Origin of the sequence: Smaragdicoccus niigatensis DSM 44881 = NBRC 103563 (genome assembly GCF_000380645.1) — a bacterium.
GTDB lineage: Bacteria > Actinomycetota > Actinomycetes > Mycobacteriales > Mycobacteriaceae > Smaragdicoccus > Smaragdicoccus niigatensis.
Genome location: NZ_AQXZ01000018.1, coordinates 908,017 through 1,017,712, shown reverse-complemented (window position 1 = coordinate 1,017,712; position 109,696 = coordinate 908,017). Strand labels below are relative to the sequence as shown.

The 109,696-nt window shown below is 64.7% G+C and carries 107 protein-coding genes and 1 pseudogene (1 of these 108 cut by a window edge); 55 read left to right on the top strand and 53 right to left on the bottom strand.

Annotated features, from left to right (window positions below; translation table 11 throughout):
- Positions 1-271: 271 nt before the first annotated feature.
- The gene (locus F600_RS0121155) at positions 272-1,504 is read left to right on the top strand and encodes an IS110 family RNA-guided transposase (RefSeq protein ID WP_018158706.1); all 1,233 of its coding nucleotides are present in this window, start codon (positions 272-274) and stop codon (positions 1,502-1,504) included.
- Positions 1,505-1,525: 21 nt separating this feature from the next.
- Here the strand turns inward: F600_RS0121155 and F600_RS0121150 are convergent, their stop codons facing one another.
- Positions 1,526-2,140, bottom strand: a complete 615-nt coding sequence (locus F600_RS0121150) for a hypothetical protein (protein WP_018162657.1) — start codon at positions 2,138-2,140, stop codon at positions 1,526-1,528.
- A 124-nt stretch (positions 2,141-2,264) separates the two neighbouring features.
- Between F600_RS0121150 and asd the strand changes: the two genes are divergently transcribed.
- A complete protein-coding gene (gene asd / locus F600_RS0121145; RefSeq protein WP_018162656.1) occupies positions 2,265-3,161 on the top strand; it encodes an archaetidylserine decarboxylase in 897 nt (298 codons plus the stop codon).
- A gap of 57 nt (positions 3,162-3,218) precedes the next feature.
- Positions 3,219-4,052 (top strand): PASTA domain-containing protein, encoded by an 834-nt coding sequence (locus F600_RS32465; protein WP_018162655.1) that lies wholly within the window; start codon positions 3,219-3,221, stop codon positions 4,050-4,052.
- A gap of 29 nt (positions 4,053-4,081) precedes the next feature.
- Here the strand turns inward: F600_RS32465 and F600_RS0121135 are convergent, their stop codons facing one another.
- Together F600_RS0121135 and F600_RS0121130 are read right to left on the bottom strand one after the other, a co-directional pair.
- Positions 4,082-5,062, bottom strand: a complete 981-nt coding sequence (locus F600_RS0121135; RefSeq protein WP_018162654.1) for a metallophosphoesterase — start codon at positions 5,060-5,062, stop codon at positions 4,082-4,084.
- Positions 5,059-6,138, bottom strand: coding sequence for an ADP-ribosylglycohydrolase family protein (locus F600_RS0121130; protein ID WP_018162653.1), 1,080 nt, complete (start codon positions 6,136-6,138; stop codon positions 5,059-5,061). The genes F600_RS0121135 and F600_RS0121130 overlap by 4 nt, the downstream gene beginning before the upstream one ends.
- Positions 6,139-6,219: 81 nt before the next feature.
- Here F600_RS0121130 and F600_RS0121125 point away from each other — a divergent pair, with 81 nt between their 5' ends.
- Positions 6,220-6,900, top strand: a complete 681-nt coding sequence (locus F600_RS0121125) for an NUDIX hydrolase (protein WP_018162652.1) — start codon at positions 6,220-6,222, stop codon at positions 6,898-6,900.
- Here the strand turns inward: F600_RS0121125 and F600_RS0121120 are convergent, their stop codons facing one another.
- Positions 6,901-7,257 (bottom strand): cupin domain-containing protein, encoded by a 357-nt coding sequence (locus F600_RS0121120; protein WP_018162651.1) that lies wholly within the window; start codon positions 7,255-7,257, stop codon positions 6,901-6,903.
- A 226-nt stretch (positions 7,258-7,483) separates the two neighbouring features.
- Between F600_RS0121120 and mihF the strand changes: the two genes are divergently transcribed.
- The 6 genes from mihF (at position 7,484) to F600_RS0121090 (ending at position 13,183) form a co-directional block, all read left to right on the top strand.
- Positions 7,484-7,807, top strand: a complete 324-nt coding sequence (gene mihF, locus F600_RS0121115) for an integration host factor, actinobacterial type (protein WP_026306794.1) — start codon at positions 7,484-7,486, stop codon at positions 7,805-7,807.
- Entirely contained in the window at positions 7,788-8,423 is a 636-nt protein-coding gene (gene gmk, locus F600_RS0121110) for a guanylate kinase (RefSeq protein WP_051090860.1), read from the top strand. Before mihF ends, gmk begins: the two co-directional genes overlap by 20 nt.
- On the top strand, positions 8,420-8,686 hold the full coding sequence (gene rpoZ / locus F600_RS0121105; protein WP_018162648.1) for a DNA-directed RNA polymerase subunit omega: 267 nt from the start codon (positions 8,420-8,422) through the stop codon (positions 8,684-8,686). Before gmk ends, rpoZ begins: the two co-directional genes overlap by 4 nt.
- A gap of 36 nt (positions 8,687-8,722) precedes the next feature.
- On the top strand, positions 8,723-9,958 hold the full coding sequence (gene coaBC / locus F600_RS0121100) for a bifunctional phosphopantothenoylcysteine decarboxylase/phosphopantothenate--cysteine ligase CoaBC (protein WP_018162647.1): 1,236 nt from the start codon (positions 8,723-8,725) through the stop codon (positions 9,956-9,958).
- A gap of 76 nt (positions 9,959-10,034) precedes the next feature.
- Positions 10,035-11,237, top strand: coding sequence for a methionine adenosyltransferase (gene metK, locus F600_RS0121095; RefSeq protein ID WP_018162646.1), 1,203 nt, complete (start codon positions 10,035-10,037; stop codon positions 11,235-11,237).
- Positions 11,234-13,183 carry a primosomal protein N' gene (locus F600_RS0121090; protein ID WP_174523580.1) on the top strand — a complete coding sequence of 650 codons (1,950 nt, stop codon included), beginning with the start codon at positions 11,234-11,236 and terminating at the stop codon, positions 13,181-13,183. The genes metK and F600_RS0121090 overlap by 4 nt, the downstream gene beginning before the upstream one ends.
- Here the strand turns inward: F600_RS0121090 and F600_RS0121085 are convergent.
- The 5 genes from F600_RS0121085 to msrB all read right to left on the bottom strand — a co-directional run bounded on the left by F600_RS0121085 (position 13,180) and on the right by msrB (position 19,732).
- Positions 13,180-14,793 (bottom strand): ABC transporter ATP-binding protein, encoded by a 1,614-nt coding sequence (locus tag F600_RS0121085; protein ID WP_018162644.1) that lies wholly within the window; start codon positions 14,791-14,793, stop codon positions 13,180-13,182. The genes F600_RS0121090 and F600_RS0121085 overlap by 4 nt on opposite strands.
- Positions 14,790-15,701 (bottom strand): ABC transporter permease, encoded by a 912-nt coding sequence (locus F600_RS29260; protein ID WP_081628938.1) that lies wholly within the window; start codon positions 15,699-15,701, stop codon positions 14,790-14,792. Before F600_RS29260 ends, F600_RS0121085 begins: the two co-directional genes overlap by 4 nt.
- Positions 15,698-17,251: an ABC transporter permease gene (locus F600_RS0121075; RefSeq protein ID WP_018162642.1), complete on the bottom strand. Its 1,554-nt coding sequence runs from the start codon at positions 17,249-17,251 to the stop codon at positions 15,698-15,700. The genes F600_RS29260 and F600_RS0121075 overlap by 4 nt, the downstream gene beginning before the upstream one ends.
- A 22-nt stretch (positions 17,252-17,273) precedes the next feature.
- The gene (locus tag F600_RS0121070) at positions 17,274-19,094 is read right to left on the bottom strand and encodes an ABC transporter family substrate-binding protein (RefSeq protein WP_026306791.1); all 1,821 of its coding nucleotides are present in this window, start codon (positions 19,092-19,094) and stop codon (positions 17,274-17,276) included.
- Positions 19,095-19,198: 104 nt separating this feature from the next.
- A complete protein-coding gene (gene msrB, locus F600_RS0121065; protein WP_051090859.1) occupies positions 19,199-19,732 on the bottom strand; it encodes a peptide-methionine (R)-S-oxide reductase MsrB in 534 nt (177 codons plus the stop codon).
- A gap of 153 nt (positions 19,733-19,885) precedes the next feature.
- On the opposite strand from msrB, the gene msrA reads away from it, so the two are divergent.
- Positions 19,886-20,596 carry a peptide-methionine (S)-S-oxide reductase MsrA gene (msrA, locus tag F600_RS0121060; RefSeq protein WP_018162639.1) on the top strand — a complete coding sequence of 237 codons (711 nt, stop codon included), beginning with the start codon at positions 19,886-19,888 and terminating at the stop codon, positions 20,594-20,596.
- On the opposite strand, the gene F600_RS0121055 is transcribed toward msrA, so the two are convergent.
- On the bottom strand, positions 20,593-22,323 hold the full coding sequence (locus F600_RS0121055; protein ID WP_018162638.1) for a cytochrome c biogenesis protein CcdA: 1,731 nt from the start codon (positions 22,321-22,323) through the stop codon (positions 20,593-20,595). The two genes, msrA and F600_RS0121055, sit on opposite strands and share 4 nt — an antisense overlap.
- 131 nt (positions 22,324-22,454) lie before the next feature.
- Complete coding sequence (gene modA / locus F600_RS0121050) at positions 22,455-23,237, bottom strand: molybdate ABC transporter substrate-binding protein (protein WP_018162637.1); 783 nt, start codon at positions 23,235-23,237, stop codon at positions 22,455-22,457.
- A gap of 163 nt (positions 23,238-23,400) precedes the next feature.
- Here modA and F600_RS0121045 point away from each other — a divergent pair, with 163 nt between their 5' ends.
- Positions 23,401-24,027 (top strand): PadR family transcriptional regulator, encoded by a 627-nt coding sequence (locus F600_RS0121045; RefSeq protein WP_018162636.1) that lies wholly within the window; start codon positions 23,401-23,403, stop codon positions 24,025-24,027.
- 236 nt (positions 24,028-24,263) lie between these two features.
- A complete protein-coding gene (locus F600_RS0121040) occupies positions 24,264-25,121 on the top strand; it encodes an esterase/lipase family protein (RefSeq protein ID WP_245541582.1) in 858 nt (285 codons plus the stop codon).
- Here F600_RS0121040 and F600_RS0121035 read toward each other — a convergent pair whose 3' ends face one another.
- Complete coding sequence (locus F600_RS0121035; RefSeq protein WP_018162634.1) at positions 25,122-25,646, bottom strand: hypothetical protein; 525 nt, start codon at positions 25,644-25,646, stop codon at positions 25,122-25,124. It lies immediately after the preceding gene.
- 120 nt (positions 25,647-25,766) lie between these two features.
- Here F600_RS0121035 and fmt point away from each other — a divergent pair, with 120 nt between their 5' ends.
- The 8 genes from fmt (at position 25,767) to F600_RS0120995 (ending at position 32,751) form a co-directional block, all read left to right on the top strand.
- Positions 25,767-26,687 carry a methionyl-tRNA formyltransferase gene (gene fmt / locus F600_RS0121030; RefSeq protein WP_018162633.1) on the top strand — a complete coding sequence of 307 codons (921 nt, stop codon included), beginning with the start codon at positions 25,767-25,769 and terminating at the stop codon, positions 26,685-26,687.
- Positions 26,684-28,036 carry an RsmB/NOP family class I SAM-dependent RNA methyltransferase gene (locus F600_RS0121025; RefSeq protein ID WP_018162632.1) on the top strand — a complete coding sequence of 451 codons (1,353 nt, stop codon included), beginning with the start codon at positions 26,684-26,686 and terminating at the stop codon, positions 28,034-28,036. Before fmt ends, F600_RS0121025 begins: the two co-directional genes overlap by 4 nt.
- Before the next feature lie 125 nt (positions 28,037-28,161).
- Positions 28,162-28,833: a ribulose-phosphate 3-epimerase gene (gene rpe, locus F600_RS0121020; RefSeq protein ID WP_026306788.1), complete on the top strand. Its 672-nt coding sequence runs from the start codon at positions 28,162-28,164 to the stop codon at positions 28,831-28,833.
- Positions 28,834-29,841, top strand: a complete 1,008-nt coding sequence (gene ribD / locus F600_RS0121015; protein ID WP_018162630.1) for a bifunctional diaminohydroxyphosphoribosylaminopyrimidine deaminase/5-amino-6-(5-phosphoribosylamino)uracil reductase RibD — start codon at positions 28,834-28,836, stop codon at positions 29,839-29,841.
- Entirely contained in the window at positions 29,841-30,464 is a 624-nt protein-coding gene (locus F600_RS0121010; protein WP_018162629.1) for a riboflavin synthase, read from the top strand. Before ribD ends, F600_RS0121010 begins: the two co-directional genes overlap by 1 nt.
- Positions 30,465-30,569: 105 nt before the next feature.
- Positions 30,570-31,817 (top strand): bifunctional 3,4-dihydroxy-2-butanone-4-phosphate synthase/GTP cyclohydrolase II, encoded by a 1,248-nt coding sequence (locus F600_RS0121005; RefSeq protein WP_018162628.1) that lies wholly within the window; start codon positions 30,570-30,572, stop codon positions 31,815-31,817.
- A complete protein-coding gene (gene ribH, locus F600_RS0121000; RefSeq protein WP_018162627.1) occupies positions 31,814-32,290 on the top strand; it encodes a 6,7-dimethyl-8-ribityllumazine synthase in 477 nt (158 codons plus the stop codon). The genes F600_RS0121005 and ribH overlap by 4 nt, the downstream gene beginning before the upstream one ends.
- A complete protein-coding gene (locus tag F600_RS0120995; protein ID WP_018162626.1) occupies positions 32,287-32,751 on the top strand; it encodes a PH domain-containing protein in 465 nt (154 codons plus the stop codon). The genes ribH and F600_RS0120995 overlap by 4 nt, the downstream gene beginning before the upstream one ends.
- Positions 32,752-32,753: 2 nt before the next feature.
- Here the strand turns inward: F600_RS0120995 and F600_RS0120990 are convergent, their stop codons facing one another.
- The gene (locus F600_RS0120990; RefSeq protein WP_018162625.1) at positions 32,754-34,133 is read right to left on the bottom strand and encodes an acyl-CoA dehydrogenase family protein; all 1,380 of its coding nucleotides are present in this window, start codon (positions 34,131-34,133) and stop codon (positions 32,754-32,756) included.
- Between the two features lie 90 nt (positions 34,134-34,223).
- On the opposite strand from F600_RS0120990, the gene F600_RS0120985 reads away from it, so the two are divergent.
- The 9 genes from F600_RS0120985 to secG all read left to right on the top strand — a co-directional run bounded on the left by F600_RS0120985 (position 34,224) and on the right by secG (position 44,062).
- Positions 34,224-35,510, top strand: coding sequence for a bifunctional o-acetylhomoserine/o-acetylserine sulfhydrylase (locus F600_RS0120985; RefSeq protein ID WP_018162624.1), 1,287 nt, complete (start codon positions 34,224-34,226; stop codon positions 35,508-35,510).
- A gap of 130 nt (positions 35,511-35,640) precedes the next feature.
- A complete protein-coding gene (gene uvrC, locus F600_RS0120980) occupies positions 35,641-37,587 on the top strand; it encodes an excinuclease ABC subunit UvrC (RefSeq protein ID WP_018162623.1) in 1,947 nt (648 codons plus the stop codon).
- Between the two features lie 51 nt (positions 37,588-37,638).
- A complete protein-coding gene (gene rapZ / locus F600_RS0120975) occupies positions 37,639-38,571 on the top strand; it encodes an RNase adapter RapZ (protein WP_018162622.1) in 933 nt (310 codons plus the stop codon).
- On the top strand, positions 38,568-39,623 hold the full coding sequence (locus F600_RS0120970; protein ID WP_018162621.1) for a gluconeogenesis factor YvcK family protein: 1,056 nt from the start codon (positions 38,568-38,570) through the stop codon (positions 39,621-39,623). Before rapZ ends, F600_RS0120970 begins: the two co-directional genes overlap by 4 nt.
- Positions 39,614-40,597, top strand: coding sequence for a DNA-binding protein WhiA (gene whiA, locus F600_RS0120965; RefSeq protein ID WP_018162620.1), 984 nt, complete (start codon positions 39,614-39,616; stop codon positions 40,595-40,597). The genes F600_RS0120970 and whiA overlap by 10 nt, the downstream gene beginning before the upstream one ends.
- 96 nt (positions 40,598-40,693) lie before the next feature.
- Entirely contained in the window at positions 40,694-41,713 is a 1,020-nt protein-coding gene (gene gap, locus F600_RS0120960; RefSeq protein ID WP_018162619.1) for a type I glyceraldehyde-3-phosphate dehydrogenase, read from the top strand.
- Positions 41,714-41,751: 38 nt separating this feature from the next.
- Positions 41,752-42,960, top strand: a complete 1,209-nt coding sequence (locus F600_RS0120955) for a phosphoglycerate kinase (protein ID WP_018162618.1) — start codon at positions 41,752-41,754, stop codon at positions 42,958-42,960.
- Positions 42,961-43,007: 47 nt separating this feature from the next.
- Positions 43,008-43,796, top strand: coding sequence for a triose-phosphate isomerase (gene tpiA, locus F600_RS0120950; RefSeq protein WP_018162617.1), 789 nt, complete (start codon positions 43,008-43,010; stop codon positions 43,794-43,796).
- Positions 43,797-43,828: 32 nt separating this feature from the next.
- Positions 43,829-44,062: a preprotein translocase subunit SecG gene (secG, locus tag F600_RS0120945; protein ID WP_018162616.1), complete on the top strand. Its 234-nt coding sequence runs from the start codon at positions 43,829-43,831 to the stop codon at positions 44,060-44,062.
- Between the two features lie 67 nt (positions 44,063-44,129).
- Here the strand turns inward: secG and F600_RS32035 are convergent, their stop codons facing one another.
- From F600_RS32035 to F600_RS0120925, 4 genes are all read right to left on the bottom strand, one after another.
- Positions 44,130-44,282: a hypothetical protein gene (locus tag F600_RS32035; protein ID WP_018162615.1), complete on the bottom strand. Its 153-nt coding sequence runs from the start codon at positions 44,280-44,282 to the stop codon at positions 44,130-44,132.
- Positions 44,283-44,286: 4 nt separating this feature from the next.
- Positions 44,287-45,060 (bottom strand): class E sortase, encoded by a 774-nt coding sequence (locus F600_RS29255; protein WP_255222424.1) that lies wholly within the window; start codon positions 45,058-45,060, stop codon positions 44,287-44,289.
- Between the two features lie 9 nt (positions 45,061-45,069).
- Positions 45,070-45,744, bottom strand: a complete 675-nt coding sequence (locus tag F600_RS0120930) for an LPXTG cell wall anchor domain-containing protein (RefSeq protein WP_162141458.1) — start codon at positions 45,742-45,744, stop codon at positions 45,070-45,072.
- 183 nt (positions 45,745-45,927) lie between these two features.
- A complete protein-coding gene (locus tag F600_RS0120925) occupies positions 45,928-46,275 on the bottom strand; it encodes a hypothetical protein (RefSeq protein ID WP_018162612.1) in 348 nt (115 codons plus the stop codon).
- Here F600_RS0120925 and F600_RS31725 point away from each other — a divergent pair.
- Positions 46,274-46,843, top strand: coding sequence for a hypothetical protein (locus F600_RS31725; protein WP_018162611.1), 570 nt, complete (start codon positions 46,274-46,276; stop codon positions 46,841-46,843). The genes F600_RS0120925 and F600_RS31725 overlap by 2 nt on opposite strands.
- 51 nt (positions 46,844-46,894) lie before the next feature.
- Here F600_RS31725 and F600_RS29245 read toward each other — a convergent pair whose 3' ends face one another.
- From F600_RS29245 to F600_RS0120880, 8 genes are all read right to left on the bottom strand, one after another.
- A complete protein-coding gene (locus tag F600_RS29245) occupies positions 46,895-47,914 on the bottom strand; it encodes a COG1470 family protein (protein ID WP_018162610.1) in 1,020 nt (339 codons plus the stop codon).
- 57 nt (positions 47,915-47,971) lie between these two features.
- The gene (locus F600_RS0120910; RefSeq protein WP_156024706.1) at positions 47,972-48,532 is read right to left on the bottom strand and encodes a hypothetical protein; all 561 of its coding nucleotides are present in this window, start codon (positions 48,530-48,532) and stop codon (positions 47,972-47,974) included.
- 395 nt (positions 48,533-48,927) lie between these two features.
- Positions 48,928-49,668 (bottom strand): 6-phosphogluconolactonase, encoded by a 741-nt coding sequence (gene pgl / locus F600_RS0120905; RefSeq protein WP_018162608.1) that lies wholly within the window; start codon positions 49,666-49,668, stop codon positions 48,928-48,930.
- Entirely contained in the window at positions 49,661-50,566 is a 906-nt protein-coding gene (gene opcA / locus F600_RS0120900) for a glucose-6-phosphate dehydrogenase assembly protein OpcA (protein ID WP_026306786.1), read from the bottom strand. The genes pgl and opcA overlap by 8 nt, the downstream gene beginning before the upstream one ends.
- Entirely contained in the window at positions 50,563-52,107 is a 1,545-nt protein-coding gene (zwf, locus tag F600_RS0120895) for a glucose-6-phosphate dehydrogenase (protein ID WP_018162606.1), read from the bottom strand. Before zwf ends, opcA begins: the two co-directional genes overlap by 4 nt.
- 21 nt (positions 52,108-52,128) lie before the next feature.
- Positions 52,129-53,253 carry a transaldolase gene (tal, locus tag F600_RS0120890; protein ID WP_018162605.1) on the bottom strand — a complete coding sequence of 375 codons (1,125 nt, stop codon included), beginning with the start codon at positions 53,251-53,253 and terminating at the stop codon, positions 52,129-52,131.
- A gap of 6 nt (positions 53,254-53,259) precedes the next feature.
- Positions 53,260-55,365, bottom strand: coding sequence for a transketolase (gene tkt / locus F600_RS0120885; RefSeq protein WP_370670710.1), 2,106 nt, complete (start codon positions 55,363-55,365; stop codon positions 53,260-53,262).
- Between the two features lie 168 nt (positions 55,366-55,533).
- Positions 55,534-55,920, bottom strand: a complete 387-nt coding sequence (locus tag F600_RS0120880; RefSeq protein ID WP_156024705.1) for a hypothetical protein — start codon at positions 55,918-55,920, stop codon at positions 55,534-55,536.
- Between F600_RS0120880 and F600_RS0120875 the strand changes: the two genes are divergently transcribed.
- Both F600_RS0120875 and F600_RS0120870 read left to right on the top strand, forming a co-directional pair.
- Positions 55,910-56,479, top strand: coding sequence for a hypothetical protein (locus F600_RS0120875; RefSeq protein WP_156024704.1), 570 nt, complete (start codon positions 55,910-55,912; stop codon positions 56,477-56,479). The genes F600_RS0120880 and F600_RS0120875 overlap by 11 nt on opposite strands.
- Before the next feature lie 218 nt (positions 56,480-56,697).
- Positions 56,698-57,672: a heme o synthase gene (locus F600_RS0120870; protein WP_018162601.1), complete on the top strand. Its 975-nt coding sequence runs from the start codon at positions 56,698-56,700 to the stop codon at positions 57,670-57,672.
- Here the strand turns inward: F600_RS0120870 and F600_RS0120865 are convergent.
- Positions 57,669-58,469, bottom strand: a complete 801-nt coding sequence (locus F600_RS0120865) for a MerR family transcriptional regulator (RefSeq protein WP_018162600.1) — start codon at positions 58,467-58,469, stop codon at positions 57,669-57,671. The two genes, F600_RS0120870 and F600_RS0120865, sit on opposite strands and share 4 nt — an antisense overlap.
- Positions 58,466-59,752 (bottom strand): cryptochrome/photolyase family protein, encoded by a 1,287-nt coding sequence (locus F600_RS0120860; protein WP_026306784.1) that lies wholly within the window; start codon positions 59,750-59,752, stop codon positions 58,466-58,468. The genes F600_RS0120865 and F600_RS0120860 overlap by 4 nt, the downstream gene beginning before the upstream one ends.
- Before the next feature lie 47 nt (positions 59,753-59,799).
- Here F600_RS0120860 and F600_RS0120855 point away from each other — a divergent pair, with 47 nt between their 5' ends.
- Together F600_RS0120855 and F600_RS0120850 are read left to right on the top strand one after the other, a co-directional pair.
- Complete coding sequence (locus F600_RS0120855) at positions 59,800-61,110, top strand: TIGR01777 family oxidoreductase (RefSeq protein WP_018162597.1); 1,311 nt, start codon at positions 59,800-59,802, stop codon at positions 61,108-61,110.
- Complete coding sequence (locus tag F600_RS0120850; protein ID WP_018162596.1) at positions 61,107-61,724, top strand: SanA/YdcF family protein; 618 nt, start codon at positions 61,107-61,109, stop codon at positions 61,722-61,724. Before F600_RS0120855 ends, F600_RS0120850 begins: the two co-directional genes overlap by 4 nt.
- A 4-nt stretch (positions 61,725-61,728) precedes the next feature.
- On the opposite strand, the gene F600_RS0120845 is transcribed toward F600_RS0120850, so the two are convergent.
- The 4 genes from F600_RS0120845 to F600_RS30745 all read right to left on the bottom strand — a co-directional run bounded on the left by F600_RS0120845 (position 61,729) and on the right by F600_RS30745 (position 67,556).
- Positions 61,729-63,312, bottom strand: coding sequence for a helix-turn-helix transcriptional regulator (locus F600_RS0120845; protein WP_018162595.1), 1,584 nt, complete (start codon positions 63,310-63,312; stop codon positions 61,729-61,731).
- A 17-nt stretch (positions 63,313-63,329) separates the two neighbouring features.
- Positions 63,330-64,421 carry a flavin-containing monooxygenase gene (locus F600_RS0120840; protein WP_018162594.1) on the bottom strand — a complete coding sequence of 364 codons (1,092 nt, stop codon included), beginning with the start codon at positions 64,419-64,421 and terminating at the stop codon, positions 63,330-63,332.
- Between the two features lie 90 nt (positions 64,422-64,511).
- Entirely contained in the window at positions 64,512-65,018 is a 507-nt protein-coding gene (locus F600_RS0120835) for a hypothetical protein (protein WP_156024703.1), read from the bottom strand.
- Positions 65,019-65,069: 51 nt separating this feature from the next.
- The gene (locus F600_RS30745) at positions 65,070-67,556 is read right to left on the bottom strand and encodes an Hsp70 family protein (RefSeq protein WP_156024702.1); all 2,487 of its coding nucleotides are present in this window, start codon (positions 67,554-67,556) and stop codon (positions 65,070-65,072) included.
- A 297-nt stretch (positions 67,557-67,853) separates the two neighbouring features.
- Here F600_RS30745 and F600_RS0120825 point away from each other — a divergent pair, with 297 nt between their 5' ends.
- The 3 genes from F600_RS0120825 (at position 67,854) to F600_RS0120815 (ending at position 68,988) form a co-directional block, all read left to right on the top strand.
- Positions 67,854-68,156: a hypothetical protein gene (locus F600_RS0120825; protein ID WP_018162591.1), complete on the top strand. Its 303-nt coding sequence runs from the start codon at positions 67,854-67,856 to the stop codon at positions 68,154-68,156.
- Positions 68,157-68,236: 80 nt separating this feature from the next.
- Entirely contained in the window at positions 68,237-68,677 is a 441-nt protein-coding gene (locus F600_RS29235; protein WP_018162590.1) for a nucleotide exchange factor GrpE, read from the top strand.
- Complete coding sequence (locus F600_RS0120815) at positions 68,674-68,988, top strand: hypothetical protein (RefSeq protein WP_018162589.1); 315 nt, start codon at positions 68,674-68,676, stop codon at positions 68,986-68,988. Before F600_RS29235 ends, F600_RS0120815 begins: the two co-directional genes overlap by 4 nt.
- Here F600_RS0120815 and F600_RS0120810 read toward each other — a convergent pair.
- Entirely contained in the window at positions 68,946-70,757 is a 1,812-nt protein-coding gene (locus tag F600_RS0120810; protein WP_018162588.1) for a dynamin family protein, read from the bottom strand. The genes F600_RS0120815 and F600_RS0120810 overlap by 43 nt on opposite strands.
- Positions 70,754-72,178, bottom strand: a complete 1,425-nt coding sequence (locus tag F600_RS0120805; RefSeq protein ID WP_018162587.1) for a GTPase — start codon at positions 72,176-72,178, stop codon at positions 70,754-70,756. The genes F600_RS0120810 and F600_RS0120805 overlap by 4 nt, the downstream gene beginning before the upstream one ends.
- A gap of 160 nt (positions 72,179-72,338) precedes the next feature.
- Here F600_RS0120805 and F600_RS0120800 point away from each other — a divergent pair, with 160 nt between their 5' ends.
- Complete coding sequence (locus tag F600_RS0120800; RefSeq protein WP_018162586.1) at positions 72,339-72,872, top strand: RNA polymerase sigma factor; 534 nt, start codon at positions 72,339-72,341, stop codon at positions 72,870-72,872.
- 4 nt (positions 72,873-72,876) lie between these two features.
- Complete coding sequence (locus tag F600_RS0120795) at positions 72,877-73,185, top strand: hypothetical protein (RefSeq protein ID WP_018162585.1); 309 nt, start codon at positions 72,877-72,879, stop codon at positions 73,183-73,185.
- Here the strand turns inward: F600_RS0120795 and F600_RS30740 are convergent.
- The gene (locus tag F600_RS30740) at positions 73,182-73,742 is read right to left on the bottom strand and encodes a hypothetical protein (RefSeq protein WP_018162584.1); all 561 of its coding nucleotides are present in this window, start codon (positions 73,740-73,742) and stop codon (positions 73,182-73,184) included. The genes F600_RS0120795 and F600_RS30740 overlap by 4 nt on opposite strands.
- A 253-nt stretch (positions 73,743-73,995) precedes the next feature.
- Here F600_RS30740 and tkt (F600_RS0120785) point away from each other — a divergent pair, with 253 nt between their 5' ends.
- The gene (tkt, locus tag F600_RS0120785; RefSeq protein ID WP_018162583.1) at positions 73,996-76,056 is read left to right on the top strand and encodes a transketolase; all 2,061 of its coding nucleotides are present in this window, start codon (positions 73,996-73,998) and stop codon (positions 76,054-76,056) included.
- A gap of 79 nt (positions 76,057-76,135) precedes the next feature.
- Here the strand turns inward: tkt (F600_RS0120785) and F600_RS0120780 are convergent, their stop codons facing one another.
- Entirely contained in the window at positions 76,136-76,948 is an 813-nt protein-coding gene (locus tag F600_RS0120780) for an endonuclease domain-containing protein (RefSeq protein WP_026306782.1), read from the bottom strand.
- Between the two features lie 176 nt (positions 76,949-77,124).
- Here F600_RS0120780 and F600_RS0120770 point away from each other — a divergent pair, with 176 nt between their 5' ends.
- Positions 77,125-77,607 carry a D-alanyl-D-alanine carboxypeptidase family protein gene (locus F600_RS0120770; RefSeq protein WP_018162580.1) on the top strand — a complete coding sequence of 161 codons (483 nt, stop codon included), beginning with the start codon at positions 77,125-77,127 and terminating at the stop codon, positions 77,605-77,607.
- Here the strand turns inward: F600_RS0120770 and F600_RS0120765 are convergent.
- The 9 genes from F600_RS0120765 to F600_RS0120725 all read right to left on the bottom strand — a co-directional run bounded on the left by F600_RS0120765 (position 77,604) and on the right by F600_RS0120725 (position 87,520).
- Positions 77,604-79,196 carry a beta strand repeat-containing protein gene (locus tag F600_RS0120765; protein ID WP_018162579.1) on the bottom strand — a complete coding sequence of 531 codons (1,593 nt, stop codon included), beginning with the start codon at positions 79,194-79,196 and terminating at the stop codon, positions 77,604-77,606. The genes F600_RS0120770 and F600_RS0120765 overlap by 4 nt on opposite strands.
- Positions 79,197-79,316: 120 nt before the next feature.
- Positions 79,317-80,312 carry a hypothetical protein gene (locus tag F600_RS0120760; RefSeq protein ID WP_018162578.1) on the bottom strand — a complete coding sequence of 332 codons (996 nt, stop codon included), beginning with the start codon at positions 80,310-80,312 and terminating at the stop codon, positions 79,317-79,319.
- Between the two features lie 80 nt (positions 80,313-80,392).
- Positions 80,393-81,355: a quinone oxidoreductase family protein gene (locus F600_RS0120755; protein WP_018162577.1), complete on the bottom strand. Its 963-nt coding sequence runs from the start codon at positions 81,353-81,355 to the stop codon at positions 80,393-80,395.
- Positions 81,356-81,365: 10 nt separating this feature from the next.
- Positions 81,366-82,337 carry a COX15/CtaA family protein gene (locus F600_RS0120750; protein WP_018162576.1) on the bottom strand — a complete coding sequence of 324 codons (972 nt, stop codon included), beginning with the start codon at positions 82,335-82,337 and terminating at the stop codon, positions 81,366-81,368.
- A gap of 4 nt (positions 82,338-82,341) precedes the next feature.
- Entirely contained in the window at positions 82,342-83,118 is a 777-nt protein-coding gene (locus F600_RS0120745) for an ABC transporter permease (RefSeq protein WP_018162575.1), read from the bottom strand.
- Positions 83,115-84,047 carry an ABC transporter ATP-binding protein gene (locus F600_RS0120740; protein ID WP_018162574.1) on the bottom strand — a complete coding sequence of 311 codons (933 nt, stop codon included), beginning with the start codon at positions 84,045-84,047 and terminating at the stop codon, positions 83,115-83,117. The genes F600_RS0120745 and F600_RS0120740 overlap by 4 nt, the downstream gene beginning before the upstream one ends.
- Positions 84,048-85,703: a polyprenol phosphomannose-dependent alpha 1,6 mannosyltransferase MptB gene (mptB, locus tag F600_RS0120735; protein ID WP_169518418.1), complete on the bottom strand. Its 1,656-nt coding sequence runs from the start codon at positions 85,701-85,703 to the stop codon at positions 84,048-84,050.
- Between the two features lie 63 nt (positions 85,704-85,766).
- Positions 85,767-86,387, bottom strand: coding sequence for a response regulator (locus tag F600_RS0120730; protein ID WP_018162572.1), 621 nt, complete (start codon positions 86,385-86,387; stop codon positions 85,767-85,769).
- The gene (locus F600_RS0120725) at positions 86,384-87,520 is read right to left on the bottom strand and encodes a sensor histidine kinase (protein WP_051090858.1); all 1,137 of its coding nucleotides are present in this window, start codon (positions 87,518-87,520) and stop codon (positions 86,384-86,386) included. Before F600_RS0120725 ends, F600_RS0120730 begins: the two co-directional genes overlap by 4 nt.
- 112 nt (positions 87,521-87,632) lie before the next feature.
- On the opposite strand from F600_RS0120725, the gene F600_RS0120720 reads away from it, so the two are divergent.
- The 10 genes from F600_RS0120720 (at position 87,633) to F600_RS0120675 (ending at position 96,608) form a co-directional block, all read left to right on the top strand.
- Positions 87,633-88,592: an SMP-30/gluconolactonase/LRE family protein gene (locus tag F600_RS0120720; protein WP_040632189.1), complete on the top strand. Its 960-nt coding sequence runs from the start codon at positions 87,633-87,635 to the stop codon at positions 88,590-88,592.
- Positions 88,593-88,640: 48 nt separating this feature from the next.
- Positions 88,641-89,717: an ankyrin repeat domain-containing protein gene (locus F600_RS31320; RefSeq protein ID WP_026306779.1), complete on the top strand. Its 1,077-nt coding sequence runs from the start codon at positions 88,641-88,643 to the stop codon at positions 89,715-89,717.
- A 33-nt stretch (positions 89,718-89,750) separates the two neighbouring features.
- Positions 89,751-90,323 carry a L,D-transpeptidase gene (locus tag F600_RS0120710; RefSeq protein ID WP_245541580.1) on the top strand — a complete coding sequence of 191 codons (573 nt, stop codon included), beginning with the start codon at positions 89,751-89,753 and terminating at the stop codon, positions 90,321-90,323.
- Positions 90,324-90,402: 79 nt separating this feature from the next.
- Positions 90,403-91,143 carry a helix-turn-helix transcriptional regulator gene (locus F600_RS0120705; RefSeq protein WP_018162567.1) on the top strand — a complete coding sequence of 247 codons (741 nt, stop codon included), beginning with the start codon at positions 90,403-90,405 and terminating at the stop codon, positions 91,141-91,143.
- Positions 91,140-92,576, top strand: a complete 1,437-nt coding sequence (sufB, locus tag F600_RS0120700; RefSeq protein ID WP_018162566.1) for a Fe-S cluster assembly protein SufB — start codon at positions 91,140-91,142, stop codon at positions 92,574-92,576. The genes F600_RS0120705 and sufB overlap by 4 nt, the downstream gene beginning before the upstream one ends.
- Positions 92,577-93,782 (top strand): Fe-S cluster assembly protein SufD, encoded by a 1,206-nt coding sequence (gene sufD, locus F600_RS0120695; protein ID WP_018162565.1) that lies wholly within the window; start codon positions 92,577-92,579, stop codon positions 93,780-93,782. It abuts the gene before it with no gap.
- A 10-nt stretch (positions 93,783-93,792) separates the two neighbouring features.
- Positions 93,793-94,560 carry a Fe-S cluster assembly ATPase SufC gene (gene sufC / locus F600_RS0120690; protein ID WP_018162564.1) on the top strand — a complete coding sequence of 256 codons (768 nt, stop codon included), beginning with the start codon at positions 93,793-93,795 and terminating at the stop codon, positions 94,558-94,560.
- Between the two features lies 1 nt (position 94,561).
- On the top strand, positions 94,562-95,809 hold the full coding sequence (locus F600_RS0120685; protein WP_018162563.1) for a cysteine desulfurase: 1,248 nt from the start codon (positions 94,562-94,564) through the stop codon (positions 95,807-95,809).
- Positions 95,806-96,264, top strand: a complete 459-nt coding sequence (sufU, locus tag F600_RS0120680; RefSeq protein WP_026306778.1) for a Fe-S cluster assembly sulfur transfer protein SufU — start codon at positions 95,806-95,808, stop codon at positions 96,262-96,264. The genes F600_RS0120685 and sufU overlap by 4 nt, the downstream gene beginning before the upstream one ends.
- Complete coding sequence (locus tag F600_RS0120675; RefSeq protein ID WP_018162561.1) at positions 96,261-96,608, top strand: metal-sulfur cluster assembly factor; 348 nt, start codon at positions 96,261-96,263, stop codon at positions 96,606-96,608. Before sufU ends, F600_RS0120675 begins: the two co-directional genes overlap by 4 nt.
- On the opposite strand, the gene F600_RS0120670 is transcribed toward F600_RS0120675, so the two are convergent.
- From F600_RS0120670 to F600_RS0120660, 3 genes and pseudogenes are all read right to left on the bottom strand, one after another.
- Complete coding sequence (locus F600_RS0120670) at positions 96,605-98,410, bottom strand: serine/threonine-protein kinase PknD (protein WP_026306777.1); 1,806 nt, start codon at positions 98,408-98,410, stop codon at positions 96,605-96,607. The genes F600_RS0120675 and F600_RS0120670 overlap by 4 nt on opposite strands.
- 74 nt (positions 98,411-98,484) lie before the next feature.
- Complete coding sequence (locus F600_RS0120665; RefSeq protein WP_018162559.1) at positions 98,485-99,861, bottom strand: HNH endonuclease signature motif containing protein; 1,377 nt, start codon at positions 99,859-99,861, stop codon at positions 98,485-98,487.
- 49 nt (positions 99,862-99,910) lie between these two features.
- Positions 99,911-100,690, bottom strand: a pseudogene (locus F600_RS0120660) (COG4705 family protein); the annotation flags it as partial.
- A gap of 221 nt (positions 100,691-100,911) precedes the next feature.
- Here F600_RS0120660 and F600_RS29225 point away from each other — a divergent pair.
- Positions 100,912-102,651, top strand: a complete 1,740-nt coding sequence (locus tag F600_RS29225; RefSeq protein ID WP_162141457.1) for a putative bifunctional diguanylate cyclase/phosphodiesterase — start codon at positions 100,912-100,914, stop codon at positions 102,649-102,651.
- On the opposite strand, the gene F600_RS0120650 is transcribed toward F600_RS29225, so the two are convergent.
- Positions 102,596-103,261: a potassium channel family protein gene (locus tag F600_RS0120650; RefSeq protein WP_245541579.1), complete on the bottom strand. Its 666-nt coding sequence runs from the start codon at positions 103,259-103,261 to the stop codon at positions 102,596-102,598. The genes F600_RS29225 and F600_RS0120650 overlap by 56 nt on opposite strands.
- Positions 103,254-104,657: a TrkH family potassium uptake protein gene (locus F600_RS0120645; RefSeq protein WP_018162555.1), complete on the bottom strand. Its 1,404-nt coding sequence runs from the start codon at positions 104,655-104,657 to the stop codon at positions 103,254-103,256. Before F600_RS0120645 ends, F600_RS0120650 begins: the two co-directional genes overlap by 8 nt.
- Positions 104,658-104,728: 71 nt before the next feature.
- Here F600_RS0120645 and F600_RS0120640 point away from each other — a divergent pair, with 71 nt between their 5' ends.
- Complete coding sequence (locus F600_RS0120640; RefSeq protein WP_018162554.1) at positions 104,729-105,340, top strand: hypothetical protein; 612 nt, start codon at positions 104,729-104,731, stop codon at positions 105,338-105,340.
- A 1-nt stretch (position 105,341) separates the two neighbouring features.
- Here F600_RS0120640 and F600_RS0120635 read toward each other — a convergent pair whose 3' ends face one another.
- On the bottom strand, positions 105,342-106,604 hold the full coding sequence (locus tag F600_RS0120635) for a glycoside hydrolase family 183 protein (protein WP_018162553.1): 1,263 nt from the start codon (positions 106,602-106,604) through the stop codon (positions 105,342-105,344).
- A gap of 64 nt (positions 106,605-106,668) precedes the next feature.
- Complete coding sequence (gene yczR / locus F600_RS0120630) at positions 106,669-108,120, bottom strand: MocR-like transcription factor YczR (protein WP_018162552.1); 1,452 nt, start codon at positions 108,118-108,120, stop codon at positions 106,669-106,671.
- A gap of 63 nt (positions 108,121-108,183) precedes the next feature.
- On the opposite strand from yczR, the gene F600_RS31720 reads away from it, so the two are divergent.
- Positions 108,184-108,324, top strand: a complete 141-nt coding sequence (locus F600_RS31720; RefSeq protein ID WP_018162551.1) for a hypothetical protein — start codon at positions 108,184-108,186, stop codon at positions 108,322-108,324.
- Positions 108,325-108,368: 44 nt separating this feature from the next.
- Here F600_RS31720 and F600_RS0120620 read toward each other — a convergent pair whose 3' ends face one another.
- Both F600_RS0120620 and F600_RS0120615 read right to left on the bottom strand, forming a co-directional pair.
- A complete protein-coding gene (locus F600_RS0120620) occupies positions 108,369-109,154 on the bottom strand; it encodes a DUF1295 domain-containing protein (RefSeq protein WP_018162550.1) in 786 nt (261 codons plus the stop codon).
- On the bottom strand, positions 109,151-109,696 hold the 3' portion of the coding sequence (locus tag F600_RS0120615; protein ID WP_018162549.1) for an SAM-dependent methyltransferase. 723 nt of this gene lie beyond the right edge of the window; 546 of the gene's 1,269 nt are visible here — the last part of the coding sequence; its start codon lies beyond the right edge, outside the window; its stop codon occupies positions 109,151-109,153. Before F600_RS0120615 ends, F600_RS0120620 begins: the two co-directional genes overlap by 4 nt.

Sequence of the window (109,696 nt, the reverse complement as noted above, 5' to 3'; positions counted from 1 at the left end):
TCCTAATGGGAACAGATCAGCTGCGTGTCTAACGGTCCGATCCAGAACTGACTGACGCAGGCTGGTCACCGAACCGCTGGCTGGTGAGCACCCGTTCCTCCTGGAACGATATTCGATTTCTAGCGCTAGATCGTGCCCCAGCCAGCCGGTGAGGTTCCTGTAGCGCTACTGGGATGTCGTGCCATCACGAGCACTGATCCATTAGGTCGCCGCCAGGGTCCTCCAGGTTCACCACCCCCAACAAGGAGCAGACCATCAAGGGAGGTAGCCGATGATCTTCGTCGGCGACGACTGGGCCGAAGACCACCACGACATCCACATCATGAACGCCACCGGAACCCGCCTCGCGGCACGGCGACTGCCCGAAGGCCTGCCCGGCATCCGAACCCTGCACGAACTGATCGCCACCCACGCCACCGACCCGACACAGGTCGTGATCGGCATCGAAACCGACCGCGGCCTGTGGGTCAACGCGATGGTCGCCGCCGGGTATCAGGTGTACGCGATCAACCCCCTCGCCGCCGCCCGATACCGCGACCGGCACACCGTCTCCGGCGCTAAATCCGACGCCGGCGACGCAAAACTACTCGCTGACCTGGTCCGCACCGACCGACACAACCACCGCCCGATCGCCGGCGACAGCGCCGAAGCCGAAGCGATTAAGGTCCTCGCCCGCGCCCACCAGAACCTCATCTGGGCCCGAACCCGGCACGCCAACGCGCTGCGCTCAGCACTGCGCGAGTACTACCCCGCCGCCCTCGAGGCGTTCGACGACCTTACCGACCGGGACGCGCTAGCGATCCTGAGCCGTGCCCCAGCCCCTGATCTCGGTGCCCGGCTGTCAATCTCAGCGATCTCAGCGACCCTCAAACGCGCGGGGCGCCAACGTAATACCGATCAGCGCGCGCACGAGATACAGGCCGTACTGCGCACCGAACAGCTCACCACCGCCACCGCTGTCGTGGGCGCCTTCGCCGCCACTACCCGGTCCGCGACCGCGATCATCGGTGAACTCAACCGCCAGATCAGCGAACTCGAAACCACGCTGGCCACCCATTTTGAGAAACACCCGGACGCCGCGATCGTTCGTTCCCTGCCAGGACTTGGTACTGTCCTCGGCGCCCGGGTGCTCGGTGAATTCGGGGACGACCCCGAGCGGTACACCACCGCCAAGTCTCGCAAGAACTACGCCGGAACGTCACCACTGACGATCGCGTCGGGGCGAAAACGTGCGGTCCTTGCTCGTCATATCCGCAACAAACGGCTCTACGACGCGATCGACCTGTGGGCCTTCTGCGCCCTCACGAGAAGCACCGGCGTACGCACCTACTACGACCAGCGTCGCGCCGCCGGCGACCTGCACCATCAAGCCCTGCGCGCGGTCGGCAACCGGCTCGTCGGGATTCTGCACGGCTGCCTACGCCACAAAGCCCTTTATGACGAAGACACCGCCTGGAACCACCGACAAACAGGGCAAAACGAAAGACTTGCTCCAGTCGCTTGACAAGCTACGGACCTGGGATGTCTAGCTAGCGGGAGCTGTCGGCATCGCAGTTTCCAGCCCCGCGAGCGAATGCGGGATGACAAACCCATGAGGCAGCGGGGCCAACTCGTGGTCTTCGAACTCGTCTCCTCCGTCGTCGTTCCAGCACCACACCTTCAACGTGAACGGACTGCCCGGGCGAACGCGCATGAAATCATGCGCAGCCTGCGCGAGGCGGCGGGCGATCTCCGGAACTCCGACGGAGGGCCACAACATCTCCTGGACGGGGTTGTCTCGCCAGATGGGTTGGCTCGCGAACTCGGGGTGGTCCTTCGGCACGAACTTCGGGTTCATCCAGTCGTGCTCACACGCGCGCTGCCAGGCCGCCTCGGTGGTCGGCTCCTTGAACTCAATGAGCATCGACGGCGTGTAGTGAATGCCCTGGAAGTAGCGACCACGCGGGAAGTTGACGAGAAACGAACTGCCTTCGGGCCACACCGTCACGAATTCCGTGAGCATGGTGTGCATTGCCTGCTCCAGAGCGAGGTCCTCGCTGGCGCGCACGTCGACTGTGAGCGACCGCCAAAGCGGTGGGTGGCAGCCTGCCATCGTGGCGGTGAGCTCGTGGATTTCGATCGTCTTGTGGAGATCGGTCATGGATACCTCCTTGTGGTGCCTGAGCAGTGTAAATGCAGGGTCTGACAAGTTCGGTGCGCGTCCGGACCGTCTCTTATTTGGCTTCATTAACGGCCCGGACAGCTGGCCTGGCACACTGACCTTCATGCAGGCGACAAAGGTGCAGCTGAGTAAGAAGACCGACGCCCGCATTGGCGACCGGCTGTTTGCAGCGCTCCAACTCGCGCTGCCCACCCACCTGATGTCTCTGGTGGTGCACTGGTTCTTGCGATTGGAAATTCGCTGGCTCAAGAACCTCGTCATCGGCTGGATCATGCGTGCGTACGACATCCGGCTCGACGAATTCGTCGTCAGCGATCCGAAGCAGTTCCGGAGCTTCAACGACTTCTTCACGCGCGCGCTCAAACCGGGACAGCGGCCGATGCCCGAGGATGCGCACGCCACCGCTTGCCCGGTCGACGGCTTCATGTACCAGCACGGCAATATCGAGAGCGGCCGCATCTTCCAGGCGAAGGGTCAGTCCTTCGACCTGGTGGAACTCCTGGGTGGCGATGCGACGCGCGCAGAGGCCTTCCAGGGCGGACAATTCGCGACGATTTATCTCGCGCCCAAGAACTACCACCGCATCCACATGCCGCTCGACGGGCGCTTGCAGGAGATGGTCTACGTTCCGGGCCGGCTGTTCAGTGTGAATCCGGCGACGTCGCGCGCAATGCCCAATCTGTTCGCTCGCAATGAACGCGTGGCTGCCTTGTTCGAGACGGCAGTCGGGCCGATGGCCATGGTTCTCGTCGGGGCACTCTTCGTCGGCAGCATCGAAACGGTATGGGCCGGCGAGGTCACCCCGCCGAACCGATCAAAGGTCGAATCGACTCGTTACCCCGAGGGTGCGACGACCTTGCAGCGGGGTGAGGAGATGGGCCGTTTCAACATGGGATCGACCGTGATCCTGCTGTTCGGCCCGAATGCCGTGGACTGGGCCTCGTCGTTCGAAACCCATCAGCCGTTGCGCATGGGGGAGACGCTCGCGCTGCCGCGCTAAGCGCGGCTCCGACCTTGTCAGTGCCCACTCGTATCCTCCGGCGAGAAGGAGGCACGGATGGCTCAAAGCAAGCAAGGCGGCGGCACCGCGATCGCAGTGATCGGTGTGCTCGTCGTGATTGGGCTCGTAGTGAAGGTGGTGACCTTCATTGTCGAGCAATGGCGGGTCACGCTTCCGCTCGCAGTTCTCGCCGCGGGCCTGTGGTTCCTCGTCAAATGGCTCGTGAAGCGAAACAAATGGTTGATCGCGGAGCGAGAGCTCGAGGCACAGCGACAGGCTGCGCTTTCCGCACGCGCTGAGGCCCAGCACCAGGCGGCGATGAGTGGTTCTGACGCCGGAATCTATGGGGAGTTCCCGCCTGTCGACCTCAACAGCGAGGAACTGCGGCCGACGGCAGGTCGGGCGCTCGCCTATGTCTCGTCAGTCCCAAAGCCGCCTACCTGGGAGGGGAGCGTTGCAGCCGCCGCAGTACTGATCGGGGTCATCGGGCTCGCGGTGTCGGGCGGATTCCAGACGCACGAAGAGTCGGTGCCAGCATCAGCACTCTCAACGACGTCGAGTGCCGCATCCACCTACACGACCATGCAGTCCGTCGTCCCGACGAATGTCCAGGCGGCTGCGCCGACAACATCGCCTCCCACGGCCTCCCCGCGGACGTTAGTGCCGATGCCAGACGTCGCCTGTATGAATCTCCAAGCCGCGCAGGACCTGATCCAGGAGGCTGGCGTCTTCTACTCGCGAAGCCAAGACGCGACGGGGCAGGGGCGAATGCAGATCTATGACCGAAACTGGGTCGTCGTCAGGCAAGATCCTGAACCCGGTGCGCTGATTGGCGAGGGGGATGCGCTGTTATACGTCGTCAAGTATGGGGAGCCCGGCGACTGCTCATAAGCGCGGGTGAACGAGCAGACCGCGCACCCTCACACCTGCACGTAGTTCGCCGCCGAAATTGTCTTCTCGCCTGACCACCGGTACGCCGTCAGCCGCCCACCTCGCACCGCACTGAAGTCAACGCAGGCGGTGTAGGTGGTGTAGTCATGCCCAGGCTCGGGCGAGCCCTGACGCCAGTAGTGGCCGTAGAAGACGGGCACCTCGTCGGTATACGCGCCCGAGGCCGGCAACTCGATCTCCGGGAGCTCGGGGTACGGCTGGCCATCCTCGGTGTGGAAGTTTCCGCCCATTTCGGCAAGGCCGCGCAGCGTCGCCGGACCGTCATGCCACCAACGCAGGCGCGCTCGGCTGCGCACATGCCCGTCCTTGTCGACGTACGACGCCTGCCGGTGCCTGGCCAAGCTGATTTCGGGGCCTTTGAGGACGGTTTCCACCGTGGTGAACAGGGGATCGTCGGACCTTGACGCGCGAACGATCTGCTCGGCAGACGTGAACCGGCTGCCACCCAACTCCTGCTCGAGGTAGGAGATTGAGTCCGGGTCCCAGCACGCGTGCACGACTCTCAAGTCGCCGAGGTCGAGCCACAGCGGGATCGTCATGAACCAATCGACGTAGTACTCACGCTCGTCAGGAGTCAGCTGAGTAAGGAAGGCATGATGCTGGCGCCCGTTGGCAGCGGTGTGCCGACGCAGGTACTCACCGGGGTTGTCCGGGTCCGGGGTTGCGTAGGCGATCGCATTGAATTCGTGGTTGCCCATCGCGATGAGAGCAGTCCCCGCGTCGACCATGCCTTTCACGATCTCGAGCGCGCGCGCATGCTCGGAACCGCGGTCGATCAGATCGCCCACGAAGATCGCTTTGCGCGTCGGATGCGCGTACGCGCCGTCCTCCACGTAGCCGAGTTTGGTCAGCAGGTCTTCCAAGGCTGATGCGCAGCCATGGACGTCGCCGATGATGTCGTAGCCGTTGAGGTCTATGTCGTTCTCCTTCGATTTGTAGAAGCCTCTCACCAGCCCGGGTAGCGGTCGAAGTCGAGCGCCTCCGGGCCGTGCAGAAATGACGCAATGAAGTCGTCGACGAGCTCGAGAATCGTGCCTCGTCCCTCGACCCGGGCAGCCAACTCCGTTGGCAGAGCCTCGACGCCGTGCAGTGCACCGAGGATGTTGCCGCAGATCGAGCCGGTCGAGTCGCTGTCGCCGGAATGCGACACCGCAAAGCTGAGCCCGTCGAGAACCTGGTCGTGCGAAGGGAAGCACAGCGCTGCGTACACCGCGATCGCAAGCGCCTCTTCGGCGTAGAAGCCACCCCCGAGAGATTCGAGGCGCTCGACGGATGGGCCGGCCCCTGCCAATGCGCGAGCGTCGAGGAGCGCTCGAATCGTCTGCTCAGCGTCCGGCCGTCCCTGCAACTTCGACAATGCGAAGTCGACCGCGGGTTCGAGGCGGCCGCCGGCCACGATGTGCTGAATGATCGCGGCAAGCGCAGCGGCGGCAAGTTGTCCGGTCGGGTGGCCATGCGTGTAGCTCGCGCAGGTTGCGGCTGACTCGAACGGCCAGTCTTCGTTGACGTTCTCTTCGATGACCCGCGGTGGCACGAGGCCGAACGGCGCACTCCGCATGACCCCGCCGCAACCCCGCTTGTTGTTCTCGGCCGGCATTCCGAAACCCTTGCCTTTGCTGGCCTGGAGGGCGCTCAGGCATGCGCCGCCGGGGGAGCGCTGCACATACAGCCACTGCTGAGCCGCAAGCCAGCCGTCCCGTTCGCCGCTCGGCTCGCGCAGCTCCTGCGTGTCGAGCCAGCGCTGGTAGGCGTGGTGGATGACGCCCAGGGTGAAGCCGATGCCTCGTTCGGTGCGGACGTGGGCGCGAATCATCCCCTCGAGCGTGAACATCGTCATCTGCGTGTCGTCGGTGATCTCGCCGATCGCCGACGCGAACGTCCGAACGCCGCGCGGATGGTCTCGGTGGATTCGCTCAGAGCTGGCGAACTCCACCGGATTCCCGAGCGCGTCGCCGATGGCCCCGCCCAGGATGGAACCGCGAACGCGGGAGCTGTAGATAGCGAGGTCAGTGTGTGTCTGCGTCAAGGCAGCCTCCCAAATGTCACTTAGCGCAAAACTGCGCTTACAAATCCAACCATAGCGCATACTTGCGCTTACTATCAAGTGGTGACCTCCTACGTGGACCGACAGGGCAAGCGACTCGACGAATATCCACGACCTTCAGTTGCCGTCGACATCGCCGTGTTGACCGTCGATGCGGGATGTCTAAGTGTGGTCGTCGTTTCGTCACGTCACGGAGATGGCTTGCCAGGCACCTTCATTCATCAGGGCGAGACGCTGGCGGTGGCGGCGGGCCGCGCTCTGGCTGAGAAGGCCGGAATCTCCGGGCTCGACTTCCATCAGCTCGCGGTGTTCGACGAGCCGGATCGTGACCCGCGCGGCTGGGTGCTCTCGGTGGCACACAGTGCTGTCGTTCGTCGCGACCGATTGCCTGACGATGTTCAGCTGCGGCCCGCGCGAAGCTCCCGGTCGCTCGTGTTCGACCACGATGCGATCGTCGGTCTTGCGGTTGCCGACCTGGAACAACGGTACGAAGAACAGCTTGATCCCGGGCATCTCCTAGATGCGGAGTTCACCTTGCTCGACCTGCGGCGACTGTACGAGACGATCTACGGCTTCGAGATCGAGAAGGACACCTTCCGGCGACGGGTGATCGGGTCACTCGTCGAGACGGGCCGAACGACGACCGCCGGAGGTGGACGGCCGGCGCAGCTTTTCGGTCGCCGCCGCGACGTCAAAATGAACGCGCACGCCAGACTGCAGCATCTGGCGGCGAAGGGACGCTGACTACTGCGGGCCACCGATCGGGCCGAGCGTGAGCGCCTGGCGGCGTTGGTGCACCGTCAGATAGCGCATCCCGTGCGGACCCGCCGCGAATCCGCGACGCGACTGTCGTGGAAGCAGGAGAAGATCGCCGGCCGATACGGCCGCCGATCCGCTGTCGGTGATGAGGAAGCCGGATCCGTCCAGGATCTGAAGGAGGACATCTACTTCGGCCCCGACGTGGACGCCGATCTCGGCGTCCGGCGCGAGTTGCACGATGTTGGCGTCGAGATCGCGCTCTGGGTCGGTGAGTTTCCATTGCACACCGGGTGCACCTGTGGAGTCCGTCGTGCTGACGAGCGAGGTCGGTTGACGCGTCATTCCAGACACCCTAGGCCCTCGGGGAAAAGAGAAAATGCAGCCGGTGTGGCCTGCCTAACAACAAAATTGCTGGATAAACCGGGAGTGTCGCCGTACCCGGGTAGCAACTCTGCAGGATTCCTCGCCTAGTATCTGTGAGGACACAGGTGACAGACCTGGGCCGTGATCGCGCCGCAAGGCGTGCAATATGGGTCCGGCCGAACAGAAGACACGAGACGGAGGAACTGTGGCTCTTCCCAAGTTGACCGATGAGCAGCGCGCCGCTGCGCTCGAGAAGGCGGCAGCTGCACGCCGGGCGCGGGCCGAGCTCAAGGAGAAGCTCAAGAAGGGCGTCACCGACCTGAAGAAGGTCCTCGACGACGCTGACACTGACGAGATCCTGGGCAAGATGAAGGTCTCTGCCCTGCTCGAGGCTCTGCCGAAGGTTGGCAAGGTCAAGGCACAAGAGATCATGAACGAACTGGAGATCGCTCCGACCCGCCGTCTGCGTGGGCTGGGCGAGCGTCAGCGGAAGAACCTGCTTGCACGGTTTGACTTCTCCGACAAGTAGTTCCACATCGGGCAGTGGACGGGGCCGACTGGTTGTACTGGTCGGCCCCTCTGCCGTCGGTAAGTCGACGGTCGTCCGTCGTCTGAAGGAACAACTACCCGAATTGGTGTTCAGCGTTTCCGCCACGACGCGCGCGCCGCGGCCTGGCGAAGTCGAGGGACGCGACTATTACTTCGTGACCGACGCCGAATTCGATCGCATGATCGACACCGGTGACATGCTCGAATGGGCCACGATTCACGGCTTGCAGCGGTCCGGCACTCCCGCCGCCCCGGTTCGGGCGGCACTGGAGGCTGGTCATCCGGTTCTCGTCGAGGTTGACCTGCAGGGTGCAAGACTGGTGAGAGCCGCAATGCCGGAAGCGATTTCGGTGTTCATCGCGCCGCCGAGCTGGGACGAGCTAGTGGCCCGGCTGCGCGGCCGGGGGACCGAGTCGCCGGAGGCGGTCGCACGTCGCCTCGAGACGGCTCGAACCGAACTTGCGGCGCAAGATGAGTTCGACGTTGTCCTCGTCAACGACGCGGTGCAGCGGGTGTGCGATGAATTGGTAAGCTTGATGGTTGGGGCATATTCTGACCCGACTCAAACTTCAGCAAATACAGGAGAACGCGAGTGAGCGCTCAGCCCCAGTACGACACGCCGATCGGTATTACCAACCCGCCGATCGACGAGTTGCTCGAGCGTACGTCGTCGAAGTACGCGCTGGTCATCTACGCAGCCAAGCGTGCTCGCCAGATCAACGACTACTACAACCAGCTCGGTGACGGCATCCTCGAGTTCGTCGGTCCGCTCGTCGAGCCGGGTCTCCAGGAGAAGCCGCTGTCGATCGCCTTGCGCGAGATCCACGAGGACCTTCTCGAGCACACCGAAGGCGAGTAAGACCTTCACTCCCGCACAACGAGGTAGGAGAACGGCTTGACCCGGTCCGCGCGAATCGTTGTTGGTGTTTCGGGCGGCATCGCCGCCTATAAGAGTTGTGCGCTCATTCGGTCCTTCACCGAGAGTGGACATCAGGTTCGGGTCATCCCGACACCCTCGGCGCTGGAGTTCGTCGGCCGTGCGACCTTCGAAGCCTTGTCCGGCAACCCGGTGCACACCGGCGTCTTCAACGACGTGCCGGAGGTGCCGCACGTGCGGTTGGGTCAGGAAGCTGACCTGGTCGTCGTCGCACCTGCCACGGCTGACCTCATGGCGCGGGCGACTTCCGGACGCGCCGACGATCTGCTGACCGCCACCCTTCTGACCGCGCGATGTCCCATTCTGTTCGCGCCGGCGATGCACACCGAGATGTGGGAACACCCGGCCACGGTCGCGAACGTCAAGACCCTGCGCGATCGGGGCGTCACCGTTCTCGAACCATCGGCGGGTCGCCTCACCGGCAAAGACACCGGTCCGGGCCGACTGCCTGAACCGGAAGAGATCTTCGCGTTCGGGTCTCTGCTCCTCGAGCGTTCCGACGCCGTTCCGCGTGACCTCGAAGGAAAGCGGATCGTCGTATCGGCCGGCGGAACGCGTGAAGCTGTCGATCCCGTTCGATTCCTGGGTAACCGCAGCTCCGGCAAGCAGGGCTACGCCATCGCACGGCTCGCCGCTCAGCGAGGTGCTCGCGTCACGCTCATTTCCGGCATCACGTCGGGTCTGCCGATCCCGGCGGCCGTCGATGTCGAGCATGTCCAGAGCGCCGCGCAGATGAAGCAGGCCGTATTCAAGCACTCCATCGACGTGGACGCGGTCATCATGGCTGCGGCCGTTGCGGACTTCCGGCCAGCCGAGGTCGCCGTGGCGAAGATCAAGAAGGGTGCGGACGAGCCCGAGTCGATTCCGCTTGTTCGCAACGACGACATCCTCAAGGGGCTCGTCCAGGCGCGGACTTCCGGTGAGTTGCCGGGCGAGACAGTCATTGTCGGTTTCGCGGCCGAAACCGGAGACGAGAACGGCAGCGTCCTCGACCACGCCCGTGACAAGCTGTCCCGCAAGGGTTGCGACCTGCTGGTCGTCAACGCGGTCGGCGACGGTAAGGCCTTCGAAGTCGACCACAACGACGGGTGGATTCTTTCCAATTCAGGCGGAGAATCGGCACTGGAGCACGGCTCGAAAGCGTTGATGGCAAGTCGGATTCTCGATGAACTCGGGCAGTTGCTGCGGCGATGAGAATCGTCGCCTACTCTGTGCCTGACGTCGTGTCGACTAGGCCTTATTACTACGAACGAAGGACAAGGGAGATCAAGTGAGCGGTCGTCTTTTCACCAGTGAGTCCGTCACCGAGGGGCACCCGGACAAGATCTGTGACGCGATCAGCGACTCGATCCTCGACGCGATGCTCGCCTCGGACCCGAACGCGCGCGTCGCTGTCGAGACCCTCGTGACCACCGGACAGGTTCACGTCGCTGGCGAGGTCACCACCTCGGCCTACGTCGACATCCCGAAGATCGTGCGCGAGAAGGTACTTGAGATCGGCTACGACTCGTCGTCGAAGGGCTTCGACGGCAACTCGTGCGGCGTCAACATCGCCATCGGTGCGCAGTCGCCGGACATCGCCCAGGGTGTCGACAAGTCGCACGAAGCGCGCGTGGAGTCCGCGGAGGACGCCATCGCTGCCCAGGGTGCCGGCGACCAAGGCCTGATGTTCGGTTACGCGACCATCGAGACCCCGGAGCTCATGCCGCTGCCGATCGCGCTCGCGCACCGGCTGTCGCGCCGCCTGACCGAGGTCCGCAAGACCGGCATCCTGCCGTACCTGCGTCCCGACGGAAAGACCCAGGTCACCATCGAGTACCAGGACGACAAGCCGGTTCGCCTCGACACCGTCGTGCTGTCGACGCAGCACGCCGAGGACATCGACCTCGACAACATGCTGACGCCGGACATCAAGACGCAGGTTGTCGATTACGTTCTCGCCGAGCTCGGGCTCGAAAGCCTGGACACCTCGAACTACAACCTCTACGTCAACCCGACCGGCCGCTTCGTTCTCGGCGGTCCGATGGGCGACGCCGGCCTGACCGGCCGCAAGATCATCGTCGACACCTACGGCGGCATGGCCCGTCACGGTGGTGGCGCCTTCTCCGGTAAGGACCCGTCGAAGGTCGACCGCTCGGCTGCATACGCGATGCGTTGGGTCGCGAAGAACGCGGTCGCCGCCGGTCTTGCAGACCGCATCGAGGTCCAGGTCGCGTACGCGATCGGTAAGGCCGCTCCCGTCGGGCTGTTCGTCGAGACGTTTGGAACCGAGAAGGTTCCGACCGACAAGATCATCGAGGCGATCAACGCGGTGTTCGACCTGCGTCCGGGCGCGATCATCCGTGACCTCGACCTCAAGCGTCCGATCTACGCGCAGACCGCTGCGTACGGCCACTTCGGTCGCACCGATGTCGACCTCCCGTGGGAGAACACGGACTGGGCGGAGAAGCTGCGCTCCGCAGCCGGCCTCTGAGCAGCGAAGATGTGACGAAAGCAGCGGTCGGAATCGCAAGAATCCTTCCGCTGCTTTCGCTTTCTCACCTCGACCGCGCGTTTGACTACGTGGTCGCGCCGGAGCAGGATGCCGAGGCTCAGCCCGGTGTTCGGGTTCGGGTGCGGTTCGCGGGTCGGCTCGTCGACGGCTATGTGCTTGAACGTGTCGAAGAGTCGACGCACAAGGGAAAGCTCGGCCGGATCGATCGGGTCGTTTCGCCCGAGGTCGTGCTGCCGCCGGCGACTCTGGAATTGGTGTCGGCGGTTGCCAAACGGTATGCCGGGACCCGGGCGGACGTACTTCGGCTTGCGATTCCACCGCGTCACGCGCGGGTTGAGGCCGAAACCTTCGACGCGCCAGCGGCGTTCGACGGTCCGGCGATCGATGGCAGTGGCTGGTCGAAATACGTGCGCGGTCCGGCCTTCGTCGACGCGTTGCAGGCCGGGCGTGCACCCCGTGCCGCCTGGCAGGCAGTGCCCGGCGAGGATTGGCCGCAGCGGATCGCGGAACTCGCGGCGACGGTTGCGGCCGCCGGAAAATGCACAGTTGTCGTCGTTCCGGACCAGCGGGACCTCGTTCGTGTTCGGGACGCCTGCTCGGCCGTTCTCGGTGCCGAACATGTCGTCGGACTGAGCGCAGAGCTGGGCCCGGCGAAGCGCTATCGTGCCTGGTTATCAGCGGTACGGGGGAGCGCGAGCGTGGTTGTGGGCACGCGAAGTGCCTCCTTTACACCGGTTCGGGAACTGGGACTCATCGTCATCTGGGACGACGGCGATGACAACCACGCCGATCAACGCGCGCCCTATCCGCATGCTCGGGAAGTCGCGCTGCTGCGGGCACACCAACGATCGTGTGCGTTCGTCGCTGCGGGGTTCGCTCGGACTGCAGAAGTGCAATCGCTTGTCCAGACCGGGTGGGCGCACGATCTCGTGGCCGAGCGCGCCGTCCTCCGCGAGTACATGCCGAAGATCTCAGCCCCGGGCGACAGCGACAAGGCGCTTGAACGCGATCCTTTGGCCCGGGCCATCCGGGTCCCCGCGGTGGCGTTCGAAACCGCGCGCAACACGCTAGCGGCCAACGAACCGGTTCTCATTCAGGTTCCGCGACGCGGCTACGTACCCACTCTCGCGTGCACGAAGTGCCGGACTCCAGCGCGATGCCGTCGGTGCAACGGCCCGTTGTCGCAGGCTGGCGGGGGGAGCCTTGAGTGCCGTTGGTGCGGTGTCGGCGACGCCGGATACCGCTGCCCGACGTGTGGCTCCCAGTCGTTGCGAGCAGTCGTGATCGGCGCCGAACGGACGGCAGAGGAGTTCGGCCGCGCCTTCCCTGGAGCTGTGGTGAACAATTCGGCAGGTAGTGAGGTGCTGTCGAGCGTCAAGGGCGGCAAGCGGCTGGTCGTCGCGACGATCGGCGCAGAGCCACCGGCCGAGGGCGGCTACGGAGCAGCACTTCTGCTCGACGGGTGGACGCTGCTTGCGCGGCCGGACTTGCGAGCCACTGAGGAAGCGCTCAGACGCTGGATGAACGCGGCGGCGCTCGTGAAGCCGGGCGGGCGGGTCATCATCGTGGCGGATCCTGCCGCACCAACCGTTCAGGCGTTGATCCGGTGGGACCCGGTCGGGCATGCGGTCAGCCAGCTCGACGAGCGCACCGAGGTGCGGTTCCCGCCAGCGGCCCGCATGGGCTCGGTGTCAGGATCCGCTGCGGCGATCGCTTCGTTCGTGGAGACAGCAAAGCTGCCCGATGTGGTCGAGGTCCTCGGACCAGTCCCCATCAACGGTGGAGAAGAGCGGTTGCTGCTGCGCGTTCCGCGGAACGCGGGAACGGCCCTGTCGAAGGCTCTTGCCGACGCACAGGCGATCCGAAGTGCGAAGAAGGATGCGGAGTCGGTTCGGGTTCAGGTCGATCCGGTGGATATCGGCTAGCGCCCGACTTCCCGTCTCCTCCTCTGCTCCGCCGGATCGGGATAGGGCACCGCGGCGATGAGTCGCCTCGTGTATTCGACCTGCGGATCGTGCACGATCTCATCCCGAGTACCGAGTTCGACGATCTTGCCCAGGTTCATCACGGCAATGCGGTCGGCCAGCATCTCCACGACGGCGAGATCGTGGCTGATGAACAGGCACGCGAAACCGTGTTCGCGTTGGAGGTCCTGGAAAAGGTCCAGCACCTTGGCCTGCACAGATACGTCAAGCGCCGACGTCGGTTCGTCGGCCACGAGAAGACGCGGTTCGAGCGCCAGCGCGCGTGCGATTCCGACCCGCTGGCACTGTCCGCCGGACAGTTCGTGCGGGTAGCGATTCCGGAAATCGCGCTGCAGTTGCACGCTGTCGAGCAACGCCTCGACCCGCAGCGCGAGCTGCCGCCCACGAAGCTTCCGATGCAGGTAGAGCGGCTCGCCGATCGACTCACCAACGGGAATCCGTGGATTGAGCGAGGAGCCGGGGTCCTGGAAAACGATCCCGATCTGGTCGCGCAAGCGCCGGAGCGAGTTCGCGTTATTCATGTCGACGCCGGCCACCTCAAGCCGACCTTCGGTGACGGGCAGAAGTCCCACGACCGCGCGACCGACGGTGGTTTTGCCCGATCCGGACTCGCCGACGAGACCCAGCACTTCACCTTCGCCGAGAGTGAAGCTGACGCCGTCGACGGCTCGGAAGGCCGGCTGACTCTTCCGCTTCGGATATTCGAGGACGAGGTTCTCGGCCACCAGAACTGGGTTTCGCATCGGCGGTGCGGAGCGAGCGGAAACCGTCCCGAAGTGCGGCACCGCCGCCAGCAGTTTCCGCGTGTACTCATGCTCTGGGTTCTTGAAAATCGAGGTAGCCGTGCCAGACTCGACGATCTGCCCGTCCTTCATGACCACGATTCGATCCGCGATATCGGCGACGACGCCCATGTCATGGGTGATCAGGATGATTCCTGCGGATATTCGTGCCCGGAGGTCGTGAAGCAGCTTGAGAATCTCGGCTTGGACGGTGACGTCGAGCGCGGTGGTCGGCTCGTCGGCGATGAGAAGGCTTGGCTCGCACGCGAGGGCCTGGGCGATCATCGCGCGCTGGCGTTGCCCTCCGGACAATTGGTGTGGGAAAGCATGGAAGCGACGTTCGGGCTCGCGGATTTCGACGAGTCTCAAGAGGTCGACGGCTCGATCGTGTGCCTGTTTAGGAGACAGCGTGAAGTGCGACTGGAGCGTCTCGACGATCTGAAACCCGATCGTGTAAACGGGATTCAACGACGTCCCCGGATCTTGGAAGATGACCGCGACCTCCTTGCCGCGGACCGCCCGCAGGGATGCGCCCCGAAGTCCGATGAGATCTTTGCCGTTGAGTTCTGCGCTGCCGCGGACTCGCGCGTTGCGGGGTACGAGGCCCACGAGCGACATCGCGGATTGCGTTTTGCCCGCACCGGATTCACCGACAATGGCGAGCACCTCACCCCGATTCACGGTGTAGCTGAGGCCGACTGCGGCCGGTGTCCAGGTGCCGTCCACATAGAACTCGACGTCGAGGTTCTCGACTTTCAACAAGGTCATCGAATGAACCTCCAGCGGGCGGAGGGCAATCGCTGCTGACGAGGATCGAACGCATCGCGAAGACCGTCGCCGACGAAGTTGACCGACAGCGCCAGCACGATGATGAAGAACCCGGGCCACCAGAACAGCCACGGTCGAGTCGAGAACGCTGCCTGGTAGTCGGAGATCATCTTGCCGAGCGAGATGTCCGGGGATGAGATTCCGAATCCGAGGAAGCTCAAGCCGGTCTCCAGCAGCACCGCGGCCGCCATGAGCAGCGTCGTGTTGACGATGATCACGCCCATCGCATTCGGCAGGAGATGCTTGCGGATGATCCGGAACCCACTCGCTCCGGCCACGCGGGCGGCGTCGACGAACTCTCGTTCGCGAAGCGTCAGGAACTCACCGCGGACCAGTCTGGCGAGTGTTGTCCAGAAGATGAGGCCCAACGCGACGGCCAATGCGGTGGGACCGTTGGATTGGACGAGTTTGCCCAGCACCGCCCCGATGACGATCACCGGAAACGTGATGACGAGGTCCGTGAGCCGCATTAGCGCGTGGTCGACCCAGCCGCGGTAGTAGCCGGCGATCGCCCCGACCGTGATGCCCATCAGACACGCGACGACGCTGAGGACGACCATCACGTAGATCGAGGTCTGAACGCCTTTCATGGTCAGCGCGAAAACGTCATGGCCGACGACGTCTTGCCCGAACGGATGGTCGCGGGTGGGGTGGCCACCGTTTTCGATCGGTAGGAGCGCGGTGTGGTCGTACTTCCACCAGCCCGGGATGTGCCAGCCGGCGACGCGCACGCCGACCGACGAATAGCTCACGATGACGATGAGTAGAAGGATGGCCAGCCCAACCATTGCGGCTCTATGCCGAATGAATCGGTGGAAGACCAGTTGCCCTTCGGATTGTGGCTTCATGCATTCACCCGAATTCGAGGATCGAGCACGGCATAGAGCAGATCGGCGACGATGTTCGCGACGACGGCAAGAACTCCGACGATGAGGACGTACGCCATCACGGTGTCCTGGATGTTGTTGCGCAGGGCGTCGACGAACAGACGGCCCATTCCGTACCAGCCGAAGATCGTCTCGGTGAAGATCGCGCCGCCGATGACGGTGATGATGTCGACCGGAACGATCGAGGCGAGCGGAAGCAGCGCGTTCCGAAGTGCGTGTCGCATGACGACGGTCCGTTCGGTGAGTCCCTTGGCTCGGGCCGTACGGATGTAGTCCTGGTTCATGACCTCGAGCATCGAAGCGCGCGTGTACCGCGTGTAGGCCGCGAACTGAATGAGCACGAGCGTGATCGTCGGCAGCAGCAGGTGAGTGAGGGTGTCCAGCGTGTGGATCCAGAAACTGCCGGTCAGGTTCGGGGTATGCGATCCCAGAGTCGCGATCGGCCGGCCCTTGATCTGCGGATTGTGGACGTAGGCGTACCACGATTGCATCAGGCGGTCGACGAAGAGGAACACCGCGACGACGAAGGCCGTGAGTGCCGCGGAGCGAGCCGAGCGAGCCGGGTCCGGGCCGCGCCAGGCCAGGCCAACACAAACGCCGACGACAACCGCGAATACGGCGAGACCCAGGATGAGCGGCCACGAAATGTCAACGGAATTCCAGAAGGCGAGCATCGGGTAGTAGAGCGCGATGCCGATGACCGCGACGCTCACCGAGGAGTACAGGGCCCGCCGGTTGCGAAGGCCGGTGCTGAGTGCGGTGATGCCGAACGCCGCACCCAACGCAGCCAGCGACACCACGAGCAGATCCAACGGGCCACCGCGACTCGGCCGCTCGAAGACATCTCGCGCGTTGGCGTACAGGCAGAGAACGACCACCAGGACTAGCGCGATGCCGCCGGTCCGAAATCGTCGGCTGGCTGGACCGCCGAGCGCAGCGCTCACGACCAATGCGACCGTCACCCCGGCGCCTCCGATCACCCAGACCGAGATGTGGGGATCGGCGAGAAAGTCATTGAAGTCGATTGCGAGGTAGTACTTGGCCAACACCGCGACCCAGAAGGTTGGAAGGGAGAACAGCAGGAACGAGACGAAAGTGATCGAGTAGTCGAAACCCGAGTACTGGCGAAGTGCGCTGACCAGTCCGACCGCGATACCGAACACGATCGCCAACGCCGTTGCCGCGAGCACCAGTTCGAGCGTGGTCGCGATTGCGCCGGAGAGTTGTTCGGTGACTTGCTGGTTCTTGTCCCAGTCGACGCCGAGATTGCATCGCCCGTAGAGACATCCGGCAGCGCCCTGGAGCCAGTCCCAGTACCGCGTGATGACGGGCTCGTTCAGGTGCAGTCGCGCGGTCAGAGCGTCGATCTGCTGCTGCTTGTTCGGAGCGGTGCTGCCCTGGAACTTCTGCAGTGGGTTGATCGCCGCAGCCACGAGGTAATACATGATCAGGGACGAGATGAGAACCACGAGCGCCGACGTGATGAGGCGCTTGGCGAGGAAGGTGATCATCTTCGGGTCCCCGGCTTCGTTGTCAGGGGATGGTCCAGTTCCAGAAGCCGTAGAAAATGGTCGGTGCCAGGACTGCCGGGTCGACGTTCTCGACCCGATCCTTCTTTCGGATCGTCACTGCGGGGTACTGGTAGATGGTCAGGCTGGTCGCGTCCTCGAACAGCAAGGTGTCGATCTTCTTTCCCAGCGCGACCTGGCCGTTGCCATCGGTCGTGCGACCCATCTCGGAGAACAGCCGGTCGACCTCCGGGTTGGAGTAGCCCTGGAAGTTGTTGCCGCCCTGCGAGGAATAGGTCGCAGCTGCCTCGGCCAGCGCCGTCGAACTCGACTGCCACGAGAAGAGCACCACGTCATAAGTGCCGTCTCCGAGCTTCTCGCTCCAGTCCGCGCTGCGTGCGTTGATCAGATGGAAGCCCGCGTCAGCGAGCGTCTGTTCATAGATGAGGTACGCCGCTTCGGCCCGTGGGCTGTCCTTGGCGTACATCACGCGGACGTCGATGGGCGTCGATACACCTGCCTTCTGCAGCAGGGCGCGCGAGGCTTTCGGGTCCGCGTTCGCGTAAGCGGAGCTGCCGTTCACCCGCACCGCGTCGGCGTAGGCCGGAACGTCAGGGGGGAACAGGAACGAATTGCGGACCGAGGCATTGGGTAGGACGGGTTTGACCAGCTTGTCGACGATCTCCTGCCGAGGGAAGCTGTGCAGGAAAGCTTGTCGGACGAGCTTGGCCTTATCGGCATCGCCGCCGTACGTTGCCGGATCGAACGGGCCCTTGTTGTTGACCACGAGATCGATGTGCGTGTAGGAACTCTGGGTTCCCGTTCGGACCTCGACCCCGCTGAGGCGCTTCGCGGCGTTCACGAGGTCCTCGGTTGCGGGCACGGAGATCAGGTCGAGCTCCCCGTTCTGCAGAGCCTGAACCTGTGCCATCGGGTCTGGGTTGAATCGAACGGTCAACGTGTCGACTTTCGGTTCCCGCATCCCGTGGTAGTTCGGGTTCTTCGTCAGCGTGGCGTACTGGTTTTCGACGAGATTCGTCAGCAGGTAGGCGCCGTTCGACAGGTAGAGCGACGAGTCTTTCGGAAGCGATGTGAAGTTGAAGCCGGAGTTCCAGAAGTTGGCGATCTTCTGCAGGGCTGTCTTGTCCCGGTCCTGAATCGCCATGATGAGAGCGGACTTTGCCTGTCGGGCGTCGGTCAGGCCGAGCGCATGCATGGCGGTGACATGAGCTGGAATGATCTCGCCGATCGTCGACATGTCGAGTTCCCAATCGGCCCAGGGCTGGTCGTAGGACAGCGTGAGCGACTTGTCGTTGTCGGAGATCTCCGGAGTGGCGGTGACGAGCGAAAGTCCTTGTCCGGGTACGTATGCGGCGGCATCGAAGAAGACTTCGGAAGCGGTGTTGTCCGGCTGGCCGGTCGCCTTGTCGCGGTGCACCTGGTCGGCGGCGACGGTATTCAATCGGCCACTGATGGCGCCCCATTCGAGGAGGAGATCCGCGGCGTCCACCGGAGTTCCGTCCGACCACTTCGTCGCGTCGTTGACGGTGTACTTCACGACCAGGGGGTTGTCGCTGACCTTGCGATACGTGCCGAAGGTTTCGTCCTTCGCAAGTTTCGAATCCGCCGTGTAGTAGTTGAAGCTCCCATTCATCAGGTACTGAATGTTCGCGTTCACGACGTTGTTGCCGTTGGTGGTGTTGGCGTTGTACGCGTAGAAGGCCTCTTCCCACGCGGTTGCCAGTGACGATTTCCCGCTGCCCCGAGCGTCGTCGTCGGGATTGGAAATCGAGCAGGCGGAGATCGCAAGGATCAGGCAGAGAATGACCACAAAACGACCGCGCATTGAACTGCCTTGCTCGCGAAAAACCGAGTCTCACTTGATCGTAGGGCGATGAGCAGGTGCACACTCCGAATGCGCGCGATTGAGCACGCGCGAGGTCGTTGCCGCTAGGTCGTCCGGAATGTGAGCGCGACACCGTTCATGCAGTAGCGCAGACCCGTGGGTTTGGGTCCGTCGTTGAAGACGTGACCCAGGTGCCCGCCGCAGCGTCGGCAGAGCACCTCTGTGCGGGACATGAAGAAGCTGTTGTCCGGCCGTTCGATCACGGCGTTGGCCAGCGGTTGCCAGAAGCTCGGCCAGCCGGTGCCGCTGTTGAACTTCGTGCTCGAGGAGAACAGGTCGAGGGCGCAGCCGGCGCAGGAGAAGATGCCAGTGCGGTGCTCATCGTTGAGTGGGCTGGTGAACGGTCGCTCGGTTCCTGCTTTGCGCAGTACGTCGTACTGAGCGGAGGTGAGGATTCGACGCCACTCGGAGTCGGAATGCGAGACCTCGAACGATCCCTTCGGCGGTTCTCCGGAGTCGGCCTTCGCTTCGTTGTGGCGAAAGCCACACCCCGCCAGCACTCCGAGCAAGGCCGCACCGCAGAGGATGCTTCGTCGGGTCAACGTCACCCGCGTCGGCGGGGTTGCAGGGTGGGTCATATCTCGACGGTACGACCGGCAGGAGGCGAAGAGTTCGCTGCGCTCCTTACCGAAGAATGACGTTCTACCTCGGCCGATGTTCCAGTGCCCGATTGGCAGGACACTGGTTTCATGGAAGAGACTGTGTCTCGCAGACCGCTGATTCGGCGGATAGTGCTTACTCTGGCAGGCGTCGGCGGGCTGGCCGTTGTGCTCGCGATGTGCACGGGCTACGTGCCCGGCGCGGAACGCGCGGTCAACGAAAAGGTTGCGAGCACAATCCCGGCACCGATCGTCGATGAGCCCGCTCAACCGGCGGGGAGTTCCGAAACCGTCGTGCTGGCGGGCGGATGTTTCTGGGGTGTGCAAGGTGTCTACCAGCACGTGCAAGGGGTGACCGAAGCCGTGTCCGGATATGCGGGCGGCAATGCCGATTCGGCGACCTACGAGTCCGTGAGCACCGGATCGACCGGCCATGCCGAATCGGTGCGTATCACGTTCGACCCGAGTCGAGTGACGTTCGGACAGCTGCTCCAGATCTTCTTCGCGGTCGTGCAGGACCCGACCCAGCTCAACCGGCAAGGACCAGACACCGGCACGCAGTACCGTTCGGCGATCTTCGTGCAGAATGCGAGCCAGCAGCGCGTTGCCGAGGCGTACATCGCGCAGTTGACGCAGGCCCGCGTCTTTCCGGACCCGATCGTCACGCGCATCGAGCCGACTGCTTCGTTCTTCCCGGCCGAGGCCTACCACCAGAACTTCCTGGACTCAAACCCCTGGTATCCGTACATCGTGGTCAACGACATCCCCAAGGTGAAGGCGCTCAAGAGCCATTTCCCGGCTCTCTACCGTGAGGAACCGGTCCTCGTGAATACCGCGTCCTAGCCGAACGTGAACGTGTAGACCCGGATGCCGGCGCTGTAGGTGAGCGTCATTGACGCGCGCTTCATGGGGCCCGAGTAGAGCTCGTAGAGGTTCGACGCTGACGTCACGTTGATCGTCCGGTCTGGTTCACCAGGAATCGACACCGTGACCGTGCCCTCGCCGTCGAGGACGTGGTAGACCTTCGCTGCGTTGAAGTTGAGCCGTAGCCGTGCGCCTGCCGTGCTCTCGAGGTACTCCTCCTGTGGGGTCCAGGTGCCGCCGAGGCTGAAGGTGTCGTTCGCTTGCGGATCGTTCAACGTAAAGGCCATCGAAGTGCCCGGCGTCGGTTTCTCCGTCCCCCGGAACGTTGAGGCGCGTTCATAGCCGAGGTACGTCTCCGGGGTCGTCCCCGCGCGGTAGGCGTCGACCTGCAGGTCGCCCAGCGGCGCGGGCAGAACGGCGTGCGGGTTCGCCTGCTCGAGTAACTGTCGGATCTGGGACTCGGTTATGTCGTAGCTGCCTTCGCCGAAGCGGATGGCCCGCACGGTTCCGTCGGCGTCGATGAGGTACTTGGCCGGCCAGAAGCGATTGCGGTAGTTGGTCCAGGTCGCGAGGTTGTTGTCTTGCGCGATCGGGTAGGTGAGTCCTTCGCGGTCGATGGCGGACTTCACATTTCCGGCGTCCTTTTCAAAGGCGAATTCAGGGGTGTGAATCCCGATGACGACGAGACCAGAGCTTGCGTACCTCTCGTACCAGGCCTCGACGTACGGTGCGTCGCGCTGACAGTTGATGCAGGAGTACGCGAAGAAGTCGATGAGCACGACCTTGCGCTTGAGTGCTCCGAGGTCGAGCCCTGATCCGTCGGCGGTGTTGAACCAGTGCTGGGTTCCGGTGATGGTCGGCGCTTGGCCGCAGGATGCGAGCTCGCTGGCACCGGGAGTGCATTTGGAAAGGTTCTTGTTCTGGGCGTTCTCCGATGGCGAGAGCGCTCCTTGAACGGTCGCGGAATCGGCGAGTCGCTGCTCGAGAGACTCGGTGTAGTTGGGCAATGCGCGCTGCACGACGTCCGGCAGGTTGAAAAAGAGGCCGATCGCGAGGCCGATCAAGACGACACCGCCGATGATGCGCAAGGTGCGGGCGCGCGAGCGGTAGGACTTGATCCGCTCGGCGGCTCGTTCGCCGGCAGCGGCGAACAGGAGCAACGGAAGTGCGGCACCGAGCGCGAAGAAGACCGTGAGTACGACCGTCCGCACGCCGACGTTGCCGGTGGCCCCCGCGACGGTGATTGCGGCTAGGACCGGCCCCGCGCACGGTACGTAAAGCGTGCCGAGTCCCATCCCGAACAGGAACGCGCCACTGTCGGGGTTGGTGATCTTCGGAAGTCGATAGAACGGCCGTTCGATCACGTGACCGAGAGCCGGAAAGATCAGACCGAGACCGACGAGGCCGAGGATGACGAGACCGATCCACCGGAGCAGGTCGTCGGGAAGGCTGAGCGCGGATAGGAGCGTGGCGCCGACCAGTGTGAAAAGGCTGAAACTGACCACGACGCCGGCGATGATCAGCAGCGGCCGGAATCCGAGCAGCCTTGTGACGGAAGACTTTTCGAGGGTAGCCACGGCACCGGTGGACGCTGCCGGCGTCGTGGCGCTGCCCGCGACGAAGACCATCGGCAGCATCGGCAGGACGCATGGCGAGACGCCCGTGATGAGGCCACCGACGAGACCGATGAGTGCCAACGTGAGCATGAATCAAACTTATGGGGCGGAACGTGCGGCAGATCTGTCCGAACCATGACGTCGGGATCTGAATCAACCGCACAATCGCGTTCCGCCCGCGGCGATCGCGGGCGGAACTCCATTGACCCCGGGGCTGCCGATTAGGGCTTCGCGAACCCAGCCTTGGCAAGCACATCCTGGCCGACGGGGCCCGTGACGAGCTCGATGAACTCGTCCGCGGCTTCCTTGTTCTTCGAGTTGGTCAGGAGGCAGATCGGGTAGGTGTTGACCGCATCTTTCGCCTCCGGGAACTCGACGGTGAAGACCTTGTCGCCAGCGCCCTTGGCGTCGGTGACGTAAACGAGGCCGGCGTCAGCCTGACCGGTGGTTACCTTGTTGAGCACGTCGCTGACGTTCTGCTCCTCGCTGACCGGCTTGACATCGACGCCAGTGGCGGTCTCGACCTTCTGGGCGGCCGAACCGCACGGAACCTGCGGTGCGCACTCGACGACCAGGAGGTCCGGGTTCGCGAGGTCGGCGAACGACGTGATGTTCTTCGGATTACCCGGCGCGGTGACGATCACGAGGGTGTTCTTCGCGAAGTTCGTCGGCTCTCCGACAAGAAGACTCGCGGCCTTCACCTTGTCCATGTTCTTGGTGTCCGCCGACGCGAACACGTCTGCCGGCGCACCGTTGGTGAGCTGCGAAACGAGGTCTGACGAACCCGCGAAACTGAAGTCGACCTTCGAGCCCGGGTGGTCCTTCTCGAACTGCGTTCCCAGTTCGGTGAATGTCTTCTTCAGCGAGGACGCCGCGAAGACCGTCAGGTGGGCTGGGGGAGTCGCGCTGGTGGTCTGGGACTTCGTCGATGTGTCGGATCCCGAGCATCCGGCGACCAGAGAGACGGCTGCGAGTGCGGCGACAGTTGAGGCGATGAGCTTCACGAAACTCCGATCATGCGGTTTCTTGCGACCTATTCATCCGCATTCACGGAATCTGTCGGCAAATCTAGCTCATCGGTCAACTCGTAGAAATTCCTCCTTGCTATCGATGTACTGTCGATATATCGTTAATGCATCGCAAGAACATCTACGAAAGGAGAATGAGATGTTCGAACATCACCATGCACATCAGTTGCGCGGCGAACTTCGCCGCGAGTTCCGCGGCGGTTTTGGCGGCGGCTTCGGCCCGGGCTTTGGTCCAGGTTTTGGCCCCGGATTCGGTGGATTCCCCGGCCCGCCCGGGCCGGGACGTCGTGGTGGACCGGGTCGACGGGGGCGGGGTCGCCGCGGCGACGTACGGTCCGCGATCCTGCTGCTGCTCAGCGAGGGGCCGGTCCACGGCTACGACCTCATTCAGAAGATCGGCGAGCGCAGCGACGGGCTGTGGCGGCCGAGTCCGGGTTCGATTTACCCGGCACTGTCCGCACTCGAGGACGAGGGTTTGATAACGCTCGACCGTCGTGAGGGCCGCAAGTACGCGACGCTCACTCCCGAAGGCGAGGCGCTCGTTCGCGATCGCGGCGACGAGATCGGCGATCCCTTCGCGGATGCGAAGTCCGGCGTATCGGACGAGGCTCTCGATCTTCGCGATCTGGTCGGCCAGCTGCACGGCGCGGTCTTCCAGGTGGCCCGTGCGGGCACGCCTGACCAGGTGAAACGTGCCGGTGAGGCGCTCGCTGAAGCGCGTCGCTCGATTTACCGGATACTGGCCGAAGACGATCAGGCGGACTAGCGCTAGGGACTTAAGTCCATCAATCTGGCTACAAGTGAAACAATTTTCTCTCTAGTCACACCCGCAACTCCAGCCAATGCGGTTACATATTCGTTGTGTCCCGAATTGATAACAAGTCATGCAGGGTTGCACGCCGGCTGGTAACCGCGGCGGCAGCCGTATCCGTGCTGTTGACTGCACCATCGTTGGCGATTGCCGCACCCGGCAATCCGTCCGCGCTGACTACCATCCCCACGTTGCCTGGACCGACGCAGACGGTCCACGGCTACGCCTCCGCCTACGCAAAGAAGCACCCCGGGTCGGTACCACCCGGGGCAAACAACTTCTCGTGTACGCCGGACGCGAGTCACCCCTCCCCGGTGATCCTCGTCCATGGGACGGACTCCGACGCCTACAGTGACTGGGCCCTCTTTGCCCCCAAACTCGCCGCTGCCGGGAACTGCGTTTATGCGCTGAACTACGGCTCGGTGGAGGGTTCAGACACTTATGGCGTCGGAGACATCCACACCAGTGGAAAACAACTTTCGGACTTCGTACAGAAGGTTCGCAGCGCCACGGGGGCGGACAAAGTCCAGCTCGTGGGCTATTCACAGGGCGCGGTCGTGACGCGCTACTACGTCAACAAACTTGGCGGCTCGCAGTACGTCAAGACGTGGGTCGGCCTTGCCTCACCGAGCTACGGCGGCGACCTCTACGGTGCGATTCCCGTGGTTCGGGCGGTCGGTGCCGAAAAGCAGGTATCCGACATGTTCCCCATCGCCCTGCAGCAGCAGGCGGAGGGTTCGGACTTCCTCAAGGAACTCAACTCACCAAGCGACACGGTTCCGGGCGTCGATTACTGGACGATCGGTAGCACCGTCGACGAACGCATCACGCCGAACGAAAACCAAGCCCTTCACGGCAAGGGCGCGCACAACGTTCTCATCCAGGATCTCTGCCCGGGGAACATGTCCGGCCACATGCAGCTGCCCTACGACCCATTCGCCCAGCAGTTGATGTTCAACATCCTCAGTCCGGCGGACGCGCAGACTCCGAACTGCGTCGATGTGCCGTTTGGAACCGGCATTCCGGAAGTGGTGGCGAACTCGAACTGATCAGGCCCCGCGGCCGGTCGTGAAATCGGCATCCGGCCACCACAGCTTCAGGAGGTCGGAGATCGTGGTGTCCGTCTGCGCCACGATGAACAGGTATTTCGACCGATCCGGTGCATCGAACGTCACGACGAAGCACGCCGCATCCGGACAGGTCCCGACTCGCACGGTTGCGGACGTGCCGTCCTCGATCGTCGCCCGATTGTCCGGGCCCAGGGCTCGCGACTTCAGGAAGTCCTGCACGGCAGGGCCGTTCGGAAACGCAATCGCCTGGAAGAGGACGTCGTCGCGGTCCCGGCAGCCGAGTGATCGAATCGCAGTGGGCGGTGCTTCGGCGATGCCGCAGCGTGCGCCGTGATATCCGCGCCCGGTCGGCGTCGCCGGCAGGATCGATGGAAATGTTCGAACAATCTGTTCGGACTTGTCGTCCCACCCGCGGGAAGAAGCGTGCGCGGGAGCGGCCAGACCGCCGGAAAAGACGCACGACATCGCGACGGCGAGGCCCGCGCGCGACAGGGGCGAAGTCATCGTGCCAAACCCCCTGCAGTACAGCTGAACTGCAATGTTACGAGCGGTTCGAGATCTTGTACGCGAGATTCTTAGACTGGTACCGCGCCCCCGTAGGTGGGGAGTAGTTGAGGAGAACTCGTGCGACTCGTCTTCGCGGGCACGCCTGCCCCTGCCGTGCCGTCGCTGCAGCGGTTGATCGAATCGCACCATGAGGTGGTTGGCGTGGTGACGCGGCCCGACACCGTGGCGGGACGTGGACGAAAAGTTGTGCGATCGCCGATCGGTTCGCTGGCCGACGAGCACGGGATTCCGGTGCTGCAGCCGCGCCGTGCGAGCGACCCTGATTTCGCCGATCAGCTGAAAGAACTCGCACCGGACTGCTGCCCGGTCGTCGCCTACGGAGCGCTGCTGCCGCAGTCCGTCCTGGACATTCCGCCGTTGGGCTGGGTCAACCTGCACTTTTCGGTCCTGCCGGCCTGGCGCGGCGCCGCACCAGTGCAAGCTGCCATCGCCGCCGGCGACGAGTTCACCGGCGCTTCGACGTTTCAGATCGTCAAGGAGCTCGACGCCGGACCGGTGTTCGGCGTCATGACCGAGCGTATTCGGCCCACCGATACATCCGGTGAGCTGCTCGAACGCCTCGCTCGCGAAGGCGCCGAACTCCTCGTTCAGACGATCGATGCGTTGGCTTCAGGAGCATTGCAGGCGGTCCCGCAATCGGGTGACGGAGTGTCGTACGCGCCCAAGGTCACCGTCGACTCCGCACGCGTCCGGTGGGATCACCCGGCGCTCGCCGTCGACCGCCAGATTCGTGCCGTGACGCCGGCTCCGGGAGCGTGGACCGAGATCGGCGACCTTCGCGTGAAGGTCGGCCCCGTGCAGATCGCGACCCACTCGTTGAACCCGGGCGAGGTCGAGGTCCGGAAGGACGGAGTCTTCGTCGGCACGGCAACGACCGCGGTTCGTCTCGGCGACGTACAGCCACAGGGCAAGCGACTCATGGCCGCTCTCGATTGGGCTCGCGGAGCTCGATTGGCTGAGGGGACTGTCGCGCAATGAGCAAACCACCACGCCAGAGCCCGCCGGACCCGGTCCGTGAGGTCGCTCGCGATGTTCTCCGGGCCGTCCGGGAACGGGACGCGTACGCGAACCTGGTGCTGCCCAAGATGCTCACTGAGCGGGGGATCTCCGGCCGGGATGCGGCTTTTGCCACCGAGATCGCCTACGGCGCCAGCCGTGCACAAGGCTTCCTCGACTCGGTCATCGAAAAGGCCGCCGGCCGCTCGGTCAGCGCAATCGACGGCAAGGTGCTCGATGTGCTGCGAATCGGGGCCTATCAGCTGCTGCGCACCCGCACCGGCGCGCACGCTGCCGTCGCGACATCGGTGGATCTGGTCCGATCCGAATCAGGTCGTGGTGCAGCCGGTTTCGCCAACGCCGTGCTCCGGCGCGTGAGTGAGAAGACGCCCGAGCAGTGGGTTGATGCGATCGCGACCACGGATCCCTTGGACCGGCTTTCGGTCGAGTTTGCGCATCCGAGGTGGATCGTCGATTCCTTCGCGGCCACCCTCAGCGGCGACGAACTTCGGGACGCACTCGCGGCCGACGACGCCCGGCCGAAAGTGCACCTCGTCGCCCGGCCCGGAGCGATCAGTCGCGAGGACCTTCTTGCCGAAACCGGTGGGCTTCCGGGCCCGTATTCGCCCTTCGCCGTTCACCTCGATGGCGGTGACCCGGCGGCTTTCGAGTCGGTCCGAAACGGCGCGGCCGCGGTGCAGGACGAAGGCAGCCAGTTGATCGCGCTCGCCCTCGCAGACGCGCCGCTCACCGGAAGTGACTCCGGCCGCTGGCTCGACCTGTGTGCCGGGCCGGGCGGTAAAGCCGCGCTGCTCGGTTCGATCGCGGCGCAGCGAAATGCGCACGTCGATGCGGTTGAGCAGTCGAAACACCGCGCGGAACTCGTTCGGAAAGCGGTTGCGGGACTACCTGTCGACGTTCTCGTCGCCGATGGCCGGGCCACCGGCTTCAAACCGGGTTTCGATCGGGTCCTCGTCGACGCACCGTGCACGGGCCTGGGCGCACTTCGGCGTCGACCCGAGGCACGATGGCGACGTACGGAGAAGGACGTTGCGGATCTGGTCCGGCTGCAGAAGCAACTGCTGGCGGCGGCCGTCGGTCTGGTGCGTCCGGGCGGGGTGGTCGTGTACTCGACGTGCTCGCCGCATCTGCTCGAGACGGTCGGCGTGGTCAACGAGGCAGTGAGCCGGTTCGGCCTCGAGGTACTCGACGCCGATCAAGTGCTGCCGGGCGTTCCGAATTCCGGAGCGGAAACAGGTATTCAGCTGTGGCCGCATCGGCATGGAACGGATGCCATGTACTTGGCCGCGCTGCGCAAACCGGAGAAGTAGACCAGCGGGGGCAAAGGTCTCGCGCAGGCGGCTCTGTACAAAACCCATATCTTGTACACAACGCCTGCGCGAAGAGTCGTTTCCGGGCCCTCCGACGGCAAAGGCTCAGGGTTAGACTCACCGCTGTGTCGAACCCCATGATCGCGCCGTCGATTCTGTCTGCTGACTTCTCCCGACTTGCCGAAGAGGCCGCCGCGGTCGCCGGCTCGGACTGGCTGCACGTGGATGTCATGGACGCGCATTTCGTGCCGAACCTGACGCTCGGACTGCCGGTCGTGCAGAGCCTCCTCAAGGCCACGGACATTCCGCTCGACTGCCACCTGATGATCGAGGACCCGGCCCGTTGGGCGCCGCCGTACGCCGAAGCCGGTGCCTACAACGTCACGTTCCACGCCGAGGCGACCGACGACCCGATCTCGGTGGCGCGCGACATTCGCGCCGCGGGTGCCAAGGCGGGTCTGAGCGTCAAGCCCGGAACGCCGATCGAGCCCTACCTCGAGATCCTCAAGAGCTTCGACACCCTGCTCATCATGAGTGTCGAGCCGGGATTCGGCGGCCAGTCGTTCATGCCAGAGGTGCTGTCCAAGGCGAGGGCGGTGCGCAAGCTCGTCGACTCGGGAGAGCTCAAGCTCGTCATCGAGATCGACGGCGGAATCGCCGAGAGCACGATCGAGCAAGCGGCCGAAGCCGGTATCGACTGCTTCGTCGCCGGCTCGGCCGTTTACAACGCGGCAGACCCGGGCGAGGCGGTGCGGAAGCTCCGTGCGCTCGCCGCCGCGGTTCGTTCCGACTGCTAAATGGAGCACATGCTCCAGGCCGTCGCGGCCGCAGAGTCGGTCCGAGGCCTGACCCGGCCGAATCCGCCCGTTGGTGCGGTCATCGTGGACGCGGCCGGCAACCTCGCCGGTACCGGAGCCACGCAGGCCCCGCCGGGCCCCCACGCCGAGGTCATGGCACTGCGCTCGGCGGGGGATCGAGCCTGGGGCGGAACGGCATTCGTGACGCTCGAGCCTTGCAACCACTACGGCCGCACGCCGCCGTGCTCGAAGACGCTCCTCGACGCCGGTATCGCGAAAGTCGTTTACGCCGTGAGTGATCCGAACCCGACCGCCTCGGGTGGCGCGGATTTCCTGCGGGCGAACGGCGTCGAGGTCGTTGGTGGAGTCGGTGTCGACGAAGTCGAGCAGGGGCCATTGCGCGCCTGGTTGCATCGCCAGCGCACGGGTCGTGCACACGTCACCTGGAAGACCGCGACGAGTCTCGATGGTCGAATCGCAGCTGCCGACGGGTCGAGTCAGTGGATCACCGGCGAGGCCGCTCGCGCCGAGGTTCACCGGGAGCGTGCCAAGCTCGACGCGATCGTCGTCGGTACCGGAACGGTTCTCGCCGACAACCCGTCGCTGACGGCCCGGAATCCGGACGGCTCGCTCGCCACCCACCAGCCGCTTCGGGTCGTGGTGGGGACGCGGGAAATACCGTCGAACTCTCGCGTGTTGGATGATGCTGCCGAGACATTGTGGCTGCGTACCCGCGATCCGCACGAGGTGGTGGCGGCCCTGGCCGACTACCCGGACGTGCTGGTCGAAGGTGGCGCGGTCCTAGCCGGGGCGTTCTTCAAGGCGCACTTGGTCGACCGGATACTCGCGTATCTGGCGCCGGTCGTGCTGGGGGACGGTCCGGCGGCCGTCATCGGTGCTGGAGTGGACAACATAGGCAGCGCACATCGTTTTGTGCGCGAATCGGTGGAACAGGTGGGGCCGGACATCCGGCTGAGCCTCGTGCCACTGACAGGGGAAGGGAACTGATGTTCACCGGAATCGTCGAAGAAAAGGGCGAGATCGTCGGCTACGAGGACCTCGGTGACTCGGCGCGATTGACCGTGCGTGGGCCCCTGGTCATCACCGACGCCAAGCACGGCGATTCGATCGCGGTCAACGGCGTCTGCCTGACGGTCGTCGACGTCGTGGACGGCGGCACTGGAGCTCACGATGCGTTCACCGTCGATGTGATGAAGGAGACACTCGACCGGTCGAGTCTGGCCTCGCTCGGAACGGGCAGCATCGTCAACCTCGAGCGCGCTGCGGCGGTGAACAGCCGCCTCGGCGGACACATCGTGCAGGGTCACGTCGACGGGACCGGCGCGGTCCTGTCGCGGACGCCTTCAGAGAACTGGGAAGTCGTACGAATCTCGTTGCCGGACAAGATCGCTCGCTATGTCGTCGAAAAGGGCTCGATCACGGTCGATGGCACGTCGCTGACCGTCTCCGGCCTCGGCATCGACGACCAGGGCGACTATTTCGAGGTCTCGCTCATCCCGACGACCCTGCAGTTGACGGTCCTGGGTACCGCGGCACCCGGCACCGTCGTGAACCTCGAAGTCGACGTGATCGCCAAGTATGTGGAGCGCTTGCAGCAGCGGGGGCAGTAGGAGCGGAGCCTGCGGAGCGACCAGACAGCAGGACCACGTAGTGTGGTTTCGCCGCGGCATTGAGGCCGCATGAGTCCAGGAGTCAGAACGTGAGGTTTGACGTCCATGAGATTTGACACCGTCGAGCGGGCGATCGCCGACATCGCGGCGGGCAAAGCCGTGGTCGTCGTCGACGATGAGGATCGTGAGAACGAAGGCGACCTGATCTTCGCCGCCGAGAAGGCGACGCCAGAGCTGGTGGCCTTCATGGTGCGGTACACGTCCGGGTATCTCTGTGTGCCGCTCGTCGGTGAAGACTGCGATCGCCTCGGTCTGCCTCCGATGTACTCGACCAACCAGGACAAGCACGGCACCGCGTACACGGTCACGGTCGACGCTAAGGAAGGCATCGGCACCGGCATTTCGGCTGCCGACCGCGCGGTCACGATGCGACTGCTCGCGGACGCGAACACGCATGCGCACGACTTCACGCGTCCCGGCCACGTCGTTCCGCTGCGGGCCAAGGAGGGTGGCGTGCTCCGCCGCCCCGGCCACACCGAAGCTGCCGTCGACCTCGCGACGTTGGCTGGTCTGCGTCCCGCCGGAGTCATCTGCGAAATCGTCTCGCAGAAGGACGAAGGCGCGATGGCTCAGACCGAGGAACTGCGCGTGTTCGCGGACGAGCACAACCTCGCCCTCATCTCGATCGCCGACCTCATTGCGTGGCGTCGCCGCAACGAGAAGCAGGTCACGCGCGTTGCCGAGGCGCGGATTCCCACCCAGCACGGTGAGTTCGTCGCGGTCGGATACCAGAGTCTTTATGACGGCGTCGAACACGTCGCGCTAGTCCGTGGTGACATCGCCGGACCGGACGGTCTGGGGCGCGATGTCCTCGTTCGCGTGCACTCGGAGTGCCTGACCGGTGACGTGTTCGGTTCTCTGCGCTGCGACTGCGGGCCGCAGCTCGATGCTGCACTCGGCCTCGTGGCGGAGGAGGGTCGTGGGGTTGTGCTCTACATGCGCGGGCACGAGGGTCGGGGCATCGGCCTCATGCACAAGCTGCAGGCCTACCAGTTGCAGGACGCAGGTGCCGACACCGTCGACGCGAACCTCAAGCTCGGACTGCCGGCGGATGCGCGGGATTATGGAACCGGCGCGCAGATCCTCGCCGATCTCGGCATCACGACAATGCGCCTGCTGACGAACAACCCGGCCAAGCGTGCCGGACTCGACGGTTATGGACTGCACATCTCTGAGCGGGTGCCAATGCCTCTCCGTGCAAACTCTGAGAACCTGCACTACCTGAAGACCAAGCGTGACCGGATGGGTCATGATCTTGCGGGGCTCGACGAGTTCGAGAGCGAGGAGCAGTGAGCGGAGAAGGCATTCCCCAGATCGATCTCGAGGGCGCAAGTGACGTTCGGCTTGCGATTATCGCGTCGCGCTGGCACGACAAGATCTGCACGGCACTGATCGACGGGGCGCAGCGCGTGGCCGACAAGGCCGGCCTGGAGACCGTCGACCTCTACCGCGTCGCAGGCTGCATGGAGATCCCGGTCGTCGCGCAGGCGCTCGCCGAGAAGTACGACGCCGTCGTCGCGCTCGGTGTGGTGATCCGCGGCGGTACCCCGCATTTCGACTATGTCTGCGACTCGATCACGAGCGGCCTGACCCGCATCGCGATCGACACCCGGACGCCGATCGGAAATGGCGTACTGACGACGAACGACGAGGAGCAGGCGCTTGACCGTGCCGGCCTCCCGGGTTCGGCCGAAGACAAGGGCGAGCAGGCTTGCTCGGCCGCGATCGACACCGCGCTCACCCTCCGACGGATCGCACAGCAGTGAGCGAGCTGAGTACCGACTGGGAAATCGACGTTCGACCGCACCGGATCCGGGTGATCGCCTGGGTCAGCGCGACGATCGTGGTGGTCGGCATGACTCTCGGCGGAGTGCTCGCCAGAATCCACTCCACGGGGCCGCGGATCGAGGTGTCCGACCAGATTTCGATCGCGGGCGTCGGATTCGTCATCGCGGCCGGCATCCTGCTCCTGACGCGTCCGCGGCTGCGGGCGAACAGCGCCGAAATCCGCGTTCGAAACGTGTTCGTCGACCGCGTCTACGGCTGGAAAGATGTTCTGGGCGTGACGTTCCCGGAGAAGTCACCGTGGGCACGGCTCGAACTCCCCGCCGACGAGTACATCCCGATCATGGCCATTCGCGCCGACGACGGAGAATCCGCGGTCGACGCGATCGAGCGTTTTCGCGAGCTCGGCCGGAAGTACTCGACCAACACAGACTCCGCCTAGCGTCACTTCCGCGGTGGCCGTAGGACGTTCATCGCCAGGCGCATGATCGGGCCGGGAACCGAATCCTTCGCGGCCAGCGCGGTGTCCGCCACCTTTCCGCGCACCGGGGTGCCACGACCGAACCATTTGTTCAGCGGACCGCCCGTCGGGTCGAGGCTGACGTGTAGTGGCGGCTTGCCCGCTGCAGCTCCCAGTGCGTTCGAGATGACGACCCGCTGAATCTCGCTGGTGCCCTCGAAAATGGTGTAGAGCTTGGCGTCTCGGTACCACTTCTCGACCGGATGATCGGTGATGTAGCCCCAACCGCCCATCGTCTGGATCGCGCGCTCGGTGGTCCGGACCGCGACCTCGCTGGCGGCGAGCTTCGCCATCGAGCCTTCGCCGCGCTCGAACGGCACACCGGTTGCGGCCATCCAGGAGGCCCGCCAGGTGAGCAGACGCGTCGCATCGATCTCGGTGGCCAGGTCGGCGAGCGGAAACGCGATGCCCTGGTTGTCGATGATCGGCGCGCCGAAGGCCTCTCGCTGGTTGGCGTAATCGGTCGCGTATTCCAGCGCGGCCCGAGCGATGCCGAGTGCCTGCGCGGCGACCATGGGTCGGGTTTGCTCGAAGGTGCCCAAGGTTGCCGAGCCGGACTTCTTGGCGCCGTTTCCTTCCCTGACCTTGGCGAGCTTGTGTTCGAGCTTGCCCTCGCCGCCGAGCAGGTTCTCGCCCGGAATCCGGACGCCGTCGAACTTCAGCTCGGCAGTGTGCGACGCGCGGCAGCCGAGCTTGTCGAGCTTGCGGACGAGCTCCAGGCCGGGGGTGCCGCCCGGCACGATGAACAGCGCCTGCCCACGATGTCCGAGCTCTTCGTCGACCACCGCGTTGACGACGTGCACGTTCGCGATGCCACCGTTGCCGATCCACATCTTGTGTCCATCGATGATCCAGTCATCGCCGTCGCGGCGTGCTCTGGTCCGCAGGTTGCGAACGTCGCTGCCGCCCTCGGGTTCGGAGATCGCGAGCGCGGCGAGCTTGAGATCGCCCGGTGTGCCGAAGCATTCCGGCGCCCACTGCAGCATCTGCTCGGGTGTGGCTGCCTGACCGATTGCGGACAGCGCGAGTGCGGGCATGACGATCGCGAGGCCGATACCGGCGCATCCCCAGAACAGCTCCTCCATGAACATCGGGAGGGACAGTCCTGTCGGATCGCCGATGAGGTCGCGATAGAACAGCGGGCTGTAGAAACCACTTTTGGCGGCTTCCTCGAGGACGGGCCAGGGGAATTCCTGACGCCGGTCGTACTCGAGTGCCACGGGCCGGACGACCTCTTCGGCGAATTCGTGAGTGCGTCGGGCGAGGTCATGCTGGGCGGCGGTCGGGGTGATGTCGAAACTCATGCGTTTTCGGGTACCCACATCGGCGCAGTCGAAATATTCAGACTGATCGCAACCATTTCCACGGTGCCTCTAAATTCCTAGGCTCGCGGCATGAGTAGCGAGAACTGGTCGTTCGAGACCAAACAGATCCACGCCGGCCAGACTCCCGACGGTACGACGAACGCGCGCGCGTTGCCGATCTACCAGACGACGTCGTACACGTTCAACAGCACCGATCACGCGGCGGCGTTGTTCGGGCTGGCCGAGCCGGGCAACATCTACACCCGGATCATGAACCCGACGCAGGACGCCGTGGAACAGCGGGTAGCCGCCCTCGAAGGGGGTGTGGCCGCCTTGCTGGTCGCGTCCGGGCAGGCCGCCGAGACGTTCGCCATCCTCAACATCGCCGAGTCGGGCGACCACATCGTGTCGAGCCCCCTGCTCTACGGCGGCACGTACAACCTGTTCCACTACACGCTGCCCAAGCTGGGCGTCGAGGTGTCGTTCGTCGAGGACCCCGACGACCTCGAGCAGTGGCGAGCGGCGATCCGGCCGAACACGAAGGCGTTCTATGGTGAGTCGATTGCCAACCCGCGCAACCACATTCTGGACATTCCGGGGATCTCCGCGGTCGGGCACGAGGCGGGCATCCCGCTCATCGTCGACAACACGGTGGCGACGCCCTACCTGATTCAGCCGCTCGCGCTGGGCGCCGACATCGTCGTGCACTCGGCCACGAAGTACCTCGGCGGACACGGCGCAGCCATCGCCGGTGTCATCGTCGACGGCGGCACTTTCGACTGGACGCAGGGCCGACACCCGAACTTCACGACTCCGGACCCGAGCTATCACGGCGTCACGTTCGCCGACCTCGGCGCACCGGCGTTCGCGCTGAAGGCTCGCGTGCAGTTGCTGCGCGACCTCGGCTCGGCCGTGTCACCGTTCAACGCGTTCCTCATCGCGCAGGGGCTCGAGACGCTCAGTCTGCGGGTCGAGCGGCATGTAGCGAACGCGCAGAAGGTCGCCGAGTTCCTCGAGGGCCACGCCGGTGTCTCCTCCGTGTCGTATGCCGGGCTGCCGTCGTCGCCGTGGTTCGAGCGTGCGCAGGAGTTGGCGCCGCGCGGCCCGGGCGCGATCGTCGCGTTCGAGCTGGCCGGGGGAGTCGACGCGGGGAAGCGGTTCGTCAACGCGTTGGAACTGCACAGTCACGTCGCCAATATCGGGGATGTCCGGTCTCTCGTCATCCACCCGGCCTCGACGACGCACTCGCAGCTCACACCCGAGGAACAGCTGGCCGCGGGCGTGACGCCGGGTCTCGTGCGGCTGTCGGTCGGTATCGAGGGACTCGACGACATTCTCGCGGACCTCGAGATCGGGTTCGCGGCGGCCGGCGAGTAGTGACCCGATCGATTGCCGTGTCGCGGATCTGATCAGGTGCGCGATACGGCAATCGATCTGCCGGAGCGCAGCGGAGCCGGACCCGGATGGGTCGTGGGGGCTTGTCAGCCCCCACGACTAGGGTGGTGATGTGCCCGATCCCATCACCTACCGCCCGGCTGCCGGCTCCATTCCGGTCGAGCCTGGTGTGTACAAGTTCCGGGATCCGCACGGCCGGGTGATCTATGTCGGAAAGGCGAAAAGCCTTCGCAGTCGGCTGAATTCGTACTTCGCCGACATGTACTCGCTGCACCCGCGGACGCGGCAGATGGTCACCACCGCGGCGAGTGTCGAGTGGACCGTCGTCACGACCGAAGTCGAGGCGCTCCAGCTCGAATACAACTGGATCAAGGAGTTCGACCCGCGGTTCAACGTTCGCTACCGGGACGACAAGAGCTACCCCGTTCTGGCCGTCACGCTCAACGAGGAATTCCCGAGGCTCTTCGTCTATCGAGGTGCTCGGCGCAAGGGAGTGCGCTATTTCGGGCCGTACTCTCATGCGTGGGCCATCCGAGAGACGCTGGATCTGCTGCTCCGCGTGTTCCCGGCCCGCACGTGCTCGGCGGGCGTGTTCAAACGGCACCACCAGATCGGTCGCCCCTGCCTACTCGGGTACATCGACAAGTGTTCGGCGCCGTGCGTCGGCAAAGTGAGCCCGGACGAACATCGCCGCATCGTCGAGGACTTCTGCGACTTCCTCGCGGGTAAGACGGACCGGTTCGTGAAGTCGATTGAAAACCGGATGCGCACCGCGTCCGACGATCTCGACTTCGAACTCGCGGCCCGCCTGCGCGACGATGCCGCAGCCCTCAAGCGGGCGATGGAGAAGCAGACGGTCGTTCTGGGTGCCGGTACGGATGCCGATGTCGTTGCGTTCACCGGCGACGACCTGGAGGCCGCGGTGCAGGTCTTCCACGTGCGCGACGGTCGGGTTCGCGGTCAGCGCGGTTGGGTCGTGGAGAAAACCGGAGATGTTCTCGAAGCGGGCGAGGATCAGGATGCGCTTCTCGTCGAACAATTCCTCACGCAGTTCTACGGTGCCTCGGCCGACGAAACGGGGAGTTCCGTACCGCGCGAGGTCCTTGTCCCGGCGCTGCCTCCCAACAGCGAAGAGGTCGAGGAGTGGCTGACCACGCTTCGTGGATCGCAGGTGAAGGTTCGGGTCCCGCAGCGCGGCGACAAAAAGGCACTCATGGAGACGGTGCAGCGCAATGCGGGTGAGGCACTGACGCAGCACAAACTCAAGCGTGCCTCGGATTTCAACGCGCGGTCCGCAGCCCTGCAGGGCATTCAGGACGCGCTCGAACTCGACACCGCACCCCTTCGCATCGAGTGTGTCGACATCAGCCACATTCAGGGCACGGAGGTCGTCGCCTCGCTCGTGGTGTTTGAAGACGGCCTTCCGCGCAAACAGGATTACCGCCACTTCGCGATCAAGGAGGCAGCCGGCGAAGGGCGATCGGACGACGTCGGCAGCATCGCCGAGGTGACCCGGCGACGATTCTGGCGGCAGAAGCAGGCCGAGCCGACGATCGACGAAAAGACCGGCAAGCCAAGACGATTCGCCTATCCGCCGAACCTCTACGTCGTGGACGGCGGAGCGCCGCAGGTCGAGGCGGCAGCCGCGGTCCTCGACGAGCTCGAGATCCATGATGTCGCGGTGATCGGCCTTGCCAAGCGACTGGAAGAGGTGTGGGTTCCGGGCGAACCTGACCCGGTCATTCTGCCGCGCAACAGTGAGTCACTGTTCCTGCTCCAACGCGTTCGCGATGAGGCGCACCGCTTCGCGATCACTTACCACCGCAACAAGCGGTCGCGAAAAATGACCGAATCAGCACTGGATTCGATTCCTGGTCTCGGCGAGACGCGGAAGAAGGCATTGGTCGTGCATTTCGGCTCAGTTTCCCGGCTGAGCAATGCCTCGGTCGCCGAAATCACTGCGGTTCCTGGGATTGGTGAGACCACTGCGCGCTCTGTGCTTGCTGCGCTGAGCGGTGGCGGGACAGAAGCAAGCGCAGATGCTTGCAACGGGGACTAGAGTTTCTGACGAACGGCGTCCGGGCGATTCCGGACTACTTCTCGCACAGCGATGGAGGCGGTAGATCTGGACACCCAAGCGGGCCTCAGCGGCTCCGAGCTGACGGCTCCCGTCGAGGTCGTCGTGGTGACGGGCCTGTCCGGGGCAGGACGCAGCACCGCCGCAAAAGTGCTCGAAGACCTTGGTTGGTACGTCGCCGACAACCTGCCCCCGGAGTTGATCCCGGGCCTCATCGACATGAGCCGCCGCGCGGAGCCCAGCATCACCCGGTTGGCGCTGGTCATGGACGTACGGAGCCGGTTCATGGCCCCGGACGAGTTGTCGCGCGTCATCGAGGGAATGCAGCAGCCGGGCGTCCACCTGCGGGTCCTGTTCCTCGAATCGTCCGATGAGGTGCTGGTTCGGCGCTTCGGCTTCGCGCGACGCCGCCACCCGCTGCAAGACAGCGGCATGGTCGACGGCACGCTCTCCGACGGCATCGCGGCCGAACGTAAGTTCCTCGCGTCGGTCAAGGCGGCGGCAGACGTCGTCATCGACACGACTGCACTGTCGATCCACGACCTGAACCGCCAGATGGACGAGGAGTTCGGGGCCGGCCGCAAACGCCAGCTCGAAATCACCATCCAGTCATTCGGCTTCAAATACGGTTTACCGCTCGACGCCGACTTCGTCTTCGACGTGCGATTCCTGCCGAATCCGCACTGGATTCCGGAACTGCGCCCGTTCACCGGTAAGGATGCTCCGGTGCGCGATTACGTCCTGTCCCGCGATCGGGCGACGGGCTTCATCGAGAGTGCGCTCGACCTGCTGAAGATCGTCGCCGGCGGATACGTCGAAGAAGGCAAGCGGTACATGACCGTCGCGGTCGGCTGCACCGGTGGGAAGCACCGAAGTGTCGCGATCACGGAAACCATCGCAGAGCAGCTGTCCGGCTCGACGACGCACGTGGTGCTCACCGCGCACCGCGATCTGGGTCGCGAATGAGCGGGCCGACCCGCCCAGAACCGTCGATCGTCGCTCTTGGTGGTGGTCACGGTCTGTACGCGACTCTGACTGCGGTTCGCACGCTCAGCCCGAACATCACCGCGGTGGTTACGGTCGCGGACGACGGCGGCTCCTCGGGCCGGCTTCGCCGCGAGCTCGGCGTCATCCCGCCGGGCGACCTGCGCATGGCGTTGGCAGCGCTTGCCGGCACCGACCCGCATGCTCAGTTGTGGCGGGCCACGGTCCAGCATCGGTTCCGCGGCGACGGTCCGCTGGCGGGCCACTCGGTGGGAAATCTCATCCTCGCCGGACTGACCGAGGTGATCGGCGATCCGGTCGTTGCGCTGGAAGAACTGGCGCGGATCCTCAACCTGTCGGGCCGCGTTCTGCCCATGTCGACGATCCCGCTCGCCATCGAGGCGGACGTGTCCGGGCTCGAGTCCGACCCTCGGGTGAGTCGCGTGGTCCGGGGGCAGGTTGCTGTTGCCGTGACGCCGGGTAAGGTTCGGCGGGTACGGCTTGTACCTGCAGATCCACCGGCGTGTCCGGAGGCGCTCGACGCGATCGAGTCTGCGGACCTCGTCGTGCTTGGTCCGGGCTCGTGGTTCTCCAGCGTCATCCCGCATGTGCTGGTGCCGGAAGTGCGCAACGCTCTTGCGCGCACCCGGGCGAGGAAGGTACTGGTACTTAACCTGGGTGCCGAACCGGGAGAAACCGCTGGTTTCTCTGCGGAACGGCACCTGCACGTTCTGTCGCAGCACGCGCCGGAACTTGCAGTCGACCACATTGTGGTCGACGCACCCTCGGTCGAAGGCGACCGAGAACGAGAGCACTTACGCCGCGCCGCGGCGAATTTCGGAGCGGTGGTGAGCTTCGCGGATGTCGCGGAGTCCGGCGCCCTCAGGCACGACCCAGAAAAGCTGGCCGCGGCGATCGAATCGCTGCGAACTGCATCGAACGCCACCCCAGCACCGATGCAGATGGACGACGGGGACGATCGGGCCGGAGTAGATGCCGGTCCCGGACGGAAGGAGAGCACCTCGTGGCGATGACGACCGAGGTAAAAGACGAGCTGAGCCGCCTGAACGTGACGCAGCAGTCATGCCGGCGGGCTGAGCTCGCCGCGCTGTTGCGTTTTGCGGGTGGCTTGCACATCGTCGGCGGCCGAGTCGTGGTCGAGGCCGAGGTCGATCTCGGTGCCATTGCGCGCCGCCTGCGGCGCGAGATCCACGAGCTATACGGATTCACCTCGGACGTGCACGTCATCGGCGCCGGAGGGCTTCGCAAGAGTTCGCGGTACGTCGTGCGCGTGGCCAAAGAGGGCGAGGCCCTCGCGCGGCAGACGGGCCTGCTCGACCTTCGTGGGCGTCCCGTGCGTGGACTTCCGGCACAGGTCGTCGGCGGCAGTATCGCCGACGCCGAGGCCGCTTGGCGCGGTGCGTTCCTCGCGCACGGTTCGCTGACCGAGCCCGGCCGTTCGTCGGCGCTCGAAGTCAGCTGCCCAGGACCCGAGGCCGCGCTCGCACTCGTGGGCGCCGCTCGTCGTCTCGGGATCTCCGCGAAGGCACGCGAAGTTCGCGGTACCGACCGCGTCGTCGTGCGGGACGGCGAGGCCATCGGAGCTCTGCTCACCCGCATGGGCGCTCAGGACACCCGCCTGCACTGGGAAGAGCGCCGGATGCGTCGCGAGGTCCGAGCAACCGCCAACCGCCTCGCGAACTTCGACGATGCGAACCTTCGTCGGTCCGCTCGTGCCGCTGTTGCGGCGGCCGCACGCGTCGAGCGTGCGCTGGAGATCCTCGGCGAGGAGGTTCCGGACCACCTCGCTGCGGCCGGTCAACTGCGGGTGCAGCACCGGCAGGCGTCCCTCGAGGAACTCGGTCAGCTCGCCGACCCGCCGATGACGAAGGACGCTGTTGCCGGCCGTATAAGGCGTCTTCTGTCGATGGCCGACCGTCGTGCCGCTGACCTGGGAATTCCGGACACCGAAGCCGTGGTCACGCCGGAGCTTCTCGACGAGGCCTGAGTTTCGATTTGCGGACGACAGGGCAGCGTTAACTCTGAAACACCTGCCGATTAAGGTGATATTCGTCTCATCCACGATCTCTTCAAGGAGTGAACTGTGACGGTCCGCGTAGGAATCAACGGCTTCGGTCGCATCGGCCGCAACTTATTTCGTGCTGTGGCGGCCCAGAAGGCTCTTGGAACCACCGACATCGAGATCGTGGCGGTCAATGACCTGACCGACAACGCGACCCTGGCCCACTTGCTGAAGTTCGACTCGATCCTCGGTCGGCTCGACAAGGACGTCACCCTCGAAGGAGACGACACCATCGTCGTCGGCTCGCAGAAGGTGAAGGCCCTGTCAGTCAAGGAGGGGCCATCGGCGCTGCCGTGGGGCCAACTCGGCGTTGACATCGTCGTCGAGTCGACTGGCATCTTCACCGCCCGTGCGAAGGCCAAAGGACACCTCGAGGCCGGGGCGAAGAAGGTCATCATCTCGGCACCGGCGACCGACGAAGACATCACCATCGTGATCGGCGTCAACGAGGACAAGTACGACGGCAGCCAGAACATCATCTCCAACGCCTCGTGCACCACGAACTGCCTCGGCCCGATCGCCAAGGTCCTCAACGACGAGTTCGGCATCGTCAAAGGCTTCATGACGACCGTCCACGCCTACACGCAGGACCAGAACCTCCAGGATGGTCCCCACCGTGACCTGCGCCGCGGTCGTGCTGCCGCGTTGAACATCGTTCCCGCGAGCACGGGTGCGGCCAAGGCCATCGGCCTCGTTCTGCCGGACCTCAAGGGCAAACTCGACGGCTACGCCCTGCGCGTTCCGATCCCGACGGGCTCGGTTGTCGACCTCACCGTCCAACTGCGCAAGCCGGCGAGTGTCGCCCAGATCAACGCCGCGATGCAGGCAGCCGCAGAGGGATCGCTCAAGGGCATCCTGAAGTACTACGACGCACCCATCGTGTCGAGCGACATCGTCACCGACCCGCACTCGAGCCTCTTCGATTCCGGTCTCACCAAGGTCATTGACGACCAGGCGAAGGTCGTCTCGTGGTACGACAACGAGTGGGGCTACAGCAACCGTCTGGTCGACCTGATCGGCCTGGTCGGAAAGTCGCTCTGAGCAGTAAACCCTGGAACTTCGGACAGAGAGTAGAGCTGGTGGCAGTCAAGACCCTTGCGGACCTGTTGGCAGAGGGCGTGGAGGGCCGTGGCGTCCTCGTTCGCTCTGACCTGAACGTGCCGCTCGCCGACGGTGCGATCACCGACCCGGGCCGCATCCTTGCGTCGGCACCCACCATCAAGGCGCTGGTCGAGGCCGGTGCCAAGGTGGTCGTCACCGCTCACCTCGGCCGTCCCAAGGGCGTGCCGGACCCGAAGTTCTCGCTGGCTCCGGTAGCGGCGAAGCTGGCCGAAGTCCTCGGACGCAACGTTCAGCTCGCGGGCGACGTCGTCGGTCAGGATGCTCTTGCTCGGTCGGAGGGTCTCACCGACGGTGACGTCCTTCTCCTGGAGAACATCCGTTTCGACGCTCGCGAGACGAGCAAGGACGACGCCGAGCGCAAGCGCCTCGCGGTGGCGCTCGTCGATCTGGTCGGCGACGACGGTGCATTCGTCTCCGACGGATTCGGCGTCGTGCACCGGAAGCAGGCGTCGGTCTACGACGTCGCGCAGTTGCTCCCGCACTACGCCGGCGGTCTGGTGGCCGCTGAAGTCGACGTTCTCTCGAAGCTGACGGAAGACCCGGAGCGTCCGTATGCGGTCGTTCTCGGTGGTTCGAAGGTTTCGGACAAGCTCGCCGTGATCGAGGCTCTCGCCCCCAAGGTCGACACTCTCGTCATCGGTGGCGGTATGTGTTTCACGTTCCTTGCGGCGCAGGGTTATTCGGTGGGTAACTCGCTTCTCGAGAACGAGATGATCGAGACCTGCAAGGACCTGCTGGACCGCTACGGGGACGTCCTGCACCTGCCGCGCGACATCGTCGTCGCGGACGGGTTCTCCGCCGACGCGCAGTTCAAGACCGTGTCGGCCGAGGAGATTCCGGACGGCTGGATGGGTCTCGACATCGGCCCCGAGTCGGGCGAGCGCTTTGCTGCCGTCCTCCGTGCGGCGAAGACGATCTTCTGGAACGGACCCATGGGCGTCTTCGAGTTCCCGAACTTCGCCGCCGGTACGCGCGCGGTCGCCCAGTCGCTCATCGACGCGACGAAGGACGGTGCGTTCACGGTCGTCGGTGGCGGCGACTCCGCGGCCGCGGTTCGCTCGCTCGGACTGCCGGAGGACGGGTTCAGCCACATTTCGACCGGTGGCGGTGCTTCGCTGGAATACCTGGAGGGCAAGGAACTCCCGGGTATCGCTGTCCTGGGCTAGAGCAGTTCTCGGTAGACGTTCCTACAAGCGCGACGGAGGAAGATCTCGTGGCACCCAAGCGGCTCATCGCGGGCAACTGGAAGATGAACCTCAACCATCTCGAGGCCATCGCCTTGGTGCAGCAGGTGGCGTTTTCGCTCCCGGAGCGGTTTTACGACCTGGTCGACGTGGCGGTCATTCCGCCCTTCACCGACATCCGCAGCGTGCAATCGGTCATCGAAGGTGACCGATTGCGCCTGACGTTCGGTGCGCAGGATGTGTCGATGCACGACTCGGGTGCCTACACGGGCGAAGTGAGCGCCGCGATGCTCGCCAAGCTCGGCTGTACCTACGCGGTGGTGGGGCACTCCGAGCGCCGCGCCATGCACGGCGAGACCGACGAGGTCGTCCTCAACAAGGCCAAGGCGGCGCTGCGCCATGGCGTGACCCCGATCGTGTGCGTCGGTGAGGCGCTGTCGATCCGGCAGTCGGGTGAGCATGTGGCCTACTGCGTCTCCAGCTTGAAGGGTTCGCTTGCGGGCCTCAAGGCGGACGAGATCGCCAAGGTGGTCGTCGCGTATGAGCCCGTGTGGGCGATCGGTACCGGTGAAGTCGCGACTCCCGAGGACGCACAGGAGGTGTGCGCGGCGATCCGTGCCACGCTCGTCGAGCTCGCGGGTGCCGAGGTCGCCGGGGGAGTGCGCGTTCTGTACGGCGGCTCCGTCAATTCGGCGAATGTGGCCGATCTCGTGGCCCAGCCGGACGTCGACGGTGGTTTGGTCGGCGGAGCGTCGCTCAAGGGCGACGAGTTCGCGAAGTTGTGTGCGGCCGCCGCGACGGCTGAGGTCGCTGGCTAACGCACGAATACTGACCCGGTAAGGTATCAACCATGACGCTGTTCCTGAACATCGTGCTGGTCATCACCAGCGTTCTGCTCATCCTTCTGGTTCTTCTGCACCGCGCCAAGGGCGGCGGTCTGTCGAGCCTGTTCGGTGGCGGTGTTCAGTCGAGCCTCTCCGGTTCGACGGTCGTGGAGAAGAACCTCGACCGCGTGACGTACTTCGTCGGCGCGATGTGGCTCATCGCGATCGTCGGCGTCGGCCTCGAGATCAAGTTCAAGTAATCTTCTGAACCAAAAGAAGCGGCCAGCCTCAGAATCCTGAGACTGGCCGCTTCTGTCGTGTGTGGCGTCAGACCGTCACGGCATTGAGGGGCAGGGTGTGCTCAATCCACGGGAACGCGTAGAACCACAGCAGCGCCAGGACAACCGCGACGAGCACGAGCACTTGCACCGCCTTGAGTGCCGTGGTTCCCGGCAGCTTGTGCCAGATCCATCCGTACATGTCGCTATCCCTTCAATGCAGGCGGCAGGCCCTGCGACTTCGGCCACGGGGCACCATCGAGCTCGCCGTGAATGATCAGGCGGTTCTCGCCCGACCACCAGGGATCGCACGTCGTGAGGGTGATGAGGCGCCGTGTGGGCTGGGCCGTCGGGTTCTCCGGTACCGGGGCGACGACGTCTACGTGCGATGGGTCGACGATCACCTTGCCCGGGATTCCCTGGGCGTCCGGAACGGTGGCATCGCCCGTCGCGAGGTCGCCGAGCACACGGTACGTGTAGTAGTAGTCCTTCATCTCGATGACGATGAAGGCGCCGGCTTTGAGGTTCGGCAGGTCGTCGAACGGAGCGCCGTTTCCGGTGCGGTGACCAGCCACGGAGAAGTTTCCTACTTCGCCGGGGCTTGCGGTGCCGGGGTAGTGGCCGGGCCCGAGTTCGAGGTCGGAAAGGTCGACGCCTTCGACGATGGTCTGGTGGTAGTCCTTCCCGAATGACGGAACCCAAATGACCGCCACGGGGGAGCCGTTGGGGGTGTCCGGGGAGATGACCGCAGGCGGTCCATCCGGAGCCGCAGGCGTCTTCCAGGCGTTGTGAAGCGCCGAAGACAGGTCGTTCTGATGTGTCGCGTTCCGGAAGTCGGTACCCCAGGTGACATAGCCGGCGAACAACAGAACCAGGGTGCCGAGCGTCATCAAGAGCTCTCCGACACCCTGCGCGAAAAGAGAAAGCCGGGAGCGGCCCTTACGGGCTCGCTCCCGGCTCTCAACCGAGTGTGCGCACACGCGGGTTACTTACGCCTCGCGACGACGAGCGAGGAAGGTGACACCAGCGCCAGCGGCGATGGTGGCGATACCAGCACCAGCCAGTGCGGCAGCCGGAACACCGGTCTGCGGCAGCGACTTGCTCGCCGAGGTGTAGACGACCGTCGTGTCCTTGGCCTTGGCCTCGGTGACCACGTGAACCGGCTTGCACGGGGCAGGCTCGTGGCCGTGACCGTGCTCGAGGCCGTGAATCGCGAAGCCGAGGAGTCCACCGAGGAGGAGGCCACCGTTGAAGTCGATCAGGAGGCCACCGTGAGCGCCGATACCGGCAGCGCCGCCGAAGTGGAGACCACCGTCAACATCATCGATCGCGGCGGCAACGTTGGCGCGCGCGTCTGCAGCCGCGTCTGCGGCAGCATCCTGGGTGTCTTCGACCTTGTCAGCGATAGCTGCCTTGGCGTCGACGATTCCGTCGGTCTTGGCCTCGATGCCATCCTTGATGTCGTCGACCTTGGCATCGATCTTCGCCTGGGCGTCAGCCTTGGCGTCGGCAATGTCGGCCTTGATGTCCGAGACAGCCTCAGCGTGCACCGAAGCGTCCGGGACCTCGATGTCAACCGGAAGTGCAGCTGCAACGCCAGAACCAGCGAGAACGAAGGCCGCGGCGGCAGGAACAGCGGCGGCCTTGATCAGAACGTTTTTCATGTTGCCCATAACACTCTTTCGTTTTGAACTGGGTTGGTGTTAACGACCCCCGCCCCCAACCACAGAGAAAGCTAGTGCGATAACGGGTCGGTTGCAACTTCCGCGCGAACTAGCCACAGCGGTGTCGCAACGACCTGGTGAGATGACCTTGAAATGGCGAATGGCACACGGACGCAGCGAAAGTCAAGCCGCCGGCGAACTCGTGGCCGGCGTCGCGGTGAGACCCGTGACAGAGTGCTCGATTGTAGCGTTGTAGATGTCCGCGATGGTGGCGCTTTCCGGAAGAAGCACCGTCACGGTGACGGTCCAGGAACCCGAACACTGCTTGTCCGCACGCTGCACGACGACCGGTGAGCCGCTGAGAACCTGCTTCGCGGACGGGGTGCTGCAGCCCGTGGGACTCGACGCGTAACTGATACTAGCCGGGACCGTGACCGCGCCCTTTTCCGTGACCAGGTTCGTCACCCAGGCTTGCGCCGTCCACCCCGCGCTGTCCGTCCGCGTATCCGTCACCGTGACGGTGAACGACATGGTGAGCGTCCGCGCGCCGACCTCGGCCGAGCTGCTCGTCGACGCGCTCGTGGTGAGGTTCAGCTCGCCCGCGGGTGGTGTGGTCGTCGTAGTCGTCGCGGAGGTGGTCGCCGCCGAAGTGGTCGTCTCGGTCGTGGTCGGCGGCGCCGTGGTGGTGGTGGTCGGCGTCGTCGTCTCCAGCGCGGCGACAGTTGGCGTCGGTGCAGTGGTGGTTGTGGTCTGCGGCGGTGCGGCCTCGGTGGTCACCGTGGTGACTGGGGGCTCGGTTGTCGTCGTGGTGGTGGTGGTCTCGGTGGTGGTGGGCGGTGTCGTGGTGCTGGTGGTCGTGGTCGGCGTCGTGGTACTCGCGGTGGTCGTGCCGAACATCGAGCTTTTCGTCGTAGTCGGATCGAACATCGAACTCTTCGTGGTGGTCGCTGCGGGACCTGTGGTCAGCCCCGGTGCCTCGGCCGTGGTGGGGGCCGCCGGCAGCTCGTCCGCCGAACTTGCCGGCGCGAACCCCGCGAGCGACAGGCTCGCGACCAGGATCGGAATGGCTGTTCGGATATTCATGTGTCGGCTTCTCTAGTAAGGGTTGGTGGCTGGTCGACGGTGTGACACGTCGACCAGCCACTTGTCATCAAGACTTCGGTCGGTGCGAGCCGCTGCGGCGGCGCAGAAGGACAAGCACGAGCGCGATGATCGCGACGAGGGCCGCACCGGATGTCGCTGCGCCGATGAGCAACGGCCACGGAATGGTGCTCGGCGTGCTGTTGTCGATCTTCACCGTCTCGCCGGTGCCGGACTCCGGGAAGACGAGGTCGGCTTCCTTGGTCTCGGATATCGGTCCACTTCGGACTTTGACCTTGGCGTGCCACTTGCCAGCCGGAAGGGCGACTCCGATGTCGACGATGAGTTCGCCACTCTGACCGATGCCCAACGTCGTGGTGCCGGGAGAGGTTCGTTCATCCATCTTCAGGCCGCCGGGACCATCGGACAGTGCGAGATCAGCGTGGAGATCAACGGCCCGCTCACCGGTGTTCGACACCTTCACGACGACCTCGTGAGTTCCGCGGTCGTTCTTGCGCGGCGTCAGTGAGTCAATCTGGAACTTGGGCGTCGGGCCATTGCCGGGGCCGACCGTCAGGTAGATGCGGATTCCGATGCGGTTGACGAGCTTGACGCCCATGGCGTCATTGGAATTCTGGCTCTGCATCTCGGCCCAGAACACCGCGTAGCGCTCGCCTTCAGTGGCGTCTTTCGGAACGTTGATCGTGAGCGTCACGACCTGCTCCTCGTTGTCGGCCATCGTCATTTTCGTCTTGTCCAGCGATGACCAGGACGACAGTTCGTTCTGGTCTCCGCGGGGTTGGTCCATGAACCCCTGCGGTTGCTCGATCTTGGCGGGACCGACGTAGAGGTCTACGGGTTCGACCTGCCCGGTTCGGTTGGCGACGCGGATGTGTCGAACCACGGTCGTACCGGGGAGGGTCGCATCCACGACCGCGCTTGCTGCGCGCGTGTCACCCTGCTGGTAGTTCGGGATGTCGAGCAGCCGAAGCCCGAGTCCGGGGTGCGTCGGATCGGGTTCTTCGGCGTGCGCGAGGGGTGCGTGAAAGGCCACGAACACTGCCATGATCAACAGAACGAACTTCTTCACTGAAGTGGGTCTCTCTCGAAGATGGCAGCGGTTCGTGCCTTCTGAATTGTTGTCGGATTAAGCGATGACGGTGACGGAATGCGTCAAGGTCGCGGTGTAGGTGGCTGCCGTTGTGAAGCCGGCCTTAGGGACCGCAACCGTCGGATTCCAGGTTGCGGAGTTGATGCCTACTCCGGTGCCGGAGGCAACCGGAAGGAGGCTGCCCAGACCGGCGGCGGAAGCGAGGCTAACGAAGACCGCATTGCCGGCCGTCTTCGAGCCGGTGGTGTAAAGCGTGGTTGCTGCCGAGACGTCGGCGGTGTGGTCCGAGGCGCCAGCGGTGGACGGGTGCCAGTCGGTGAACGCGGCGTTTACCGTCCACGAGGCGGCGAGCGCCCCGCGGTTGTCGGTGACCGCGACGCTGCCGACGCTGTTGGTGAACGTTCCGCTCAGGGTGCCTGTGGTCAGGTCGCCACTGCCGAGGACGACAGGTCCAGCCGGGGCGCTGATCGAAATGTCACCACCCGTGACGTTGATTTGCAGCGTCGTATTACTCGATGTCGCTGCGCTGCTTACCGCTGGAAGCACGATGGCTGCAACGCTGCCCACCGCAAGTGCTCCCACTACCAATTTCCGCATTTCGTGAACCGTCCCGTTCTGAGCGTCTCCGTTGCCGCTGCGGCGGCGCACGACGTGATGACGTGCAGCTCAAGAATAAACAAGACCGGTTGGTATGTAAATCAAACTGTAATGAAAATACCAACAGAATGAGTTTCATATTAACGCATTCTGGGCAGAGTCCGATTTACCTAAAAGCCATTTGATTGGTCGGAATGCGGTCGGATTTGCAGAATTTTTGTACATTTATCGAATCGAAATAGCGGCGGGTGGTCGCAGATTGTCATGGCAACCATAGGTGGATCGGGATTGATCGGCAGCGGCCGGATGGCCGGTAGGTTCCCGCGTCAATCAAGCCGCAAGGTCCGATTTGTGAGGACATAAACAGACCAAGTGTTCTGTTTATGCGGTCGAGATCAGGGCAGTGCGCTCGCTGCGGCGTCGTCGACGAACCACACGGTTGCTACTGATCCTGTCGCGCCGGCCGCCGGCCAGTCGTCCGAGCTGGCTCCATTGAGGCACGCCGCGGTCGCCTCGGCCTTGCCGGCACCGGAAACGAGCAGCCAGACCTGCTTCGCCCGGCGAACCGCGGGCAGAGTCAGCGTGATGCGCGTCGGCGGAGGCTTGGGTGAATCGGTGACTGCCACGACATACGCCGACTCCTCGCGAACCGCGGCCGTGTGCGGAAACAGGGAATTGATGTGTGCTTCCGGGCCCATTCCGAGCAGGTGAACATCGAATTCGGGGACGCCGTCGTCGCCGGCTGCGGCGCGGAGAATCTCGGCGTAGGCCGCGGTGGCCGCCTCGATGTCGTCGCCGAACTCGCCGTCCGACGGAGCCATCGGGTGTACTCGATTCGGATCCACGGGCACGAAATTCAACAGCGCTTCACGTGCCTGCTTCTCGTTCCGTTCCGGGTCGTCTGCAGGGAGGAATCGGTCGTCACCCCAGTAGATGTCGACGTTCGCCCAGTCGATCGCGTCCGAGTGATCGCGGAGACGCTGCAACATCGCGATACCGGCGCCGCCTCCGGTCAGTGCCACGCACGCCGATCCGCGCTCCGCCTGGGCGGCGGCCACGATGTCGACGAATCGCTCCGTCGCGGCCGCCACCAAGGCGTCGACGTCGGAGTGTTGCGACACGATCAACTCAGCCATAGTTCACTTTCTCCAGACCACGCAACGCGCTCTCGTAGATCTCGTCGGCGTCGAGTCGCCGCAGATCTTCTGCGAGACACTCGCCGGTTTCGCGCCTCGCCAGCGCCACGATAGTGTCCGGCTGACCCGTCCGGCGGAGGATTCCCGAGGTAGATCCCGCAGGTCGGGACAGGGAAATGGACGTCGTCGCACGGACCAATTCGGCGCGGACGCCACCCGAGAGCCGCTTGACCGGACAGTTGAGTCGTTCTGCGAGCCAGCCGGCGAGCAGGTCGATCGCCGGTTCGGTCGCCGGACCGCAGACGATCACGGACTCGACGGGCTCATAGGGCGGCTCGTCGAGTGCGGAAGCAAGGAGTGCGCGCCAGTAGGTTCCTCGAGCCCATGCCATGTCCGTGTCACCGGGCGTGTAGCTCGCCAGCCGACCACGGATCGTCGACATCGGATCGGCGGAGAGCGTGGCATCGGTGATCCGCCGGGTCGCGAGCTGCCCGACCGGGGAACTGGCGGGGCGCTCGGGCGCGGTTCCGGGCCACCACACGACGACCGGCGTATCCGGCAGTAGGAACGGAATGACGACCGAGTTCTCGTGCTGGGCGAGCTCTCCGTGCAGCTTGAGCAGCAGGACCTCGGAGACTCCGGTCTCGCCACCGATGCTCAGCCGGGCATCGAGATACGGACGCGTGTCGGGGTCGCCATGGGACAGAACGATGATCCGGCACGGATGCTCACGGGCCGCCTCGACGGCGGCCGAGACGAGGTCGTCGGTGGCGGCGCCGTACGCACACACCACGAGCGTAAGAACCCGGCCGGCGGTGACGACGCCGGCTTCTTCGCGCAGCTTGAGCAGCTTGCGCGCCACCATTCCCGTCGTCGTGTCGGGCAGTTCGACAATCATGGCCGCCGCCATTCGCGACCAGTGCGGCGCAGCATCTCGTTCGCGGACTCCGGACCCCAGCCGCCCGACTCGTAGGCTTCCGGTTTGCCGTCGGCTGCCCACCGTTCGAGCACTGGATCGAGAATCTCCCACGACAGCTCGACTTCTTCATTGATCGGGAACCACGACGGGAAGCCGAGCAGAACATCGAGGATCAAGCGTTCGTACGCTTCGGGAGACGACTCGGTGAATGCCTCGCCGTAGTTGAAGTCCATGTTGACGTCACGGACCTCCATGCTCGACCCCGGTACTTTCGAACCGAAGCGCATCGTTACGCCTTCGTCGGGCTGTACCCGGATGACCAGCGCGTTCTGGCCGAGGTCTTCGGTCATCGTGGCGTCGAACGGCAGGTGCGGAGCGCGTTTGAACACCACCGCAACCTCGGTGACCCGGCGCCCGAGGCGCTTGCCCGTGCGCAGGAAGAACGGCACACCCGCCCAGCGGCGGGTCTGGACGTCCACGGTGATCGCCGCGTACGTCTCGGTCGTGGACTCGGGGGAGAATCCGGCTTCCTCGAGCAGACCGACGACGGGTTCGGCGCCCTGCCACCCCGCGCTGTACTGGCCCCGGGCGGTGGTCTCGTCGAGCGGCTGGACGAGCTTCGTCGCGGACAGGACCTTGACCTTCTCGGTCCGGACTTCGCGGGAGCTGAAGCTCACGGGCTCTTCCATGGCGATCATGGCGAGCAACTGAATGAGGTGGTTTTGGATGACATCGCGAGCAGCGCCGATGCCGTCGTAGTAGCCGGCGCGACCGCCGAGACCGATGTCCTCGGCCATGGTGATCTGCACATGATCGACGTAGTGCGCGTTGAGCAGTGGGTCGAACAGTTGGTTGGCGAAGCGCAACGCCAGGATGTTCTGGACGGTTTCCTTGCCCAGGTAGTGGTCGATGCGGAAGACCGAGTCCTCGCCGAACACGTTGTTGACGATCTTGTTGAGTTCTTTCGCGCTGGCGAGATCGTGGCCGAATGGCTTTTCGATGATCACTCGCCGCCACTGGCTGCCGGTGCCGTTCGCCAGACCGGATCCGCACAGTTGCTCCAGTACGACCGGAAACGCGCTGGGCGGAATGGAGAGGTAGAACGCGTGATTTCCCGCTGTACCGCGGGACGAGTCGAGTTCGGCGAGAGTCTCGGTCAGCCGTTGGTATCCGTCGGCATCACCGAAGCTGGAATTGACGAACCGCATTCCCGAGCACAACTGTTCCCACACATGTTCGCGGAACGGGGTTCGGGCATGGTCGCGGATGGACTTGAGGGCCTCGGCCGCGAAATCCTCATGAGACCAGTCGCGGCGGCCGAATCCGACAAGGCCGAAACCAGGGGGGAGCAGTCCGCGGCTCGCGAGGTCGTACACCGCGGGAAGAAGTTTCTTGCGTGCGAGGTCGCCCGTGACACCGAAGATCACCACACTGCACGGCCCCGCAATGCGAGGCAGACGCTTGTCGCGCTCGTCCCGGAGTGGATTGATCCACTCCGGGACGGCATCGCGGCTACTCATCGTTCCGCCGAGAACGAGGCGTTAAAGCGCGGCCTTGGCTTCCTCGACGGTGGCGCCGACGCCGTCGAGCACCTGTTGCCATGACTTCATGAACTTGTCGACACCCTCGTCCTCCAGAACCTGGAAGACATCGACGAGGTCGATACCGACCGCGGTCAGCTGGTCGAAGACCTGCTGGGCCGATGCCGCGGTTCCACTGACGGTGTCCCCGTGGACGACGCCATGGTCGGCAAGGGCGTTCAGCGTGGCTTCGGGCATCGTGTTGACGACGCTCGGGCAGGCGAGTTCGGTGACGTACATGGTGTCCGAGTACTCGGGGTTCTTGACACCGGTCGACGCCCAGAGCGGACGCTGCACGTTGGCACCGGCAGCGCGCAACGCGGCGAAGGCGTCGCCGTTCTCGAAGATGTCCTGGTACGCCTTGTAGGCGAGGCGGGCGTTGGCGACACCAGCCTTACCGCGAAGGGCGAGGGACTCGGCCGTACCGGACTTCTCGAGACGCTTGTCGATCTCGGTGTCGACGCGCGAGACGAAGAACGATGCGACCGAGTGGATCTTGGACAGGCTGTGGCCGTTGGCCTTGGCCAGTTCCAGGCCCTCGAGGTAGGCGTTCATGACCTCGACGTGCCGCTCGACCGAGAAGATCAGCGTCACGTTGACGCTGATGCCCTCAGCGATGACGGCGGTGATCGCCGGCAGGCCGGCCTTGGTCGCCGGGATCTTGATGAGCAGGTTCGGACGGTCGACGATCTTCCACAGTTCCTGCGCCTGGGCGATCGTCTTCTCGGTCTCGTGTGCGAGGAACGGGTCGACCTCGATCGAGACGCGTCCGTCGAAGCCGCCCGACGTTTCGTAGATGGGCAGGAGGATGTCGCAAGCGTCACGAACGTCGTCGGTGGTCATCGCCTGGATGACTGCGTTGGTGTCAGCTCCGCGCGACACGAGCTCTTTGAGCTGTGAGGCGTAGAAGGTGCCGTTGGCCAACGCGGCCTGGAAGATCGACGGGTTGGTGGTGACGCCCACAACGCCCTTGGTGTTGATCAGCTCGGCCAGGTTGCCGGTCTGGATCCGTTCGCGGGAAAGGTCGTCCAGCCATACGGAGACTCCCGTGGCTGCAAGCTGGGCGACGATGGGGTTCTGCGTCACGGTGCTTTATCCTTTCGCTTTTGCGAGCGCGCGCTGCGCGGCCGCAGTGACTGCATCTGCAGTGAATCCGAATTCGCGGAAAAGCGTGGCGTAATCGGCGGAAGCTCCGAAATGTTCAATCGAAACGATCTCGCCGCTGTCGCCGACGAAGCGGTACCAGGGCATCGCGATGCCGGCTTCGACCGCGACCCGGGCCTTGACGGTGGGCTTGAGGACGGTGTCCCGGTACGACTGATCCTGCGCATCGAACCATTCGACACACGGCATCGAGACCACGCGGGTCGCGATTCCGTCGGCTTCGAGAGCCTCGCGCGCGGCGACGGCAAGCTGCAATTCCGAACCGGTGCCGATGATGATGACCTCCGGGTCACCGTTCGACGCCTCGGCCAGGATGTAGCCACCCTTCTGCACGCCCTCGTAGGCGTCCTTGGTGCCCTCGAGTACCGGCAGGTTCTGACGCGTCAGGGCCAGGCCGCACGGCTGGTGCTTGCCCTGGTCGGTGCCCTGTTCGATGACCGCGCGCCACGCGTGCGCGGTCTCGTTGGCGTCACCTGGGCGAAGCATGTTGAAGCCCGGGATGGCACGCAGTGCGGCGACGTGCTCGATCGGCTGGTGGGTCGGGCCGTCTTCACCGAGACCGATCGAGTCGTGCGTCCACACATACGTGACCGGCAGCTGCATCAGCGCCGCGAGGCGGACCGAGGGACGCATGTAGTCGCTGAACACGAGGAACGTGCCGCCGAACACGCGCGTCGGGCCGTGGAGCGCGATTCCGTTGAGGATCGCGCCCATACCGTGCTCGCGAACACCGAAGTGCAGGACGCGGCCGTACGGGTTGGCCTTCCAGGACTCGGTCGAGATCGACTCCGGGCCGAACGACGCCGAGTTCGGGATCGTGGTGTTGTTCGACTCGGCGAGGTCGGCGGACCCACCCCACAGCTCCGGCAGGACCGGGCCGAGGGCGGCGATGGTCTTCGCCGATGCCTTACGGGTTGCTTCGCTCGCGCCGGCGTCCCAGCTCGGCAAACCGTCGGTCCAGCCGTCCGGGAGCTTGCGGCCGATCAGGCGGTCGAACAGTGCCTTGTTCTCCGGCTCGCGCTCGGCCCAGGCGTCGAAGCCCTTCTGCCACTCGGCCTTTGCGACCGCACCCCGGCTCAGCGCCTTACGGGTGTGGCCGAGAACCTCGCCGGCGACCTCGAACGTCTGCTCCGGGTCGAAGCCGAGCTCTTGCTTGACGAGTTTGACCTCGTCGTTGCCGAGCGCGGAACCGTGCGAAGCTCCGGTGTTCATCTTGTTCGGTGCCGGGAACGCGATGATGGTCCGCAGGACGATCAGCGACGGCTTGTCGGTGACGGCCTTGGCGTTCGCGAGGGCTTCCTCTATCGCGCGGACGTCCTCACCACCGTTGACCCGCTGCACGTGCCAGCCGTAGGCCTCGTAGCGAGCGCCGACGTCTTCGCCGAAGGCGATCGCGGTGTCGTCCTCGATCGAGATGTGGTTGTCGTCGTAGATCGTGATGAGGTTGCCCAGTTGCTGGGTGCCGGCGAGCGAGCTCGCCTCGCCGCTGACGCCCTCCTCCATGTCGCCGTCCGAGCAAATGACGTAGATGTGGTGGTCGAAGGGGCTCTCGCCGAGCTCCGGAGCGGGGTCGAACATACCGCGCTCGCGACGCGCAGCCATCGCCATGCCGACCGCCGAGGCGATGCCGGAGCCGAGGGGGCCGGTCGTGATCTCGACACCGGCGGTGTGGCCGTGCTCCGGGTGGCCCGGGGTCTTGGAGCCCCAGGTGCGCAGGGCCTTGAGGTCATCGAGTTCGAGACCGAAACCAGCGAGGTAGAGCTGGATGTAGAGGGTCAGGCTCGAGTGGCCGCACGAGAGAACGAAGCGATCCCGGCCGACCCAGTCCGGGTCCGCGGGGTCGTGCCGCATGGTGCGCTGAAACAGCGTGTAGGCGAGGGGCGCGAGGCTCATCGCCGTGCCAGGGTGACCGTTTCCGACCTTCTGAACAGCGTCGGCGGCCAGAACACGCACAGTGTTCACCGCGCGCGTATCCAGTTCGGTCCAGTCGGCGGGGTAGTTGGCCCGGGTGAGCGCGCTCAGATCGTCTGTCATCGACACGAGGAAAAAATCTCCTGGAGTTCGGTTGGAGTCCTGCTTGGACTGGTGACGCCGTTGGCTGACCTCGCAGCTGTCATTCACGATGTGAAATCGAGCACTGTGAGTTCACCCGAGAGCTTAGTCCCCGGTATACGGGTCGGCTACGCGGGAGTACTCACCGTCCTAGGCCCCGAGTCCGGTGATGGCGATGTCGTGCGTGAGAACCGCGGTGTAGGTGTCCGTGATCAAACCGGTGTCGGGAATGTGTACGTCGAGATGCACCGTCCAGGAGGCGGTGCACGGGCCTGTCGACTCGTGGATCACCACCGGGACGGTTGACACCGTCACCTTCTGAACGGCGTGACTGCACTTGCTCGTGGTCGAGGAGTAGACGTTCTCGGTGGGTAGGACAACGCCCGTCGAGGTCCCCACAAATGCCGTGATCGAGCTCGTCGCGGTCCATCCATTGCCCGTCACTCGAAGATCGGTGACGGTGACCGGAATGGTGAACTGACGCTTGGTGCCCGAGTCGCTGCCCGCCGGCACTGCGATGCCAGCGGTGATCGCCACTAATTCCGTGGCCGCAGCCTGTGCGTTGTTCGTGGTGGTCGTGGTCGGGATTGCCGACGAGCTCATCGGTGGGGGTGTCGCGAGCGCGGCTCTCCACGCGGCTGACGTGGTTGACGTGGTGGTAGTCGGGGTCGGCGTGGATGCCATCGTCGTTGCGCTCGGCGGTGTCGTCGGCGTGGGTTCGGTTGATGCAGGTGGTGTCGTTGCGCTGGGCGGCGACTCAGTTGTGTGCGTCGTCGGTGTCGTCATTGCGGCCGTGGTGGTCGAGGCGGTCGCGGATGAAGCGGGCGTCGAGGTGGGTTCGACCTGGTTGGTCGAAGTCGCGGGCGCGGTCGTCGTGGTCGTCAACGGAAAGGGCACCTCAGCGACCGATACGCCGGGTGCGGTGATCGTCAGGATGATCAACGGAAGCAGTGCAAGGTGTCGGCGCGCCATTTCCAGCTTCCTCGAGGGGATTGCCAGCAGAGGTTGCCGACTCAACCAATCGTGGAGAGCGGTGCATGACCTGATCGTGCGCACCGCGATAGTGCGGACCTTCGTCGCGCGATTCGGGTCCTAGGTCCCGAATCGGGCACACCGGACGGCAGTTCTGGGGCAGATGTCCGCCCGGAACGCGGTCCTGAGGCGGTTCCGCGCAGGCCGCCCATCGGCCTCGGATAGCATCTGGTGAGGAATGCGCTTGGGGGATCGATGCGCACGCGCTCGGAGTGATCATTTCCGGGCCCCACAACGGCGAGGGAGCTATTAGTGCGGATTGGCCACCAGTCGGCCCGTGACGTGGCCGTCGGGCACGGAACCAGCGGGTCGGTCGAGGTTGCGGCCGATGCTCCGCAGGCCCCGTCGGCCGCCCCTCCGCAGCCGTTCAACCGGGTACTCGCGTACATCGCGCTGACGAAACCGCGCGTCATCGAACTTCTTCTCGTCGCCACGATCCCGACGATGTTGCTCGCGATGCGTGGCGAATCGCTCGACATCGTCCTCATCGCCAGCACGCTGTTCGGTGGATGGTTGGGCGCTGCGAGTGCGAACACGCTGAATTGCGTTGTCGATGCCGACATCGACAAGGTCATGAAACGGACCGAGCGCCGACCGCTCGCTCGCCAGACGGTGCCGCGTGTCAATGCACTGATCTTCGGCATCGTGCTCGGCGTCGGATCGTTCGCGTGGCTGTGGTGGCGGGCGAACCTGCTGTCCGGTTCGCTCGTCGTCGCGACGATCCTGTTCTACGTCTTCGTCTACACGATGGGACTCAAGCGCCGTACCTCGCAGAACGTCGTGTGGGGTGGGGCGGCTGGCTGCATGCCGACTCTCGTCGGTTGGTCCGCGGTCACGGGTTCGATCGGCTGGCAGGCCGTTGTCCTGTTCCTGCTCATCTTCTTCTGGACCCCGCCGCACACGTGGGCCCTCGCGATGCGTTACCGCGAGGACTACAAGGCTGCCGGTGTCCCGATGCTGCCGGTCGTGGCGACCGAGGAGCACGTCACCAAGCACATCGTCATCTACACGATCGCTACGGTGCTCACGAGCTTCGCGCTCATCCCAGGTGCCGGGGTGATCTACGCGGGCGTCGCCGCAGCTGCCGGAATCTGGTTCCTGGCGATGGCGATTCAGCTGTTCAACGGCGTCCGCAACGGCGCTCCGATCAAGCCGCTGCGGTTGTTCCTCCAGTCGAACAACTACCTGTCGATCGTGTTCTGCGGCCTCGCGGTCGACTCCGTGCTCGGCTGGCACACCGTTTCGTCGCTGCTTTAGGCGTGGGCGAGCACTCGCAGAGTTTCGGCGAGATCGTGCACGGTTTCCTGCTGCGGTAGCTCACCCCACCCGGGACCCGCTGCGATGGTTCGGGCGTGGTCGGCCACGCGTCGCAGCGTGTCCGGTTCCGCCGTTTCGGGGCTCCGGGACCACACGAACACGACGTCGGGTTGAAGTTCTTCGGCCAGCTCGACGACGACATCACCGGGCACTCGGCCGAGGACGCGACTGCTGATCCGTCGCTCGGCGAACCCGCTGGCGGCGGCGTAGAGCGGGAGCGTGTGCTGTTCCTGCGAGGTCGACGCCAGTAGCACCCGGGGCTTGTCCTCCGACATTCGTTGGGTTGTGCTTTCCTGCAGGACAAGCAACAGGGCATCGCTGAGGACATGTTCGATGGCGATGCCGGAAAAGTTTGAGAGCCATAGTTCGCCGGCGTCCCGCAACAGCGGTACGAACTGCGTCATCCACGCGTACTCGGTGCCGTACCTCGTGACGAGCAGGCGCGCCTGGTGGGCGATCGCGGCGGAGTCCATGCGGTCGACAGCGGCGTGGAGTCCCTCCGGATCGGGTTCGAGAAGAAGACGTTTGGCGGCATCGCTCGTCGAGGTGCCAGCCCGGATGAGGTCCTGCATGTGCTGCAGGCTGGCCACATCGGCGCTGGTGTATCGCCGATGTCCGCCGTCAGTTCGGTGACTTGGCGCGATGCCGTAGCGCCTCTCCCAGCTGCGCAAGGTAGGCACGCTCAGTCCGAGCTTGGCGGCGACCGCGGTGACGGTCCAGGTCGTCGGGCCGATCATCGCGCCGACTCGGGTGGGTCGACGATGGGGTCCGGGTAGTCGATCGCCCGTCTCTGGGCGCCCGGGAGAGTCCAGGGCATTCGCGCGTATTTCGCGGGCAGAGAGGACAATTCCGGAACCCAACGCTGAATGTAGGTCGCGTCGGGGTCGAAGCGTTCGGCTTGCCGGATCGGGCTGAGCCGGCGTGCTGGACGGGTGTCGGTACCCGTGCCCGCGACCCACTGCCAGTTCATGATGTTGTTCGCGACGTCGGCGTCGACGAGCTGCCGAGCAAAGACTTCTGCACCGAATCGCCAGTCTTCGCCGAGTGTCTTCGTGAGGAAGCTGCCGACGAGCATGCGTGCACGATTGTGCATCCAGCCCGTCGCCGCCAGTTGTCGCATACCTGCATCGACGAGAGGATAGCCGGTCATCCCCGCGGCCCATGCCGCGCGAACGTCGGCGTCATCGGCCCAGTCGCGGTGCGGCGTGCGGTGGTCGGTCTTCGTGAGCTTCGGGTTGTGTGCCAAGACCTGATGGTGGAAATCGCGCCACGCGAGTTGTCGCACGAAATCCTCGGCATCGGCTTCGCGTGCCCGGACCGTGAGTTCGAGCGCGGAAACGCACCCGAAGTGCAGATAGGGGGACAGCTGGGACGTGCCGTCGGCGGCGAGGATGTCCCGCTGGTCGGCATAGTCCTGAACTCCGTCGCGCAGCCACTTCGACGCACGGAGGCGTCCGGTCGATTCACCGCCGCCGGACGCTTCTCGAACCTTGGGCAGGTCGAACGAGTGAACGTCCGGTGTGTCCAGTTTTCCGGGCGCACGCAGCACAGACCGGAGGGGAGTGTCCGCCCACTTTCGCCAATACGGGGTGAAGACCGCGTAGTGGTCACGTCCTACTGGGCGCAACTGACCCATCGGCACGACAGTGTGGACCGCTTCGTGTTCGACGAGGCGGCAGGTCAGGGCGTCGTGCAGTCGCCGCGCACGGTGATGGGCGAATTCGGTGACATCGGCGGCGATGTGGACTTCGGTGGCGTCGACTTCGGCGGCGAGTCGGCAGGCCTCCTCGACGGTGTCCCCGCGCCGGATGACCAGGCGGGAGCCACGCTGGTCGAGCATGCGGTCCAGGTCGTGGAGAGCGTCGACGAGGAATCTGCGCCGCGGTCCGTCCTGGACGTGATCGAATGCAGGATCGAGCACGAAGAGCGGCACAACGTGTTCGGACTTCGCTGCAGCGTTCAAGACGGGATTGTCATGAACCCGCAGATCGCGAGTGAAAAGAGCAATTGCGGTCGTCATCGATATCTACTCTTCCACTCTGCATAGGATTTGCATAGATTTAAGTCATGAGTTGGGAATCGTCAGACATCGTGGATGCGCCCATCGGCGATGTGGTTCGTTGGCATGAACGCCCGGGTGCTCTGCACCGGCTGATGCCGCCGTGGCAGCCGCTCACGGTGCATCAGGAAGCGGCGAATGTGTCCGATGGTCAGGCGATTCTTCGGCTGCCCGGCGGGCTCAAGTGGGTCGCCCAGCATCGCGACCATGTGCCAGGTGAGCGCTTCACCGACGAGTTGACATCTTTGCCATTGCGCTGGCGGCATACGCACGAATTCTGGGCCCTCGGATCGCACCGAACGCGCATCACCGATCGCATCGCGACACCGGTTCCGGGCCGGCTTCTTCGCTCGACCTTCGAATATCGCCGCCGCCAACTGCGGGATGATCTCGCCGTTGCCGGGCGGACGAAAGGACCCGTCATGACCGTTGCGGTGACCGGTGCATCCGGTCTCATCGGGACCGCTCTGTGTGCCCAGCTGACCACCTGCGGGCACGATGTCGTTCGCCTGGTACGACGGTCGCCGAGTAATCCGACGGAGCGTCAGTGGTACCCCGCTGCAACTGATCCGGACCTGCTTCGCGGAATCGATGCCGTCGTTCACCTGGCCGGCGAGCCGATCGCCGGCCGATTCACCGATTCACACCGCACCGCGATCTACGACAGTCGAATCGGGCCGACGCGCGCACTTGCCGAGGCGGCGGCGCAAGCCGGAGTCAAGACGTTCGTGTGTGCCTCCGCGATCGGCATCTACGGCGCGGACCGCGGAGACGAAGTCCTGACGGAAGAGTCCGAACGCGGAACCGGATTCCTCGCCGATGTCGTCGCCGACTGGGAGAAGGCGACCCAACCGGCCTCTGCAGCCGGGGTTCGGGTGGTCAACGTGCGCACCGGAATTGCGCAATCGCCGCGCGGAGGCGCCCTCCAACTCCTTCGTCTCGTGTTTTTGACCGGGCTGGGCGGCCGTCTCGGCGATGGTCGGCAGTGGATGTCGTGGATAGACCTCGACGATCTGACGGACATCTACCTCGCGGCCCTCACCGACGACAGCCTGAGTGGACCGATCAACGCGGTTTCTCCGAATCCAGTTCGGAACGAGGAGTTTTCGAAGACGCTCGGTCGGGTCTTGCACCGGCCTGCCTTCTTCCCGGCCCCATCATTCGGGCCGGCGTTGCTGCTGGGACGCGAAGGCGCCAAGGAAGTCGCCTTCGCCGATCAGCGGGTGGTGCCCGCGCGGCTGACCGCGCACGGACACCCGTTCCGGCGCCCAGATCTCGAGGACTGTCTTCGCCATCAGTTGGGTAAGTTCAAAGAGTGAGGTTGCTGCGCGCCACGCGCCGGTTGGTGTCGTTTGTCGCGTTCGGAGTCGCTGCGGCCGTTGCTTTTTCGAGCTTGTGGGTGCTGTGGCACAGCGCCTCGCGGATCGGGGGCGAGGGTCACCGAAAGTGGGTGATCGTGCTCGGCGACCGCGTCGAGCACGATGGCGCGCCGTCGCCCTACCTGCGGTCGCGCCTCGAAACGGCCCTCGCGGTCGTTCGCGACGGCCGCGCCGAGCGAGTTCTGGTGTCCGGAAACGCGAGATCCACGAAGGGCGACGAGGTCGCCGCCATGCACCAATACCTGGTCGAACGTGGTGTGGTGCCGTCCCTGATCGCCGACGACCGCTACGGCGTGAACACGTACAACACCTGTTCCCGAGCACGTGCGGTGTTCGGGATCGAAGAAGCGATCGTCGTGACTCAGGATTTCCACCTGCGGCGTGCAATTGCGCTATGCACGGCGCAGGGCATCGATGCGATCGGAGTGCAAGCGCTTGCTGACGTTCGCCCTTACCTGACGATTCGAAATTGGGTTCGCGAACTCGTGCTGTCTCGGCCCAAGGCGATGATCGAGGGGACGACGAACCCGGGCCCGAAGACGTTGGAGCGGTAAGGGCTCACACGAGCTTGTGTTCGAACGCGAAAGCGGCTGCAGCCGTGCGCGATCCGACGCCGATCTTGGTGAAGATGTTGGAGAGATGACGTGCGACCGTCTTCTCGCTGAGGAACAGGGAGCGCGCGATGTCGGGGTTCGATCGTCCGGCGGCGACCAGGCGTAGGACTTCGACTTCGCGGTCCGACAGGCCAGCGGGAGTCGCCCGGGACGTGATGCCCAGTCGGTCCAGGAGTGTTCGGCGCCGGTCGTCCTCGATTACCGCAGAGGCCGCATCTCCCGCCCTGCGGAATGCGCGCGCCAGCGCATCGGCGCAGCGGGCCGCTTCGTATGGCACATCGAGCGTTTGCCACACCGCGCTCGCGCGGCGCAACGCGGGGATTCCGGTCGAATCCGCCAGGACGACTCCTCGCACGTAGTCCGCGGTGGCCGACAATTCGGTGCAGCCGAAGCTTTCGGCGTAGCCGGACAGTTCGTCGCTGAGCGTTTGAGCCTCCGCCACGTCGCCCGCGGCGAGAAGGATCTCAATCGCCGACGGCAGCAGGCGCGCCCGGGCGATTGCCGGGCGAGGCTCACCGAGAAGTCGTCGAGCGGCCGCGATCGCCGCGTCGACCCGGCCATGCGCGAGCCAAACCAAGGCGAGCCCGGGATGTGGGTCCGCGCCGCGCTGTTGAGCGCGGTCGAACTCGGCTTCCGCTTCCGAAAGGCGCCCGAGCATGCGGAAGATGTCCGCACGCTCGAGGTACACGGCTTCGACCGCAGCGCGGCTCCCCATCCCGAGGTATCGACGCTCGGCGAGGTCGAGTTCGGCGAGCGCCGCTTCGAAATTGCCGTGAATGCGCATGAGTTGTGCCCGATGCAGCGACCTCGAGCCGGTGAATGCGACGAGCCCCGGCTGGCCGTCGCACCAGCCGGAGAGCATGCGAGTCCACTGCTCCGCGCGATCGAAATCGCACATCTCCTGGCACGCTTCGATCATCGAGCAGTACATGTGACCGGCGATGATGGGGTTGATGGAGTCGTCGGCAAGGACGAGCATTCCTTCATCGAGGAGCGCGAGTCCCGCACTGACGCGGCCCTGGTAGATCGCAATTCGACCGGTCGCATTGAGGCCCATCGCGAGGAGCTCCGGGTCGTTGAAACGATGGCCGAGATCGATGACTCGTTCCGCTCGCCGAGCCGCAGACTCGTAATCGCCCGAAACCAGACTTCGGAACATCAGCGGGTATTCGACCAGCCCGGCCTCGGGGCAATCGTCCGCGAGCGTGGTGAGCAGTCGCTGGGCGCGACTGACCCATCCGCCGGCGATCGCATGTTCGCCGCCGGCCGAGAGCATCATGCCCAGGTGGAAGGCACATCGAATGGCGAACCGCGGGGCGCCACTGTCGACGTAACACGCGTAGGCCCGCTGCAGAGCCTGGATGCAGTCGTTGCGCCGGCCGGTGAGGAACGCCGCGATGGCGAGCCGAAGGAAGTCATCGCCGGACAGGACATCGGGTTCGGCCGCGCTCAGGTCTGCGTACGCGGCGAGCCAATCCCGCCGCTCGTACGCCTCCTGCGCTTGCCGCAGATCCTCGACTATGCCCACGTCAGGAATTCTGCCCGTCAAGCCGGTACAGCAACACGGCGACGTGCGATCTGCTGGGCGATGAACTCAGCGTCGCGCCCGGCGCCGGGAATCATCGAGGACGAGAATGCGAACTGGAAAAACAAGCCGCAGAAGTACAGCCCGGGCTGATGCTCGACCACTCCGCGATACTCGATCGGCCAGCCGTGATCGTCGAACACAGGCAGTTTCAGCCAGCTGTAGTCGTGACGGAATCCGGTGGCCCACACGATGTTCGTCACGTCGAGAACGGTGCCATCCGCGAGTGCGGGCTTTCCGTCGGCAATTCCGGTGACCCGTTCGACGTGCCGTTCGACCTTGCGTGCGGCCAGGTCTTGGCGCTGAACCCGCAGCATCGGTCCGCCGTGATGCGCCATCATCTCAGCGCGCACCTTGCGGCCGATCGGCGTACGCCGAGTGAGGACGTGCTTGAAAGCGAAGAGAACGACCGGGAACAGGTGGCGTCCGCGCCACGATTCGAGCGGGGCCGGGAATTGGCCCGGGTCGCGGCCCACGAGGATCGTCGGGTGCTCCGCGGCAATTTCGTACGCGATGTCCGCGCCGGAGTGCGACGCGCCGACGACGAGCACCGGACCCGGCTGCATCTGACCGGGGCGCTTGTAGTCGCCGGAATGCAATTGCCGAATCGCCGGATCCAGATCCTTGGCGAAGTCCGGGATATTGGGAAGCCGGCCATACGGTCCCGTCGCCACGACGACGTTGTCCGCGGTGATCGTCTCGCCGTCATAGCCCGCGAGGTATCGGGTGCCGTCGAACGTCAGGGAATCGATCCGCGTGTTCAGCCGGACGGGGAGGTCGAACTGAATTGCGTACTGCTCGAGGTATTGGCCGAGTTCGTCCTTTGTCGGATAGCTGTTCGGAGCGGCGGGGAAGGGCAGGCCCGCCAAACCGCTGACCTTTGCAGGCGTGAACACGCGCAAAGAGTCGTAGTGCATCCGCCAGTTGTCGCCAAGCCGGGAGTTCCCGTCGACAATGAGGCATTCGCGACCGCGCCGACGGAGTTGGTACCCCGTCGAAAGCCCGGCCTGACCTGCGCCGATGATGAGGGTGTCGATGTGTTGAGTAGCCATGTCACGACAGTACGAAGATCGCCGTGTCTCGCGCGTCGGGCGACTTACCCATTTCCCGCCCTGGTCGATGGGTAGATCTGCGCACCGAGATCACACGTGCGCGGAACCGGTGATCGGAGACCCGTCCGCCCGGAACAGAACGCAGATGGCCCTTGACGATGTCACATGCGACGAACTCGCCGCGGTTAACCAGTTGTAGGTGTATTTGGTGTGCTCGACCGGAACCCCTACGTAATCGGCGAACGCCAGCCCGCAGGCCTTCTCGGCGGCTGCGTCATCTGACGGGTCGACCAATGATTCGACGGCGAAAACCTCGGCATCGTGGGAGGACGTGCAGCTCACCGTATCGACCATGGTGAAGGTCTCGCCTTGGCCCGGAAGGTGCGTGATGCACTCGCCGGCAATCAGCATCGACCAGTGCTTGGACGCCGTCGATGTGGGCTGACTGGGCGAGGTGGTCGCCGTGGGTTCGGCCACCGTCGTGGTTGCGACGGCAACCTCACCCGGCTTGCTCTTCGCGACGCCGTGAATCGTCGAGCTGCAGCCCGCGAGCGCCACGCACAGTGCCGCCGTTCCGATGAGGGTTCGTGTATTCACCAACATGCGAGTTGGATGCGCGCTCGCGGTGAAATGTTCCCGGATGGCCGGTCAGGCGTGCCGCATCAGTAGCGCGTACTGCGCGGACGTGCGCTGCCGAACTTCGGACTCGTTGCTACCGAAGGTCTGAATCATGAATCGTCCGACGTGCGCGTAGCACGTGAACGTCCCCGGTTCGGTCGAGCCCGCCGCGGCCGCCCGCGAGAAGCACGTCGCCGAGTCCAGTCCGACCGGTGAGGTGACGCGGGTGCCGGCTTCGAGGCTGGCGAAGTCGGACTGCAGCTGTGCCGCATCGCTCTCGGACGCCGTTCGAGTGAGCGTGGTGCTCTCGTCGTAGGTGATCAACTCGACGTTGTTGCGCTTCATCTTGTCCGACAGGTCCATGCCCTGACCATCGGTGATGACGAATCGTGTGGCTCGTGCACCGAAGGTGCCCGCGGTCTTCAGATCGGTCGACTTGTCGTTCGGGCTGGCGACGACCAACTTCAGGACACCGTCTTTGTCCATATCCATGGACGCGAGATCGCTGACTGGCGTCGGCTCGAAGTTCTGCAAGAGCTTGAGCTGGGCATCGAAGATGCGCGACACGAGATTGGCCAGCGCTTCTTCGGTATTGCCCCACGTCGTGATCTCGATGATGAACGGACCGCTCGTGAGAGTCGCACCGATCGCCTTGCTGCCCGCGTACCACCGGGCATCGGCTTGGGAATAGCCCGGGATCGAGGTCTTCCGCATCGCCGAGTCCCGGCTGTTCGCGGCGATGATGTCCTTGGCCGCGGCATTCGCGGCACTGGCATCGGCGAATCGGATCAGCGCGACGGACAGCAGCCGATCACCCGTCTTCGACTCGCCCTTCGCGGGGAAGGTCGTGCCGGAGGTGGTCGCCGCTGCGACGAAGTTGTTGCGGGCCAGAGTCGCCGACACGCTCGAGTTCGGCGTGCCGGTGTCGGCACCCCAGGCGCTCATGTTGTCGCTCGGGTCGATGTGCCAACTCGAGGTTCGGTAGTCGAACGACGAGTCGAGATCGTGTGGATCGGCGACGACGTCGAGCATGCGGTGCGATTCGATCCACTTTCCGTTGTCCGCCGAGCCGGTCTTCGCCGGCAGGTCACGTGGGTCGGTCGAGAACGCGCCGATCTCGAGCTTCGCCAACGCGGCGTCGAGTTCGGCGTTGTCCGCCGCGCCCTTCCATTTCCAGATTCCGAACGCGGCGATGAGCAGCACGACGATTCCCACCGTGACCGCGGCGAACAGCCGTCCGCGGCCGCGGCGTCCGGCCGGCGGAGCGGTCACGAATCGGGTCGGCGTCGAAGACGGAGGGGTCGGCACCCGCGGCGGCGGAGGAGTCGTGACGCGCGGCGGTGCCGGGGGTGGCGTGGGCTGACGAGGGGGCGTCGGGGGCGGGGTGGGCTTACGTGGCGGGGTCGGCGGAGGGGGAGTCGGGGGCGTGGACACCCGACGCGGAGGAGGTGGCGACTGCGCCCCGCGAGTGCCGAGCCAGGCGGTGATCGCACCCTTCGCGACGACGGTCTTCGGGTCGTCGAGCGTCGCGATCGGCGCGACCGACGTGAGCAGGGTGTGTAGGTGTGGGATGTGGCTGGTGCCGCCGGTGAGGTAGATCCGCGTCGGGGCCGGCGGCCCGGACTGGTTGATGAGCGTGTGCGTCAGTTGCACCGCTCTCGACAGGTCACGGGTGATGAGCGTGTTGAGTTCGTTCCGGGTCAGCGTGAGCACGGCGTCGCCGGTCTTGCCGGTCACCGGGATGGGGGCCGTCGGGTACTCCGACAGCGACTCTTTGGCTTCGCGGATGCGGTCCTGGGTGCTCAGTTGGGTGCGAATCCCGTCGGCAGAGGAGAGTTCGGCGGCGAGCGCGGGGTTGGAACCGGCGAGCTGGTGAGTCACCCAGTTCCAGATGTGGGCGTCGATGTCGTTGCCGCCGAGGCCTTCGTGACCATCGGCGACGAGCACGCGGAATCCGACGGCGCTCTTCTCCAGAACGGCGACGTCGCAGGTGCCGGCGCCGTAGTCGAGAACGGCGAGGCGCTCGCCGGGGCTCAGCGGCGTGCCGGTGGTCGTGTAATGCCACGCTGCCGCATGGGCCTCCGTGACGAAGGCAAGCGTGTGTTCCGGGATTCCGGAGGCAAGCGCCGCGGTCTTGAGCTGATGGATCGTGGCCGGGCCCCACCGGTCCGGGTGGGTCATGATGACCGTTGCCACCGGCTGGTTGGTGAACCGCGCAGCCTTCTTGAGGACGTCCTTGAGGACCTCGGCGGCGAGGTCGGTCGCCGGCAGGAACCGGTCCCCCAGCATGACCGTGCCATCGCTGAGGCGACGCTTCGGGGATGGCTCGTACCGCGTCGGATCGAGCATTGCCGAACGGGTCGCGGCTTCGCCGATAAGGAAGCCGGCCTCGGTCAGCATGACGGCCGACGGCATGAGGTCCGATCGGGCGCCAAGCCGGAGCGTGCGGACTTGGCCGTCCGGGGTGTACAGCGCCGCGGCGGTGTTGGACGTACCGAAGTCGATCGACAGAATCACGCCGGGATACTGCACTTTTTCACCCCATTCGTTCTGTTGTCGCGTGCAGCGTCGGCTACGTGAACCATCTGAGCGTACGGTTCGCCAACCACTGTTCGAAACCGATTGCACGTTGCGTGCACTCGTTCTCTTCTTCGTTGCGACAAGCACATTTGTGTCGCGACCCTGATCTTGGAGCCGCCTGACAGATGAGAGTTCGGTGGGGTCACCGAAAGTTCCCACAAAGTTGTCGGGAACATTTCGGGGCCCTCCGCCCTCCAACGGTCTGACGCGCACTTCCAGGACAAGGAGCGGACAGTGATATTCGACGAAGGCAGCAGCGACGCGGAGTCGCTGGTTCGTGAGCTCCTACGCAATGTAAGCGATGCGCCGACGGGACTCTGGACCCAGGTCATGAACAAGATCTCGGACCCGCTGACCCCGCTGGTGAATCCAGCGCTTGTGCCCGATGCCTTGTTCGGTTGGGGAGATGATGGTCTCGACGTTCTCGATTGGGGGCCCGATGACGACAGCGACGCCTCATCGGACGACCACCACGAGTCGTTTCATGACGACGACCTCGGCCTCGACGACGATGACACAGATTTCGACGATTTCTGACACCGGCGGGAACTTTCACGTTCCCGCCGGCATCACACGGATGAGCGAAGTTCCTTAAAAACTGAGGAAGGAGCACCACGATGGCGATTCTCGCTGGAGAGCTGATCCGCGTCATTCTCGTTCTCACCCTGACCGTGAGTGCCGGGGTTCTGGGCGCCTGTCTGTGGCAATGGTGGACCCGCCCAGAGACGCACAGTCACGACCACTCAGGCCCGGATGAATCCACGGATGCCGTGATACCGAGTCTCGTCGGGGTTTACGACACCGCGGGAGAAGCGGTGCGGCCGCAGTTGCGTTCCGTGCTCGGACAGCTGTCGGTGACCGAGATCCCCGCCGGACCCGGCGACGTCTTCGATCCACACCTCCACGAAGCGGTCGCGACGACGCCCGCCGCGCGAGCGGACCTCGAGCACCGGATCGCCGAGATCGTGCGCCCCGGCTGGAGCCATCGAGGTCATGTCGTGCGTCCGGCCCAGGTAACGGTCTGGACCTACCCCACGAACGTGGAGGAGCTGCCATGAAATCGTCGTCACTCACGATCACCACGGGTCTCGCGGCAGCCATCGCGTTTGTGTCCGCGCTGCTTCTGCTGTTGTCACCGTCGTCGGTGGCGACCGATGCGGTGTCCGGGTCCGTCGCGGTCACGACGTCGGTGCCGGCTGGAGATTCGCCGATCCACGAAGGTCAAGACCCGGCACTCCCGGGCGTCACCACCTCGCCTAAACCCACTGAATTCAAGGACATGCCGGACGGGCCGGGCATCGGCAGTGGTGGAGTCGGAGGTGGCTCTCAGCAGGGCCCGGCGCGGCCGTCTCCCTCGCGCACGAGGTGACGGTCAAGTGCGCGAATACGGCCCTTGATGTGTTCGATCGACTGATCCAGCTGCGCGATCGTGTCCGCCCGCTCCGCCGCGGTCGCCGCGCGCGCATCCTCGATGGCCTTGAGCTCTCGCCGGACGCGCGTGGTTTGGGTGATGAGCAGTTTGCGGTACGTCTCCGTCATTGCCGAGCGGCCGGTGTCGATCGATTCGTCGATCTCGAGGGCGATCTGCTTCCGTAGCGTCATCGACGTCGAGTTGATCCAGTCCATGTGCGCTTTGCGGCCTTGCTTGATCCGTTTGTAGGCCATCACGGCGCCCAGGGCGATGCCGCTCACGGGGAGTGCCACGAAGGCTGCCGCGCTGGCGCTGACCGCCGCGGTCGTGATCATGCCGCCGCCGATCATGATCGTCTGCGGGTCGACCAGTCCCTCGGTGAAACGCAGATCCTTCTCCGGGATCGTCAGCCGCCCGATCTCGGCGTACTGCTCGGTGCCTTCGATCTTGCGATCGGTCCCAATGCGCTTGAGTCCGGCCGTGAATTCCGTGGAGACTGTGGAAAGCACACTCTCGAAGTCGGCGGTGATCTCACCGACGAACAGTTGCGACGACCGCTTGAGGAACTGGAACGTGGTCTCGTCGGTGCGCCGGAGCCACTTCTCCTTCAACTCGTCGAGGCCCTTGTCGACTTCGCGGTTCAGGTCGCGCTGCAGCAATCGGAAATCGCGCTGGATCTTCTCGCGCCACGTTCCCGATTTCTGCGCGCCCTCCAACGCCATGAGCTGTTTCTTGAGGGTCTCGAACCGCTCCGCCGACTCGACGTTTTCCACGGACGCGCGCTCGGCGGTCATCCGTGACGACAGTTCTTCGAGGCCGGCCCGCGCGACGCGCACTGCCCGCCGCGTCGGTGTGTTCTTGGTGTCGGCGATGAGGTTGTCGAGGCGTTGATACAGCGTGGCGATACCCGACGCTGCCAGCACGGCGTCCCGCCGTGGACCCGGCGGCATGAGGTGGGCATGCCGGGCATGCACGCTCGAGACCCCCAGGACCGAGAGTGACGAGATGCTGGGGGCTTGCGTGCGGATCAGGCGCTCGTTCTCGGTCGCGATCGTGCGCCAGAACCGCATGTTCGTGTCGATCTTCGACATCACGAGGATGACCGACTCGACATCGCGGCTCGCCACCTGCAGGTACTCGAGTTCGGGCTTGGAAATCGGCGCGGTCGAGTCGCACACGAAGATGAGGATTCCGGCATCGCCGACCGTGCGACGAAGCGACGCCGCGTCATTGCGGGCGAGGGCGCCGTGACCGGGGGTGTCGACGATGTCCGTTCGGTGCGTGAGATCGGAGTCGACAGCGACCTCCGCGGCGACCGGTACGTCGATCCGGTCCGAATCGGACACCTCGGATCCGGTGGTCGTGGTCCAGTTGATCAACTCTTCGGTCCCGATCAGGCGAGCCGGACGGTCGGGGAAGATCAGGAGTGCGCTGCCGGCGGGGAGGTCGATCCGTGGCCGCGTGAACTTCAGTGGCACGGACGTGCTGAAGTCCTGACTGTCGGGCGACAGCGCGACGCCGATCAATGCGTTGACCAGTGCACTCTTTCCGCGGTTGACCTCGCCGGTCACGACGATGGCCGGAAAGGCGCTCGGCGAATCGAGGAGCGTTTGGCTGCGGGCGGCGAAGTCGCCGAGGCCGTGCTTGACCAGGAGTTCGGCCACTGCCGCAAGGTCGTGCCGAAGGTCTGCCTCGCGACTCTTGGCATCCGTGCTGGGGATCGTCATGCGAACGCCGCCCCCTGCAGGCGCATGGCCAACAGTTGATACGACCTTTCGAGCACCGTCAGGACTTCGCCTTCGGCAGCCGAGCGCGCGATGAGTCGGCGGGTCCGGGTCTCGCCGCACTTGCGCATCGCTGCCGCCGCGAGTTCGGAAACCGGCGTCGACACGGGCAGATCCAGTGCAAATGCGGGGTCGCCACTGATGGCCTTGTCGAGTTCGGCGACCAGTGGGTGGGCGGGGGACCACCGCAGGATCAGATCCATGGCACGCAGTTCGCGCAATGCGTGGAACGCCGGATCCATTTCCGCGGCGTCGATGAGCGCCAACACTTCGGCCGAACGCGGGGCGTGGCGGGCGGCCACCCGAAGCGATTCGAGCAGGTTCTTCACGCGCCGCAGGTTGGCGCGCCGGCGCACGATGGGCCGGGCCGTGGAGATGAATTCGGCGATCCCGGATCGCTTCCGCAGGTGTTCGATGACCGCGTGCGCGCCGAATTTCGCCATCGGGCGGCTGCTGACGATGCCGTACTCACCGATGCGCTCGAGGAGTTCGATGATCGCGCTGTCTTCGGTCGAAGCGAGTTCGATGCTGAGTTCGAACGGGTCGAGATCGGCGAGCGAGGCGAGGACGCGAGCATCCTGCTCCCGGAATGAGCCGGTCAGAGCGGCTTCACCAAGGAGTCCGGAAACGGCGACGACCTGGCAGAACTTGTCGCGGTGCTGTGCGGCCAGTTCGTCGGCCTTCTTCGTGGCGTCGTCGATCGGGTCCGAGCCGCCGAAGGGGCCGGAACCGTAACTGTCCGAGTGCGACAACAGCGCGAAGGTGTTCGCGCGGTTCGCGCCGATGGCATGCAAGAGTTCGAGATCGTCCGGTCGCAGCACGCCGTCGAACAGCAGGAACACGACATCCGGTCCGTCGGCGCCGGTCATGAAGGCGGTGCCACTCGACGTCGTCGGCGCCGCGTTGCCACCGTGGCCCGACGTACCCGGGGTGTCGATGAGTTCGAGGCTGCGTAGCGCCGCGTTGGGCAGGAAAACGTCGATGTGACTGATCTTGTCGACGGGCCGGCCAAGGTTGTCGGGCAGGCGATCGCCGATCGGAATGGTCGCCTGGGCACCATCAGTCCCGGCCACCACCGCGCGGGCGGGCATGCCATTGCGATAGATGGTCGCGACCCGCGTGCACTCGGTGGCGTTCGTGGGCGCCACACTCTGTCCGACGAGGGCATTGACCAGCGTCGACTTACCCGAATTCACGCGGCCCACCAGGGCAGCACGAACGGGAGCCTCGAGGATGCGCTGAAACTCGGCGATCGCGCGCTGGTGTTCGAAACCGAGCAGCGGTTCAGCTTCGGCGCACAGTCGCCATGCTCGTTGCAAGAGCGGGTCGACGTCCGCACCGGATTGGCCGCTTCGGGTCACCATCACCTCAACGAAAATTGGCGAAATATGTCGTATTCAAGTGACATAACAGTATCGGATGTGCTGATTGCCCCGAACCTCGATCTTCGAGTCACGTGAACCGCTGGCCAGGGAGAAAGTTAGGATCGGGGCAACTTGTCGGGGTGCGAGATACGGGGGAGTCGTGGACGATCACAGCGTTGCCAGTCTTCTCGCGCGCGCCCAGTCGGGAGACACCCGCGCGTTCTCGGAACTCGTTGCCACGCACCGTCGTCCGATGTGGGCAGTGACGCTGCGCATCACCGGAAACGAACACGATGCGCAGGACGCGATGCAGGACGCGCTCGTCGCGGCCTGGCAGAACCTGGACAAGTTCCGTGGTGACTCGGCGATCGGAACCTGGCTGTACCGAATCGCGGCCAACGCCGCACTCGCGGTGGTGCGAAAGCGGCGAGAGGTGCCGGTCGATGAGGTGCCGGACTATGCCGGCGGCCCGGACATTGGCGATCGCGTCGCCGATCGGGACATGGTTCAGGTCGCGTTGCGCGCCCTGCCTGATCAGTTCCGGGAGGCGATCGTCCTGCGCGAAGTCGGTGATCTCACCTATGACGCCATCGCGGCGCATCAAGGAGTGCCCGTCGCAACGGTGAAAACGCGACTGAACCGCGCCCGCAAAATGCTTTTGGAGGAGCTCACAAAGCTCCGGGCAGGAGCTTGACCTCATGGCTTACGGTGACGAATTCAGCGACGCGGACCTGGGCGCGATGCTCGGCGAGGTCGGCGACATCCCGGCGTCGGTGTTCGAGTCGATGATCTCCTACGCGACCGACCCGAGTACGCCCCTCGCGGACGTCGCGCTCATTCCGCCAGCCGACGACTACCTCGTCGACGACGAGTGGGACGCCGATGATGAGGACGGGTCGTTCGGTTCGACGTCGAATGACGATGACGACCAGGTGGACCATGCCCACCATCACGACGATGGGCATGACCACGACGATTCGTACGACGACGATTCCGACGATTACTAGTCCTGGAAATCGACCTGCTCGAGGTCTCCATCGCCGTCGGTGTCCGCGTATGCGGTGTCGTATGCGCCGTCTGCGTTGGTGTCGAGGAGGACGACGTCAGCCGTACCGTCGGCGTTGAAGTCACTCACCGAGACGTCCAGGATGCCGTCGCCGTCTTCATCGATCTGCACGGTCTCCAAGGTGCCGTTGTTGTCCGTGTCGCTCGCCACCGTGTCGAGGTTTCCGTCCGCGTCGGTGTCGGTGTAGAGGTTGTTCACCCACCCGTCGTGGTCGGTGTCCTCGACCATGAGGTCCGCCTGGCCATCGTGGTTCGTGTCCTGGACGATCGTGTCCGAAACCTGGTCACCGTCGGTGTCCATGAGAACGGTGTCGACCGCTCCGTCGGCGTTGGTGTCGTAACCGACGGTGTCGATGATTCCGTTGCCGTCCGAGTCGTACATCTCGGTGCCACCGGGAGTCGTGTAGGACGTCGTGGTGTTGGCGTCCGTGGTGCCGGTTTGGGTGGAGGTCTGGGGCTCGGTGGTCGTCGTGTCGGTCGCGGCCTCGTTGATGTACATCTGGACTCCTATCAAAGCGTTCTGTCGGTACTAGGTAGATGCCGCTACCAACGGGAAAGTTCCGAGGTTCTTCGAATCAATTATCCGCCGTTGCGACCTGTCCGTTTCGGGCAATTTCGGATTCGCGTCATCGGGCGTATCGGCGTCCACCGTCCGGCATACGGTCGATTTCCCGGTTCTCCCGCGACTGGGACGTGACCTGCGTCACGATGGGCAACAAGTGTGCAAATCTCGAAATCCTGACGGGGAAATCATGACTTCAACGGTTGTCCAGACCGATATCGATACGACCAGCGTCAACACGATCCGCACGTTGTGCATGGATGCCGTCCAGGCTGCGAATTCAGGCCACCCCGGCACGCCGATGGCGATGGCTCCGGTGGTCTACGAACTGTGGCAGAACCATCTCGCCTTCGACCCCAGCGACCCGATCTGGCCGAACCGCGACCGATTTGTCCTGTCAATGGGACACGCGTCGACGCTGCTGTACTCGATCCTGCACCTCACCAACGTGCAGGCAGTCACCTACAAGTACGAAACCGCCGGTCAGGCCTCGGTGTCGCTCGACGACATCAAGAAGTTCCGGCAACTCGACTCGCGCTGCCCGGGCCACCCCGAGTACCGCTGGACCTCAGGTATCGAGTGCACCACCGGACCGCTTGGCACGGGCTTTGCCACGAGCGTCGGCATGGCGATCTCGAGCAAGTGGCTCGCCGCGAACTACAACAAAGAGGGCCACGAGCTCTACAACTTCAACGTCTACGCCCTCGGCGGTGACGGCTGCATGATGGAAGGCGTTGCGTCCGAGGCTGCCTCGCTCGCCGCGCACCTCCAACTCGACAACCTGTGCTGGATCTACGACAACAACAAGATCACCATCGAGGGCTCGACCGACGTTTCCTTCACCGAGGACGTCGCCACCAGATTCGTCGGCTACGGCTGGAACGTGCAGCGTGTTGGCGACGCGAATGATCTCAAGATGCTGTCCCGCGCGTTCAGCACGTTCAAGCGCGAGACCGGCCGTCCGACGCTCATCATCGTCGACAGCCACATCGCCTACGGTGCGCCCACCAAGCAGGATCACCACTCAGCTCACGGTGAACCGCTCGGCGTCGAAGAGATCGCCGGCACGAAGCAGTTCTACGGCTTCCCGCCGGACGAGCAGTTCTTCGTTCCGGACGGCGTCTACGACAACTTCAACAACGGCATCGGTGCGCGGGGCAAGTCGAAGCGCGAGGCCTGGGAGTCCGCGTTCGAGGCCTATCGTGCCGAGTACCCTGACCTCGCCTCGCAGCTCGAGAACATGCAGAAGCGCGAACTGCCCGACGGCTGGGATGCCGATCTGCCGGTCTATCCGGCAGATGCGAAGGGCATCGCGAGCCGCCAGTCCTCGGGTGAGGTGCTCAACGCGCTCGCCAAGAACTACCCATGGCTCGTCGGCGGCTCGGCTGACCTGGCCCCCTCGACCAAGACCTATATGAAGGGCCTCGGCGACTTCCAGGCGGACAACTACGCCGGTCGCAACATGCACTTCGGTGTTCGTGAGTTCGCGGCGGCCACTGCGATCAATGGCATGGCAGTTTCCAAGCTCCGGGCGTTCTGGTCGGGCTTCATGATCTTCTCCGACTTCGCGCGTGGCGCGATCCGCCTCTCGGCCATCATGGAGATCCCGTCGATCCACATCTTCACGCACGACTCGATCGGTGTCGGCGAGGACGGCCCGACCCACCAGCCGGTCGAGCAGCTGCTGTCTCTGCGGGCGATCCCGGGCATCTACACGATCCGGCCGGGTGACGCGAACGAGGTCGTCGAGGCGTGGCGCTTCATCGCCAACCTCAAGCACGAGCCGGTCGCGCTGATTCTCTCGCGCCAGAACCTGCCGACCCTGGACCGCACCGTCTTCGCGCCGGCATCGGGAATGACCAAGGGCGCCTATGTTCTGGCTTCCGCGGACGACCCCGAGGTGATCCTCATGGGTACTGGTTCTGAGGTCGACCTCGTGGTCAAGGCATACGAGCAGCTCACCGCGGAAGGCGTCCGCGCCCGCGTGGTGAGCATGCCGTGCCTCGAACTCTTCGAGGAGCAGAGCCAGGAGTACCGAGACAGTGTTCTGCCGCCGAGCGTCCGCGCACGCGTTGCGGTCGAGCAGGCTTCGACGTTGGGCTGGCACCGCTACGTCGGAATCGACGGCGCGGTGATCGGCATGGAGACGTTCGGTGCATCGGCTCCGCTGGGGGCCCTGCTCACCAAGTTCGGCTTCACTCCGGACAAGGTCGTCAGCACCGCGCGCGAGGTAATCGAGCGGAACCGCTAACTGCTTGACGGTTCGGTGCTCTCCCGGCGCCGTCATCGAAATATGTCGATGACGGACCCAGAGGAGCACCGAACCGTTTTCAGCGAAGGTGGTCGCGCCGGCGAATCAACGCGAGGATCGCGTCGCGAGTGTTCGGCCAGTCGTCCATGACCTGCGAATAGCTGAGTCGCACGGGCAAGTATCCGAGTGCGTGCAATGCGAGGTCGCGACGGTAGTCGTGGTCGCGGTCTTCGTGGAATTCCTTACCGTCGGTCTCGAGCACGAGTCGCTGACCAACCAGAAGGTCGACGTAACCGACACCCGGGATGTGCACCTGGATTTCGAGCTGGATGCCCAGCTCACGCAGTCGGAGTCGGACGATCGTTTCCAGTCCGGATTGGGCACGCCGGTCACATCGGTCAGCCAGGTAGTTCGGATGGGGTGAATCGGAAACGATTGTTCGCGCGTCCGCCATCTCGATCATTTGCTTGTTGAGCATCGAATCCAACACGACGACAAGGTCTTCCGGCTCGAGGCAGTTGGCCGCCGCCCCAAGTGCCACCTCGGCCGTATCAATCGCCGAGTTGATCGGGGGATTCGATTTATAGGGATGGCAGTGCCGACCGGGGCGTCGCTGATGCGCCGGATATCGAACGTGCGTGTCGTGTGCGGTATTTGGTACCCAAACCCCGAGGTGGCGCAGGGCGGATATGCAACTGACGACGCCGCCGCCCTTAACAACGGTCACGACGGTGGTGTCCGCGGTACGCGTCTGGTACCAGCCCTTGCGGATCGCGACGAGATTGCCTTCGCAGAGCTTTCGGACCGTCTTGTAGTTGACTCCGCACTGTCGCAGCTGCTTCGCCGATATCACGCCTCCGTTGGCGGCTGCGATCCGTTCGATGTCGTGCATTCCGACCATGGAAACGGTGAATGCGGCTCGCGCCCAAGTTCCGGATCCCGTTGCAAAACGATTCCGTGCTCTGCCGGCGAGGTCAGCTCGCTATTTCGATGACGGCGTCAGCGGAGCACCAAATCGTCGGCAACCTGCGACCGCCATGAGACGTTGACCAGGCACTATCAGATCGCATGGCCCGACTTCCATTGTCGATGCTCGTCGCCGCGGCGGCGGCTGCGGTGCTTTTCGCGCCTGCGCAGCAGCCGGATGTGCAGCTCGTCAGCAATGTCCAGTCGGAGACCGACGGGCTCAATCCGGTGGTGAAGTTCGCGTACACGCTGGCCAAGCAGGATGCCGCCAAGCAGCATGTGCCGCTCGCGATCACCTCGGGCCACCGGACGTGGGCACAGCAGCAGGCATTGTGGCAGCAGGGAGTCGCCGAGTACGGATCGCCGCAGGCAGCAAGACGATGGGTCCTACCGCCGGCGGAGTCCGCGCACGTCAAGGGCCGGGCCATCGACGTTCGGCCGATCGAGGGCGCGCGGTGGCTCGAGCGGAATGGCAACAAGTACGGGCTATGCCGCCGCTATCTCAACGAGTGGTGGCACTTCGAAGTCGCCACGCTGCCGTACCAGCCGTGCCCCGCGATGCTCCCCGATGCCTCCTATGGTTAGGGGAAACTCGGCACGTTGAAGTTCGGGATGCTGATGTTCCCGCCACCCGGGATCACGTTCGGCACGCTGTTGAGCACCTGACTTCCGCCGATGTCGACGCCGGGGGTCCCGGTCTGGACGTCGGACTGATTGAACCCGAACGCCGAACTGCTGTTCCCGTTGGTGAATTGCGAACCTGCGGTGTTGTCGAAGCCCCACGCGTTGTTGGAGTTGTTGTTGCCCGTCGGGTCCAGGGTCACCGGGGGCAGCAGCGGTAGGTCGACGGATGCACCCGGCGTGCCGAGCGTGTACGCCTCGTTGCCGAAGCCCCACGCGTTGTTGCTGTTGTCGTTGCCAAGCGCGGTGCCGGATAGGTTGTTCGCGCCGAGTGCGGTGTTGGTGTTGCCGTTCCCGGTCGGGTCCAAGGTGATCGTGGTTCCGGTGAGCGGATCGGTGATCTGGCCTCCCGGGGTGCCGATGGTGGCAGCCTGGTTGCCCAGTCCGCCCGCGAGGTTGTTGTTGTCGTTGCCGAGGACCGTGCCAGCGGTATTTCCGAGCCCGACGGACGTGTTGTTGTTGCCGTTGCCGGTGGGGTCGATGTTGACCTGCGTGCCGAGGATCGGGACAGTTCCGGTCGCTCCTGGCGTGCCTACCGTGAAGGCCTGATTCGCAGCGCCGATCGCGGTGTTGTTGTTGTTATTGCCGAGGACCGTGCCGGTCGTGTTTGCCACGCCCAGTGCCGTGTTGTGGTTTCCACTTCCGGTCTGAGTGACGGTGAAGATTGGCGGGTCATTGGGTCCGAGACCGGGTACCTCGGTTCCGGGCGAGCCCGCGGTGATCGCCTGGTTGAGGATGCCGCCGGCGGTGTTCGTGTTGTTGTTGCCGAGCGCCGTCGCCGCCACATTGCCGATTCCGAGCGCCGAATTCGTGTTGTTGTCGCCGGTCGGGGTGATGTTCAGGACCGGGGAATGTGCACCAGGTGTGCCGACGCTCTCGGCGACGTTCAGTGCTCCGGCTGCGGTGTTCCGGTTGTTGTTGCCGAATGTGGAGCCCGCGACGTTCGCGAGTCCGAGCGCGGTGTTGGTGTTGCCGTTGCCCGAGGCGTCGGTGCCGATCGTCTCGTTGCCCAGCGCTGGCACGCCCGTGCTGTGCGCGAGGTTCCCGACGCCGATCGCCGTGTCGTTGTTGTTGCTACCCAACACATTCAACGCGGTGTTGCCGACACCGATCGCAGTGACGTTGTTGCCATCGCCGCCGGCTGAGGCAGCGGTGTTGTCGATACCGATCGCAGTCGCGTGGTTGCCGGAACCACCTTCCGCGGCGGCCGTACTCGAGCCGATCGCGAGCGCGGTGTTGCCGCTGCCGTCGGCGGTGGCGTTGCTGCCGGGAAGGATCGCGAGGGCGATCGCACCGGGCCCGGTCGCCGAACATTGCGAGTCGGCGCCGAGCTGGATCTTCAGTCCCGCGGTTGCGCCGCAGATCAGCGCGCTGGCGGGGGCCGCCGCGCCGTAGGTGAAAGTGCACGCCGCCATCGCCCCGATGGCGAGGGTGGCTCCGGTATGGCTTGCGGTGATTCGAAGCGGTTGATGGGTGGGACGATGCTTGCCCACGGACCGTTTCCGATGATTTGGCATAGGTGCCTCACTTCGTCGTGTCCTATGAAGAACGGACAATACGCACAAAGCAAGATCAAGATAGTTGAACTGCCAACCATCTTGCGCAAGTGGCGGTTACGCCAGAATCTGCTGCACCCGATCGGACTCGAAAAAACCGGCGTGAAGTCGGCGAACGATCGCGTCGAACTGTCCGTTGTGGACGAGAAGGTCGATGATCGGCGGGGCATATCGACGGGCTTCTTCGGCCATGTCGTCCGGGCCGACACCGATGTCTTCGAGGAGGTCGGCCAGCGTCCAGGTGCCGTACTTCTCGAAGAAGTATTGGACGCCTTCGCTCACGACGCTGCGGAAGTACTCGGTCTGGCGGAAGCGGAAGAAGAACTCGAAGGCCAGAACCAGGAAGTCTTCGACGTCGTCCGGCGTGACCATCTGGCCGATCTCGCTCATTGGGGTGTCCGCGTGCTCGGCCCAGAGATCGACGGCGGCGTCGGCGAGCGCGGTGTCGTCCATCGGACGGCCGCCGCGGTTCTGGAAGTACGTCACCACGAGTTCGGCGAGTTCGCGAATTCGGATCTCCGCCTGGAGCCGGGTATCGGGAGCGAACCGGTTCATGAGCAGTTCTGCGGCACTGAGAACCGAACCGAGTCCGGGCACCTGCTCGGCCTTGATGCGACTCGCGAGCACCGTCGAGCCGGCGGCCTGACAGATGAGCTCGACGGCCCATTCCCGTGTCAGGGGGCTCTCGTAGATCAGTCGTCGAAACGCGGGCAATGCGATGAGGCTTCCCGTGAACTCCTGAATCTGGTTCTGATCGAACACGTTCCGGAGCGGAACTGCGTCATGTGACGTCGTCTCGTAGAGGCGTGCCGCGATCTCCCCGACGAGTTCGGGGATTGACCCCTCGATCGTCCACTGCGACGCGTATTTCAACGCCGTGGCCGTGACTTGTTCGGGCGTGACGACCTGATCGAGGGTCAGTTGGCCGACCGTGTGCAGTGCCGTGTCGATCTCGCGTTCGATGAATGCCGTGAGGGCGTCGCCGGTCAGCTGATTACGCCAGTGATCGACGAGGGCATCGAGAAGCAGGTCAGCTTTGGACGGTCCGGTCACGTGGCCAGAATACGGAGAAGGGGCGAGCAGAGCGAAGGGGAATGGAAACTGCGACGAAGTAGCCGTGTTTGTCGACTCGCTCACGGCACCAGGACGATCGATCCCGTGGTCTTTCGGCCTTCGAGATCGCGGTGGGCTTGCGCGGCCTGGGTTAGCGGATAGCTGGCACCGACCCGAATGTCGAGCGTTCCCTCGGACATCGCGTTGAGAACATCGCCGGCCCGCCAGAGGAGTTCGTCGCGATTCCGTGTGAAGTCCCCGAGCTTCGGACGGGTCAGGAACACCGAGCCCAGAGCGTTGAGTCGTTGCGGGTCGATGGGGTCGACCTTGCCGCTCGCGGCGCCGAACAGGGCGACCATGCCGCGCACCCGAACCGACTTGAGGCTCGCTTCCCAGGTGTCTTTGCCGACGCCGTCGTACACGGCCGCGACGCCCTCGCCGTTGGTGAGCTCACGCACCCGGGCGGGGATGTCATCGGTATAGCGGAGGACTTCGAATGCGCCGGCCTGTCGGGACAGTTCGGCCTTCGCATCGCTGGACACCGTCGTGATGACGCGAGCACCCTTGGCCACTGCGAGCTGGGTGAGGATGAGGCCGACGCCGCCCGCACCCGCATGCATGAGGATCGTGTCGCCGGCGGCTACGGGGTAGACGGAGTTGATGAGGTAGTGGGCGGTCATGCCCTGCAGGAGCGCGGACGCGGCCTGTTCGGCAGGCAGGTTGGCGGGGACCGGAACCGCGCTGGCCGCCCTCACGACGACGAGTTCGCTGTAGCTGCCATTTGCCTCGGCCCACGCGACACGTTCGCCGGGTGAGAACGAACTGCCCGGGCCGACAGTCTCGACGATGCCGACGCCTTCGCTGCCCGGGACATACGGGACGGGCTTCGGATAGGCGCCGGTCCGGAAGTACGTATCGATGAAGTTGACGCCGATCGCTTCGGTTCGAACGACGAGCTCCCCGTCACCCGGCACGGGATCCGGCAATTCGACGAGCTTCAGGACGTCAGGGCCACCGTTTTCGGCAACTTGAATCGCACGCATGTGTCCAGTCTTACCCGACTGCGGTGAGTTCCGTCCGCGCGGTAGTGACTGTCTCCGAAGCGCGTTCGGTTCCGGAGCACCACAGAGCAGCGGTGCCGATCGTGCACAGCGCGGCGCCGGCGACGTGCAGCGCCACCAGGGCGGCCGGCACGCCGGTGAAGTACTGGATGAGGCCGATCGACGCCTGAACGACGACGAGTCCGACGACGATCCACAGTCGGCGCCACACGAGCTTCGACACTCCGACTGCTGCGAGCCCGAACCCGAGTCCGACGAGGAGCGCTAGATAGCCCGTCAAGAACTGCGAGTGCACGTGAGCGAGCGTCACGATCTCGATCTGGAGGCGGGGGACAGTGCGGACGATGTCCTTGTCACCCGCATGTGGACCGGCGGCCGTGACGAGAGTGCCGGCGACGAGAGTGCAGGCCAAAGCCACGCCAGTCAGCGCCGTCAGGGCACGTAGCGGTCGCGGCATGGCCGGTTGCATCACCGATTGGTCCGGCTCACTGATCTTGAAGTACATGACCGTGGCGATCCACACCATCGCCATCGATACGAGGAGATGGATCGAGACGGTCCACCACAGCAGTCCGGTGCGGACGGTGATTCCACCGAGAATGGCCTGCACAACGGTTCCACCGGGCATGAGCCACGCGTAGACCAGCACCTCACGACGACGGCGAGCGCGGAGTACAGCGAGAACGATGAGGCCGGCGGCAATCGTGACGACGAACGTCAGCATGCGGTTACCGAATTCGATCGCCTGGTGGAACACCGGCACCTCGGCGATCCGGACCGGCGTGAAGCTGCCCGGGAAACACCGTGGCCACGTGGGGCAGCCGAGCCCGGACGCGGTCACGCGAACGATGGAACCCGTGACGGCGATGCCGGCCTGCGTCGCGATGACGGCGATCGCAATGATCTGCTGGATGCGAAGTGTCGGGTTGGGGAAGCGGTCAAGAACTCGGTAGAAGGCGTTCATCTCACTACTCGAATCGGAAGGTTCGGGCGGCGAGAGTACCGCAGATCGACGCCCAGATCAGCAGGACAACGAGCCCCAATGCATCGATCGCGTAGTTGACCGACGCCTGCGTGAGCGATTCCGCCAGAGCCCCGGACGGGATGAGTCGGGCAGCGATCTCCAGGCCGGTCGGCAGAGATTCGGTCGCGAACACCGCGCTGCCGATCGCGAGCATGACGAACCACAGGATGTTCGCCAGGGCCAGAACGATTTCCGCCTTCAACGTGCCGCCGAGCAGCAGTCCCATCGTCGAGAACGTGATGGTGCCGATCGCCACGAAGATCAGCATGAGGACGAGTCCGCCGATGCTGGGCCGCCAGCCCAAGGCGAACCCGAGTCCGCCGAGAACGAGCACCTGAATCGCGACGACTCCGGCAACCGCGACGCTCTTGCCCACGATGATTCCCCACCTCGGCAGTGCGGTGGCGCCGAGTCGCTTGAGCGCGCCGTAGCGGCGGTCGAATCCGACCGCAATCGCCTGGCCGGTGAAGGCGGTTCCCATCACGGCGACCATGAGCGTGGCCGGCACGATCTTGTCGATGCGGTGGTCGCCGAATTCGCCGATCGGCAGATACGTGAGACCGATCAGCATGGTGATCGGGATGAGCATCGTGAGCAGCAACTGCTCGCCGTTGCGCAGGAACAGCCTCAGTTCGAGGCGGGACTGCGCCGCCAGCATCTTGAACGGCGCGCTCGGCCGCGGGTCAGCGGCGAACGTGTCCGGGGCGAATCGGTTGGTCATCCGCGCAGCTCCCTGCCGGTCAGTTCGAGGAAGACGTCTTCGAGGCGACGTTGGTCGACCCGGATGTCGGTGGCGAGGACGCCGATCCGGGCACACCACGCGGTCACCGCGGCGACGACAGCGGGCGTGATCTCACCGTCGACGAGATACGTCCCGGGGGAGTTCTCGGCGACCGTGAAGTCTCCCGGGAGGTCTCTGCGCAAGCTGGCGAGGTCGAGCTTCGGACGTGCGGTGAAGCGCAGGTGCCCGGTGGCGCCGCGCGTGGTGATCTCCGCCGGCGTACCGGACGCGACGGTCTTGCCGTGGTCGATGATGACGATCTCGTCGGCGAGCTGTTCGGCCTCATCCATCATGTGGGTCGTCAGCAGCACGCTGACACCATCGCGGCGAAGGGCGTCGATGAGGTCCCACACGAGCAGCCGGGCCTGCGCGTCGAGGCCGGCGGTCGGCTCGTCGAGAAAGACGAGTTCGGGGCGGCCGACGATCGCGCAGGCGAGCGAAAGTCGCTGCTGCTGACCACCGGAGAGGCGACGGTACGGAGTCTTGCGGGAGTCGTTGAGCCCCAGCGTCCGAAGCAGCCACTCGGGGTCGAGCGGGTTGGCGCTGTAGGACGCCACCAGCTGCAACATCTCGGCCGCGCGGGCACCCGGGTAGGCACCGCCACCCTGCAACATGACGCCGATCCGCGGCTTGAGCTTGGCGCGCTCGGAGATCGGGTCAAGTCCGAGAATGCGGATCTCGCCGGCATCCGGACGACCGAAGCCTTCGCACATCTCGACGGTCGTCGTCTTCCCGGCACCGTTCGGGCCGAGCAGGGCGAGGACCTTCGCCGGCGGCAGTTCGAGATCAAGACCATCGACGGCGGTGATCGCACCGAACTTCTTGACGACGCCGCTCAGCTGCACCGCTGGAGCATTGTTCACGATCAATCAGGGTAGCCGAGCAGCGTCGGCGGTTTTCTCATGCTCGGTCTCGCTTACCTGGGCCTCAGGAATCGCGTGGCTCGACCAGGGCAGTCGGTTGACCGTCGAGATGATGATCACGCCGATGACGCAGATGGCGGCGATCGCCGCTTCGACGATGACGAACGGTTTGAACTCGGCACCGTTCGGCATGAGGATCACCGCGACGATCGTCGAAAACACCACAGTCGGAACGCGGAACGCCGGTGTCGTGGCCCAGGCGGCCAGTGGGATGACCCCCCACAGCAGGTACCACGGCTGCACGACCGGGAACAGCAGAACCATCGCGCCGAACGAGACACCGAGTGCTCCGACGGGGTGCAGTCGGCCGGTGTACGTGGCGACGAGCATTCGCATGACCACGAACGCGGCAACCGCGGCCGCGATCGGTCGCGTGAGGCCGAGGACAGCGGTCGTGTGGTCGCCGAGTCCGAGGAGAACGCCGCCGAATCCGGTGATGACACCGACGGCGGTCGGCAACGACATCCAGCTTCGGACGGCGCTGGCGGTGTTGAGCGTGCTCACCCAGCCCATGCCGAGACCGGTGCCGACGCTGATCGCGGCGATGACGACCGCGGATATCGCGAGCAAGATCGCCGCGGAGATGACGACCCCGAGGAAGCCGCGCCCGATCTTGCGCGCCAAGGCCATGCCGAGGAATCCGAGCGCAATCAACGAGGTGATCTTGATCATCGTGGACGCAGACATCAGTACTGTGCCGCTGACCAGGAGCAGGAGAGGTTTTCCCCGTAGCGGGTGCGCCGAGTCCAGACCGCGCAGGGCGATCTCGAATCCGGCCATCATGAAGCCGATCATCAGCGCTTCGTTGTGCACGCCCGCGACGAGGTGAAAGAGCACGAGTGGGTTCGCCGCACCCAACCACAGTGCGGCAACCGGTGCGACTCCACAGCGGCGCGCAAGCCGGGGGAGCGCCCAGACGATCATCGCCAGGCCGATCAGCGCGAGAGCTCGGTGCAGCAGGATTCCGGGCACGATGTTGTAGCCCGTGATCGACGAGATTCGCTCACCCATCCAGAGGAACAGCGGGCCGTAGGGGGCCGGAGTGTCCCGCCAGATCGTGGGAACCGTGCGCGAGAGAACGTTGTCGAGGCCGAGTGCCGGCCCGGGGCCGATCGCATACGGATCGAGTCCACGCGCGGCGATCTCGCTCTGTGCGAGGTACGAGTAGACGTCGCGGCTGAACATCGGCGGGCCGACGCTCAGCGGCAGAATCCACAGCAGGAGCGTGCGGTCGAGCTGCGATCGGGTCATGCGGCGACCCGTCCGGATGCCGAGCGCGAAGCGTCCGAGCAGGAGCCACGCGAGGACGACCATGACGGTGCCGGTGATCGTCGTGGTCAGCGCGGTCGTGAGCATGCGGGCGGGCAGGCCGAGGAGGCGCATGCCGGCGACCGGGTTCTGGAGCACCGGCTGAGCGCCCGCGCCCAGTGCTCCGATTGCCATGAGGACCGCACCCGTCGCACCGAACAGTCGGATGCGTCGGAGCTGTTTGACTTCGAGCGGAAGAAGGCCCGGAGCATCGGGTTCGAGGCCGTGGAGCGCGGCGACCGTGTGTTCGGAACCCGTGACGTCGAGGCCGAGAATGCGACGGCCGAGATTCACCAACTTCTCGACTGGAGAGGCCTCGGTTACCGTCACTCTCGCACCCTAACGGACCACAGACGCCTAAGCCCGAATGATCCGCCGTTCGATCGCGGTGGCAACGGCGCCGGCTCGGGTATCGACGCCGAGCTTCGTATAAATGTGCGAAAGGTGCGACTTCACCGTCGCCTCGGAAACGAACAGTTCCCGAGCCATTTCCTTGTTGCCCAGGCCCTTCGACAGCAGTTGGAGGACTTCGACTTCCCGTTCGGTGATTGCGGGGGCGACCGTCCGTCGGACCAGCGTCGCGGCGACCGTTGGCGCCAGGACGGTCTCGCCGCGAGCGGTAGCCCGGATCCCGGCGAAAAGATCGGCCGGCGGGGTGTCCTTCAGCAGATAGCCGCGTGCTCCGGATTCCAGCACGCGGATGACGTCGGATTCGGTGTCGTATGTGGTCAGGACAAGGACTTCGGGCGGATGTGGAAGAGCACGCAGTCGGGCGGTGATATCCGCACCACCGACCGCCGCATGGCCGAGGCTCAGATCCATGAGAACGACGTCAGGAGTCGCTTCGCCGACGACGGAAATCGCACTCTCGAGGCCGTCCGCCTCGCCGACGACCGAGAGGTCTGCCTGTCCGTCGACGAGCGCGCGAAGTCCCGCGCGTACGACGGGGTGGTCGTCGACGATGACGATCGTGATCATCGATCCTCCAAGGGGAATCGCACGGAAACGGTCGCGCCCTCGCCCGGCGCGCTCTCCATCTCAGCCTGACCGCCCAGTTGTTCGGCACGCTCGCGGATTCCGCGCAAGCCTCGACCTCGAAGTCCGTCGGGGCGAATGTTCGCGGGCCTGAATCCGCGACCGTCGTCCCGAATATCGAGCCGGATTTCGTCGGCGTGATAGGTGAGTGTCACCGCGGCACGGCTCGCGTCGGCGTGCTCGCGGACGTTGGCAAGTGCGCCACGCGCAGTCCGGACCAGCGCCGACGCGACGGCAGGCGGCACGGGTCGCGATGTGCCGTCGATTCGAACCTCGACCGGGAAGCCGAGTGCAGCTTCCCGCGCAACCTGTCCGAGCGCGGATTCGACATTTGAGACGTCAGCGGGCGCGAGGTCGCGGACGACGCGCCGCACTTCGTCGAGTCCGTCTCGTGCCGTCGCGGCAGCGGTGCCGACGTGCTCGCGGGAGGCCTGCGGGTCGGTCGTCCAGGACTGTTCCGCGGCTTGGAGGAGCAGGTTGATGCTCGACAATCCTTGCCCCACCGAATCGTGAATGTCGCGCGACAGCCGCGTGCGTTCGGCGAGAACGCCGCTGCGATGCTGTTCCTCGGCGAGGTCGGCCTGCGTCCGTTCGAGAGCCCGATAGGCGATCGTGGTCACGAGCGCGATGCCCAAGGGACCGGCGATCAGAGTCGGGTCGAAGGTGCCGGTGATCCGCAGCCACGACCCAGCCACGACCAGGGTCATGAGCGCGACAACGGCCGTGGCAGGGCGAAACGGGATGATGCGCAAGACCGCGAACGCGACCGGGACCGCACACCACGCAAAGGACGGCGCCGCGATCGTGAGCGCGGTCCACAGCACGACGATCCCGGTGACCCAAGTCGCGGGCCACCACACTCGGCCGGGCAGCAGAGATCGCGCGGAATAGGCAAGAACGAGCCCCACGGCACCAAGGAGAACGAGCACTCCCGTCAGGCCGAGGCCGTGCCGCATGACGTAGCGAACCGCGGACGTCACAACAAGGACGACGAGCACGACGTGCAACCAGAGATCGAGCCGGGCGACGGGCGCGAGTATCCCGCGGACTCCGGAGGGCTGGCTCTGTGCACACATGATCGTTCCAGCTTAGGGAGGCAGCCGAGGGCTCGGCATCATCCGATTGGCTATCTGATGGTGACCGGTTGCCCGACGCCGGCGAGGGGTCCCACAAAGCACGGTGGAAGGCATGAAACGCAAACTCGCCCTCACTTCCGCACTCCTGTCGATCGCCATTCTGAGCACCGCCTGCCAGAGCGAGGCGCAGTCCGCCTCGGCGCCGCAGTTGCCGTCGACCTACCAGCTGACAGCCGACGCGACCGGATCGACCTTCGAGGGAATCGGCGTGGACGACAAGCGTGGGGTTTTCTATGTCAGCGAGGTGAGCGGTGGCGAGATCCACCGCGGAACCTCGGGCGTCGCGAAGACCGAGGAATGGCTGAAGGGCGACGGCACCGACGGCCGCACCACCGCTCGCGGCATCACGGTCGACAGTGAGGGGCGCATCTACATCGCCGGCGGGCCGAACGGAATCGGCAACGACAAACCGGACCTGTGGGTCTACAGCCCCGAAGGCACGCTGCTCGCGGCTCTCCGGGCACCGGGCAACCAGGTGTTCCTCAACGACGTCGCGATCGGACCGGACGGTGCCGCGTACTTCACGAACTCGAACGACCCGCAGATCTTCCGGATTGCCCTCGACGGCTCCGCCTGGAAGGCGACCCTCTGGGCGGACGCCAAGGGCCAGATCGAGCGCAAGGAAGGCTTCAATCTCGGGGGCATCGTGCTCAGCGCCGATCGGTCGGCGTTCGTCGTTGCGCAGGGCAACACGGGAATGCTGTGGCGGTTCGACACTAAGACCGGTGCCGCGACGGCTGTTCGGGGCGGAACGGGACTGAACAACGCCGACGGCCTCATCCTGCAGGGCGACACCCTCACGGTCGTTCGGAACTTCGACCACCTGCTCGCCACCCTGCGCCTTACCGCCGATGGCTCCGCCGTGGAGAAGGTCCGCGAAGAGCGGACCGATCCGAAGCGCGTGTTCACCACGGCGAAGCCGCTTCGCGGGCAAACGCTCTTCGTCGACAGCAACTTCAAGGAGGAGCCGCCGACGGGTCCGTTCGAGGTGGTCACCGACCCGACCGTTTGAAGAGCCGCACCGCTCGCGGCAGCAGATCAGGCTGAGCTTGATTCACAGCTGCGTGCGGCGGCCTGGCGCAACGATGTCGAATCGGCCCGAAAGCTGATCGAGTCAGGTGCGAACGTCAACGCAAAAGACGACACCCAACAGTCCGCATTCCTCATCGCCACGAGCGAGGGATATCTGGAGTTGCTGCGCCTCACGCTCGAACACGGCGCTGAGGTCAACGACAAGGACAGTTATAACGGCACGGGCCTCATCCGGGCCGCCGAGCGCGGGCACGGGTTGATCGTGGGTGCACTGCTCCGGGCCGGAATCGATCGCGACCACGTCAATCGAAGCGGCTACCAGGCCATTCACGAGGTCGTTTGGTACGGCAAGGACGATGCCGAGTATGCGACCGCCATCCGGGCACTCGCGGCCGGCGGTGTGCGGCTCACGGATCGATCGGGGAGTGAGGGCCTGACTCCGCTTCAGATGGCCCAGCACCGTGGACTGACCAATTCCGAAAGGATTCTCACGATGCTGACCGGAACGCCCCTGCCGGCGAACCCGGACACGGCCCTGCTGGAAGCGGCGGCGGCAGGCGACCCGGACCGAGTTGCTCTGGCTCTGCGAGCCGGTGCCAACATCGAGGCCCGCGACGATCATCAGCGCACTGCGCTGCTGCTTGCCGCGACCTTCGACCACGTCGAGTCGGCCCGACTCCTCGTTGCCATGGGTGCGGACCCGGACTCACTCGACGACCGGCACGACACCCCGTGGTTGGTCACCGGCGTCACGGGCAGCGTTCGGATGCTGGAGGTCTTGCTTCCGGCGAACCCGGATCTGGCGATCGAGAACCGATTCGGTGGTCTGTCGGTGATTCCAGCGAGTGAGCGTGGGCACGTCGATTACGTGCGTCGTGTGGTGCAGACGGGGATCGACGTCAACCACGTCAACGATCCGGGCTGGACAGCGTTGCTCGAAGCCGTCGTCTATGGCGACGGCAGCGCGAAGTATCAGGAGATCGTCCGGATTCTGCTCGGGGCGGGCGCCGACAAATCCATCAAGGACCGCAACGGAGTCACTGCGTTGGAGCACGCGCAGGCAAAGGGACAGACTCAGATCGTGAGCATTTTGCGAGGTTCGTAGCCGAGATCGCAGACGGCTCGTAACTTGGTGATCGTGGCCACCAATCGAGCACATCCAGGCAGTCGCGTCGTGGCGGCGGTCTCGGTGATGCTCGCTGCCGGCTGTGCGAGCAAGTCACCCGAAGTGCAGAACTTCGGCGACGCCAGACCGCTTGTCATGGCTGCGGCACCCGCGGTGACGGCCCCGAAACCATCGCCGGGCCTTGCCTATTCGCCATGTTCAGCGAACACGGATGCCAAGCTGATCGAGGTCAGCCTGTCGAAGCAATTCGCGTGGATGTGTGAGGGCCCGCGGGAGATTCGTACGTCACCGGTCACGACGGGCGCGGTCGCTTCCGGGCAGGGGACACCGACCGGTACGTGGTACATCGAAGCCAAGGAAGTCGACCGCACGCTCGAGGGGCCGGGCTACAGCGACTTCGTGCACTACTGGATGCCCTTCTTCGGTGACTTCGGGTTTCACGACGCGTCGTGGCAAGTCATCCCGTTTGGTGCGGCGAACTTCGTGACGGACGGCTCGCACGGTTGCGTCCGCCTGCCGGACGACGCGATGCGGTGGCTGTATGACTGGACCGAGGTTGGCACCACCGTCACGGTCACGCCGTGACCGCGTGTGACCCTTGTCTCAAGGGCTGGTTAGGCTATCCTGCCTAGCCACCCAGCCGGAATTCCGTCACACTGTTGTTGTGAAATCCGCGGAGAAGCTGGTTGATGCGCGCGACGGTATCGCCGTCGCCGCGGAGCCGCTCGCGCCGGTAAGCACAGAAGGTCGCACCCGTGCCGCCGTCGTGAAGCTCCTTCTCGAAGAAGGTCCGATCACCGCCCCCGACATTGGCGAGCGCCTCAGCCTCACCGCAGCAGGCGTTCGTCGCCACCTGGACGCGCTCCTGGAGTCGGGCGAGGCACAGGCCATCAACGCCCCGGCTTGGGCGCACCGCGGCCGTGGACGCCCACCCAAGATGTTCCAGCTTACCGCTACGGGCCGTGGCAAGTTGGTCCACGCCTACGACGATCTCGCCGGTGCGGCCATGCGCCAGCTGCGCGAAATCGGCGGCGAGGAAGCCATCAAGCAGTTCGCGCGTAAGCGCGTCGAAGCCATCGTTGGCGGCGTCGAGCCGCTGCATGAACCGGGCCAGATGGAAGCCAAGGCCGAAGAGATCGCGGGCGCGTTCACCTCGAAGGGTTTCGCTGCCAGCATTCGCGAAGTTGGCTCGGGCGTGCAGATCTGCCAGCATCATTGCCCGGTTTCGCATGTCGCCGAGGAATTTCCGGAATTGTGTGAAGCCGAGCTCGAAGCATTCCGCGAGATCCTCGGTACTCATGTGCAGCGCCTTGCGACGATCGCCAACGGCAACTGCGCCTGCACCACGAACATCCCATTGACCATCAAGACCGGCACCAACCGCACGGAAGAGGGGCTCGCATGAGCGTCACAACTGACCAGGCCACGCCGCTTACCCAGGAAGAGACCATCGCGTCGCTGGGTAACTACGGCTACGGCTGGCATGACAAGGACGTCGCCGGCGCCAGTGCGCAGCGCGGTCTCTCCGAAGCTGTCGTCCGGGACATCTCGGCGAAGAAGAGCGAGCCCGAGTGGATGCTCGAGCAGCGTTTGAAGTCGCTCCGGATCTTCGACAAGAAGCCGATGCCGAACTGGGGCAGCGACCTCGACGGCATCCACTTCGACAACATCAAGTACTTCGTCCGCTCCAGCGAGAAGCAGGCTGCGACGTGGGACGATCTCCCCGCTGACATCAAGAACACCTACGACAAGCTCGGCATCCCCGAGGCGGAGAAGCAGCGCCTCGTGTCGGGTGTGGCGGCTCAGTACGAGTCCGAGGTCGTCTACCACTCGATCCGTGAGGACCTCGAGAAGCAGGGTGTCATCTTCCTCGACACCGACACGGCATTGCGCGAGCAACCGGAACTCTTCAAGGAGTACTTCGGCACCGTCATCCCGGCTGGGGACAACAAGTTCTCGGCGCTGAATACGGCGGTGTGGTCGGGTGGCTCGTTCATCTATGTGCCGAAGGGCGTGCACGTCGACATCCCGCTGCAGGCCTACTTCCGGATCAACACCGAGAACATGGGTCAGTTCGAGCGGACGCTCATCATCGTCGACGAGGACGCGTACGTGCACTACGTCGAGGGATGTACCGCTCCGGTCTACAGCTCCGACTCACTGCACTCGGCGGTCGTCGAGATCATCGTCAAGAAGGGTGGCCGCTGCCGCTACACGACCATCCAGAACTGGTCGAACAACGTCTACAACCTGGTCACCAAGCGTGCGAAGGCCGAGGCCGGCGCCACGATGGAGTGGATCGACGGCAACATCGGTTCCAAGGTCACCATGAAGTACCCGGCGGTGTGGATGATGGGCGAGCACGCCCACGGTGAGGTGCTTTCCGTCGCGTTCGCCGGCGAGGGCCAGCACCAGGACACCGGTGCGAAGATGCTGCACCTGGCACCGCACACCTCGTCGACCATCGTGTCGAAGTCGGTGGCTCGTGGTGGTGGACGCGCGTCCTACCGCGGTCTCGTGCAGATCAACAAGGGCGCTTACGGCTCGAAGTCGACCGTGAAGTGCGACGCGCTGCTCGTCGACAACATCTCGCGTTCGGACACCTACCCGTACGTCGACATCCGTGAGGACGACGTGACGATGGGTCACGAGGCCACCGTCTCGAAGGTGTCGGAAGACCAGTTGTTCTACCTGATGAGCCGCGGCATGACCGAGGACGAGGCAATGGCAATGGTGGTGCGCGGCTTCGTGGAGCCGATCGCCAAGGAACTGCCCATGGAATACGCGCTCGAGCTGAACCGGCTCATCGAGCTCCAGATGGAAGGGTCCGTCGGCTAAATGGGGTCACTTACTGGTCAGCACAAGCCTGGCCACAGTGCAGTTGTAGAAGCCGCAGAGGCTCGCGGGGTCGGGTCGACCAACCTGCCCGCAAACAAGGGCGAGGTCTTCACGTCGTACGACGTGAACCAGTTCGAGGTGCCCGCGGGTCGCGACGAGGCATGGCGTTTCACGCCGTTGCGTCGTCTGCGCGGTCTTCACGACGGCACGGCTGTCGTCGATGGTGAGGCAGTCATCGAGGTTGCCGCTCCGGAAGGCGTTCTCGTCGAGACCGTCGGTCGTGACGACGCGCGCCTTGGTGCGGGCGGTGCTCCGTCCGACCGCGTTGCGGCACAGGCGTACAGCGGTTTCTCGAAGGCAACTGTCATCGAGGTGCCGAAAGAGGTCGAGGCCAGCGAAGCGGTCATCGTCACCGTCACCGGTGACCACACCTCCTACGGCCACCTGCAGATCCGCCTCGGCAACTTCGCTCGGGCCACGGTTGTCATCAACTACGTCGGCTCCGGCACGTACGCCGAGAACGTCGAGTTCGTGCTGGGTGACAGTTCACATCTGACGGTTGTCGTCGTCCATGACTGGGCGGACAGCGCCGCACACGTCACGCAGCACCACGCCAAGCTCGGCCGCGACGCCGTGCTTCGCCACACTGCGGTGACGCTTGGTGGCGATGTCGTCCGCCTGAGCGCAAACGTTCGTTTCGACGGACCGGGCGGGGACGCTGAGCTTCTCGGCCTGTACTTCGCCGACGCTGGTCAGTTCTTCGAGAGCCGACTCCTGGTGGATCACGCTCAGCCGAACTGCAAGTCGAACGTCATGTACAAGGGCGCGCTGCAGGGTCTCGAGGGCAAGCCCGACGCACACACCGTGTGGGTCGGCGACGTCCTCATCCGCGCGGCCGCCGAAGGCACGGACACGTACGAGGTCAACCGCAACCTGCTCCTGACCGACCATGCGCGTGCCGATTCGATTCCGAACCTCGAGATCGAGACCGGAGAAATCGCGGGTGCAGGTCACGCGAGCGCGACCGGAAAGTTCGACGAAGAGCAGCTGTTCTACCTTCGGGCCCGCGGCATTCCGGAAGACCAGGCGCGACAGCTGGTGGTGCGTGGTTTCTTCCACGAGATCATCAGCAAGATCGCCGTGGAATCCGTGCGCACGCATGTCGCCGACGCAATCGAACTCGAACTAGCTGCGATCAACGCTTAAGGAATTTTGAATGAGCACCCTCGAAATCAAGGACCTGCACGTCGAGATCACGACTGCTGAAGGCGAGACCAAGCAGATCCTGACCGGCGTTACCCTGACGATCAACTCGGGCGAGACCCACGCGATCATGGGCCCGAACGGCTCGGGTAAGTCGACGCTGAGCTACGCGATCGCCGGCCACCCGAAGTACACGATCACCCAGGGTTCGATCACCCTCGACGGCGAAGACGTTCTCGAGATGAGCGTTGACGAGCGGGCCCGCGCTGGTCTGTTCCTCGCGATGCAGTACCCGGTCGAGGTTCCGGGCGTCTCGATGTCGAACTTCCTGCGCACCGCGGCGACCGCGGTTCGTGGTGAGGCACCGAAGCTTCGGCACTGGGTCAAGGAAGTCAAGACCGCGATGACCGAGCTCGAGATCGACCCGTCGTTCGGCGAGCGCTCGGTCAACGAGGGATTCTCCGGTGGTGAGAAGAAGCGTCACGAGATCCTGCAGCTCGGCCTGCTGAAGCCGAAGTTCGCGATCCTCGATGAGACCGACTCCGGCCTCGACGTCGACGCGCTGCGTGTGGTGTCCGAAGGTGTCAACAAGTACAAGGAACGTGAAGAGGGCGGTCTGCTCCTCATCACGCACTACACCCGCATCCTGCGCTACATCAAGCCTGACTTCGTGCACGTTTTCGTCGGTGGCCGCATCGTCGAGTCCGGTGCTGAGGAGCTCGCCAACGAACTCGACGCGAACGGCTACGTGCGCTTCACCTCTGTCGCAGCTGGGGCCTGACATGACTGCCGTGACCGGTCTCGACGTCACCAGGATCAGGACGGACTTTCCGATCCTGAGCCGGACGGTGCGCGACGGGAAGCCGCTGGTGTATCTGGACTCCGGTGCGACGTCCCAGCGACCGGTCCAGGTTCTCGATGCCGAGCGCGAATTCCTGACGACGAGCAACGCCGCGGTTCACCGCGGTGCTCACCAGCTCGCCGAGGAAGCGACTGACGCGTACGAAGGTGCGCGTGAGGACATCGCTCGGTTCGTCGGTGCCACTGCTGGCGAGATCGCCTTCACCAAGAACGCGACCGAAGCGCTCAATCTCGTGACGTTCGCGTTCGCGGACGACCGGTTCCCGTACTGCCTCAAGCCCGGCGACGAGATCGTCATCACCGAGCTCGAGCACCACGCGAACCTCGTGCCGTGGCAGGAAACTGCACGCAAGACCGGGGCCACCCTCAAGTGGTACGGCGTCACGGATGACGGACGCATCGACCTCGACTCGCTCGAACTGACCGAGAACACGAAAGTCGTCGCGTTCACGCATCAATCGAACGTCACCGGTGCAGTCGCTCCGGTCGAGGAATTGGTTCGTCGGGCGCGTGCCGTCGGTGCGATCGTCGTGCTCGACGCCTGCCAGTCGGTGCCGCACATGCCGGTGGACTTCACGGCTCTCGACGTCGACTTCGCGGCCTTCTCGGGCCACAAGATGCTCGGCCCGTCGGGTGTCGGTGTGTTGTATGGCAAGCGCGCGCTGCTCGACGAGACACCGCCGTTCATCACCGGTGGCTCGATGATCGAGACGGTCTTTATGGACAAGACCACCTTCGCGGCGCCCCCGCAGCGCTTCGAAGCCGGCGTCCCGATGACCTCTCAGGTCGTTGGTCTCGGTGCCGCGGTGCGGTATCTCGAAGCGATCGGAATGGACGCGGTTGCCGCGCACGAGCACACGCTCGTCGAGGCGGCGATCAAGGGCCTCAGCGAGATCGAAGGCCTGCGCATCGTGGGTCCGACGGACACGACCAACCGCGGTGGAGCGGTGTCGTTCGTGGTCGACGGTATCCACGCGCACGACCTCGGGCAGATTTTGGACGACGAAGGCGTTGCAATCCGTGTGGGTCACCACTGCGCGTGGCCGCTGCACCGCCGATTCGGCATCGCAGCTTCGGCGCGCGCATCGTTTGCGCTGTACAACACGGTCGACGAGGTCGATGTGTTGGTGGCAGCCATTCGTCGGGCTAAGGAGTTCTTCGGCGCGTGAGAATGGAACAGATGTACCAGGAGATCATCCTGGACCACTACAAGCACCCGCATCACCGCGGGCTTCGTGAGCCGTTCGGCGCTGAGGTGCACCACGTCAACCCGACGTGTGGTGACGAGGTCACGATGCGCGTCGCGCTAAACGACGGTGTCGTCGGCGACGTCTCGTACGACGGTCAGGGCTGTTCAATCAGCCAGGCCTCTACCTCCGTGCTGACTGAATTGGTCATCGGCAAGCCGTTGACCGAGGCGCTGGAGATTCTCGACGCGTTCAACGAGATGATCTCCAGCCGTGGCACGATCGAAGGTGACGAGGACGTCATCGGTGACGGCATCGCGTTCGCGGGGGTGTCGAAGTACCCCGCCCGCGTGAAGTGCGCATTGCTCGGCTGGATGGCATTCAAGGACGCAGTGGTGCGGATTTCATCGGATGACGAGAACGGAGCCGGAAAATGAGCAACGAGCCCGAAACTCCGTCTGTTGAAGACGCAGAGCTGGCCGAGGTCATCGAAGAGGCGATGCGCGACGTCGTCGACCCGGAACTCGGCATCAACGTCGTCGACCTCGGGCTCGTCTACGGGCTTACCGTCGTCGAGAACGTCGCCGTCTTGGATATGACTCTGACGTCGGCGGCCTGCCCGCTGCAGGACGTCATCGAGGACCAGTCGCGCAACGCACTCGTTCGTAGCGGCATTGTCGAAGACCTCAAGATCAACTGGGTCTGGCTGCCGCCGTGGGGTCCGGACAAGATCACCGACGACGGCCGCGAGCAGCTGCGGGCGCTGGGCTTCACTGTCTAACGTTCGTTGAGCCGGATGACCTGACTTCGGTTCAGGTCGCTGACGAACACTGCGCCGGTCAGGTCCACAGCGATTCCTTGCGCGTAGGTGCGCTCGTCGAGTTCCAGTGCGGTCAGGTCACCGGTCGTCGCATCGAACTTCGCGACGCGGTGTTTGACGGACGCGTCCGTGACGTAGATGTCTCCGGCGGTGTTGACGGCGACGGCGTTCGGCGAAGCGAGATCGTTGAACGGCAGAGTGGTCTGAACGTGATTGAGCAGGTCGTAGCTGACGACGCGGTTTGCGGTGGTGTCGGCGATGTAGAGCATTTGACCGTGGATGGCGAGCCCGTGCGGCGAGCTCAGGCCGTCGATGTCGACCCTCTCGAACACATCAGACTGCGCGTAAGCGACCCACACCGACTTGCCGACGTAATCGCTGACGTAAATGTCGCCTCCCGGGCTGACTGCGACCGCAACCGGTTCCGACAGACTGTCGAACGGCAGTTTCTTCGGGTCCTCGCCGGGCAGTCGCTGCCACACCTGCCGAGCGATTGGGTCGGTCACGTAGATCGCGCCGTCATGGAGTGCGAGTCCGCTCGGCGCATTCAGTTCGTTGAATGGCAAGGTCGTCTGCTGGCCCTGATACAGGCGGACGACGCGCCGATTGTTTGAATCGACCACCAGCACTGCGCCGTCCTTGTCGATGGCGAGACCGTGGGGCCCGGAAAGTCCGCTGAAGGCGAGAACTTCCGGTGCTGGACCCGCCGTGCCGCGCTGCCAGTACAGGTATCCGCCGACGGACGCCGCAGCGATCAGCACGACGAGGGCGAGTCCGACGAAAAGGGCTCGTTTGTTGTTCCGCCGCGGTCGTTGAGATGACGGTGGCGCTTGGGGCGCCATCGGCCGCACGTTGTGCTGGGTCGTCGGCATCGCCGACGCCGGACGTTGGTAGGTGGCGGGAGCGGTGGTCGACGCGGAGAAGAACGCCTCGCGCACCGCGTTGGACAGCGCCTCACATGTCGGATATCGGTGATCGCGGTTCTTCGCGAGGCCTCGGGCGATCACTGCATCGAGCTGCATCGGAACGCCCGGGATGACGTCCGAGATCGTGGGTATCGGCTGATTGAGGTGCCCCTGGATGATCGCCGCGCTGCTCTCGCCCCGATACGGCGGGTAGCCGGTGAGTAGGTGGTAGAACGTGCAGGCCAGCGAATACACGTCCGCCCGGCCGTCGAGTGGCAGTCCTTCGAGTTGCTCGGGCGACGCATACCGCAAGGTCGCCACGAGGGACCCGGTCTGCGTGAGGCTCGTTGATTCGTCGATCGCCTTCGCGATGCCGAAATCGGCGAGCATGACGCGCTCGAGCTGTCCCGGCGCTCCGGGTGCGAGCAGGATGTTCGCCGGTTTGACATCGCGATGAAGAATCCCGCACCGGTGCGCATAGTCGAGAGCGCTCGCCGTCTCGGTGAGGATATGCACGGCACGGCCGACCGGGAACGGGCCGGATCGGAGCTGCTCAGCCGCGTCGCTTCCCTCGACGTATTTCATCGCTATCCACAGCTGATCGTCGACACGTCCGCGGTCGTACACCGTCACGATGTTGGGGTGATCGAGACGGGCCGCGTGTTCGGCTTCGAGTTCGAAACGCTTCCGGATGTAGTCGTTCTCCGTGAGGCTGCGGTGCAAGACTTTCAAGGCGACCAGCCGCGGAAGCTGCGGGTGCTTAGCCACATAGACCGCGCCCATGCCGCCTCGGCCGAGCAGGCGAACGATGGTGTAGCCCGCGAAGCTGCTGCCTGGGGCCAGGACATCGTTTGCCATGCCGAGTATTTTGCGCCGGAGCGTTTGATCTTGCTGACCGATGTGGTCAATTCCGGTGAGCAAGCCGAGGCGCGTCACATCGCACCCCTGAGTCTGCGTTCGGGGTGGTGGAAGTGGTTGACCCGGGGTTTACGTTCCGGGTCAATGATTTTGGGTGGTATCCACACCGTCCATCCGAGATGGTTTTTCGTGGTTCTCCATTGACGAAGACCGGGGCCGGCGAGTGGATGATGCACGTCGCAGGCCGGTGCCAGCTCGTCGATGTTGGTCCGGCCTCCGTCGGTCCAGTCATCGACGGCGTGGTGGGCTTGGGTGTAGTAGGCACCCCGGTCACACCCGGGGAAGCTGCAGCCGCGTTCGGTCGCCGCGAGCATCAACCGCTGCCCGGGTGAGGCGATCCGCCGGGTCCGACCGTGATAGAGCTCGACTGGTGTGGCGTCGCCGAAAAGGGTGGCGAGGAACAGTTCGGCGTGTCCGGCCATGCGCAGGACGTCACTGATCGGGATGTCGAGGCTGCCGCCGGTGCGTCCGGCCTGTGGGGCACCCAACGCCGGGTCCAGGGCGGTGATATCGGCAGTGATGATGACCGTAACCGGCATACCCCGGTGCTGGCCCAAATCCCCGGACATGAGGATCGCGCGCAGCATCGCCACGAGTGCGTCATGACACCGCTGACCGTAGGTACGGGTGTCGGCCTTGATGTCGGCTTCGGTGGGGTCGTGGTCGATCGTGGGCTCGGCATCGGCCGGGTTGCACATGCCGCGGCGCGCGAACTTCGCCAGGTACGCCTCCAAATAGGCGGCAGCTTCCGGGGTGAGGCAGAACGTGCCGGACACCATCTTGTCGCTGCCCTGCTTGTGCAGCGTGAAATGCCGCTTGCGGGCCCGGTCCAGGTCATCGTCGAGGGTGCCGTCCGGGTCGATGACGTGGCGGAGCCGGTCCGCGAGCTTGGCGAGTTCGTCGGGGCGGAACTGGGTGGCCCAGTCCGCGAGCTGTTGTTCGGCGAACACGCGTGCGTCGGGCTCGACCACCCGCGGGAGGTTCTTGAAGAACCGGCGGATCACCGTGAGGTGCTCGCGACCCACGGTGCCGTTGTTCACCACTTCGGCGACGTATTCGAGGTTCGGTGCGACGACTTCGCCACTGACCATGACGCGTGGGGTCAGGTCGGCGGCGATCCGCAGCCGTGCGCGGACGTCTTTCTTCTCCAGACGGGCCGCATCGGCGACCGCGTCTACGGTCTGCATGATGCCGAGCGAGTCATCCGTCCGAGTCTCCAGCTCGGCCAGGACCCGGTAGCTGAGGGCGTCGAGTTGCCGCTTGAGCGTCTCGATCTCGACGAACAATGCCGCCTGGTCGGCGCGGGTACCCGAGGCCTGCAGCGGCAGGGCAGCACGCATCGCGGCGAGCACCTCAACGGCCTCGTCTGCTTGAACGCTGTTTTCCCCCACACCATGTAGACGATCATCGCGCCGGTTTCGTGAGGTCCTCGCGAAGGGGATTGTTGATGACGTCGCTCCGCGACCACGTCAGGTAGCTGACCGCCGCGAGGATGACCGCCAGGAACGCAACGCTGGTGAGCGCTGTGCCCAGGCCGAGGCCATGTTCGCTGGACGGTGATGCGAGCCAGTCGCCGATATTCGCGCCCAGCGGCCGCGTCAAGATGTAGGCGAGCCAGAAGGACAGCACTGCATTGAGGCGCAGGCGCCAGCACACGATGATGGCGACAATCAGGCCCGCCGGCAGCAGTACGGAGACTCCGGGAGCCCAGCCCGTGAGTTCCAGCGTCCAGTCCCCAGTCGCCGTGCCCAGCGCGAAGGTAACGAGAATGGCGAGCCAGTAGAACGCCTCGCGCGGCAGACTCGTGATCGAGTGGATCGACAGCGTGCGTTCTCGGACGTACCAGATGCCGAAGACTGCCCCGAGCACCACACTGAACACCGCTGTACTCAACGCGAGCGGGACGTGGAGGCTGTCGGTGAGGATGTCGGTGTACAAGGTTCCCGTGACGCTGAAGACGACCACCGTCAGCCAATAGACCCCCGGGACATACCGAGCCAGTCGCAACTGCCAGGCCAGCACTCCCGCGAGGACCACTGTGAATATCGCCGCAGTGGCCTCGAGTCCGACTCCGAGGGTCATGTTGATCCAGTCGGCAAAGCTCTCGCCGACCGTGGTGCACAGGATCTTGATAACCCAGAACCACAGGGTCACCTCCGGAACCTTGCTGAGCGCATCACCGGTCGACAGCGAAAGCCGCGTGGACTGAACGTTCGTCATGGCGGGAACCTAGCGAGCGGATTCTGAACCATCGCTGTGAGAAGTCGCGATCTGGACGTTTGTCCGGTATCGGTTCAGTCCGCCTGCCGTCGTGACGTGGGACGATCGAAGGTGAACTGCCATCGAGCGAGGCGCATATGATCCGGGGCCTGTTTCGGGAGGTCACGCGGACGTTCCAGGGGAGTACCGTCCGGTCGTCCCCGCTTGTCTATAGCAATTTCATGCAGACCACGACGGGCGTGTTCTATTTCGGCGGCGGTTCGGTCGGTCTGGTGGTCGCGCTGATGATGGCCGACGGCCCGGGCAGTCGCGTCGCCGTGGTCGCGCTGTCCACGTTCGCGATCACCGCGGGCCTGATCATGGTCCGATGGGGCCCACGGATGCCGCGCATTGTGGGCCGAGTCATGCTCGGTCTGGGGCCGTTCGTCATCGCGACTGCCATCGTCGCTGCGACGGATTCGTTTGGCGCGATAGCACTATCGGTGTTGTACGTGCTCGTCGCCACCGATGCGGCGCTGTTCTGTCCGCCCGTCGAGGCCAGTCTCTACATCGCGGTGTCGATCGTGTGCAGCTTGGTGTCCGTCGCGTCGCGGGCGGATCTCGCCTGGTGGGTCGGTGTGCCGAGTGCGAGCGCAACCTTGCTCATCGGCATTTCGACTCTGGTGCTGGCCGGTTGGGCCGGCAACGCTGAGATCGATGGCTTGACCGGACTCCTCAACCGCCGCGGATTCGACCGCGCGTTGCGCAATGCGATTTCGGCAGCCGATCCGGACGGCATTCCGCCCGCTGTCGTGTTCTTCGATATCGATCACTTCAAGCGGCTCAACGACATCAACGGGCACAGCTACGGCGACGAGGTCCTCGTCCACGTCGCCCGTACCTGGAGTTCGCTCATCCCGCCGAGCGCAAGGCTCGGACGCTATGGCGGCGACGAGTTCGCACTTCTTCTCGTCGGAATGCGAGAGGCGGCTGTGGTGTCGTGCGCCGAGACGCTGCGCGATTCGGTCAATGTCCGCTGCTCAGCCGGCGCGACCTCGTGGAACCCAGGGGAGTCGAGCTCGTTGATGACCGGCCGCGCGGACGTTGCGCTGTACCGGGCGAAGAATTCGGGCCGCAACCGGATCACCCTGGAATCGGGACACCGTACGCCGATCGCCGCCGAGTTCCAGGCGACGATGTCGTCCGGGATGAAACTCGCCTACCAGCCGATCGTGCGTCTCGACCAGCCGGACAATCCCATCGTCGCCGTCGAGGCGCTCATCCGGTGGGAGTCTGCGCTGAAGCCGGATCTGACGCCGATGGAGCTCATCGAGATCGCGGAGGCGAGTGGACTCATCGTCGACCTCGACAGTCTGGTGCTTCGGCGCGCGTGCGAGGAAGCGCACGAACTTCAGGCGGCATTCGGAACGGAACCGCTGCAGCTGCACGTCAACGTTTCGGGTCTCACCCTGATCGATCCGCGCTACCTCGACACGGTCAGTCGCGTGCTCATGGAAACCGGTTGGCCGGCAACGCAATTGATCATCGAGGTGACGGAGACCGTCGTCGATGCGGACAACAGCGCAGCACTGAACTGCCTCGACAAGCTGCGGGAGGGCGGAATCCGGATCGCCATCGACGACTTTGGGACGGGCTACTCGTCGCTGAGTCGACTGCAATCGCTACCGGCGGACGAGATCAAGCTCGATGGTGCGTTCGTCGCCGCGTCGTCGACTCATGGTGCATCGCTGCTGGGTGCGGTCGCGGTGCTCGGACACGGGCTGCACATGCCGACGATCGCCGAGCGCGTCGAAACGGCGGACGAAGCCCGGCTACTTACGGACCTGGGCTATCCGATGGCGCAGGGGTTCTTCTTCGGAAAGCCCGTGAGCTGCGAAGAGTTGGTGCGGCGGTTTCGCGATGACCTCAGCTCGGCAGTTGCGCGAAGCGTTCCACGTCCTGCGGCTTTCCCCCGACAATGAGTACGTCGCCCTTCTCGATCATGGTGCTCTCAGTGGCGTAGATGTACTCGCCGCCGCGGTGTTTGACGGCCACGACGGTGATGCTGAAGTTCGACCTCGAGGCGCTCTCGCCCAGTGTGTTGCCGACCGCCGCGGCCGGCGCAATGGTCTTGACCATGGCGTATTCGGGGTCGAACTCGATGTAGTCGAGGATGCGGCCGGTGATCCGGTGTGCCACGCGCGCACCCATGTCGTGTTCGGGCCGGACGACGTAGTGTGCGCCAACGCGTTCGAGAATGCGCGCATGTTGTGCGCTCACCGCCTTCGCGAGGATCTTGGGGATGCCGAAATCCACGAGCACGGAGGCGGTGAGGATGCTGGCCTCGATGTTCGTGCCGATCCCGACGACGGCCTTCTCGAAATCCGGAATACCGAGCTGACTCATGGCTTCGGGGTCGGTCGTGTCCGCAACGGCAGCGTGCGTGACATCGTTCGTCACGCTCTGGATGATCTTGGGATCAGAGTCGACGGCAAGGACCTCCACACCGAGCTTCATGAGCTCGTCGCACAAGGACAGGCCGAACCGGCCCAGGCCGAGGACCGCCACACGGTTCTGCGATGAATTAGCCAACGATGGGACGCTCCTCCGGGTACTCGAAACGGCGTTCCTTTCGGCGCAACGCTAGCGCCGACGCCAACGCGATGGGGCCTACTCGACCGAGGAACATCAGCCCGACGAGGACGAGCTGACCGGCGGCAGGCAGGTCGGGGGTGATGCCGGTGCTCAAGCCGACGGTGCCGAACGCCGAGATAGCCTCGAACAACAACTTCTCGAATCCGGCCGGTGACACCAGATCGAGGATGACGGTCCCGACGACGACCGCGCCGACGCTCAACAGCGTGACGGTGAGAGCCTGCCGCTGGACGTCGAGCGGGAGGCGCCGGCCCATCACATGAACCGACGGTTCGCCGCGAATCTCGGCGAGCATGACGAAGCCGAGCAAGGCGAATGTGGTGACCTTGATACCGCCCGCCGACGATGCGCTACCGCCGCCGATGATCATCAGACAATCGGTGATCAGCAACGAGGTCGAGTCGGCATGGCCGTAATCGATCGAGTTGAATCCGGCCGTCCGCGCGGTGATCGAGGCGAACATTCCGTTGAGCATCTTCGCCCCGGCACCCATCGGCCCCAGTGTCCCCGGGTTGCCCCATTCGAGCGCCGTGATGGTGAGGAAGCCGACGACGACGAGCAGGCCGTAGGTCCAGAGGGTGATCTTGGTGTGGACCGTCCACGTCCGGCGGACCCGGGGGCGCACGCGCGCCCGGCGCAGGGCGCGGGTGAGTTCGAAGATCACCGGGAAACCGAGACCACCGAGCACGCAGCCAACCATCACCGGGACGAGAACCCAGGCATCGTGCTGGAAACTCATCAGGTTGTCCGAATACAAGGCGTAGCCAGCGTTGTTGTACGACGTGATCGCGTGGAAGACGCTATAGAACAATGCCTTTCCGGGTGAGTACGAGTAGCTCAGCAGGAACCGTGCGAACAGCAGAAAGGCGACCACGGCCTCCACGACGAGGCTGATCCCAATGACACCCTTGAGCACCAACTTGGTGTCGCCGAGTTGCAGCGCCTGCGCCTCCGATGCCGCCACGAGTTGCATCCGAAGTCCGATTTTTCGCGCGACGAGCAATGTCAACAAGGACGCGAGGGTCATGATTCCGAGTCCGCCGATCTGGACCAGAATCATGATCACAACCTGGCCGAATGTCGACCAATGCGTTTGCGTGTCGACGACCGCGAGCGCACCGCACGAAGCGCCGGTCGCCGTGAAGAGCGCCGTGACCAGACCGGTCGAACGATCCTCCGCGGTGGATATCGGGAGCATGAGTGCGGCGGTGCCGAGCGCGATCCAGGCGGCGAATGCGAGCGCGACGAGCTTCCCGGGATTGTGCGGGAGAAGTCTGCGGTGCAGCGCAGGCCGAGCCGAAGTTGCCACGTTCGACAGTTTGCGACACAGCATCGATCGCTGCGCGCAAATGCGTCATCGAATGGTCACCCGTACTCGCACGTCGGAGAGGTAGCGTCGACCCCGTGGATTCCTTCGCTGCCACCCGCCGCAGTCTGCACGGCCTCGCCGAACTCCTCATCGCCGGACCGCAATTCCGCGATCTCGGCACGATCCGCCTCAAAGTGAGCGGAGACGGAGTCGAGGGAGCCAAGCTCGGAGTCCGCATCACGGCGGATTCGCTGATCTCCGACCGTGGCCCGACGTCGTTGACGGGCACCTATGCTTCGCTGGCCGCGAAGGCGGGCATCCGGGCAGGTGCACCGACCGGGCTCTACCACGACACCAGTGGAGTGGACCTTGGCGAGTCAGTCGAGGTCAACATGAACGATGCTGCCGTGATCCTCGGCTGGTTCGCCGAAGGACAGCGCGCGTTGAACATCTTTGCGCCCAGCGCCGAACCGGTGCTGTGGCCGGAGCACTTCGATCTCGGCATCACCCTCGACGAGGTGAATTACGGGATCTCGCCGGGTGATTCGTACAGTCCGCGGCCCTATGCCTACATCGGGCCGTGGACCACGCGGGAGGGCGACTTCTGGAACGCGCCGTTCGGCGCGGCCCGGACGATCGACGTACTGCCGACGGCCGACGCGATCGCCGACTTCTTCGCCCAGGGCCAGCGCCTCGCGCACGCCTGAATCAGAGCGTCATCTTGAGCAGCATGACGTTGTACTCCGACCACAATGACAGCGTGAAGTAGAGCGTGTTGCCGCTCGACCACGGGTGGATGTAGGGCGCGTAGATACCGCCCGGGATCGCCTCTGGGCTGAGGATCGTCGTCGCACTGCTCCACGGGCCCTGCGGATTGGTGGCGGTGCGCATGACGACACCCGAGTTGTTCGTGTACATCGTGATGAACTTGCCCAGGTAGGGGTTCCAGGCGACGGAGAGTTCGCTGACCGGTGCACCGAAGACCGCCCGCGCGTACCGCGGACTCGTCGACCAGGCGCTGCCGGTCCAGTAGCGGTATTGCGTCAGGTCGAGGATCGCGTTCTCGGGGACCCGAGCCAGGTAGGCCGCGCCACTGCGACCGTTGGGCGTCCCGTACTGGTACAGGTATCCGTCTTTGCGAACGTAGGCGTTCATCTGGAACTTCTCGTTGCCGTAGGCGTACTTGTACGTTCCGCGCGTTCCCATGGACGTGTTCGCCCGCACGGTCTTCAGCGGAACGGACCAGGTCTCGCCGTTGTCACTCGAGAATGCGATGGCCGCGTAGTTCGTCGTCCAACTGCCGGGTTGGCCCCACTGCCGGACAGACATGAAGTTGATGTATTGCGTGTTGCCGATCGAGATCGCCGCGGTCGGAATGATCGTGACCTCCGGGCTCGCGATGCCGAGCTTCGGGATGATCTGCTTGCTGAAGTTCGTGCGCGACTGCAGCACCGGTGAACCCGCGTAGATATCTCCATAGGCCGGGTTCGGAATGGCGATGCCGTCGGCGAGGTTGGCGTCCGCGCTGCGGAACAGGATGTTGTTGCGCCATTCCTGGCCCGACACCGAGCAATTGCCGAACGTGTCGCCGAAGGCGTACAGAGTTTCGCGGTTCGAGCCGGCCTGACCGTTGTCCCAGGGGATTCCGAGATCGGCGCCGGTGACGCCGAACCGCTGCGCGGTGTTGTTCGGGCTGTTTCGCCCGCCCAGCCACTGCACGAACGTGACGGGTCCGATGGCCTCGCTCGATACCAGCGGTTGCGGCTTCTTCCCGAGCATCGATCGATCGGCGTAGGACGGCTTGCGTCCGATCGGGGCGTTCGGGATGACGATTTCGCTCCCCGTCGCCGACATGGACATCGCGCCGTAGTTGCACGGCGCGGCCGTCGCGGCGGGCGTGGCGAGGAGGGGGAGAGCGATCGACGAACCGACGGTGGCGAGGGCAAGCGAGAGACGAGTCAGGTGACGCACTGAAGCGACGCTAGAAGCCGGAACCCATGAATCAGGCTTGCCAGGCGGACGTCGACCGCATTCGTTATACGAAGATCATCGGCCGTTCAGTGTTCGAACTCACCGGCGCGACAACGGAATACGCCGCAGCCAGGCGTTCCGCAGCCGCGCGCAGATCGGTCGCCGAGCGAACGAACGGGAGCCGGACGAATCGCTCGAAAGCACCGTCGACGCCGAACCGCGGGCCCGCGGGAACGAGGACTCCGTGGTTGACCGCTGCCGCTGAAAGGGCCGTGGAGACCGGCTGCGGAAGTTGGAACCAGGCGGACAGTCCGCCTTCGCCGCGCACCCAGGTCCACTCGGGGAGGTGAGTCTGGACCGCGTCGAGCAGGACGGCGCGACCTTCGCGCAGTTGGTTGCGGCGAGCCTCGAGCTGATGCGTGTGGTGGGTCAGCAGGTCGAGCGCGGTGAGTTGTTCAAGAAGGGGAGTGCCGAGGTCGATAGAGGCGCGTGCCGTGGCCAGGCGCGCGATGAGGCTGTGGTGGGCCCGAATCCAGCCGATCCGGAGGCCTCCCCAGAAGTGCTTGGACATCGAGCCGATCGTGATGACCTCGCTGCCGTGCGCGAACGAGGCGACGGGAAGCCGCTGTGGCCCATCGAGATTCAGCTCCGACATGACTTCGTCGATGATGAGCGTCGTCCGCGCTTCGCGCGCGATCCGAACGAGTTCACGCCGACCGTCATCGTCGAGGCACAGGCCGGTCGGGTTCTGGTAGTCGGGAATGAAGTAGGCGAGCTTGGCCGCGGACTGCCGTGCCGTCGTGGCGATCGCACTCAAGTCCCACGGCTGGGGATGCTCCGGCCGAAGCGGCACGGGAACGGGTCGTCCGCCCACCGCTCGGATCGCATCGAGCGCATTGGGGTAGGTGGGGTGTTCGACGAGAACGCGGTCGCCGGGGGTGGCCAATGCGATGAGGATCAACCTCAGCGCGTACTGCGCACCGGGCGTGATGAGGATCTGGTCGGGCGTCGTCGGCGCACCGCGTTCGGTGTATCGACGGGCGACCGCTTCGCGCAGTTCGGGCAGTCCGATCGGTTCCATGCCGTGCGTGGTCAGGTGCTCTGGCAGGGCCCGCAGTGCGGACTGGTACGCCTCATCGACGCCGAGCGGCGAGAGCACGGCCGCGAAGCTCATGTCGATCGGGGTCAGGTCGCCGGCGGGACGGCTGGCCGGGAACATGAAACCGGTCGGCTTGGCGCCGGGCGGGAGGGTGACCGTCGACTTCGCGCCCTGCTTGCTCTGGAGGTAGCCCTCGTCGCGGAGTTCGGTGTAGGCGGCGGTGATCGTCGTGCGGCTGACGCCGAGGGCGGTGGCGAGGTGACGTTCGCTGGGCAGCGCGGCGCCGAGGGGGACTCGACCGTCGTGAATGAGCACCTTCAGACGTTCGGCGAGGCCGGCGTAAGCACTCCGGTTTCCGGACTTCCAGTCACCCAGATGCGTCTGCAGGGAGGCGACCCCGACGGTTGTCTCTGCCATACAGTCCACTATTTCGTAACTGGACCTTTAAGGCAAGGCCAGTTGGGTGGAGTCTTGGTAACTATGACCGCTGTGCTTGTTCTTCTTCTCCTGCTCGCCGTGTACGTGGCTGCCCTGAAGTGGATTCCGGCTGCCGGTGTTAGTGCAGATCAGGAACGTGTTGACCGCGAGATCGCGGCGATGCGGGCGCACCGTACGGCGTAACCAGTCCAGTTTCGACTAACTGGACTGGCTAGACGTGGCCTGCATCATGAGGCGGCCCGACGTGGCCACCACGGGATGAAGCCACTGGTGCGGCGAACGTACTCGGCGTAGCCGGGTCGACCTTCCAGATGCCGTTCGAGGAGTGCCTTTCCGGAGACCCGGACCAGGAGTGTCGTCATCACGATCGGCGCAAATATCGTGACCAGCACGATCGGGCCCGCCGTGAGAGCCACGAGGTAGAGACCCCACCACAGGCACGCGTCGCCGAAGTAATTCGGGTGTCGCGTGTACCGCCACAGGCCGCTGTCGATGACGCGACCCTGGTTGTCGGGCTCGAGCTTGAAGGTACGCAGTTGCGCATCGCCCACGGCTTCGAACACGAGGCCGACCAGCCACAGTGCGACACCGATCATCGCCCACGCGGGCATTTCGCCGGACAGTGTCGCGCTCAACTGGACTGGCACGGAAATGACCCAGATGAGGACGCCTTGCAGCACATAGACGCGCGTGATGATGCCGACGCGGCGCGGGAGGCGAGACTTCGCGAGAAAGGCCTCATATCGCGGGTCCTCGCCATGTCCCTGCGAGCGGACGGCGAGGTGGACCGCAAGCCGAAGCCCCCATGCGGTGACCAGCACGGCGATCAGCCACTTTCGGGCCGGATCGCCTGCGCCGAGCACCGCGGAGTTGATCGCGATCGCCGCGAACGCGAGTCCCCAGGCCACGTCGACGACGTTGTGCCGCGCAAGGCGCTCGCCGACCATGAACGTCAAAGCCAAGACGACGCTCACGACCAGCAGATTGGCCGCGCCGATCAGTGCAAGATTCACCGCGACTCGATCACGTACTGCTGTACGTCGAGGTATCCGGTGGCGAATCCAGCTCGGGCGTAGCAGAGATAGAACCGCCACATCCGCCGGAAGGTCTCATCGAGCCCCAGCTGCCGCAGGTGCTCCCAGTTCGCGTCGAACCGTTCCTCCCACAGGCGCAACGTCGTGGCGTAGTGCGAACCGAACGACAGTCGGTCTCGGACCGCAAGCGCGGTGTGTGCCGCAATCGTCCGATCGATCGCCTCGGTCGACAGCAAGAGCCCGCCGGGGAAGATGTACTTCTGAATCCAGGTGTGGGTGTTCCGTGTTGCTTCGAGACGGTCGTCCGGCATGGTGATGACCTGCAGTCCGATCTTCCCGCCAGGAGTGAGCAAGCGGTCCAGTGCGCGGAAGTACGTGGGCCACTCGTCGTACCCGACAGCTTCGATCATCTCGACCGAGATGATCGCGTCGAACGTCCCGGTGACATCGCGATAGTCCTGCAGTCGGATGTCCACCCGGTCGGCCAGGCCGGCTTCCTCGACTCGTTGCCGGGCCAGGAT

Coding starts and splice junctions, on each gene's coding strand:
- F600_RS0121155 (WP_018158706.1), top strand. CDS start 272: ATGATCTTCGTCGGCGACGACTGGGCCGAAGACCACCACGACATCCAC.
- F600_RS0121150 (WP_018162657.1), bottom strand. CDS start 2,140: ATGACCGATCTCCACAAGACGATCGAAATCCACGAGCTCACCGCCACG.
- asd (WP_018162656.1), top strand. CDS start 2,265: ATGCAGGCGACAAAGGTGCAGCTGAGTAAGAAGACCGACGCCCGCATT.
- F600_RS32465 (WP_018162655.1), top strand. CDS start 3,219: ATGGCTCAAAGCAAGCAAGGCGGCGGCACCGCGATCGCAGTGATCGGT.
- F600_RS0121120 (WP_018162651.1), bottom strand. CDS start 7,257: ATGACGCGTCAACCGACCTCGCTCGTCAGCACGACGGACTCCACAGGT.
- F600_RS0121085 (WP_018162644.1), bottom strand. CDS start 14,793: ATGACCTTGTTGAAAGTCGAGAACCTCGACGTCGAGTTCTATGTGGAC.
- F600_RS29260 (WP_081628938.1), bottom strand. CDS start 15,701: ATGAAGCCACAATCCGAAGGGCAACTGGTCTTCCACCGATTCATTCGG.
- F600_RS0121075 (WP_018162642.1), bottom strand. CDS start 17,251: ATGATCACCTTCCTCGCCAAGCGCCTCATCACGTCGGCGCTCGTGGTT.
- F600_RS0121070 (WP_026306791.1), bottom strand. CDS start 19,094: ATGCGCGGTCGTTTTGTGGTCATTCTCTGCCTGATCCTTGCGATCTCC.
- msrB (WP_051090859.1), bottom strand. CDS start 19,732: ATGACCCACCCTGCAACCCCGCCGACGCGGGTGACGTTGACCCGACGA.
- F600_RS0121055 (WP_018162638.1), bottom strand. CDS start 22,323: ATGCTCACGTTGGCACTCATCGGTCTCGTCGGTGGCCTCATCACGGGC.
- F600_RS0121045 (WP_018162636.1), top strand. CDS start 23,401: ATGTTCGAACATCACCATGCACATCAGTTGCGCGGCGAACTTCGCCGC.
- F600_RS0121035 (WP_018162634.1), bottom strand. CDS start 25,646: ATGACTTCGCCCCTGTCGCGCGCGGGCCTCGCCGTCGCGATGTCGTGC.
- F600_RS0121025 (WP_018162632.1), top strand. CDS start 26,684: ATGAGCAAACCACCACGCCAGAGCCCGCCGGACCCGGTCCGTGAGGTC.
- ribD (WP_018162630.1), top strand. CDS start 28,834: ATGGAGCACATGCTCCAGGCCGTCGCGGCCGCAGAGTCGGTCCGAGGC.
- F600_RS0121010 (WP_018162629.1), top strand. CDS start 29,841: ATGTTCACCGGAATCGTCGAAGAAAAGGGCGAGATCGTCGGCTACGAG.
- F600_RS0121005 (WP_018162628.1), top strand. CDS start 30,570: ATGAGATTTGACACCGTCGAGCGGGCGATCGCCGACATCGCGGCGGGC.
- F600_RS0120990 (WP_018162625.1), bottom strand. CDS start 34,133: ATGAGTTTCGACATCACCCCGACCGCCGCCCAGCATGACCTCGCCCGA.
- F600_RS0120985 (WP_018162624.1), top strand. CDS start 34,224: ATGAGTAGCGAGAACTGGTCGTTCGAGACCAAACAGATCCACGCCGGC.
- rapZ (WP_018162622.1), top strand. CDS start 37,639: ATGGAGGCGGTAGATCTGGACACCCAAGCGGGCCTCAGCGGCTCCGAG.
- F600_RS0120970 (WP_018162621.1), top strand. CDS start 38,568: ATGAGCGGGCCGACCCGCCCAGAACCGTCGATCGTCGCTCTTGGTGGT.
- secG (WP_018162616.1), top strand. CDS start 43,829: ATGACGCTGTTCCTGAACATCGTGCTGGTCATCACCAGCGTTCTGCTC.
- F600_RS32035 (WP_018162615.1), bottom strand. CDS start 44,282: ATGTACGGATGGATCTGGCACAAGCTGCCGGGAACCACGGCACTCAAG.
- F600_RS0120930 (WP_162141458.1), bottom strand. CDS start 45,744: ATGAAAAACGTTCTGATCAAGGCCGCCGCTGTTCCTGCCGCCGCGGCC.
- F600_RS31725 (WP_018162611.1), top strand. CDS start 46,274: ATGGTGAGCGTCCGCGCGCCGACCTCGGCCGAGCTGCTCGTCGACGCG.
- F600_RS0120925 (WP_018162612.1), bottom strand. CDS start 46,275: ATGTCGTTCACCGTCACGGTGACGGATACGCGGACGGACAGCGCGGGG.
- F600_RS0120910 (WP_156024706.1), bottom strand. CDS start 48,532: ATGCGGAAATTGGTAGTGGGAGCACTTGCGGTGGGCAGCGTTGCAGCC.
- pgl (WP_018162608.1), bottom strand. CDS start 49,668: ATGGCTGAGTTGATCGTGTCGCAACACTCCGACGTCGACGCCTTGGTG.
- opcA (WP_026306786.1), bottom strand. CDS start 50,566: ATGATTGTCGAACTGCCCGACACGACGACGGGAATGGTGGCGCGCAAG.
- zwf (WP_018162606.1), bottom strand. CDS start 52,107: ATGAGTAGCCGCGATGCCGTCCCGGAGTGGATCAATCCACTCCGGGAC.
- tkt (WP_370670710.1), bottom strand. CDS start 55,365: ATGACAGACGATCTGAGCGCGCTCACCCGGGCCAACTACCCCGCCGAC.
- F600_RS0120865 (WP_018162600.1), bottom strand. CDS start 58,469: ATGATCGGCCCGACGACCTGGACCGTCACCGCGGTCGCCGCCAAGCTC.
- F600_RS0120860 (WP_026306784.1), bottom strand. CDS start 59,752: ATGACGACCGCAATTGCTCTTTTCACTCGCGATCTGCGGGTTCATGAC.
- F600_RS0120855 (WP_018162597.1), top strand. CDS start 59,800: ATGAGTTGGGAATCGTCAGACATCGTGGATGCGCCCATCGGCGATGTG.
- F600_RS0120840 (WP_018162594.1), bottom strand. CDS start 64,421: ATGGCTACTCAACACATCGACACCCTCATCATCGGCGCAGGTCAGGCC.
- F600_RS29235 (WP_018162590.1), top strand. CDS start 68,237: ATGGCGATTCTCGCTGGAGAGCTGATCCGCGTCATTCTCGTTCTCACC.
- F600_RS0120815 (WP_018162589.1), top strand. CDS start 68,674: ATGAAATCGTCGTCACTCACGATCACCACGGGTCTCGCGGCAGCCATC.
- F600_RS0120810 (WP_018162588.1), bottom strand. CDS start 70,757: ATGACGATCCCCAGCACGGATGCCAAGAGTCGCGAGGCAGACCTTCGG.
- F600_RS0120805 (WP_018162587.1), bottom strand. CDS start 72,178: ATGGTGACCCGAAGCGGCCAATCCGGTGCGGACGTCGACCCGCTCTTG.
- F600_RS0120795 (WP_018162585.1), top strand. CDS start 72,877: ATGGCTTACGGTGACGAATTCAGCGACGCGGACCTGGGCGCGATGCTC.
- F600_RS30740 (WP_018162584.1), bottom strand. CDS start 73,742: ATGTACATCAACGAGGCCGCGACCGACACGACGACCACCGAGCCCCAG.
- tkt (WP_018162583.1), top strand. CDS start 73,996: ATGACTTCAACGGTTGTCCAGACCGATATCGATACGACCAGCGTCAAC.
- F600_RS0120780 (WP_026306782.1), bottom strand. CDS start 76,948: ATGCACGACATCGAACGGATCGCAGCCGCCAACGGAGGCGTGATATCG.
- F600_RS0120770 (WP_018162580.1), top strand. CDS start 77,125: ATGGCCCGACTTCCATTGTCGATGCTCGTCGCCGCGGCGGCGGCTGCG.
- F600_RS0120755 (WP_018162577.1), bottom strand. CDS start 81,355: ATGCGTGCGATTCAAGTTGCCGAAAACGGTGGCCCTGACGTCCTGAAG.
- F600_RS0120750 (WP_018162576.1), bottom strand. CDS start 82,337: ATGAACGCCTTCTACCGAGTTCTTGACCGCTTCCCCAACCCGACACTT.
- F600_RS0120745 (WP_018162575.1), bottom strand. CDS start 83,118: ATGACCAACCGATTCGCCCCGGACACGTTCGCCGCTGACCCGCGGCCG.
- F600_RS0120730 (WP_018162572.1), bottom strand. CDS start 86,387: ATGATCACGATCGTCATCGTCGACGACCACCCCGTCGTACGCGCGGGA.
- F600_RS0120725 (WP_051090858.1), bottom strand. CDS start 87,520: ATGTGTGCACAGAGCCAGCCCTCCGGAGTCCGCGGGATACTCGCGCCC.
- F600_RS0120720 (WP_040632189.1), top strand. CDS start 87,633: ATGAAACGCAAACTCGCCCTCACTTCCGCACTCCTGTCGATCGCCATT.
- sufB (WP_018162566.1), top strand. CDS start 91,140: ATGAGCGTCACAACTGACCAGGCCACGCCGCTTACCCAGGAAGAGACC.
- sufD (WP_018162565.1), top strand. CDS start 92,577: ATGGGGTCACTTACTGGTCAGCACAAGCCTGGCCACAGTGCAGTTGTA.
- sufC (WP_018162564.1), top strand. CDS start 93,793: ATGAGCACCCTCGAAATCAAGGACCTGCACGTCGAGATCACGACTGCT.
- F600_RS0120685 (WP_018162563.1), top strand. CDS start 94,562: ATGACTGCCGTGACCGGTCTCGACGTCACCAGGATCAGGACGGACTTT.
- F600_RS0120675 (WP_018162561.1), top strand. CDS start 96,261: ATGAGCAACGAGCCCGAAACTCCGTCTGTTGAAGACGCAGAGCTGGCC.
- F600_RS0120670 (WP_026306777.1), bottom strand. CDS start 98,410: ATGGCAAACGATGTCCTGGCCCCAGGCAGCAGCTTCGCGGGCTACACC.
- F600_RS29225 (WP_162141457.1), top strand. CDS start 100,912: ATGCAGACCACGACGGGCGTGTTCTATTTCGGCGGCGGTTCGGTCGGT.
- F600_RS0120645 (WP_018162555.1), bottom strand. CDS start 104,657: ATGCTGTGTCGCAAACTGTCGAACGTGGCAACTTCGGCTCGGCCTGCG.
- yczR (WP_018162552.1), bottom strand. CDS start 108,120: ATGGCAGAGACAACCGTCGGGGTCGCCTCCCTGCAGACGCATCTGGGT.
- F600_RS31720 (WP_018162551.1), top strand. CDS start 108,184: ATGACCGCTGTGCTTGTTCTTCTTCTCCTGCTCGCCGTGTACGTGGCT.